The organism is Cystobacter fuscus DSM 2262 (assembly GCF_000335475.2).
Taxonomy (GTDB): Bacteria; Myxococcota; Myxococcia; order Myxococcales; family Myxococcaceae; genus Cystobacter; species Cystobacter fuscus.
Window position 1 is genome coordinate 1 of sequence record NZ_ANAH02000072.1, and the last position, 87,802, is coordinate 87,802.

Consider the following 87,802-nt stretch of genomic DNA (forward strand, 5'->3'; position numbering starts at 1 on the left):
GCCGCCGGGGCCGCCGGGGCCGCCGGGGCCGGGCGCCGGCGTCCGATCCACCCGGCAAGGGTGCGCGCGCCACCGACCGCCAGCACCGTGAGCAGCAGGTAGGCGGCCATGCCCATCCAGTACCAGCTGCCTTGCGAGAAGGCGGCCACGGCCTCCGAGGGCACGAGCGCCATGAGCGGCCGGGACACGATCAGGCTCGCGCCGAGCACGCCCAGCAGGATCGCGCCCGTGCGCCGCCAGAGGGGAGACCTGCCCGTGTCCCGGAAGAGACGTCGATACAGGTACAGGTGACCGCCCACGACGGTGATGGACAGCAGGGCGAAGAAGACGAGGAGCCGTGTCGGAATGGCCATGTGCCCTCGCATACTCACGGGCACTCCGGATCGTCGCAACCCTTCCGTCCATGAAGAAGCGTGAAGCGGGCGCCCGTTCAGCCAAGCAGGGAGCGCAGCGCCTCGGACAGCTCGGGTTGGCGGAAGGCATAGCCCGTCTCCCGGGCCCGCTCGGGCAGCACACGCTGGCCGCCGAGCGCCGTGACGGACATGTCCCCCAGCGCGAGCTTCAGCGCGAAGGCGGGCACCGGCACCAGGGCCGGCCGTCCCAGCGCCGCCCCCAGTGCCTGGGCGAAGCGCGCGTTCGTCACCGGCTCGGGCGCCGTCACGTTCATGGGCCCCCGCAGGTCCTCCCGCTCCAGCGCGTGGTGCAGGAGCCCCACGGCATCCTCCAGGTGCACCCAGCTCAGGTACTGCCGCCCCGAGCCCATGCGTCCCCCCAGGCCCAGCCGGAACAAGGGGAGCATCGTCCCGAGCGCGCCGCCCGAGGGGTGCAGCACCACGCCGATGCGCGCCACCACCGTGCGGATGCCCGCGTGCTCGGCCTCCAGCGCCTCGGCCTCCCAGCCCCGGCACACCCACGCGAGGAAGTCGTCTCCGGGTGCTCCCGTCTCCGTCAGGGGCTCCTCGCCACGGTCCGCCCCGTAGTAGCCAATGGCCGAGGCGGAGACGAAGTGGCGCACCGTGCCCGCCGTGCGCAGGGCCTCCACCAACAACCGCGTGCCCACCACCCGGCTGTCCTGGATGCGCTGGCGCGCGGCGGCCGTCCAGCGCTGCGCCACGGGCTCGCCCGCCAAGTGCACCACGGCCTCCGCTCCCGCCAGGGCCTCGGGCGACAGGGGCGTGGTGGCGTCGAAGAAGGAGCCCGTCACCCCCGGCGGCAGCCGCCCGAGCGCGCGCTTCACGTCTCGCGCCAGCACGTGCACCGCGTGGCCCGCGTCCAGCAGCCGCCGCACCAGGGGCGGGCCCAACAGCCCGCTCGCTCCACTGAGGGCGACCTTCATGGGGCCACCTTCATGGATGGGCGTCCCGCGGCGCGCCCGTCATGTTCACGCCGAGCAGCGTGCTCAGGTGTCCGAAGAACACGTCCATGTCCTCTTCATCCAAGCGGCCCGAGTGGCTGTAGACGATCCTGCCGTCCGCGCTCAGCAGCATCACCGAGGACGTCTTCTTCGGCAGCTTCCAGGGCGCGTCGCCCAACACGCCCTCCAGGTCCACGAGGATGGGCACGCCCCACTTCTTCTCCTCGCCGCGCACGTGTGACAGCGCGATGTCCCGCGCGGGAAAGAAGTTGAAGGACTCCAGGTTGGCCACCGCCACCACCCACGCCGCCTGCAACAGCCCCATCTCCCGTCCCCGGTTGAACAGCGCGTCCTTCAACGAGGCGTTGAGTGTCGTCGAGTGGCGATCCTCGTAGAACAGAATGACGGGTTTTCCCCGCCACTGGGACAGGGCCACTTCTCTTCCACGGGAATCCCACAAGGTTGCATTCATCGGCACGGCCTCCGGGGGTGCGGCGAGGGCGGAGCCGGTGGCCAGGACTGCGGCCATCAGTGCTCCCGCGAACCACGTCTTCAGGGGAAACGATGTTGGACGAGGCATGTACAAACCCTGAACATAGCCTTGACAAACCTTGGACGCAAAGGTTACCTCCACATACGAAGGTAGCCACGCGTCTGGAGGAGTGCCGTATGGGGCCCACGCCGTTCATCGCCGCTGCACCCAGGTTGGCTCCCTCCGTGGAGCGGACGTGGGTGGCGTTGGTGCGGGCCCAGGTGGAGGGCGCCCTGGCCGAGCTGTTGGTGCTTCCGGACGAGGCAAGGTTGGACGAAGGGTGGGCAAGGGCACTCGGCCAGACGAGGGCTCAGCTGTCCCGCTCTCCCCAGCAGATGCGCCCGGCGCTGCTGCTGGCGGGCTATTGCCTCGCACGAGGCTCCACGGTGGTGCCCGCGGGCCTGTGGCGCTTCGCCGCGGGCCTCGAGTTGCTGCATGCCTCGCGGGCCCTCCACTCCGACGTGCTGGCGTTCTCTCGGCCGCGCCCGGAGGGAGCACCGCTGCACGCGCGGCTCGCGCCGGGACCCGCGGGAGGGCACCTGGCGGTGGTCGTGGGAGATCACCTCTTCGCCCGCGGGCTGGAAGTGATGATGGAGGCGGACGTGCCGGGAGCCGTGCAGGCGAGCCAGTACTGCCTGCGGATGGATCGCTCCACGGTGCCGGGCCTCTTCCGCCGGGAGCAGGGCGGGGTGCTGGCGGAGCAGGGTGGCGCGCGTCAGGCGCTGCGGCTCGCCCGCCTGCGGATGGTGCGCGAGGGGCTCGCCACCGCCCTGGTGTGCGGCGCGATGCTGGCGGGCGCGGAGGACTCCCTGCGGCTGCGGCTGGCGCGCGTGGGGTGCGGCCTGGGGCTCGCCACCCTGCTTCGTCAGGAGTCCGCGAACCTGCTCGAGGTGCCCTGGGGCGGCCCTGGCGACTTCGTACTGGGGCGATGCACCTTCCCGTTGATGGCCGCCTGGTCGCGCTCGCGACCCGAGGCGCGCGCGGAACTCGAGGCCCTGTGGAACCTGCCCCGCGAGCAGAAGGACGCCGCCGTGCTGTCGCGGGTGCGCGTCCTGGTGGACGAGGCCGGGGGCCGCTCGGCCACCGAGCGCATCGCCGCGCGGGCGGCGCACGGCGCGGTGCGGGCGCTCGCCGCATTGCCCAATCCCCAAGGCCTGCGCGACCTGATGCGGGCGCTCGTGGGTCCGTCGTCCCTGCCGATGGTTTGAGAGGAGATGCACCGTGGAGCGTGGCAAGCGACAAGCGGTGGTGGTGGGCGCGGGCGTGGGTGGACTCGCGGCGGCGGCGCGGCTGGCCCACGCGGGCTTCAGCGTGCACCTGTTCGAGAAGACGGACGGCCCGGGCGGGCGCTGCAATCAGCTCAAGGTGGACGGCTTCACCTGGGACCTGGGCCCCACCATCGTGCTCATGCCCGAGGTGTTCGAGGAGACGTTCACCTCGCTCGGCCGGCGCATGGAGGACTACCTCACGCTGCACCGGTGCGATCCCAACTACCGCATCCACTACCGTGACGGCTCGGCCATCACCTTCACCTCCGAACTTTGTGCCATGGGGCGCGAGCTGGAGCGGGTGGAGCCCGGCAGCTTCCAGCGCTACCTGTCCTTCCTCGCGCTCGGCCGCACCCAGTACCGCACGGGGTTGGATCACCTCGTGGGCCGCAACTACGCGGGCCTGTCCGACTACTTCGTGCCCTCGGTGTTCAAGCGCATCCTCGAGGTGCGCGCGCACCGGCGCATGTACTCGGAGGTCGGCCGCTTCTTCAAGGACGAGCGGCTGCGCGCGGGGATGACCTTCCAGTCCATGTACCTGGGCGTGTCACCCTATGCCGCGCCGGGGGTGTTCGCGCTGCTGCCCTTCACGGAGCTGGGCGTGGGGGTGTGGTTTCCCCAGGGCGGGCTGTATGCCATTCCCCTGGCGCTGGAGAAGGTGGCGCGCGAGGAGGGCGTGCACCTGCACTACGGCACGCCCGTGCGGCGCATCCTCACCGAGGGCAAGCGCACCACGGGCGTGGAGCTGGAGGGCGGCGAGGTGGTGCGGGCCGACGTGGTGGTGTGTAACGCGGATCTGCCCTACGCGTACGAGAAGCTGCTCGACCAGAACGTCACGCGGCTCAAGCGCGCGGACAAGCTGCGCTACACCTCCAGCGGCTACATGCTCTACCTGGGCATGCGCCGACGCTACGACGAATTCCTCCACCACAATGTCTACTTCGGCAACGACTACAAGGGCTCGTTCGACTCCATCTTCGAGCGCTTCCGTGTCCCCGAGGATCCGAGCTTCTACGTGAATGCCCCCGCCCATACCGACCCGAGCCTCGCGCCGCCGGGCAAGGACGCGCTCTACGTCCTGGTGCCCGTGCCCCATCAGCACGAGGGACTGGATTGGAAGACGGAGGGCCCGCGCGTGCGCGCCAAGGTGTTCCAGCGCCTGGCGGAGCTGGGCCACACGGAGCTGGAGCGCGACATCGAGGTGGAGCGCGTGCTCACCCCGGACGACTGGGCGTCCACGTTCAACCTGGCACGGGGCAGCGCTTTCGGGCTCGCGCAAAACTTCTTCCAGATTGGTCCCTTCCGTCCGTCCAATCAGGATCCGCGTGTGAAGAACCTCTTCTTCGTGGGAGCCTCCACGCAGCCCGGAACGGGACTGCCCACGGTGCTCATCTCCGCGCGTCTGGCGGTGGAGCGCATCCTCACGTGGGCGGGAGTGGACAACGTGGTGCGCGCGCCTGGGGGGACCGGGCCCGGTTCAATGGAGGAAGCGGCATGAAGTCGCGGGACGAGAGCCTGGTAGCACGGGGTTACCGGATGGCGGAGCAGGTGACCCGGCACCATGCCAAGAGTTTCTTCTTCGCCTCGTTCATGTTGTTCGGCATGAGGCGCAAGGCGGCCTTCGCCCTCTACGCCTTCTGCCGGCGGCTGGACGACATGGTGGACGTGGCGGACGGGGCGGACAAGGGCGCGGTGCCCGCGGACCTGGCCGAGCGGCTGACCCGCGCGCGGCGCGCCGTGGCCGAGCTCTTCCTGGACACCCCCGAGCTGGCGGACCCCCGCCTGCCTCCGCCCGCCACGCGCGCCAGCGGTGGCGAGGGGCCGTGGCACCCCGCGGAGCTGGCCGCGCTCGTGGACTGCATCCAGCGCTTCCGCGTGCCCGAGTACCCCATGCAGGAGCTCATCTCCGGCATGGAGATGGACCTGACGATCCGCCGCTACGACACCTGGTCGCAGCTGGACTTGTACTGCTACCGGGTGGCCGGCGTGGTGGGGCTGATGATGGCGGCCATGCTCGGGTGCTCCGAGGAGTGGGCGCTCGGGCCCGCGGCGGACCTGGGCCGGGGCATGCAGCTCACCAACATCCTCCGGGACGTGGGCGAGGACCTGGAGCGCGACCGCGTCTACCTGCCCCTGGAGGAGCTGGCGGCCTTCGGGCTGTCGTTGGAGGACCTGCGCCGGGGCGTGGTGGATGAGCGCTGGCGCGACTTCATGCGCTGGCAGATCGCCCGGGCGCGCGCCTACTACGAGCGCGCCGCGGCGGGCATCCCCGCGCTGTCGGGCTTCGGCTCGCAGCGCATGGTGATGCTCATGGGCTCCATCTATGGAGACATCCTGCGCGTCATCGAGGAGCGCGATTTCGACGTCTTCTCGGGCCGCTCGGCGGTGACGAAGTCGCGCAAGTTCGCGCTGGCCACCCACGCGCTCGTGCGGCCCGCGACGGTGCCCCTCATGCACGTGCGCGCGCCGGGTGAGGCGGCGCTGCCCCTGCTGCCGTCCACGCGCGCCGTCACGACGGGATCCATGCCATGACGCGCGAGCGTCCGGGAGTCGGGAGATGAAGTCCATGCGTGTCGCGGTGGTGGGTGGTGGAATCGGAGGACTGACGGCCGCCGGACTGCTGGCCAGGGAGGGTCATGACGTCACCCTCTTCGAGGGCGGTCCCCACCTCGGCGGCAAGGCGCAGTCCGTGCAGGTGGGCGGACTGCGGCTGGACACCGGGCCCACGCTGCTCACGCTCCCGGACGTCGTGCGCGGGCTGTTCGAGTCGCTGGGCGCGGCGGATCTGCTGCCGCCCTTCCTCGAGCTGGAGGCGCAGTGCACCTACCACTTCGCGGACGGGTGCGGCTTCGTGGCCCACAAGGACCTCGAGCGCACCGCGGACAGCGCCGCGCGGCTGCGTCCCAGCGAGGGCAAGGGCGTGCACGGCTTCTACGCGGAGGCCGAGCACATCTGGCGCGCCGCGGGCGAGCCCTACCTGGAGGCCCCCTTCGAGGGCATGGCGGGCTTCATGTCCCGGGTGATGCGCCGGGGCATGGTGGCCGTGGCCCGGGGCATGAAGCTGTCCACCCTGGATGACCTGGCGCGGGCGCATTTCAAGACGGAGCACATGTGGCAATTCGTGGGCCGCTTCGCCACGTACGCGGGGGCATCGCCCTACGCGGCGAGCGCGGCCTACGCCCTGGTGCCTCACATCGAGCGCGCGTACGGCGTGCACCACGTGCGGGGCGGGATTGGGGCGCTGGTGGACGCGCTCGGGGCGGCGGTGGCGCGCCTGGGCGTGAAGGTGCACCTGAACACGCGCGTGCACTACCAGCGCGAGGGCCACGGCTACCGGGTGGGTCCTTCCGGCGGCGAGGAGCGCTTCGACTCGGTGGTGGTGAACGCGGACCCGCTGGACAAGCTGGGCCGCGGAAGCGAGCCGCTGTCGCTGTCGGGCCATGTGCTGCTCTTGGAGGTGGACGGCCGTCCCGCCCTGCCGCACCACACCGTGCTCTTCAGCCGGGACTACCGGCGCGAGTTCGACGAGCTGTTCGCGGGCCAGCTCGCGGCGGATCCCACCGTGTACTTCTGCAACCCCGCGGCGACGGATGACACGGTGGCGCCGCCGGACAAGACGGGCCTGTTCGTCATGGTGAATGCCCCGGCGCTGCCGCGCGAGCCCGCTGCCGCCGAGCGCGCCGCGGCGGAGTGGGAGCTGCACGGCGAGCGCGTGAAGGCGCAGATGTTCGACAAGCTGCTCACCCACTACCCGGAGCTGCGTGGGCGCATGCGCGTGGTGGCCCAGCGCTCGCCGGTGGACCTGGCGGCGTTGGGTGCGCCCGGCGGCTCCATCTACGGCTTCCTGCCCCACGGCCGCTTCGGTCCCTTCCGCCGTCCGCGCATCCGGGGAGGCACGCCCGGACTCTTCTTCGCGGGCGGAGGCACGCACCCCGGCGGAGGCGTTCCCCTGGTGATGCTCTCGGGCCAGTTCGCCGCCCGCATGGCGTCCGCGCACCTGAGGAGCGGCGGATGAGGCGCCTGGATTTCCTGACGCCGCGTGCCCTCCGGGGCGAGTCGTGGCTGGACGCGCTGCCGAAGCTGCCGGAGACCGCCGGGGCCTATCGCTGGTTCTACGCCGACGTGACGGCGGGCGAGTACAGCGCCGTCTTCATCTTCATGCTCGGCTCGCTCTTCTCCCCGCGCTACTCGGTGGGGGCGCCGCGGGGCGCGCTGCCCCTGCAACACAGCGCGGTGAACTTCGCGCTCTACCACCGCGGCCGCGGAGTGCGCTGGGTGCTCAGCGAGTATCCCCGGGCGTCGGTGTGCCAGTCGGGCCGGGAGCTGCTCATCGGCCGCTCGCGCCTGGAGTACACGCGGGAGGGCCAGGTGTGCCTGGAGGTGGATGAGCGGTGCGCGCCCTTTGGCGGAGCGCTGCGCGCGCGGCTGGTGCTCCAGCCCGAGTCCTTCTCGACCGAGGAGGTGCAACTGGTGCCGGGCGTGCCGCACTACTGGCGGGCGCTGGCGCCCCGGGCGAGGGCGTGGCTGTCGGTGGACTCCGAGGGCGTGCAGGTCGAGGGCCACGGCTACCACGACACCAACCATGGCGCGGAGCTGCTGGGCGCGCGGCTGCCGGGCTGGTACTGGGCGCGGCAACACGGGCCGGAGGAGACGGTGGTGGAGTACCACCTGCCGGGTGGAGTGGCTCCCCTGCGCGTGACGGCGAGTGCCCGGGGCACGTCGTGTGAGCGGTGGCCGGTGCGCGCGGAGCCGCTGAGCACGCGCATGACGGGATGGGGCCTGCGCGTGCCGGAGCGGCTGGTGTCGGGCCCCGGGGGGACGACCGAGCCCCGGTTGCTGGAGTCCTCTCCCTTCTATGCCCGGCTGGAGGCACGCCAGGGCGGGCTGGATGTGATGGGGGAGGTGGCGGACTTCCGGCGCTTCCACTCGCCCTTCATCCGCTGGATGGCGCACTTCCGCACGCGCGTGGAGCGCCAGGCATGAGCACGTGGGCGGCCCTGGCGATGGCCTGGGGAGGACTGGCCGGTGGCTTCAGCGCGGTGGCGTTGGCGCGCCTCATGCGGCGGCGTCCGGCGGCGGCCTCCACGCGGGTGCCGGTGTTGTTGCTGCGTCCGGTGGATGCGCCCACGCCCCGCGAGGTGGAGAACCTGGCCACGCCCATCGACTACCCGGGCCCGTTGGAGCACGTGGTGCTCGCCCCCGAGCGACCGCCCCTGCCCGAGCACGTGCGCTGGGTGCCGAGCGAGCCCTCGACGCCCAACCGCAAGGTGGGGCACCTGCTGCACGCGCTGAGGGTGCTGCCCCGGGAGGGCCGGGTGGTGCTGGTGGTGGACGCGGACGTGGTGGTGACGGGCGAGCTGGTGGCGGGTCTGGCGGCGCCGGTGGCGGCGGGCGTGGCGCTGAGCACGGCGGTGCCCACGCCGGTGGGCGCGCGGGGGCTCTCCGGACGGGCCGTGGCCGCGCTGCTGCGTCGCACGCACCACAGCTTCCGGGCGCTGCACGTGATGAGCGCCGGGGCGGCGGCGGTGTGTGGCAAGGCGCTCGGGCTGAGTGACCGGGCGGTGGAGGAACTGCCCGCGCTGGCGGACCACATCGGCGAGGACCTGGAGCTGTCCAAGCGGCTGCACGCGCGCGGTCTCGGCGTGGCGTTGTGCGAGGTGCCGGCGGTGGTGCCCCTGGCCGCGGGAGACTGGGACGCGGCCCTGGCCCGCTTCACGCGCTGGATGCAGGTGTTGCGCAGCCACCGGCCCGGGCTCTACCCGACGGTGCCCCTGCTGTTCACGCCCACGTGGCCGCTGCTGGTGCTCGGCATGGCGGTGGGCTCGCCGGGCCTCTTGGGGTGCGTGGCGGCGCTGGTGGCCGTGCGCACCTTGTTGTCCTGGCGGCTCGCGTGGCTCAGCGCTCCCGGAGCCCACGCGGGGGGCTCCGAGGGCGGAGCGCTCCGCTTCGCGCTGGATTGGTTGTTGGGCGAGGCCCTGTTGCTCGCCGCCTTCGTCCGCTCCCTCGCGCACCCCCCGCGGGTGACGTGGCGGGGGCGCGTCTATGCGTTGCACCCAGGAGGCCGGATGTCACCCGGATGGACGGAATTGAAGCAGGAGGGCGGGGTATGACCTACGCACGTTTCCTGGGCCTGTTCGTCGTGCTGCCCATCATCTTGCTGGCGGTGCGCTATCGGCGCGTGCTCACCGGGCGGGCCCTGCTGCCCCTGGTGCCCCTGCTGGCCATCGTCTACGTGGCCACGTGCCCCTGGGACAACCTGGCGGTGAAGTGGGGGCTGTGGCGCTTCAAGCCGGAGCTCATCTGGGGCATCGTCGTGGGCTACCTGCCCCTGGAGGAGTACCTCTTCTTCGGTCTGCAGACGCTGCTGGTGGGGGTGTGGGTGCTCGCGCGGCTGCGCCGGGTGTCCCTGGCGCCCGCTGCCCGCAAGTCCCCCGCGAGCCCTCCGGTGTCCGTGGGCCCGGGCCGGCTGGACTCCAAGCTGGGCTCCAAGGAGGTGGTGTCATGATGGAGTCGCGCTGGGCGTACCTCATCCACCTGATGGCGTGGGCGGGCCCCTTCATCGCGCTGCAACTCGGGGTGCTGGTGTTCTACTTCCGCGAGCGTTCCTGGGCGGTGCTGCGCGCGGCGCTCGTGCCGGCGGGCGTCATGGGCGTCTACCTGTCGGTGGCGGATCACCTGGCCATTCGCGAGGGCATCTGGAGCTTCGGGGAGGGCAAGCACCTGGGCATCTACATCGGCGCGGTGCCGCTCGAGGAGCTGCTCTTCTTCCTGCTCACCAGCGTCATGGTGGCCCTGGGCCTGACGCTCTTCGCCGCCCTGCTGGCCCGGCGCGAGGCGCGCGTGCCGTGATACACGCGGCCAAGGGCGGACTTCCGGGATGGATGGTCGACACCTACGTGGGCTGGAAGTTCCGCTCGTCCTTCCGGGGCCTGTGGGTGCGCGGAGCGCTGGAGGACGGCGTGACCGGGCGCCTCGTCTATGCGAACCACTCCAACTGGTGGGATGGCTTCGTGCTGCACCAACTTGGCCGGGCGGCGGGTTGGGACACATACTGTGTCATGGAGGAGAAGAACCTGGCGCGCTATCGCTTCCTGTCGCGCATCGGTGCCTTCAGCATCCGGCGGGGTGAGGCGGCCTCGTCCCTGGAGACGCTGCGCTACGCGAGTTCGCTGCTCGCCCGGTCCCGGGCAGCGGTGTGCATCTTCCCGGAGGGAGAGCTGCGGCCCCACGGCGTGCGCTCGCTGAAGCTGGAGCGCGGGGTGGAGCTGCTCGCGCGGGTGAGCGGGGCGCGCTGCGTTCCGCTCTGCATCCGCTACGCCTTCTTCGAGCACGAGCGGCCGGACGTGCTGGTGGAGGTGGGCGAGTCACACGCGGCGGCCCCCCTGGAGCGCTACCGCAAGGAGCTGGAGGCGGCGGCACGGCGGCTGGAGGCGGCGACGAGTCTGGAGGGCTTCACCCAGGTGGTGTCCGGCGCCCGGGGCGTGGCCGAACGTTGGGACGCGGTGCGTGGCCATGGCTGAGCGCACCTATCGCATTCACATCGCCGCCGAGTTCTCCGGCGTGAGGGTGGAGCTCATCCGCGCCTGGGAGCGGCGCTATGGGGTGCTCTCGCCCCAGCGCACGCCCTCGGGCTACCGGGTGTACACGGACCGGGACGTGGCACTGCTGCGGCGGCTCAAGCAGCTCACCGAGGAGGGCGTGTCCATCAGCGAGGCGGCGAAGATGCTGCCTCAGTTGCTGGCGGAAATCGACGCGGCCCAGCCTTCCCAGTCTCCGCCTCCGGAGCCGAGCGACGGCAGCGTGGCCTCCTGGCGCGAGGAGGTGCTGGCGGCGGTCAAGGCGTTGGATCAACGCCGGGTGTCGGAGACGCTGGACGAGGTGCTCGCGGCGCTCTCTCCGTTGAAGGCCTACGAGGACGTGCTGGTGCCCCTGCAGCAGGAAGTGGGAGAGCTGTGGCACCAGGGCGTCTTCACGGTGGGGCAGGAGCACCTGGTGACGCAGGAGATCCGCGCGCGGCTCATCAGCCTGCTCCACTCCGCGCCCAACAAGGGACCGCGGCACGCGCTCCTGGCGTGCTTCCCGGAGGAGCAACACGAGCTGGGCCTGCTGGGCATGGCGCTGCGGCTGCGCTACTCCGGGATGACGGTGACGCTGCTGGGCCAGCGCACGCCCACCGACGATGTGGTCCGCATGGCGCGGGCGCTCGAGGTGGACCTCGTGGGCCTGTCGTCGGTGGTGGACCCCGGTGCCCAGGAGTTCGAGGAGATCCTCACCCGGGTCATCCGTGGCCTCGCCTCGGGCATGGCCGTCTGGGTGGGAGGACGGGCGGTGCTCCAGTACCGGGCGCTGTGCGAGCGCCTGGGCGTGCGCGTCTTCGAGCACGCCGCCGACTGGCCACGGCTCCTGGGAGGGTAGGGGAGCGCGCCGGGCGAGGGTTGCTCCCGGCATGAGCGCGCTCCTCTATACTCCGCGCCGGCCATGCCACTCGTGAAAAGACCTGTCCTGAAGACCCCGAGCGCCGGGATGCTCCTGGGTGTCTGCTTCCTGTTCCTCTGCCTCGCGGTGCCACTGCCGGGGTGCGTGCACGACTCCGGGTCCGGGCCCGCCAGGTCGGCCGAGGCGGTGGCCTTCATCGGGGTGAATGTCGTCCCCATGGAGTCCGAGCGCGTGCTGCCGGAGCAGACGGTCATCGTGCGCGATGGGCTCATCTCGGCCATGGGTCCCTCCTCGGCCATCACCGTGCCGGCGGGCGCCCAGCGCATCGAGGCCAAGGGCCGCTATCTGATGCCCGGCCTGTCGGACTTCCACATCCACCTGCACTCGGACGAGCAGCTCCTGTCGTACCTGGCCCATGGCGTCACCACCGTCTTCGAGCTGAACGGCACCCCACGCCACCTGAAGCTGCGCGAGCAGATCGCCAAGGGCCAGGTGCTCGGCCCCCGGCTCTACACGAGCAGTCCGCTCATGGATGGAGGCCCCGAGGGGGGCATCGTGGTGTCGGTGAACTCGCCCGAGCAGGCGCGCCAGGCGGTGGTGCGCCAGAAGCGCGAGGGCTACGACGCCATCAAGGTCTACGACAACGTCCCGCCGGGGGTGTACGAGCAGCTGGTGGCCACGGCGCGCGAGCAGAAGCTGCCGGTGATGGGGCATGTGCCGCGCACGGTGGGCGTGGACGCGGTGCTGCGCGCGCGCCAGGCGTTCATCTCCCACGGCATCGAGTACTTCCTCGCTGGCTCCCGCGACGAATCACGCATCCCCGGCTTCGCGCTCGGCACGAAGGCGGCGGGGACGACGGTGGTGCCGGATCTGTCGCATGTCCACACGTCCTTGAAGATGATGGAGGACCTGGAGGGCGTCTTCTCGGACCCCGAGGCGCGCTACCTGTCCCCGAAGGTGATGAGCGACTGGCGCTACTCCAACCCGACGCGCCGGGTGGACGTGCGGCAGTTCTCCGAGCGGCAGCGGGCGGCGTACCCCTACGTGCAGCACCTCACCCTGTCGCTGCAGCGCGCCGGCGTGCGGCTGGTGCTGGGCACGAACGCGTCGGACGCGGGGCTCTTTCCCGGCAAGACGGTGCACCTGGAGCTGGCGGAGCTGGTGGGGGCGGGCCTGTCGCCCTACGAGGCCCTGGCGACGAGCACGCGCAACCCCGCGGCCTTCATCGAGGAGCACGTGGACCCGGCGGCGCGCTTCGGCACGGTGGCGGTGGGCCAGCACGCGGATCTGCTGCTCTTGCCGGGCAATCCCCTGGAGGATGTCGGGCAGGCGGGGCAGGCGCTCGGGGTGATGGTGCGGGGCCAGTGGCTGACGCGCGAGCAACTGCAGCGCATGCGGGACAAGGTGGCCGAGTCCTTCAACCGGTGAGCCCGGGCGGACACGGGGCCCCCTCCGAGAGGGGGCCGGCTTCAGCGTCCGCTCAGGCCGCGCTCAACTGGCGCTGCAGCGACTGGGTGTCCACGTTGCTCCAGTACTCGACGATCTTCCCGTTCTCGAGCCGGTAGCGCAGGTTGTCCACGACCTCCGCCGTGCGGCCGGTGGCCGGGATGCCCATGAAGGTGCCGATGTGCTTGGCCTTCATGACGAGCTGACACGAGAAGGTCTCTCCCTCCTGGGAGAAGCTGTCGACGCGGAAGCTGATGTCGGAGAAGGTGTCCAGGAAGGCGCGAGTCATCTGCTCGAAGCCCTGGATGCCGGGGGTCTGCCCCGGATAGACGGGGTGGGAGACGATGTTCGCGGCGATGAAGTCGCCCAGTCGCCCCACATTGCGCTGGATGTAGAGCGTGTTGAGGAAATCCTCGTAGAACTGACGGGCCTTCGCGGCGTCCATGGCGGGTCCTTCCGGGGTAATCGGGGAGCGGGATGATAGCGGGTGGCGTGATAAAGACAACGCCTCCCGCCATGTGCGTCTGCGATTGAGCAGGGCGCTGGGGCAGGGCAGGCACTCTGACGGTGTGGAGTGAATTCTTCAACCCTGGTGGATGAGCGCTGGACGCGTGGCGCCTGGTTCGGGACTCCAGCCTCGCCTGTTCGATCCGCGTAAAAGCAATAGCGCTTCGGGGTGGGGACGAGCAGCGCTCGCTATGTGCCCGAGCAGTTTTGATGTACCCGTTGTCGTTCCACCCTCACTCCAGGAGAACCCCCCTTGAAACATGTTTCCCTGTTGTTGTTGGCCGCCGTGTCGCTGTTCGCGCCGAGCGCGAGCGCGCAGACCGCGACGCTGGTCACCTTCCCGGGCCCGACAGGCGACGATACGCTGGAGTCCGGACAGCTCTCGGGCGTGCTCTACCTGCCCGCCAACTAGTTACTGGTCCAACCGGGTCGTGGGCGCCACCAACTCCAATGGCACCCCCAACCTGCAGAACCAGGTGGAGAAGTGGGGCTTGCAACTGGCGTCGCGAGGCATCGTCGCCCTGGCGGTCGACAGCTTCACCCGGCGCAGGCTGTCCATGGCCCCCGACGCGGACAGCGCCCTGTGGCAGGACCAGTGTTCGGGCAAGCAGTACGCGGGACGGGTCAATCCCTATACCACCCGCGTGTTGGATGCCCAGGCGGCACGGGCCTGGCTGGTGACGGACAGCCGCATCAACGCGACGCGGGTGGGCCTCCTGGGCTGGTCCCATGGCGCGCAGGCGGCCATGGTGGAGGCGGCGGAGAAGCCGACGAACACCCTCTTCCGCACGACGGTGCTGTTCTATCCAGGGTGTGGCTCGGACCTGGGCTTTGGCACCCCGGGCGCGAGCACCTGGCGGCCGCACCATGAGCTGCGCTTCAACATCGGCACCGAGGACGACTTCTTCTTCAACTGCCAATCCCGCGCGACCACGGCCCAGTCCACCTACGGCTCCACGCCGGGCAGTGGACACGAGTTGGTGTTCATCCCATACACAGACGCCGAGCACGGTTTCGATGGCGAATCGCAGACCTGGCCTACGTCCACGACGCCCTGCTCGACGCCGGATATGTGCGCCATGAGGGACGCGGACCTCGACTCCCTGGCCTTCTTGTTGTCACGTCTTTGATTGAAGCCGAGACACGCCTCCTGGTATTCGAGCTGCCCCGCCTGCTCTCCCTGCTCGAAGCGGCTGGGCCGGTTGACGAGCGGCCAGTCGCGAGCGCGGCGGCGGTGGGTGGGCTTGGTGGCCCCGCCGCGGAGGGTTGTCACAATCCAGACGGGGAGCCTCCATCCCAGGGCATCGGTCATTTGAACCGGCCCGGCAGGAGACACTTCATGCAGACCGCCACCACTTCCTCCAGTTCCATTCCCACCGCCGGAGTGCTGACTCCCAACCAGTATGTGTTGGGCGGCAAGGGGGTCCGGGTCGAGTTCTCGGCGACCAGCATCACCGGGGAGTCGCTCCTTCACTACCAGGATGCCACCCACGAGGTGAATGCCCGGGGAGAGGAAATCCGACAGCAGGAGACGGAGCTTGGCACCCTGGTGACCGTCACCCTCGAGCCCGACGCCGACGCGGGCGCGCTCCTGCTCAGCGTGATCATTCCGCGGGCGCAGCTCCAGGACACGAGGGGTGAGGTTCAGATCGTCACGAATGCCGTGCTCACCCGCAGCCGGTTTCCCCGGCTCCCCGCGGACGCCCAGCTCCAGACCTACCGGTTCCTCTCGCTGCGGGGCGTGGCCACCTTCGTCGTGTCCTGACGACGGGAGGGCGGAGCGGGGGAGCGTTCAACCCTCGAGCAGACGCCTCGAGGACTTCTGCTTGGAGTACCATGCCCCGCCATGGCGAGAGCTTCATACCTGGCGAGGGCGGGCAACTCATTGCTGCTGGGGGCGCAGCTCATCGTGGCGGGGTGCACGGCCGGCCGCGAGGTGAGCCGGCCGGAAAACCCCTCCCCAGCGCTGATGCGTGTCAAATGCCTCATCACGACGCGAGGGACCAGCGCCCGCTGCCATGTCCTCCAAACCGTTCCGGAAATCGAGGCCAGGGTCGTGACGGCGCTCTCCATGCGGCGCAGTGAGGCCTTCATGCATCGCGGAAGGCCTGCCTGGATCGACTACACCTTCAACATCCAGGTCCAGCCATCGGATTTCAACGCCCTCCCCAAGAATCTGTATGCCTCATGGGAGAAGAAGACGTCCGGGGAAACGGAGGAACAGAAGACGGACGCGGAGTTGCGCCAGCTGGCCTCCTTTCTGTGCCGGCATCAACTGCTCGATTTCCCCGCGACTTCGCGGCTTCCCGCTGGAGCGGATCCCTCCCTGCTCATCCGGCGGGAGGACCTTCTCTTTCTTTGGCGGCAACCCTTCCTGGCGCCGTTCACCGAACTGGACCGCCGGGATCTCCACGAGGACGTGGCCCACTTCGTCTCATGCGAAGTCACGGAGGTACGCGCTTCCGGGGACACGGCGGTGGTCTCCCTCCGCCGGTCTTCTCCCCCTTGGGAGGCGCTTCCGCTCGACCTGCTCGACTCCGAGGATGTCCTCGCGCCCCGTGTGCTGACCGACCGGCTCCAAGCGCTCCAACGTTGGGCCGAGATGCACCCCGCCCGCGGTGAGCCGTCCGTCCACTCCCTCGCGTTCGTGAAATCGTCCGAGGGGTGGTTCGCGGACTACCATCTTCCGGAGAAGGCGCATCCGGCCGCTCCGTAGCCGGGCCTGCCCCCTCAGTTCACCCCGCCCATCATCCGCCGCAAGGGTTGGACGAAGAGGGCGAGCAGGACGCCCGCGGCGATGGCGACGGCGGCCACCGCGCCGAAGAGCTGGGGCAGGGGCATGGCCTCGAACTGTCCCGCCACGCGCCCGGCGAGGAGGTTGCCGAGCGACATGGACATGAACCACACGCCCATCATCATGCCCACCGTGCGCGGCGGAGCGAGCTTCGTCACCGTGCTCAGTCCCACGGGGCTCAGGCTCAGCTCGCCGAAGGTGTGCAGCAGGTAGGTGAGCACCAGCCACATCGGGCTCACCCGGTGGCCTCCCGCGGCCGCGAGCGACGCGCCCACCATCACCAGGAAGCCCGCCCCCAGCATCAACAGTCCCAGGGAGAACTTGGCGGGACTGGAGGGCTCGCGGCCCCGCCGGTTGAGCCACACCCACAACCAGGCGAACACCGGCGCCAGGGTGATGATGAACACCCCGTTGACGGACTGCAGGAGGCTCGCGGGCAGGTTCCAGCCGAACATGTCTCTGTCCGTGAGCTCCCGGGCGAAGAGGTTGAGCGAGGAGCCCGCCTGCTCGAAGCCGGCCCAGAAGATGGTGGAGCTCAGGAAGAAGACGCCAATGACGCCCAGGCGGCGCTTGTCCGTGGCGCCCAGCCCGCCCGCGGCGAACATGTACCCGAAGAAGGCGAGCGCGAGCGCCACGATGACGAAGCCCGCCGCGTCGCCCAGGCCCACCGCGCTCCTCATGTCCACGACGCCCAGTCCCTGCAACGCGCCCAGGAGCACCACCAGCACGGCCCCCACCCCGAGCACCACGCCACGCGAGCCCGCGCGGGGCGCCTCGGCGGACACCTCCGTGCTCCTGCGCGTGGGCAGTCCCACGTCGCCCAGGTGCTTGCCGCCCACCACGTACTGGATGAGGCCGAGCACCATGCCGACGCCCGCGACGCCAAAGCCCGCGTGCCAGCTCACGCGCTCGCCCAAGAGGCCCACCACGATGGGCGCCACGGAGACGCCGATGTTGATGCCCATGTAGAAGATGGAGAAGCCCGCGTCGCGCCGTGCCCCGCCCTCGGGGTAGAGCCCGCCCACCATGGCGCTGATGTTGGGTTTGAGCAGCCCCGTGCCCGTCACGATGAGCACGAGCCCCAGGTAGAAGAACGCCACCCCGGTCATCGCCATGCTGAAGTGCCCGAGCGCGATGATGATGCCGCCCACCAGCACCGCCCGGCGCTGGCCGATGAACCGGTCCGCGAGCCAGCCTCCCGGCAGCGCGGTGAGGTACACCGCCGAGCCATACAGGCCATAGATGGCGCTCGCCTTCGCCGTGTCGAAGCCCAGTCCTCCCCGCGCCACCGTCTCCGTCATGAAGAGGATGAGCAACGCCTTCATGCCGTAGAAGCTGAAGCGCTCCCACATCTCCGTGAAGAACAGCGTGGCCAGTCCCCGCGGATGGCCGAAGAAGCCTCGGGTCGCGAGCGGTGGGGCCGCGGGTTCTCCGGAGCGCGAGGGGGCCGGGGTCATCGTCATGGCGAACTCCAGGGAGAACGGCTGGTGGGCGTCCAGCCGACCCCCCACTCTATCGCTTGGACTTTTTCAGGGCCATTGGATGCACTCGCGTTCGCGCGTGGAGGCCCACGAATCTTCGGAGGCGCGAGCGTTCACGCTAGAGTCGCCTCGCCCACGGACCGGAGAGTCTGGTGCGTGGTCCCCTTCGACGAGACGAGACACGGAGATGCCTGTCCCCCAGAACGTGGCCACGGACTATGGTTTCCGCTCGACAGCCCCCGGGTACATCATTCCCGCGGAGGCGCGTCTATGGTTCGAGGATCTCAAGGCCCGGGTGCTTCGCCTCGAGGGACGGCCCTTCGGGTTGCTGGTGGATTCACGCACCCAGAAGTCCAATCCCCCCGAGAGCCAGGAGATCATCCGCGATGCGATGGTGTGGTTGCGCGACCATGGCATGCAGCGCTCGGTGGTGGTGTTGGACAGCACCGTGGCGTTGATCCAGATCCTCCGCATCGCCAAGTCCACGGGCGTCTACTCCTATGAGCGCTACCTGGATGCGTTGAAGGACCCGCGGTGGGAGCGCAAGGCGGTGGATTGGCTCGCCCACGGCATCGACCCGGACCTGCCGCCGCCGCCCCCCGCGCAGGAGGGTTGAGGTGCGGCCCATGTCTTCGCCGGACATCGATCGCCTCGCGCCCACGCGCCGCCCGGACGAGCGGCCGGTGATGTACCAGAGCTGGCGCCACCTGCTCTTCCTGCACTGGTCGCTGCCCGTGGAACAGGTGGCCCCGCTGCTGCCCGGGGGACTCACGCTCGACACCTTCGAGGGCCGGGCCTGGGTGGGGCTGGTGCCCTTCACCATGCGCGGGGTACGGCCCCGGGGCCTGCCCGCGGTGGGCTTCCTGTCGGACTTCCACGAGACGAACGTGCGCACCTACGTGCACTTCCAGGGGCGCGACCCGGGCGTCTGGTTCTTCAGCCTCGAGGCCGCCAACGCCATCGCGGTCCGGCTGGCCCGGGCCTGGTTCAAGCTGCCCTACCACTTCGCGGGCATGGAGCTGACGGCGGCGCCCGGGGGCACCTCCTACGCCTACCGTTCCGAGCGCCGCTGGCCCCCGCCCACGCCCGCCTCCTGCGCGGTGCGGTGCCTGCCGCGGGGGAGCGCGTCCACGTCCACGCCGGGCACGCTCCAGCACTTCCTCGTCGAGCGCTACTTCCTCTACTCCCAGGCCCGCGGCGAGCTCTACCGCGGGCAGGTGCACCACGCGCCCTACGAGGTGAGGGGCGCGGACGTGGAGGGGCTGGAGGAGACGCTCCTGGCGGCCGCGGGCCTGTCCCGCCCGTCCGAGCCGCCCCTGGCCCACTTCTCCGAGGGCGTGGACGTGGACGTGTTCCGCTTGCGGCGCGTGGTGCGCTGACGCGCGCTCAGCCGCCGCAGTCGGCGGAGCAATAGGTGGGCAGGCCGCTCTTCTCCGTCTGCTCGCACACGCCGTTGCCGCAGGTGGCGATGTCCGACGGCTTCATCTTCGTGGTGACGGGCCGGTAGGTGACGCCGTTGTAGACGCAGGAGGTGTAGTAGGTCTGGCTGCTGTCGAGGGTGCAGTACTGCGAGCAGCTCCCCACGTACACCATGGGCGCGCACTGCGACGTGGTGGGGGACGTGCCCGGCAGGCCGCACACGCGGGGGCTGCTCTGCTGGGCCGCGAGCGTCAGGCCGTCATTGCCGCCGAACACGCCCGTGCTCCCATCGAAGAGGTTGCCGAAGAAGCACCCCTCGCGCAGCGTGTGGCTGGTGACCTCCGCCGAGGTGGTGGCGATCACACTGCCGGAGCCGTTGAGGCCTCGCAGGGAGACGGTGACGTGCAGGCCGTACTTGTTGGCGTGTGCGGCCATGCACGCGGACACCACCTGGAGCTCCGCCGTCGTGGCCGCCAGCCCGCTGCTCCAGTTGGGGGCCAGTCCCAACACGCCGTTCCACGTATAGGTCGTCCCGGTGCTGGGGGACGTGTACGTGCGCGTCGAGCCCGCCGGCACCGCGCACTCCACCAGGTACTTCATCACCTCGGCGCGCAGCGCCGCGTTCACCTGGAACCAGTTGTGGAAGCTCGTGGTGGAGAGGCCGTTGAGGTTCAGCCCGTTGAGGTTCAGCCCGTTGAGGTTCAGCCCGTTGAGGTTCAGCCCGTTGAGGCTCAGCCCGTTGCTCAGCAGGACTTCCTGTCGCGCTTCCTCGGGAGTCTCCGTTTCCGAGAACGTTTCCTCCCCAGGTCCACACCCGATGACGAATACCAGCAGGATGCCCGCCCACCACCGCCATCCCGCCGGGCCATTGCTTCCATCGTTGCTCCGAGACTCGAAGGTCTTCATCAGCATGGACTTCCTCCCCCCCAAAACGGATGTGGATATTCGGTGAAGCAACTCCTCCTTGGTGGGAACTCTCGGAAAAACCCCGACAACCTGTTCTCCACGTCTTTACTGTTACAAAAGATAAAGCCGTGTAGAAGGGAAACTTCATGTAGTCGGTTATTTCTAGTTTAGTTGAAAACAACTGGACTCCGGGGCAGACCGGAGTGACGGGGAGTTGTCATTTCGCGGGGTTACGTCTCGTACCGCGGTACGAGGCGTGGGCGGACACACGGGGGGCCCACGAGGGCCACACCCCGTTGTTCAACGCACGAGCCGGAGGCAGTGGAGGGGAAGGGGGGACGTCAGGCGCGCGCGGCCGCGGGGGTGATGCCCAACCCGTTCGTGTCGCGCACCACCCAGCCGGCGATGTCCGCCAGGGGACCGCCGGTGATGTCGATGCCCTCGGGGCCGCGCCGGGCATCCACCTGGCCCACGTGGACGCAGGCGCGCACGCTCACGCGGGTGCCTCGGGCGCGGGCCTGGGCCCGCTCGTGGAGCTGGTGCGCCGTCTCCAGCAACTCGCGCGCGCCCGTGCGCGGCGGCTCGTCGAGCGGACGCACCCCCAAGAGCGCCATGCCGGTCTGCACGGCGAGCACGAAGCCCGCGGCGCGCAGGTCCTGCTCGAGCCCGTCGAGCACCTCGGAGACGGTGGTGTAGGCGGCGTCGTCCTCGGCGCCCTCCTCGAGCACCACCTCGGCATGCAGGGCGAAGGCGCGCACGCTGCGGCTGATGGCGGTGAGCCGGGTGGTGGACGCGGGCAGTACCGCCTCGCGCAGCGCGGTGCGGAAGGAGTCCACGTCCGGGTAGCGGTGCTCGGCCTCCTTCTCCAGGCAGCGCAACACCACCGCGTCCACCGCGGGCGGCACGGGCGCCTCGGTGCTCGGCCGCGGCGGGGGAGCCTCCAGGTGCATGCGCTCCACCTCCAGCCGGTCATCGGACTGGAAGGGGTAGTGGCCGGTGAGCATCTGGTAGAGCAGCACGCCCAGCGCGTACACGTCCGTGGTGGGGCCGATGTTGCCGCTGCGGAACTGCTCGGGTGCCATGGCCTGCGAGGTGCCCAGGCGCTGGCCGGCGATCGTCAGCCCCTCCTGGCCCGGCTCGGGGTGGATGAACTTGGCGATGCCGAAGTCGAGCAGCTTCACCACCGGGGGCTCGCCCTCGGACACCACGGCCACGTTGCTCGCCTTGAGATCCCGGTGCACCACGCCCGCGCGGTGGGCCGCCTCCAACGCCTCGCACACCGGCTCCAGGAAGGCGAGTGCCCGCTCCGGCGACAAGCGTCCCCGCTCGTGCAGGAGCTGGCTGAGCGTGCGGCCCGGCAGCAGCTCCATGACATAGTAAGGACTGCCATCCGGCAGCATGCCGAAGTCGTACACGTCGACGATATGCGGGTGGCGGATCTGATTGACGACCCGCGCCTCGCGCACGAAGCGTTGCAACATCTCGCCCTGATCCGTCAGGTGCGGATGCAACACCTTCACCGCGGCGCGCCGGCCGAGGATGCGGTGTTCCGCCTCGTACACGGCCCCGTGCCCCCCCGAAGCCAGGACCGCCTTGAGAACGTATTCCCCCGCGAGCACCCCAGGAGAGACCTGTACTCGGGTCGGTACATCCCGGGACGGTGTATGCTCTTTGTGGGGAAGGATGTGGAAGGTGCTATCCAGGTCCGCCATCATTCAAGATTAGCACTTCGGATGGAGTGTTCTCACAGGGGGGGTCCCCCCCCTCTGTCGAGCGGAGGGCACTTGAGCTAACCTGCGGTGGCGGGCTGTCCTCTGGCTGATGGATGGGGTGTCCCGCGTCCGGGTGGGGGTGATGTGACCGGACCCGAGTCTGCTGGATACTGCCCCCTCCGGTGGATGAACCCTGACCCTGGTAAGGCGCATGCTCATGAAGATGGTGGACGACCTCACGATGTGTGGAGGGCCGGCGAAGCCACTCGCCGCCGCCGAGAGCGCATGCCTCATCCTCACCAGCACCACGACCCCGGCGGCCATCGGCAAGGTGTTCCGCATCGAGGCCGGCGAGCACGTGCTCGGACGGGGCGCGGACGCGGGCTTTCAAATCAATGACCATGGGGTGTCGCGCCGGCACGCGCGCATCACCCGCACGCCCGAGGGCGGCTTCCACCTGGCGGACCTCGGCTCCACCAACGGCACCTACCTCAATGGCGTGCGCATCGCGTCCGCCGAGCTGCACGAGGGGGACCGGGTGCAGATCGGCACCGTGACGGTGCTGCGCTTCTCCATGCGCGAACTGGTGGAGCAGGGCGAGGAGCAGCTGCGCCAGGCGCTGAGCGCGGCGCGCGTGGGCATCTGGGATTGGAACGCGGTGACGGGCGCGGTGACGTGGAGCGAGCAGGTGGACAGGCTCTTGAGTCTGCCGGTCGGCTCGCTGTCGGGCAGGCCCACGGACCTGGGCGAGGTGGTGCAGCCGGGGGACTTGAAGCGGGTGCGCGAGGCGCTCGCCACGGCGCTCGCCCAGCGCGCGCACCTGGACGTGGAGTACCGCATCGAGGTGACGGGCGCGCGCGGCCGGTGGTTGTCGTGCAAGGGCGACGTGCTGTGCGACGAGACGGGCGCGCCCGTGCGCATCACCGGCACGGTGATGGACATCACCGAGCGCAAGCTGGCCGAGCAGGAGCTGCGCCGTCAGGCGCTCATCTTCGAGAGCTTGTGCGAGGGCGTGGTCATCACGGACCGGGGCGGGCGCATCATCGACTGGAACGCGAGCGCGGAGAAGATGTTCGGCCGGGGCAAGGCCGAGGCGCTCGGGCAGACGCTCTCGGCGCTCCTGCATCCGGGACAGGAGGACAAGCGCACGGGCGAGGTGCTCGCGGCGCTGGAGGCGCAGGGGCGGTGGACGGGGGAGCTGGACTTCCAGCGGCCCGACGGCACGCAGTGCTCGTGCGAGTCCGTGGTGGCGCCGCTGCGCGACGCGGAGGGGCGGACCATCGCGCACATCCTCGTGCACCGCGACACCACCGAGCGCCGGCTGTTGCAGAGCCGCCTGCAGGTGGCCGACCGGCTCGCGTCGGTGGGCACGCTGGGCGCGGGCGTGGCGCATGAAATCAACAACCCACTGGCCTACATGCTCGTCAACCTGCACCTGGTGTCCGAGCGCCTCGAGCGCTTCAAGCAATCGGCGGTGGGCTCCGAGGTGGATCCGCTACAGCAGGTGGTGCGCGAGACGGTGGAGGGCGCCGAGCGCATCGCCTCCATCGTGCGGGACTTGAAGACGTTCGCCCGCGGCCAGCAGGAGGACAAGCTGGGGCCGGTGGACGCGAGCAAGGCGGTGGAGCTGGCGTGCAAGATGGCGGACAACGTCATCAAGCACCGCGCCCGGCTGGTGACGCAGTTCGAGCCGGTGCCGGCGGTGCAGGGCAGCGAGTCGCGCCTGTGCCAGGTGTTCCTCAACCTGCTGCTCAACGCGGCGCATGCCATCCCCGAGGGGGACGCGCAGGAGCATGAAATCCGCGTCGTCATCCGCTCCCATGGCGCGAGCGAGGTGGTGGTGGAGGTGCGCGACACGGGCGTGGGCATGACGCCCGAGGTGCGCGCGCGCGTGTTCGATCCCTTCTTCACCACCAAGCCCGTGGGCGAGGGGACGGGACTGGGGTTGTCCATCTGCCACGGCATCATCGACTCGATGGGGGGCCGCATCGGTGTGGACAGCACGCCCGGCAAGGGCAGCACCTTCCGCGTGTTCCTCGGCATCGCGGGCACGCCCATGGAGGCGCGCTCGGAGCCGGAGCCGCTGGTCGCGGTGGGCCGGGCGCGCATCCTCGTGGTGGACGACGAGCCGTACGTGACGCGGGCGTTGCAGCGCTCGCTGTCGCCCGAGCACGAGGTGGCCACCGTCAACGGGGCTCGCGCCGCGCTCAAGCTGCTCGAGCAGGGCAACCGCTACGATCTCATCCTCTGTGACGTGATGATGCCGGGGATGACGGGCATGGACCTGTACGCCGAGCTCAACCGCAGCGCGCCGGACCAGGCCCTGCGCGTGGTCTTCATGACGGGCGGGGCCTTCACCCCGCGCGCGTTGAGCTTCCTGCAGGAGGTGCCCAACCCGAAGCTCAGCAAGCCGTTGGACCTGCGCCAGCTCCGGGCCCTGGTGGGCCGCTCCGCCCAGTTGCAGGGCTCCGCGTCCAACGACGCGGCGAGTCCGCCGGTGCCCCTGCTGCGGGAAGGTGCGAGGTGAGCGAGCGGCAGGCGGACCTCGCGCGAGGGGAAGCCTCGCGTCCGTCCCTGGAGTCGCCACCGCCCTCGCTCCAGGCCATTGCGCCGGAGCCCTCCGCGCTGGCCGAGTGGACGCCGCGCGCGTGGCTGGTGGGCTCGGGCATTGGCGCGATGCTCGCCGTCACCAATGTCTACATGGGACTGAAGACGGGCATCTGGGAGTCCGGGTGCCTGATGTCGGCGCTGCTGGCCTTCGGGGGCCTGTCGGTGCTCTCCCGGAGCGGCGCTCCGCTCTCGCCCCTGGAGACGAACCTCGCCCAGACGACCGCTGTCTCCGTGGGGGCGACGCCCGCGAGCGCGGGGCTCATCGGCGCGGTGCCCGCGCTGGCGCTGTTGGGCACGCAGCCTCCCGGTTGGGCGGTGGCGGCGTGGGGCGTGGGGCTGGGCGCGCTGGGCGTGCTCTTCGCCTACCTGTCGCGACGGCGGCTGTTGGAGGAGGAGGCGCTGCCGTTTCCCACCGGGGTGGCCACCTCGCAGCTCATCTCCACGCTGCACTCCACGGGCTCGGCCTACGCGGCGCGGGCACGGGGCTTGTGGGTGAGTGGCGTGCTCTCCGCGGTGCTTACCTGGCTGAGGGACGCGCGCGGGGTGATTCCCGGGGCGTCGCTGCTGCCGGCGAGCGTGCGGCTGGGGGGGGTGGGCGCGGACAGCCTGATGCTGGGAGTGGGGTGGATGCCGATGCTGCTGGGCATTGGCGTGCTCGCGGGTCCCCATGCGGGCTTGAGCCTGCTGCTGGGCTCGGCGCTGGCCTGGGGCGGGGTGGCGCCCTGGCTCGTCCACACCGGGAAGGCGGCGGCCGACTATGGCGAGCTGTCCTCCTGGCTGTTGTGGCCGGGCGTGGGGTTGATGGTGGGGGCGTCGGCCACGTCGCTGCTGTCCCAGTTGCGCGCGCTGCCGGCGATGGTGGGGGACATACGGGCGCTCGGTGCGCACCGCGAGGGCTGGGAGTCCGCGGTGGGCCTTGGGGTGGGGCGGGCGGTGCTTCCCGTCATCCTCCTGTGCCTGCTGGCGGGCACCTGGGCCTTCGGGTTGGGCCCGCTCGAGTTGCTGCTGGCGCTGGGGATGACCTTCCCGCTGTGCGCGGTGTGCGCCCGGGCGACGGGGCAGTCGGACATCGCGCCCATCAGCCATGTGGGCCAGCTCACGCAGGTGGGCTTCGGCATGGTGGCGCCTGGGCGGGAGGGCCTCAACATCGCGGCCGGAGCGGTGGTGTCCGGGGCCGCGTCGCACACCAGCGCGAGCCTGTGGTCGCTCCAGGCGGGCCGGCTGCTGGGCGCCCGTGCCTCACGCCAGTTCCTCGCGCAGTTGTCGGGACTCCTGTGGGGCGTCGCGGTGGCCGTTCCCACCTACTTCGTGCTGGTGTCGGTGTACGGGCTCGAGTCGAGCGTGCTGCCCGTGCCCACCGCGAGGCAATTCAAGGCCGTGGCGCAGCTCACCTCCCAGGGCCTCGCGGGCCTGCCGCCCGCCTCCGCGCTGGCCATGGGCGGGGCCTTCGTCGTGGGGGGCCTGTTGTCGGTGGCGGGCTCGCGCGAGCGCTGGGCCCGGATGCTGCCCTCGGCGGCGGCCATGGCCATCGGGCTGTTCGTGCCGGCCTACTACGCGGTGACGATCTGCCTGGGCTCCCTGCTGGTCTCCGCCGTGGGCCGTCTGCGGCCCTCCGCGCTCCAGCCCGTGCAGGCCATGGGCACCGGCGCCATCCTCGGCGAGACGCTCCTGGGCGTGCTCATCGCGGTGTTGATCGCCTCCGGCCTCATGGCTCCGCCGGGGTGAGTCCTCGCGGTGCCTCGGCGGGCGCCGCGCACTGGTAGCGCCAGTGGTTGCGTTTGCGTGTGTAGATGCCCCCGGAGCCGGGAACGCACTCGAGCAACATCCGGGTGTTCATCGCTTGGGCGGCGGAGACGGTATACGGGGTGGTGGTCTGGAAGGTGGCCGCCTCGCGCAGCCCCGAGGGCGTGTCGGGGCGGAGGGCGGCCCAGCCCCGCGTCCACTCGAGGAAGCGCGGGGGGTGTTCGGCGAGGTACGCCTGGGCGTCGTCGTCCAGCATCCGGGGCGAGTTGAGCGCGAGGAGATCCACGACGAAGGCCCGTCCGAAGAAGCGCGAGGCCCCCGCGTCGAGCACCCACACCACGTCCTCGGGCGAGGCGCGTGCGAGGAAGAGGCCCTCGCGCACCTGCAGGTCGTCGATGTTGTGCGCGTCGTTCTCCAACCGTTCCAGCCGTGGCACGAGGCCCGTGGCCACCACCAGGGGGAGTGCCACCGCGACGAGCGCGGGCAGGCGCGGGCCGTGCCTGGCCAGCCGTGCCTCCATCCATGCGCCCAGGAGGATGGGCAGGGGCGCCAGGATGAAGGGCAGCGCGGGCAGGACATAGCGCTGGAGGTAGAAGATCTGGGAGATCGCCGAGCGCAACAGGGCCATGGAGACGGCGAAGAACACCAGGCCCACGGCGAGCAGTCCGGCCGCCCGCCGCTCGGGGGCCGTCGTGTTCCGGCGGTACACCGCGACGCGCAGCGCGAGCACGGCGAGCACGATGAGCACGGGCCAGGGCAGGGCCACCTCGGGCAGCAGCTCCCACAGTCCCAGCGCCGCGGCGCGCAGCATCGACAGGAACACGGGCTCGCCCGGGGTGGTGGTGACCTTGGCGTAGAACGTCCCGGGCAGCGGCCTGCCCGAGGCATGGAGGTTCCACGCCGCCCACGCGCCGCCCGCGAGCGCCACGCCCACGCCCGCCTCCACCCAGCGGCGCACGAGCGGCCGGAGGCCCGGCTGGGGGCGCACGACGAGCGGCAGCAGGAAGACGAAGAGCCCTCCCTCGGGACGGGCCAGCAGGCCGGCCGCGCCACACAACGCGTACAGGCCCGGCCGCTGGCCGAGCAGCACGAGCACGCAGCCCACCGCCACGAGCGTGGCCAGGGGCACCTCCATGCCGGAGAGGCTCGCCGCCACCAGGTGGGGACTCACCAGCACGAGCAGCGCCGCGCTCGCGGCCCACCGGCGGCCCGCGTCCCGGAACATGAGGTAGCAGCCCGCCGCCGTGAGCGCGTGCAGCAGGAAGCCGAGCAGCTTGGTGACGAGCACCGAGCGCTCCACGTCCGGCTCCCCGAGGTAGGCCACCGACAGGACGATCGCCCACAGGGGCGAGGTCTCTCCGGTGGCGGGCACGCCGGGGTTGTAGCTGAGGCCCTCGCCCCGGGCCACGCCGCGTGCGTACACGGCGTGGATCCACGCGTCATCGAGTGGAAAGCCCCGCTGCCGCCAGTAATCGGGCACGAGCGCGAAGGTGCTCATCAGCACCGCGAGCGCGCAGAGCACGCCCACGAGCCCGGTGACACGTCCGTTCGGGAGGGAGGGGGAGGCGGGGGAGGAAGGACCGTTCATGAACGACCGCGACTCTATGTCAGCTCCATGTCGGCGGTGGGGCGGCGAGCCTCTTGCCTCCCGCCGTCCACCCGCTCACGCCGCGGGAGTGAGCTGGGCCCGCTCCAGGCTGCGCCGCAGGCGATCGCGCATCACGTTGGGCATCGTCTCGGCGCGGCGCAGGGCCTCCTCCAGGATGAGCCGCGCCTGTGCCCGCTCGCCCCGCCGCAGCCAGTCCAGGCCCCGCAGCTCCAGCACCTCCAGCGGCTCCTGCTCCACCGAGAATTCATTGGAGCGCGCGAGCAGTGCGTCCCATTCCTCGGCGCTCGCGTCGCGCGTGGCCAGCTCCACCAGGGAGAAGATGACTTCCTCCGAGGGGGTGAACTCCGCGCCGCTCTGCTTCAGCGTCCGACGGATGTCCATGAGCAGCTCGCGCGCCTGGGCGTCCTGGCCGGTATACGCGAGCGAGCGCGCCTGCAGCAGCAGGGCCCAGGGCCGCGGGGCCATCTCCGGGTGGTGCCGCTCCAGCTCGATGGCGCGGGCGATGTGGGACGCCGCTTCCTGCGTGTTGCCCGCCTGGTAGAGCAGCTCGCCCATGTTGTGCTCGGCGAAGTACTCCCAGCCCACCATGCCCAGCTCGCGCCCCAGTTGCATGAAGCGCTCCTGGTCCAGCATCGCGCCCTGGAAGTCATTGCGCGCCACCCACAGGTTGCGGCGGTTGCAGATGGCGCTGCCCAGGTGCAGCCGGTCCCCGCGCTCGGTGCACGCGGCGATGACCTCCTCGAAGAGCTGCTCGGCCTCGTCGATGCGGCCGATGTTGGGCAGGATGACGCCGAGCAGCAGCTGCGCCACGATCCGTGACTCGTAGCCCGCGTCTCCGAGCTTCCGGGCGCGCTCGGCCGCCTCCTGCAGCGGCTCGCAGCATTCCTCCCAGCGGCCATTGCGGAACTGCGCGCGCCCCGCGCCCAGCAGCAGCCGCACCTGCAAGAGCGGCGAGCGGTGGTTGCCGGCGTCGGCCATCTGCTGGGCCGCGTACACCCGCTCCTCCGAGCGTGCGTAGTCGTTGATCCAGTCGTAGGCCATGGCCTCTTCCAGCATCAGGTCCACCTCGGCGGCGCAGTCGCCGATCTCCCGCGCCAGCTCACGCGCCCCGGCGAAGTCCGCCAGCGAGTCCTCGTAGCGCCCCACGCGGTAGCGCATGAGCCCCCGGCCCCGCAGCACGGTGAGCCGCCGGCGCCGGTCCACGCCGTCGAGCAACTCCAGGGCGCGCGTATAGGTGGACTCGGCCTCGATGTAGGCGTGCCGGCCGCGCGCGGACTCGGCCAGGTCGATGTAGAGCGCGGCCGCCTCGTCGCGCAGGCCCGCCGCGGCGGCGTGCAGGGCCAGACGCGGCAGGCGTTGCCGCTCGGCGGCGCCCGCCGCGCTGGAGTAGTAGCGGAAGGCGGCGCTGTGGATGCGCTCGCGGTCCGCCTCGGGCAGCGAGCGCTCCACGGTGACGCGCAACAGCTCGTTGCGGAAGCTCAACCCCTCCTGCCGGTGGGACACGAGCAGCCCCAGGTCCACCAGCCGGCGCGTGGCGTGGCGGGGATCCAACGGGAAGTCCGTCTCCTCCAGCTTGGACACCACGCCCTCGGCCTCGGCGGCGGTGAAGTCCGGACCGAGCAGGGCGCACAAGCGCGCATGCGCCGCGAGCTCCGCGGGCAGCGCTCCCAGCTCGCGATCCGCCAGCCAGTCCACCAGCCGCATCTCCGGCATGCGCTCCAGCTCGTCGGTGGCCAGGAACCAGCTGCCGCCACTGGCTCGTTGGCGCACGAGCCCCTGGCGCTTGAGGCCGCGCACCAGCTCCACGAGGAACAGGGGGATGCGTTGGGCCCGCTCGGTCAGACGCTCCAGCGCGGCCGCGGGGACGTTCTCCACCGGGCGCAGCAGCGTGCGGCACAGCTCCATGGCGCTCGGGGGAGTCAGGGGCCCCAGGGGCAGCACGTGCCGGCGCGCGGCGCGCGTGCCCCACGAGGGGCGGATGCGCTCGAAGCCCGGCCGCGCGAACACGCAGATCCACAGGGGCAGGCGCGACTCGGCGAGCGCGGCGTATTCCAGCGCGTCCAGCGCCGTCTCCTCGGCGTACTGCGCGTCGTCGAGGATGAGGCACAGCCGCTGGCGGCGGGCGCGCGCGGCCAGCAGCTCGCCCGTGGCGCGCATGGCCAGCGTGCGCAACGCACCGGGGGCCGCGGCCCAGTTCTGCAGTCCGGCGGCGCCCGGCGCGAGCCAACCCAGGGTGGAGGCCACGCCGGGCCACAGCTCCTGGGCCAGCGCGGGGCCGAGCAGCTCCGCGCAGGTGGCGCGCCCCTCCGTCTCCGAGCCCGTCAGCTCCTGCTCGTTGCGGAAGCCGTAGAGCGCGCCGCGCAGCAGCATGCGCAGGGTGCCCTCGGGGTCTCCCTGCACGGGCTCGCGGGCGCGCCACGTGGCGATGCGCGTGTGGGTCAGCGACATGTGGAGCTGCTGGGCGAGCGCGGCGCTCAGGTGCGTCTTGCCGTGGCCGCGGTCGCCCAGCACGGTGACGAGCGTGGGCGCTCCATCCACCAGGGCCCGGCCCGCGCTCTCGAGCAGCTCGGCCAGCTCGCTGCCCCGGCCCACCAGCACCCCGCTGCCGTGCTGGAGGATGGTGACGTCCTCGGGCCCCGGGCTGGTGGACGCGATGCGGAAGATGCCGTCGCGCTCCGTCACGGGCTCGCACCGCAGATCCGGCAGGGCCTCCACCGCCGCGCCGGTGAGCAGCAGCGCCGAGGTGTCCTGGTCCCTGGGGTAGCGGTCCTGGCGCGCGAAGATGGGGCTGAGGTAGCGCGCGGGGCCTCCGGCGCGGCGCTGCACCGTCACCGTGGCCACGTCCACGAGCGCGGCGGGGGCGAGGTTCTGCAGGGCGAGCCCCTCGGCGGCCTGGCGGGCGCGCTGCACGGGGTTTTCGCCCGCGTCCGGATCGAACGCGCCCGCGAAGCGCGTGCCGTCGTGGAAGACCATCTGTCCGCCGAAGCTGGTCAGTGCCCTCTGCACGGTGACGGGGTTGGCGCCCGAGCGGAAGAAGAGCACCGCCACCGAGCGCCGCACGCCCGCGGGCGGGGAGGCGGCGGGCCTGTCCACCACGGGCACGAGGAGCCGCACGGGACTGGGAGGCTTCTCGGCCTGCGTCAGGGCCTCCTGGAGTTCGCGCCGCAGGTTGGCCACGGCGTCGGGGCGGAACTTGCGCTCCTTGGCGAGGCAGCGCAGCACGAGCTGCTCGAGAGGCGCCGGTACGGGCGCCAGTTCCGACGGCCGCAGGGGCCGGCGCGACAGGTGCGCCTGGATGACGTCCACCGAGGTGCCGAAGAAGGGCGGCCTCCCGGTGAGCATCTCGTAGAAGAGCACGCCGAGCGAATAGAGATCCGAGCGGGCGTCGAGGCCCTGGGGACCCGCGCACTGCTCGGGGGACATGTACTCGGCGGTGCCGGCGAAGGACAGGCCCAGGGGCGGCGTGGCGTCGTCCGCGGAGGCGGTGACGATGAGGTCGCCCACGGGCCGCGCGAGGCCGAAGTCGAAGAAGCCCGCGGTGTGCGTCGTGTCGTCGAGGAAGATGTTCTCGGGCTTGAGATCCCCGTGCAGGAAGCCCCGCTCATGCACCACCCCGAGCGCGTCGAGCAGCGAGCGCGCGCGGGAGGTGAACTCGGGCAGGGACATGGGGCCCGCCAGCTGCGCCATGCGCTGGGCGAGGGTGGGCCAGGGGATGAACTGCATGACGAGGCAGGCGGCCCCATCGGGCAGCACCCCCGTATGGTACACGGCGGGCACGGTGGGCGGGCCGATGGCGCGCATCACCTGGGCCTCGCGCTCGAGCTGGGCACGCGCGAAGGGAATCTCGGGGTGGGCGACCTTGATGGCCACGCGCTCGCCATCGGACTCGCGCCGGGCGGAGTAGACCGAGCCGAACCCACCGCGAGCGATCTCCTCTTCCAGGAGATAGCCGGCGATGTGGCGCCATGGCTCCGCCCGTCCGTCCCCCCCGCGGGGCGAGTCGGTCGGGGTAGCTCCTCGGGGACAATGCGCGTGGGCCCCCTCCCAACGCTGTCCGCATGTCACGCACCGCGGCACGGCCGGCAGTCTACCACCCTCTGGGCGATCCTCCTCCAAATGACCCCGGACGGTGGACACCATCTCATTCCCCGGTACATCCCCTTTGTTCAGCGTGCGCCATCACTGCACTTGAATGGGCGGACTCCGGCCATCGGACCCATACGGAGAGTAGAAGGGGCACGCCCTCGCTCATCAGGAGGGGGCCTCGAGCGCGCACCCCCGAAGCCGTGGGGCCCGGGGGTGCGGTGATGCACGCGAGGAGGGTCCTCGCGCGATGGCTAGCGCTGGGAGGAGCGGCGCGCGAGCGCGTGCGCCGTCTTGCGGCGGCGGCTGGCCAGCACGAGCAGGCTCATCATGCCGGCGATGAGCAGGGGCGTGCCGCCGGTGGCCGAGGCACCACCGCAGCTCTGGGGCTGCAGGCCGTCCTCGTAGGCGTTCGGCGAGCCGGGCACCAGGCCGGAGGTCCCCGGGGAGCCGTCCGAGGAGGGGCCCTGGGTGACGGCACCATTGTTGGCCGACTCATCGGGCGGGCCGCTGGTCGGGTCGTCCATGTCGGGCGCGGCGTCGATCGGCTGCTCCGAGGAGGGCGCCTGGGGCTCCTGGGCGGCCACGGCGGGCAGCACGTCTTCCAGGGCCGTGCTCTGCACGAAACCGTCATGGTAGACGATGCCCTCCTGCTTGATGGACGCGTCCCGGTACAGGCCCATCTTGAGGTAGTTGCGCTGGCTGCCGAACTGCGTGGCCATGTACGTCTTGGGCAGCACCACCTTGCCATCGTGGTACAGCTCGATGAAGCCGGTCTTCTTGTCGGAGGACCACTTCACGTGGAGGATGAAGTCGTTCCAGTGATCGCGCTGCAGGGGGGCCGTCCAGACGACCTTGCCGCTGCTGCCACCGACTCGCAGGTTGAGCCGATCATTGACCACGTAGAGCTCGAGCGGGGGGGAGCCGCTGTGCCCTTCCTGGTGCCACTGGGTGAACAGCGCCCACTTGGGCGAGCTCGGGAAGCTGGCGGGGAAGAGCGAGCTCCACTTGTAGAAGTACTCGGAGCCCGAGGTCTCGCGGCTCAGATAGACCAACTCGTTGCGGTTGCCGCTCGCCTTGATGGGGTTGTCCCCCTGGCGCACGGTGGTCTTCAACGCGTAACGACCCTCTCGCACCGGCGAGGTCACCACCAACAGGCGGTTCGAGGACACACTCTGCTCAGCGTCCCACTGAGAGAGATTTCCGGTTTCGAGGTCGCCCTTCCATACGACGGAGGCCGAGGCCAGGGTGGGCACCAGCAGCGCGAGGGCGGCAATGTTCAGCAGTCGCTTCAATCTGTGTCCTTTCGTCGTTGGGACAAAAAGGACAAGTGACTTGCTTTTTAACTTCCCGATGACGTGTCCCCGTCATCCCCCCCTTGGGAAATCGAGGCTTGCTCGCCTGCCCAGGAAGCAATCCCCCGAGGGCCGTTGAGCAGGCCCTCGGGGTGAGCAGTCATTGAGCCGAGAGGTTTCAGGCGTTTAGCGCCGCGGCGTGGTGCCGCAGGTGGTCCGCCATGAAGGTCGAAACGAAGTAATAACCGTGGTCATACCCGTCCTGGGAGCGGAGTGTCAGGGGCTGCCCTGCCTGCTCGCAAGCGGCGCGCAACAACTCGGGCTTGAGCTGCTCCGCGAGGAATTTGTCGTTCGTGCCCTGGTCCACCAGCAGGGGAGGAACCCGGGCCCCGCCGCGCAGCAATTCCGTGGCATCCCAGGCGCGCCACGCCTCGGTGTCCGCTCCGAGGTAGGTGCCAAAGGCCTTCTGTCCCCACGGGCAGCGCATGGGCGCGCTGATGGGGGCGAAGGCGGACACGGAGCGGTAGCGGCCCGGCTGGCGCAGCGCGCAGACGAGCGCGCCATGGCCTCCCATGGAGTGGCCGAAAATGCCCTCGCGGTCCATCCGGGCGGGGAAGTGCTTGCCCACCAGCTCGGGCAGCTCCCGGGTGACATAGCTGTACATGCGGAAGCGCGAGGCCCAGGGGGCCTGGGTGGCATCCAGGTAGAAGCCGGCGGCGGTGCCCACCTCCCAGTCCGCGTCCTCCTTGGGAATGCCTGTCTGGCGCGGGCTGGTGTCGGGCACCACCAGCATCAACCCCAGCTCCGCGGCAAGCTGCTGCGCCCCGCCCTTGATGAGGAAGGTGTCCTCGGTGCACGTGAGGCCGGAGAGGTAATAGAGGACCGGCACCTTGCCCGCCTGGGCCTGGGGAGGAAGGTAGACGGCGAAGCGCATCTCGCCGCCGCACTCCTGGGACGTGTGCTTGTAGAAGCCGACGGTGCCGCCGAAGCAGCGGTTCTCGGCGTGGGGTTTCAGCGCGTCCATGGCTAGTACTTCACCACCGTGCGGATGGACTCGCCCTTGTGCATCAAGTCGAAGCCCTCGTTGATGCGCTCGAGCGGCAGGGTGTGGGTGACGAGGTCATCCACGTTGATCTTCTTCTCCATGTACCAGTCGACGATGCGGGGCACGTCGGTGCGGCCGCGGGCGCCGCCGAACGCGCTGCCCTTCCACACGCGTCCGGTGACGAGCTGGAAGGGCCGGGTGCTGATCTCCTGCCCGGCGGCGGCCACGCCGATGATGATGCTCTCGCCCCAGCCGCGGTGGCAGCACTCGAGCGCCTGACGCATGGTGTTCACGTTGCCGATGCACTCGAAGCTGTAGTCGGCGCCGCCGCCGGTGAGGTTGACGAGGTGGGGCACGAGCTCCGCCGCGGGCATGTCCGCCGGGTTGACGAAGTGCGTGAGGCCGAACTTCTCCGCCATGGCGCGCCGGCCGGGGTTCAGGTCCACGCCGACGATCTGATCCGCGCCCACCATGCGGCACGCCTGCACCACGTTGAGCCCGATGCCGCCCAGGCCGAAGACGACCACGCGCGCGCCCGCCTCCACCTTGGCCGTGTAGACGACGGCGCCCACGCCCGTGGTCACCCCGCAGCCGATGTAGCAGACCTTGTCGAAGGGTGCGTCCTCGCGGATCTTCGCCACGGCGATCTCCGGCAGCACCGTGTACTGCGCGAACGTGGACGTGCCCATGTAGTGGTGGATGGGCTCCTTGCCGAGCCGGAAGCGGCTGGTGCCATCCGGCATGAGCCCCTTGCCCTGGGTGGCGCGGATGGCCGTGCACAGGTTCGTCTTGCGCGACAGGCACGACTTACACTGGCGACACTCGGGCGTGTAGAGCGGGATGACGTGGTCCCCCTTCTTCACCGAGGTGACGCCCGGGCCCACGTCCACCACGATGCCCGCGCCCTCGTGGCCGAGGATGCTGGGAAACAGGCCCTCGGGATCCTTGCCGGACAGCGTGTACGCGTCGGTGTGGCAGATGCCCGTCGCCTTGAGCTCGATGAGCACCTCGCCCGCCTTGGGTCCTTCGAGATGCACCGTCTCGATGCGCAGGGGCTTGCCGGGTTCGAACGCGATGGCGGCCTTGATGTCCATGGGTGATGCCTCGTGGGTGGGGGGAGGGGTGTAGCGCGACGTGGCGGAGCGTAACGGAGGGGCCCGCGGCCTCCGCCAGAGATCTTCTTCATCGGCCGAAGAATTGCGCTTGCCGCGCGGCGCGGTAACACAGGCGGTACGCATGAGAGGTGAAGTCAACAGCGGACGGCGAAGCACGGGGCCCGGCGGGACGCGGCTCCTCGTGGCCTCGTTGTGTCTCTCCCTGTTGGCTTCCGGTTGCGCGAGGGTGGACTCCTCGCTCGACGCGCTCTCCTTCTATTTGGAGGAGAACATCCCGCACACGCACGGTCCGGCCCCCAGGCCCCCCGCTCCCGCGCGGAAGACCGTGTCATCCCAGCGCTCCGCCCGTGTCCGGGGAGTGCTCCTGGTGGGCCTCGCGGTCCGCCCGGAGGTTGCACCGCCCCCCGCGGTGAAGCCGGGACTCCCGCTGTCCGCTCCCCGCCCGGAAGCAGCCTCTCCGGCGCTGGCAAGAAGGACCGAGCACCCGTGGGTACACCAGGTGCTCCCCTCCTCTGGAGGGAATGACGCGCATGTGCTCCGTGAGGCGGTTGCCGGAGTCATGCGAGTGGAGCGAACAGTTCGCCGCGGGCAGGTGAGCATGCCCGGAGTCGTTCGCGGCAGGGAGATCGTGTCACCCAGGCCCATCGTCGCGGCGTTGTCGCTGACGAGCGGCCTCTCTCGAAGCGCGGGTGGCGTGCCGCCCGACCCTGTCCTCGCGCGGGGGGTGCTCGGCGCCTCGCGGGGACTCGATGCGTTGCGCCGTCCTCCCCAGGTGCCTCCGTCTCCAGGAGCCGCGCTCGCGTCGCGAGTCGAGCTGCTTGCTAGCGGGAGACGTCCGCTCGAAGTGGGGTGCGGTGACCCGGGCCACGGCGTGCCGTGCGCTCGTGGGCCTCGTGTGCCTTCCCCCGAGGGAGGGGGAGGGCGAGCCCGACAGCTCGTTTCCGGGGGTGCTCCCGGAAGGCGAGGGTCCGCCCATGCGGGCGGGTTCGGGCTCCTCCCACCAGGAGGGGCCCTGGCGATACGGGTGAAGGGAGCAACAGGGGCCGGTTCTCCGCGCCTCGAGCACTCGTACGCCTTCGCCCGGCGTGGACGCCTGACGCGTCTATCTCCAGGAGCAGGGACGTTGGCGGGCGGGCCTCGAGCCCACCACCAGGACCACCACGTCCACCGTCCGCGTGGGGACCACGCCGTGAACCGTGCTCGCCGAGCTCTCGTCGGCCTCGCCAGCCTGGGAACGGGTGCGCCCTCCGGGAGTGGAGGGCCGGGGCTCGCTCGTGCTCGACACCTCGAGGACCGAGGCGGAGATCGAAGCGGGCGAACCTTACCGCGCCAGGGTGGACGCGGTGTGGAACCTGACCTGTGGGGACATCTTCGTGCGCGGGACGCGGTACCGCCCCGCGCGTTACTTCACTCGTCCGCCGGCACGTCGTAGCGCGGCGTCAGGTCGACCACGTGCACGGTGAGCAGGTGGTAGATGATGACGTTGCTCACCCAGAAGAAGATGGCCGGGCCGCTCACGTACACGAGCGTCGCGCCGGGCCAGACGTGCAGGTGCTTGCCGGTGAGCGCCACCGCCATGAATCCGCCGATCCACTCGCCCACCCAGCACACCACCGAGCCGACGCAGACGCGCGACCACGCCTTCATCTGCCGGGGGTGGAACCAGTAGTAGTGCATCGTCCACATCAGGAACACCGAGCCCACCCACAGCACCATGCTCCCGAAGGAGAACCAGCCGTAGGGGGAGTCCGGGTACAGCCAGCCGTAGGTCCCGTTCACCGCCTTCCAGGCCTGGTTCTGGGCCAGCTCGAGCAGCCACAGCAGCGGCGCCACATAGAGGATCTGCGTGGCGAGCACCCGGGCGTAGACGCCAAACGACCGGTGGGGGGTGGTTGGAGTCAGCGCAATCGCGTTCGCGTTCATGGAGGTCTCCCGTCAACGGAGCGGTGTCGTGGGAGTCCACTGATTGCCTTGAGTAGGGGTATGACTGCTTTCCTACGACCGCCAACCGCTTCCACCAGGGCGCCAACCCATGAATATTCTGTCGGGACAGGCGTGGCGGCCGGGCTCTCGCCGCCCTTCGATTGGAGCGTTCCATGGCCTCGTTACCCCCTCGCAACATGACCGACTACGAAGCCACCTGGCGTGGCTTCCGGTGGAACCGCCCGGAATTCTTCAATTTCGCCGGGGATGTCACCGACCGCTGGGCCCGTGAGCGCCCCGAGGCCCTGGCGCTGCAATGGAGCGACGAGGGCGGGGCGGAGCGGAGCTTCACCTGGAGCGAGGTGCGGCGGCGCTCGCTGCACGCGGCGCGCTTCCTGACGGACCTGGGCCTGCGCAAGGGCGAGCGCGTCTTCGTGATGATGCCTCGGGTGCCGGAGTGGTGGTTCCTGGTGCTCGGGTGCATCCGCGCGGGCATCGTCTTCATGCCGGGCACCCCCATGCTCACCCCCAAGGACGTGCGCTACCGGCTGGAGGCCGCGGGAGCCCACGGCGTCATCGCGGACGCGAGCTGCCTGGACCGGTTCGAGGGGCTCGCGGGCACGGGCGCCGTGAGGCACTGGGTGTCCGTGGGGTCGGCACCCTCGCCCTGGGTGGCGTACGCGTCCGAGGCGGCGCCGGAGGACGCGTCCGGTGACGCCTTCGAGCGCACGCGGGCGGATGATCCGATGCTGCTCTACTTCACGTCGGGCACCACGGGCATGCCCAAGCGGGTGCAGCACACGCAGGCCAGCTATGGCCTGGGGCACGAGGTGACGGGCCGCTACTGGTTGGACCTGACGCCGGAGGACCGGCACCTGACGCTGTCGGACACGGGGTGGGCCAAGTGCGCCTGGGGCAAGCTCTTCGGCCCGTGGAGCCAGGGCGCGTGCAACGTGGTGTACGACTTCCGGGGCCGCTTCGAGCCGGAGCGCTTCCTGCGGATGCTCGAGCGGCAGAAGGTGACGACGTTCTGCGCGCCGCCCACGGCGTGGCGGGCGCTCGTGCAGAAGGACCTGTCCGCGTATGACCTGTCCGCGCTGCGGCACGTGGCGAGCGCGGGCGAGCCGCTCAACCCCGAGGTCATCGACACCTGGAAGCAGGCCACGGGGCTGATCATCCGCGAGGGCTACGGCCAGACGGAGTCGGTGGTGGTGGTGGGCATGTTCTCCTGCCTGGAGCCACGCGCGGGCTCCATGGGCAAGCCCACGCCGGGCTTCGTCGTGTCGGTCATCGACGACGCGGGCCGGGAGGTGCCCTCGGGGCAGGAGGGCGACATCGCGGTGCGGGTGAAGCCGGAGCGGCCCGTGGGGCTCTTCGACGGCTACCTCGAGGACGACGCGGCGAACCAGACGGCGTTCCGCGGCGACTGGTACGTGACGGGCGACCGGGCGGTGAAGGACGCGGACGGCTACTTCTGGTTCGTGGGCCGGCGCGACGACGTCATCAAGACGTCCGGCTACCGCGTGGGCCCCTTCGAGGTGGAGTCGGCGCTGCTGGAGCACGCGGCCGTGGTGGAGTCGGCCGTGGTGGGCGTGCCGGACGAGCGCCTGGGACAGCGCCTCAAGGCCTACGTGGTGCTCGCGCGGGGCTTCACGGGCTCGGAGGCGCTCGCGAGCGAGCTGCAGGAGCACGTCAAGCGCACCACGGCGCCCTACAAGTACCCGCGCGAGATTGAGTTCGTCACCGAGCTGCCCAAGACGGTGAGCGGGAAGATCCGCCGCAACGAGCTGCGCGCCCTGGCCCTCAACCGGCCCCCCGCGAAGGACTGAGGGGGCCCACGCGCCGGCCCGCGCTCAGGTGGAGTGCGGGTCGTGCTCCTCGCGGTCGAGGGACTCGGGGAGCAGCGCGTTGGCGAGCAGGCCCACGAGCGCGGCCAGGGCCATGCCGTGCAGCTCCAGGTGCACCTCGCCGAGCGTCACCGGAATCTTGGCGCCCCCGAGGCCCAGCACGAGGATGAGGCTCACCACGATGAGGTTGCGGCTGTGGGCGAAGTCGATGCGCGCCTCGGACAGGGTGCGGATGCCCACCGAGGCGATCATCCCGAAGAGCAGGATGCTCACGCCGCCCAGCACGCCCGGGGGGAAGCTCTGGGACACGGCGGCCAGCTTGGGCGACAGGCCGAAGAGCATGGCGAAGACGGCGGCGATCCGGAGCACGGCGGGGTCGTAGACGCGCGTGACGGCGAGCACGCCCGTGTTCTCCGCGTAGGTGGTGGCGGCGGGTCCCCCGAGCGCGGCGGACGCCATGTTGGCGATGCCATCGGCGAACAGGGTGCGGGGCAGTCCGGGCGACTCGAGGAAGTTCTTGCCCACCACGCGGCCGTTCACGATGACGTCGCCGATGTGCTCGATGAAGGTGACGAGCGCCACCGGGGCGAGCACGAAGATGGCCGACCAGGAGAAGCGCGGAGCGTGGAAGGGGGGCAGGCCCACCCAGGCGGCGTCGCGGATGGCGGCGAGCTTCGCGGGCTCCACGCCGCCAATCGCCAGCGCGGTCCCATAGCCGACGAGGACGGCGATGAGGATGGGGATCATCTTGAAGAGGCCCCGGGCGAAGACGCTGGTGATGATGGCGGCCAGCAGGGTGACGACCGCCAGCCCCCAGTGGCTCTGGGCCTGATTGATGGCGACCCCGGCGAGGCTCAGTCCGATGACGATGATGACGGGGCCGGTGACGATGGGGGGGAACACCTTCTGGACGCGGCTCACGCCCACGGCCTTCACCGCGGCGGAGAAGACGATGTACAGGGCGCCCGCGGCGACGAGGCCGCCTCCAACGGCGGCGGGGCCCTCGGCCTTCATCACCGTGAGGATGGGGGCGATGAAGGCGAAGCTGCTGCCCAGGAAGATGGGCACGCCCAGGCCCGTGAGGACATGGAAGAGCAGGGTGCCGAGCCCGGCGCCGAACAGGGCGACGCTCGGATTGAGGCCCGTGAGCAGGGGCACCAGCACGGTGGCGCCGAACATGGCGATGGTGTGCTGGAGGCCCAGGACGACCTTCTTCTGGAGCGGCAGAGGGGGCATGGACCTTTGGCTTAGCTCACCGGGCCCGTTTCGCCACCTCCTGGACTCCGGCTCAGCTCGGCATCACGTCGCGCTCCGCCCAGGCCCGGCGCCGCTCGCCCTCGGGATCCTCCACCAGCTCGTCCTTCAGATTCAGCAGGAGGGTTTTTCGCGTCTCCAGGTCGTACGCGGGCCAGCCCTCCTCGGGGCGGCCCTCGCGCACGAAGCGCAACCAATGCCGCTTCATGCGCTGGGCGAGCGCCTCCAGCTCCGGCGTCGGCTTGCCCAGCAGCAGCCGGGTCAACTTGGGCGGAAAGGGGAAGAGCAGGAACAGGTCCAGCGCGTGCATCGCCCCCAGCTTGAGGAAGGGGGCGGGGTAGTCCAGGCGGTAGCGCCAGGTGGGCGCGTGCTGGGCGTGCTGCTCGGAGAAGTGGATGCTGGGCATGGTGAAGATGGAGTGGCTGCCCAGGTCCGTCAGGCCTCGGTCCGTGTCGGGGTAGAGCGCGAGGAGCTTGTCGGCCCGCTCCGCTCCCAACTGGCGCGTCAGCATGTTGGCGAGGCGCGGTCGCCTCAAGGGCATGATGGGCAGGCGGAGCACGGTGAAGAAGCGGTGCTCGTCCAGGTTGGTGCCGATCAACAGGGGGATGTCCGGGGTGCGGAGGGCACGGGCCTCCTTCAGGGACGAGGGCAGCACATGGCCATCGAAGTAGGGACGGGTCGTGAGTCCCTCCGGGCGCGTCTTCTTGGTGCGCTCCATGGCCCGCGAGAGCAGGGGCGCGGGGAGGCTCCAGAGCTGGTCGCGGTTGTCGCGGCCCACGCCCAACTGGCTGGCGAACTCCTGGGCGATGTCCAGGCTGTTGTCCCAATCGGCGTGCAGGCTCATCCCCGCGCTCTGGGCGATGGCGCCGTGGAAGAGGCCTCGTGCCGCCTTCATCACCATCAGCGTCACGACGGAGGCGGAGCCGGCCGACTCGCCTCCGATGGTGACGTGCCCGGGATCTCCGCCGAACGCCTCGATGTTCTCCTTCACCCACCGCAGCGCCGCGACCTGATCGAGCATCCCGGCGTTGTGCGCGAAGCGCTCGTCCTCGAAGAGTCCTCCCAGGTTCAGGAAGCCAAACGCGTTCAGGCGGTAGTTGATGCTGACGAAGACGATGTCCCCCTGCTTCGCCAGCTCGTGTCCGAGGTACTGCGAGCCGCCCCCCAGGTCATAGGCGCCGCCGTGGATCCACACCCAGACCGGGCGCTTGCGTCCGTCCGCCGCGGGCGACCAGACATTCAAGTACAGACAGTCCTCGCTGAACTGGCTGCTGGAGCTGATCACGGCGTTGAGGGGGCCGGGGATCAGGGGCGGCTGGAGGGCGGAGGCGCCAAACCGGGTCGCGTCCCGAATGCCCGTCCAGGGCTGGACGGGCTGGGGCTCGCGGAAGCGCAGGGGCCCCACGGGCGGGGCCGCGTAGGGGATGTTCAGCCAGGCATGGACGCCGCCCATGCGCTTGCCGCGGAGCTTGCCGTTGCTCGTGTCGACGATCAGCGTGTCGGTGGGGTTCGTCATTCCGGTAGAAGACCCCAAGCAGGGCCCGTTGTTAACCCCGATGATGGGCAACACCCGAAGGAAGAACGAGATGCGAAAGGCCATGTTCGTTGCAGTGAGTGTCGTATCCCTGACCGCCCCGATGCTGGGCTGTGTCGACAACGTCCCCGCGGAGGAGTCCTGGACGCTGACCACCATCGCCGATGCCCGCAGCGGGATCGCCTCGCCGGTGGACCTCGCACCGCCGGGTGACTCGCCGGGCGACATGTTTGTGTTTGATCAGCCCCTGTTGAACGCGGCGAAGGAGAACATTGGCTCCAACAGCGGCTTCTGCATCCGGACGTTGCCCGGCCAGTTCAGCGAGTGCCAGTGGACGCTCACGATGGCCGACGGCACCATCACCGTCGCGGGCCGGGAGGCCGAGACCGGCCCCTCCTCGATTCCCATCGTTGGTGGAACGGGCGCCTATGTGGGGGCGAGCGGGGTGCTGCTCACGACTCCCAACGGAGACAGGACGTTCACCCAGGTGCTCACCTTCCTGAAGCCGAAGCAGTAGGGGAGCGGGGGGCAGCGTGCCCCATGTGAGGCGCCCTGCCTCGCTCCATCCTGGCAAGGCGCGCCTGGCCTAAGGAGCGAGGAAGGTGTTCATCTCCCGTACGACATCGGCGGGGTGGGTGAGCCAGAGGTAGTGCCGCGCGTTCTCGAGCTTCACCAGCTTCCAGTTCGGCTGCTTGCGCAGCGCGGCGTCCGCGGCCTCCGTGTCCCGCCGCAGCCCGGGCAGGAAGTCCCGTGCCTTCTCCCGGAAGTCCGCGGGCGTGCGCTCGAGGCTCATCATGGCCTCCATCCACTCGGCGAACCCCTGTCCGTCGAAGAGCGAGAGCACGGGCGCGCGCGGCGCGGAGAAGTCCACCCTGGCCACTCCCCGGATCATCTGTGCCACCGCATCGGGGCGCTGGCGCGGGCGCACGTAGCCGCCGGTGGTGGGGTCGAACTCGTGGGCTTGATCGAGCTCGTGCGCGGGGTAGGGACCGCCCAGGTCGCGCGTGAGGATGGCCACGACGGCTTCGCGTGACGCCCCCGCCGGGAATTCGACGGTGGGCATGGGCGGATTGCTCAGCTCCCTCAGGAACACCGCGATCCCCGCCCGGTCATCCGTCGCGTCCAGGTAGACGAGCTTGTCGACGCGCTCCGGGAGGTGGGTGCCCACCCAGGTCATCTCGTCCCCCGCCATGGAGTGGCCCGCCAGCACGGCCTTCTGGATGCCCAGGCCGTCGAGCGCGTGAACGACATCCAGGCCCAGCGTGGGGGTGTCATAGCCCGTGTCGGGCCAGCTCGAGGCGCCGAACCCACGGCGCGTGAGGGCGTAGACGTGGTGACGGGCGATGAACTCGGGCGCGAGCTGGTCGAAGACGTGGCCCGTGTTGCCCAGGCCCGACAGGAACACGAGCGCCGGGCCCTGGCCCCCGAAGTCGAGCACCTCGAGCTCGACGCCTTGCGCGACCTTCACGCGCTTCACCTGGTGCGGCGAACCACCGCCATCCGAGGGCCCCGTTCGCGGCACGGACGGGGTGGCACAACCAGTGGAGAGGAGCAAACAGGACAGCAGCAGGGGCTTTCGCATGGGCCCGCGATGCTCGCACGGGCCGGGCTCGCGTCACGCAGTCAACACCAGGGCATTCCCCCCAGGAGCTTTTGTTCCACCCCCGTACGCTAGGCCCCGCCTGTTGCCATCAGGCACGCGAGCGAATGCTGTTCATCCCGTGGCCCTGGCCAATATTGGGGTTACAACTTTGGCGCATCCAGCAGTGCTCCTCGTCAGGTCTCTTGCTGACAAGGGGCCGGGCATGAGGTGAATTTGAAGCAGCTGTCTCTCGGTGAGTTGCTCCGCGCGGCGGATCAGGTGGCGCGTGAGGTGGCTGCCCCCGAAGTCACCCGGGTCGACGGCGAGGGGTGCTGGCCGGAGACGGCTCTGCGCGCCCTCCAGGCGGCGGGGCTGGGTGGCCTGGTCGTCCCCGCGGCCTTCGGGGGTCAAGGACAGGGGCTCGTCGCGCTCGCGCGAACCTGCGAGGTGCTCGGCCGCGTCTGCGCCTCGACGGCCATCTGCTTCGGGATGCACTGCGTGGGGTCCGCGGTCCTCGCCGCCAAGGCGACCCCCTTCCAGCAACGGACGTTCCTGGAGCCCATCGCCGCGGGCGAGCACCTCACCACCCTGGCGCTCAGCGAGTCGGGGATCGGGGCTCACTTCTACCTGCCCCAGACGCGGCTCTCCGCCGTGCCCGGTGGCTACCGGCTCGAGGGGGCGAAGTCCTTCGTCACCAATGGCGGGCATGCGGATTCCTACGTCGTCTCGACCCTGGCCTCGGTCGCCCGGCTGGGGGACTTCTCCTGCGTCATCCTTCCCGCCCAGGCGGAGCACCTGGCGTGGGAGGGAGCCTGGGAAGGGATCGGCATGCGAGGCAACTCGGCCCGGACGCTGCGGCTCCAGGATGTCTTCGTCCCGGCCACCCATCTGCTCGGCCAGGAGGGGGATGAGATCTGGTACGTCTTCAACGTCGTGGCGCCCTACTTCCTCATCGCCATGGCGGGGACGTACCTGGGAATCGCGAGCAGCGCGCTGGAGGAGGCCACCGCGCACCTCAAGCACCGGCACTACGCCCACGGGGGCGCGTCTCCTTCCGGCTAGGCCGTGCTCCAGCACCGGCTGGGAACGCTCTGGGCCGTCGTCGAGCGCACGCGGCTGCTCATCCACAGCGCCGCCGAGAGGGGAGACCAGGGCGAGGCCACCGCCCTCGCGGCGCTCTGCTCCGCCAAGGCCGAGGTCGCCGACTGCGTCGTCCACGTCGTGAACGAGGCCATGACGCTCGTGGGGGGGCGGGGCTACTCCGAGAGCGGCTCACCCCTCTTCCGCCACCTGCGTGACGCGCGCGCGGCCCACGTCATGTCGCCCACCACCGACATCCTCCGCACCTGGGTGGGGCGCGCCCTTCTCGACCTGCCGTTGCTGGGGGACTGAGCGTGGGCACGGCGAGGGCTCTGCTGGTCGCGATGGACACCGACAGCGCGGGAGTGCTCCGCGAGCGGTGTGGTGCGCATGACGTCACCCTGGAGCAGGTGCCCTCGGCGGACGAGGTCCTGGCGCGCTTGGAGAGCCACCCGGGGGCCTTCGACGCGCTGGTGATCGGCCCGCTCGAGCGGCGGCCTCTTTCCCTGGCCCAGCGCGTGGCGAGGCTGGATCGCGACGTGAGCGTGCTGGTGCTGGCTGCCCCCGAGCAGCTCGAGGCCCTGCGGGCTACCTTCAGGTACACCCCCTTCATCGGTCAACGCACGAGCCTCCATGGCGCGGAGGGCGTGGCGAAGCTCGCGGAGGCGCTTCAGCGGGCCGTTCAGCAGACGCGGCTGTGGCGCGAGCATCAGCGCACGCTCCAGGCCGTCTCCTCGCGGCTCCAGGCCGAGGAGCCGGTCCGGCCGCGGCCCTCCGCCGTCCTCGATCGCCTGCTGGAGCTCGCCCCCGTGGGCATCCTGGCGCTCGATGCCAACGGCTACGCGCGGGTGCGCAACCCGGCGGCGCGGCGAATCCTGGGGCAGGCCGAGGAGCGGCTCTCGAGGGTGCCGTTGGTGTTGCTGCTGCCGCCGGGCTTCGAGGCGCTCCTGGAGAAGGTGCGGGCGACCGGCGCCTCGGCCCAGGCGCTGCTCGAATCGCGGGGCCCGCGCGGGCCGCGGATCCTCGAGGCCTCCCTGGCGCCCCTGCCCGAGGACGCGACGGGGCCGGGCGGGTTCCTGCTGGTGCTGCAGGACACCACCGAGCAGGTGACGCTGCAGCGCGAGCGCGAGGAGCTGCTTCAACAGCTCGAGGCCGCGGTCAGGATGCGTGACGAGTTCCTCTCGGTGACGTCGCACGAGCTGAGAACGCCCCTGACCTCCATGCTGGGCTGGGTGCAGATGCTGCGCAACGGCACGCTCTCCCCCGAGAAGCAGTCCCGGGCACTGGAGGTCATCGAGCGCAACGCGAAGTCGCAGGCGCAGCTCATCGAGGATCTGCTGGACGTCAGCCGCATCATCTCCGGCAAGCTGCGCCTGGAGGTTGCCTCCCTCCAGCTCGAGAGCGTCGTCCGGGCCGCCGTGGAGTCCGTCACGCCCGCGGCCCAGGCCAAGGACATCCGCCTCCAGGTCGTGCTGGACGACACCCTGGGTCCGGTGATGGGGGACGCGCATCGCTTGCAGCAGGTCTCCTGGAACCTGCTCACCAACGCGGTGAAGTTCACGCCCAAGGGTGGACGCGTCTACGTCACCTTGCGCCGGGTGAGCTCCTCGGCGGAACTCACGGTGCGCGACACGGGGCAGGGCATCGTTCCGGAGTTCCTGCCCCATGTCTTCGAGCGCTTCCGTCAGGCGGACTCCAGCGCGACCCGGCTCCATGGGGGGTTGGGGCTGGGCCTGTCGATCGTGCGCCACCTGGTCGAACTGCACGGGGGGAGCGTCTCCGTTTCGAGCGAGGGGACGGGCAAGGGAGCGACGTTCGTCGTGAGCTTGCCCATCTCTCCGCTGCGCGTGACGAACCAGGGCGCGGACCCGGCCAGGGCCGAGGCGCTCCCCTTCGATTGCCCGGAGGGGATCGCGGGCCTGCGGGTGCTGCTCGTCGAGGACGAGCCGGACGTGCGCGAGATGCTCGTGACCCTGCTGGAGCGCTGCGGGCTGCACGTGACGGCCGCCAGTTCCGCCGCCGAGGCCTGGGAACTGCTGCTGCGGGACAAACCGGATGTGCTCATCTCGGACGTCGGCATGCCGGGGGAGGATGGCCACACCTTCCTGCGGCGCGTCCGGGCGCTTCCGGCGGAGCGCGGTGGGCGGGTACCCGCCCTGGCCATCACCGCCCACGCGCGTCCGGAGGACCGGCGCAAGGCGCTGCTCGCCGGCTTCCAGATGCATCTGGCCAAGCCCGTGCCGGCCGATGAGCTGCTGCTCATGCTCGCGACCCTGGCGGGCCGGCTCTGACGCGAGTGCCCGGAGATTGCCTCGCCCGGGCCCCGGCGTACGTTTCATTCGCTTATTCCAGGTTCTTCTCCGCGAAGACGCGCATGGCATCCCGGATGAACCGCGTCGCCCCCTGGGTGTGCTTGTCGTAGACGGCCGTGAAGCGCGGATCCGCGACGTACATCTCCCCCAGGTTGATGTAGGCCTCGCGGTTGGGCACCCAGAAGAACGACACCCACGCGTGGTGCTGGCGCACCAACTCCTGCACCTCGTCACTGGCGGCATCCTCGCCGCGCACGCTCGCCTCGGCGAGTGCCTGGGCGATCCGCTCCTGTTCGGCCATCAGGTCGCGCTGCCTGTCCTTGCCCAGGGCGGTCCACTTGAGCTGGCTCTTGTCATAGGCGTCCCGTCCCCACCGCTGGACCACCTCCTCTTCGTACTGGCTGTTGTCGAAGCCATCGAGAATCTCCTCGGCCATGAGCTGCTCTCCTCCGTTCAACTTGCGAATCGTCGTTTCCACCGACGTGATTTGCCGCGCCAGACGCTGTTGCTCCCGCCTCAGCCACGTGAGGTGGGTCTGCAAGGCCCGGGTGGTGTCCTTCTGCCCTTGCAGTACCTCGGCGATGGCGGGCAGACCCAGGCCGAGCTCCCGCAGCAGCAGGATGCGTTGCAGGCGGACGAGCGCCGCCTGATCATAATAACGATAGCCATTGCTCCCGATACGGCTCGGCTCGAGCAGCCCCACGTCATCGTAATGACGCAGGGTGCGGCTCGTCGTTCCCGCCAGGCGAGCGATGTCCTGGATGGACCATTCCATCGGGCTCCCTCCTCGTTGGAGTCATTGAAACGAAGCTACAGCTTGACGTTGCGTCAAGGTCAACCGGGCTCGTGCGGCGCCGCGTCACTTTCGGAGGCCAGGGTCCGCTCCGAGGGCCGCGCGGTACGCGCAAACCCCGGCGCCGCGTGGCAGGCTGCGAGCCCTCCTTTCGACCCGAGGGACCTCGTGCACCACCCCCGCATCAAGCTGGCGCTCGCCACGCTGTCGCTGCTCGCTCCGTTGAAGCCGTTCGCCGCGGGCAAGGGCACCGCCGTACCCGCCCCACCCGTCGCGGCGAGCAAACCCGTGGTGGACACCTACCACGGGGTGAAGGTGGAGGACCCCTATCAGTGGCTCGAGAAGGGGGACGACCCCGAGGTGCGCCGGTGGCTCCAGGGAGAGAGGGCGTACACGCGGGCGGTGCTCGACAAGCTGCCCTCTCGCGAGGCCATCCGCGCCCGCGTCACCACGCTCCTCACCCACCAGTCCGCGTCGCATTACGCCCTGCGGCAGCGCGGCGGCACGCTCTTCGCGCTGAAGTCCCAGCCCCCCAAGCAGCAGTCCTTCTTGGTGGTCCTGCCGTCCGTGGAAGACCCCTCCACGGCCCGTGTGCTGGTGGACCCGATGGTGCTGGACCCGAGCGGCCACACCACCATCGACTTCTTCGTCCCCTCGCTCGACGGCAAGAAGGTGGCCGTGTCGCTGTCGAAGGACGGCACGGAGAGCGGGGACGTCACCGTCTACGACGTGGCCACGGGCAAGCCCCTGCCGGGCGAGTCGGTGCCACGGGTGAACGGTGGTACGGCCGGCGGCTCGCTCACCTGGAACGCGGACGGCACGGGCTTCTTCTACACGCGCTACCCGCGTGGCGAGGAGCGCCCCCCCGAGGACCGGGACTTCTTCCAGCAGGTGTACTTCCACCAGCTCGGCACGCCCACGGCACAGGACACCTACGAGCTGGGCAAGGGGGCGCCGCGCATCGCCAACTACGCGCTCTCCACCTCCGAGGATGGGGCGCACGTGATGGCCATCCTGGGCAACGGGGACGGTGGCGAGTACGCCGTCTACCTCCGGTCCCAGCAGGGCGCCTGGACGCAGCTCTCCCGGTTCGAGGACAAGCTCGTCTCCGTGGCCTTCGGGCAGGACGGGGCGCTCTACGCGCTGTCGCGCCGGGACGCGCCGCGCGGCAAGGTGCTGCGGATTCCGCTCGCCGCGCCGAGCCTGGACAAGGCCACCGTCTTCATCCCCCAGGCAGAGGCCTCCATCGACGGGTTGCTCGCCACCGCCACGCGCCTCTACGTGACGGAGCAGCTCGGCGGCCCCATGCGGATGCGCATGGTGGGCCTGGATGGAAAGGACCTCGGACGGGTGCCCACGCCGCCGGTGTCCTCGGTGGGCTGGCCCACGCGCCTGGGGGGAGACGACGTCCTCTTCGGCTCCATCAGCTACCTCGCGCCGACGAGCGTGTTCCGCTACTCGGCTGGCGACGGGACGCTGGCGAAGACGGCGCTGGGACGCACCTCTCCGGTGGACACGAGCCACGTGCGGGTGGAGCGTGTCATGTGCACCTCGAAGGACGGCACCCAGGTGCCGCTCAACCTCCTGTACGCGGATGGCACGAAGCGGGACGGCAACAACCCCACGTTGCTCACCGGGTACGGTGGCTTCAACATCTCCCTGTCCCCGAGCTTCCATGTGCTCCACTTCGCCTTCATCGAGCAGGGTGGGGTGGTGGCCGTGGCCAACCTGCGCGGTGGCTCGGAGTTCGGCGAGGAGTGGCACACGCAGGGCTCGCTGACGAAGAAGCAGAACGTCTTCGATGACTTCCACGCCTGCGCGAAGCTGTTGGTGGAGAAGAAGTGGACGAAGCCCGAGCGCCTGGCCATCGAGGGCGGCAGCAACGGTGGCCTGTTGATGGGCGCCGCGCTCACCCAGCATCCGGAGCTGTTCCGCGCGGTGCTCGCGCACGTGGGCATCTACGACATGCTGCGGGTGGAGCTCACGCCCAACGGGCAGTTCAACACCACCGAGTACGGCACGGTGAAGGACCCCGGGCAATTCCAGGCGCTGTATGCCTATTCGCCCTACCACCACGTGAAGGACGGGACGAAGTACCCGTCGGTGCTCTTCACCTCGGGCGAGAATGATCCGCGCGTGGACCCCTTCCACTCGCGCAAGATGGTGGCGCGGCTGCGGGCGGCCACGGGCTCGAAGCGTCCGGTGTTGCTGCGCACCAACGACATGGGCCACGGCATGGGCACGCCGCTGTCGGAGACCATCGCCGAGGAGGTGGATGTCCACGCCTTCCTCTTCAACGAGCTGGGCATGAAGTACCGGCCGGTGAGCCGTTAGGTGTCCGTCCCCGCGCCGGGGCCACACCGGCGCGGGGTTCGGGTCTACTGCGTGTCCTTGACCGTCTGGACGGTGGGGCTCCTGAACGCGGGGTCCCCGAGGAAGCCGGAGTACATCAGCCGGTTGGGCGAGCACCGCCCCGCGTTGGCCACCTTGCCGGGCGTGGAGTTGTCGACGAGCACGGAGGCCACGGCGGCGGGAGTGGCGGTGGGGTTGCGCTCCAGGAAGAGCGCGGTGAGGCCGGCGACGTGCGGCGCGGCCATGGAGGTGCCGTTGAGGACACGGGTGGCGTTGTCATCGGAGATCCAGGCCGAGGAGATTTGGTGGCCAGGCGCGAAGACATCCACGCAGCTCCCCCAGTTGGAGAAGGAGGCGCGCTTGTCGCTGCCCTCGGTGGCGCCCACGGTGAGGGCCTCGGGGGCCCGCGCGGGAGACACCGCGCAGGCATCCTGGTTGTCGTTCCCCGCGGCGACCACGAAGGTGACACCCGCGGCGATCGCCTGACGGATAGAGTCATCGAGCGCCTGGCTCTTGCCGCCCCCCAGGCTCATGTTGGCCACCGCGGGGAGCTGCCGGTTCTGGGCCACCCACTCCACGCCGGAGATCACCCCGGCGGTCGAGCCACTTCCCCCGCAGTCGAGCACGCGCACCGCGTGGAGACGGACTTCCTTGGCGACGCCGTAGACACGGCCGCCCACGGTGGCGGCCACGTGCGTGCCATGCCCATGGCAGTCGATGCCCTGCCGGCCATCCGAGAAGACATCATGGTCGGCCTGCGCGCGCCCGTCGAACTCGCTGTGGGAGACGCGGATGCCGGTGTCGATGATGTAGGCATGCACGCCCTTGCCGTTGGCGCTGTAGAGGTAGGAGTTGTCCAGCGGCAGATCTCGCTGATCGACACGGTCGATGCCCCAGGTGGCATCGGGTTGGCGCTCCCCGATGGCGCGCATCACCCCGTTCTCCTCCACGTACGCCACCTCGGGATCGCTGGCCATCGCGCGGGCCTGCTCCGCGGTCATCCGGCTGGCGAACCCGCGCAGGGCATGCGCGTATGTGCGGAAGGCGCGGCCGCCGTGGCGTGCCGAGAGGTTGTCCGCCGCCACGGAAGGCGCGAGCGGCGTCTCCCCCGGACGCGGTGTCCTGAGGACGACGATGTACTCGCCCGGAATCGCATGGGCCACGGTGACGAACTTCCCGGTGCGCGCCTCGGACCCGAGCGCGGCCTGAGGGCAGGGCTCGTCGGAAGGGGGCTGGGGAAGGGGAACGTTCCTGGCCGCGCAACCCGCCAGCAAGGACACGGAGACGACGGACACGGCCATCCAAGACACTGTACGGAGACGCATTGCTTCCCCCCTGTTGCCGGGAAAATACCCGGTTGCTTGTTTCAGTTTAAAGAGACGTCTGACCCACCCACTTCCGGTCCAGGGTCGCGCACGTCCGTCCAAAACCAGACATGCGGACGATACTATATCCGACTCCAGCGCAGCTGGCTGACCGCTCCACCCCCCGCTTCGTAGTATTCGAGCCTCACCTCGTACTCGCGCCTGAGCATGAAGAGGAAGGTGGAGTAGCTCGTGGGCGCCTGATCCCTCCACGCGTCGATGACGGGCGAGCCGCCGCCCACCCAGAGCCGCACACCGTCGTCGGCGCGGGTGGTGAACCTGTAGAAGCCCAGGGAGAAGGAGAAGCGTCCCGTCCACCGCACCGAGAACTCGTCCGGTCCCAGGCCGGTTTCGGGGGGCGCGCCCTCACCCCAGTCGTACTGGATGGGGGCGGGCTCGCAGCGGACCCGGGAGGGGGAGCCGGACAGGGAGCGGTTGTTGAAATACTCCGCGCGGAATTCACCCACCGGACAGACGATGAGCCCCGTGTTGGCGAAGGTCGCGATGTACGTGCTGTCCGTCGTGCCGACCGTCACCGGGTGCTGGATGCCGCCACCATCCGACCAGGACTCGAACGTGAAGTCCCCCTGGGGTGAAGGCGCGTAGAGCGTGTGGGTACTGCCGACGATGGCCGTGCGCGTGATGGGGGTCGTCGCCGTGGTGCCGTCGTACACCAGTTGCAACCCGGGCGGTGAGGTGTCCAGGGTGAGCTGGACCGTCTGGGGATGGAGCTGCGTGACCGCCGTGCTCGACAGGCCATTGGAATCCGTGGCGGTGAGCCGTAACTCGATGAAGAACTCGTCACCGTGATCCGGAATGGTGAAGCTTCCGGATGCTCCGGTGCGCGAGAGCAGCGGATGGGGGTGGCATTGTCCGCCCGGACAGTGTTGCAGGATGAGCGTCCAGGCCAGACCGGTGTCGGGAAGGGGTCCGTCCTCGGGGTCCGTCGCCGAGCCGGAGAAGGTGATGACATCCCCCACCTTGAAGCGGCTCGAGGGCAGGGGCTCGTGGAGGGTCACCGTGGGCGCGGTATTGCCGACGGAGATGCTCACCACCGCCGAGCTGCTGGCGCCCCTTCCATCCTCGACGGTCAGCCGCGCGGAATAGGTGCCCTTCGCGGCATAGGTGTGCAGCGGATGGGGTTCGTTCGTCGTTGGCGTGCCATCTCCGAAATCCCAGGTGGGGCGCAGCGGATCTCCATCCGCGTCACTGGAACCGGCACTGGAGAACTGCACGCTCAGGGGCTCGCTCCCATTCGTCGGCGTCGCCGAGGCCACCGCGATGGGAGGGGAGTTGCCTTCCGTATAGCGGATGCGGCGCAGTTCGCCTTGCGCGATGGCGAGGTAGTAGAGGTGGGTATCCGGGCCGGACTCGATGTCGACGGCTCCATCCATGTCGGTCGCGAAATCGCTCACGCCGAGGAGGTTGTCCTCGGCGTCCACGTGCAGGAAGCGCAGCCAGCCCTGCGCGTAGTCTCCGAAGAAGAACGCGCCATGATAGGCGCTGGGGTAGGCCGTGCCGGTATAGAACGTCCCGCCCGTGGCCGCCGCCGTCCCTCCATTGTGCGGCCAGGCGTAGAGCGGCATCTTCACGGCGGACGGGCCGAGCGCATAGAGGGACTGACACTCCGGCTCGGGCTCATAGCCCCCCTGACGCTCGTTCCCTTCGTAGCAGGGCCAGCCGAGGTTCGCTCCCGCGGTGGCGACGTTGATTTCCTCGTGGGTGCTCCAGCCCACGTCACCCAGGTAGGGGAGGGCATTGCCCGGGCGCAGGTTGAACCGGTAGGGATTGCGCAGACCGAGGCTCCAGACCTTCGACGCGTTGGCGGCGGCATCGCCATTCCAGTAGGGGTTCGTCGGCAGTCCGGCCCCGCCGGGGGTGATGCGAAGCACCTTGCCCGCGAGCGACTCGAGCGCCTGGGCCCTCAGTGCGTCCCGGTCGACGAGGGTGAACTGGGCCCCATCTCCGAGTGTCACGAAGAGACTGCCATCGGGGGCGAACTTGACGTTGCCCACGGAGTGGGACGGAGAGTCGGAGGGGATGCAGTCGGTGCCCGGAGGGAAGTCATTGCAGGAGCGGCCCACGGTGGTGCCCAGAAGCACCGCCTCGCTGCCCGGTGAAGCCGTATCTCCCTCCGCCGTATAGCGCGCCAGGCGTCCCGTCTTGGGCCCCGTGTAGTCGTTCGGCTCGTTCTCGTAGGTGTAGAGCAGGTAGACGCGGCCGTTCTGGGCGAAGTTCGGGTCGATGGTCAGGCCCAGCAATCCGCGGTCGTGGTAGTCGTTGACCCGATCCCGGATGTCGATGAAGGGCGCGCCGAGCAGGGCCCCATTCTTGTAGACCCTCACCACGCCTGGCTTCTCGGCGATCAGGATGCGCCCATCCGGGAGGTTGGCGAAGGCGGTGGGGAAGTTCAGACCCGAGGCGATCACCTCCTGGGTGAAGCCGCTCGGCAGGGCCAGGGCGCGCGGGGCCGTGGCTCGTTCCTTGGACTCGAACGGCAGCAAGGCCAGAGGGGCGAGTAAACACACGAAGCCCAGGACATTCCTGGGCCAGGACCAGAGCTGTTGCACGAGGACTCCCCCCCAGGAGCGCAAGAGTGCCAGGGCACCAAAGTGGAGGGCAGATGTAGAGCAACATGCATTGGCTGACACCCGTCCAGCGGTTCCTGCCAGCTGTGGACTACCCCACAAAAGGAGCCGTGCCCGGGCATGACCCACCCATGGAGCGTCGGCCAATGCACTCCAGTTCACCCGCGCGCCGAGTCCCCTGTCACCTGCTCGGCCAGCATCGCGAGCTTGTCGTCGAGCTTCCTCGCGGCGACGAGCAACTCCTCGTTGCCCAGGCGGGCCATCAGCGAGGAGGGGACGTCATAGCCGAGGTGGCACTTGCCGTCGCGGTGCTCATGGATGAGCACACGCACCGGGACGTGCAGGCCCATCGCCACGTCGTGGCGCAGCATGGTTCGCGCGATCAGCGGATTGCCTATCACATACATCCGTGCCCGGGCCTTCTGCCCCACCCGGGCCAGCCAGGCACCATGATCCGCCACGAAGAACTTCATGAAGCCACTCGGGCCCTCGGCGGCACGAATGCGAGCCTCGAAGCCCGCCTCATCTCCCGAGGCCGTCAGTGCCTCCTGGAGCGAGGGATCCTCGAGGGTGCCCACCACGGCCTCGAAGTCCTCGACCACCGCCTCGAACGGACGGTCACTCACGTACTCGCGATGAACGAGGGTGCTCTCGTCTTGAATCATCCGTGTCTTCCGTCGAAAAGAATTTATTACGCTGATAATATCATGGGGATGATGCGTCAAGAGGGGAACCCGTGGTGGAGGTGGGCGCCTCACCCGCGTGTGGCGGCCGTCGTGGCGCGGGGCATCCAGACGGTGAAGGTGGTGCCCTGGTCGACCACCGACTGGACGGAGACCTCGCCGCCATGGGCCTTGAGGATGCGCCGCACCGTCGCCAGTCCGATGCCGTGACCGGAGGCCGTGGCGCCCGGAGCCCGGTAGAAGGGCTCGAAGATGCGCGGGAGCGCCGCGGCGGAAATGCCGGGGCCGGTGTCGCGCACCGTCAGCACGCAGCCGGCTCCCTCCGCGCGGGCCGTCACCTCCACCCGCCGCTCGGGACGCCCCTCCATGAACTTGAAGGCATTGGTCAGCAGGTTGGCGAGCACCACGTAGAGCAGGCCGCGCGGGAGTGTCACGTGCACGTCCTCCACGTCCTGGAGCTCCAGCACCGCGCCCACCCGGGTGCGTGCTCCGCTCAGGTCCTCCGCCACGTCGTCGGCGACGGCCCGGACGGACACCGCGCCGTGTGAGGCCTTCGCCGCGCTTCCCGCCTGGGAGAACGTCAGCATGCCGTCCAGCAGGTTGTAGGCCCGGCGGGTGATGCGCTCGAGGCGCTCGCCGGCCCACCGGGCCCGCTCGTCCGACGAGTCACGTATCCGCTCGCTCAGCATCGACAGGGGAGCGAGGAGGTTGCGCAGGTCGTGGGCGATGCGTCCCGCGAAGGCGTCGAGATCCGAGCGTGCGCGCTCCGTCTTCAGGGCTCCTTCCACGCGCGCGAGCAGCTCGCGGGCGGAGAAGGGTTTCACCAGGTAGTCGCTCGCGCCCGCCGCGAGTCCTTCCACGATGGCCTCCTGCCCGGCGCGCGCCGACAGGAGGATGACGGGCGTATGGGAGGTGGGTGCATGGTCCTTCAACGCGCGCAACAGCTCGAAGCCATCCAGGCCCGGCATCATCACGTCCGACAACACCAGCTCGGGCGGCCGCGCGCGGGCTCGCTCCAGGGCCGCCTGTCCGTCCGCCACCGCCTCCACCGTGTAGCCCGCTTCCTCCAACAGGCGTCGCAGGTGGGCGCGCATGTCCGCGTTGTCCTCGGCGAGCAGCACGTGGGCGAGCCCCGCTCGGGGGCCACTCGAGGGCGCCGGGGGGGACTCCAGCCACCCCTCGGCCTCCTGGACGAAGGCGCGTGCGAGGGGGCCCGGCGGGGTGGAGACCTCGCCCGGCTCCAGGCGCGCGGGCAGGGTGACGAAGAAGGTGCTGCCCTGGCCCGGGGTGCTCTCCGCGCGAACCTCGCCACCGTGCATCCGCGCCAGCTCGCGCACCAGCGCGAGCCCGATGCCACTGCCCTCCACGCTGCGGCCCCGCGTGCCCTTCACCCGGTGGAAGCGCTCGAAGAGGCGCGGCAGCTCGGCCTCGGGAATGCCCGTGCCGGTGTCCGCCACCGCCAGCTCCACCCGGCCCTCGCTCCAGCGCAGCGAGACGCGGACCTCGCCCGCGAAGGTGAACTTGAAGGCATTGGAGACGAGGTTGAGCACGATCTTCTCCCACGCCTCCCGGTCCACCCGCATGAGCCCGGGCAGGGGCGGACAGTCGATCACCAGTCGCACCCCCGCCTTCTGGAAGGCGGCCTCGAAGGTGCTGGCGCACCCGGCCGTCAGCGCGGACAGGTCCGTGGGCTCCAGGGCGGCGTGCATCCGCCGCGCGTCCATCCGGCTGAAGTCCAGCACCATGCCCACGAGCTTCAAGAGCCGCCGCGCGCCCCGCCAGGCCAGGTCCACGCGCTCGCGCTGGGTGCCGGTCAGGCTCTGCGCGGTGTCCGCGAGCGCGTCTTCCAGCGGGCCCATCAGCAGGGTGAGCGGCGTGCGCAACTCGTGGCTGACGTTGCTGAAGAAGGCCGTCTTGCTCCGGTCCAGCTCCGCCGCGGCGTCCGCCTGCCGCCGCTCCTCCTCGGCCCGGCGCGCGCGGGCCAGTGCCGTGGTCACCTGTCCGGCCACAAGGGAGAGGAAGGAGCGGTAGTCGGCATCCAGCGGGCGGCGCGGGCTGATTCCCACCACGAGCACTCCGGCGGACGCCTCGCTCGCCTCTCCGAGCGGGAGCACCAGCGCGTACCGGGGTGTTTCCGGCCAGGGGCCACCCGGTAGGGCTCCCGCGCGCGCTTCCACGTCCTCGAGCGTGAGCGGCTCACCCGAGCGGGCCACGAGCGCCAGGGGCCAGACAGGCTCCGTCCCGGAGCCCGCGTCCTCCGGCACCACCTCGGGCGCGGCGGGACTCGTCTCCTCCAGTCCCACGAGCGCCGCCCGGCGCAGGATGCCCCCGTCGCGTAGGTAGAAGAGCGCGAAGGGCACGTCGTGGCGGTAGTCCTCCAACACGCGCGCCGCCCGCTGGCAGGCCTCCCAGGTGCTCGGGGGATTCTCGCAGGCCTCGCCCAACGCCTTGAGCGCGCGCAGCCGGCGCCCGCCCAGCACCTGGGCCGTGGTCTCCGTCACCGCGAGGAAGATGCCGTTGATGCCTCCCGACTCGTCGCGGATGGGGCTGTGAGAGAGCGTGAAGTACGCCTCCTCGACGAAGCCGTGACGGTTGGGCAGGAAGAGCTGATCCGTGTACCAGGTGGCCTCGCCCGCGAGCACCCGCTCGAACATCGGCTCGAGCACGTCCCAGATTTCCGACCACCAGGGGTAGGCGGCCTGTCCCAGGGCGCCGGGGTGCTTGGAGCCGAGGCTCGGCGCGTAGGCGTCGTTGTAGAACTGGGTGAGCTCCTTCCCCCAGTGGATCATCATGGGAAAGCGCGAGTTGAGGAGGATGGAGACCGCGGTGCGCAGCGACTGGGGCCAGCCCTCCACGGGTCCCACGGCCGTGTGGGACCAATCGAGTGCCCGCATGCGCGCGCCCATCTCACCGCCGCCCGCGAGGACCTCCTGGGGATTCGTCCGGCTCGTCATTCCCACGTCTCCTTCCGTGTCCGCCGGGAGGTGTATGACATGGCGGACCGTGGAGGTGCTGCTCGGTTGGAGTGCCCGGCTGGTGCCCAGGGGAGGCACCCGGGCCCGGGCCGGAGCCCATGTCTCAGTCTCAACGGAAGGCCCGGAAGTGTTCGTTCTCCTCCAGTGGGGACTCCCGCGAATGGAGTGGGCGTGGCACCGGGGCCCGCGGTGGGGGCGCGCGATGGGCCCGGGTAAGGGGCCGCGCTCGCTCAGCTGGTTCTTTGACTTGGCCCAGCGGGCGACGCCGTGCTTTGTGATTGTGTTTCAACACGATGGATGTGAATTCATCCTCCTCCGTGGTGGGGCGGTAGGCGTGACGATCATGTCTGTGCATGCGGAAATGCATCCTGGAGCCGACTTTGTTCCTTGGCTACCACGGCATCGGGGGACCCACGTCGGCGCACAACGTACGCCCATCCTGGAAGTCGCCAGCCGCTCGCGGACGCGGACCCGTGGCAACCGCGATGTGCTTTATAGGAGCTGCAATCATAACAATATTGAAAACGGGGTACTCGCCGCATATAAGGAAAATGGATTAAAGCTGATTTTTCTTGATTGTACGAGAATTGCGGAAATGGACCAACGCCTGCTGCTGTCCTGCCCGGCCCCCGTCGGCCCCGAGCCGAGCCCTCGCACAGGGGGCGAGCCTCTCTCCGTGCCTTCCCGTGGGTCAGGGTCCGTCCTGCCATGATGCCTGCCATTTGTTTCGACCATGAAACACTGGCATCCGGCGATTGTCGTGGCTGGGCTCAACATCAACCACCGGTCCAATCCACCCGCGGCGCCCGCTCCTCATGGCGGTGCGCACCGGGTCGGTTCATGGTGAACCGCCTTGAAGCTCCTGCTCGTCGAAGATGAAGAGAAGATGGTGGGCCTGCTGAAGCAGGGCCTGGAAGAAGAGGGACACGAGATCCGCGTCTGCACCAGCGGCCGAACCACCCCGAGCCAGGATGAGCTCGAGCACTTCGACGTCATCCTCCTGGACTGGTCCCTGCCGGGCCTGGACGGCGTCTCCGTCCTGCGCCAGTGGCGCGAGGCGGGCCTGCAGACGCCGGTGTTGATGTTGACGGCCCGGGGCACGACCGGGGAGAAGGTCATCGGGCTGCGGGCCGGGGCGGACGACTACCTGGTGAAGCCCTTCGACTTCGACGAGCTGCTGGCGCGGGTGGAGGCCCTGCGCCGCCGGGGTGAGCAGCAGGGCGGACCGGTGCGGATGGGCTCGGTGTTGTTGGATCCCCGCCGCCGGGTGTTGCGCCGGGGGCTCCAGGAGGAGTCGCTCACCGCGCGTGAGTTCTCCCTGATCTCCTCGCTGGCGCGCCAGCAGGGCACGCCCCAGGTGCGCGCGAGGCTGATGGCGCAGGCCTGGGGTCCGGACTTCGAGGGCAGCCCCAACGTGCTGGAGGTGTACGTGGGCTATCTGCGCACGAAGCTGGAGCGGCTGGGCGCCAAGGACGTTTCCATCCGCGCGGTGCGGGGCGTGGGTTACACCCTGCTCGTCGAGCAGGGGCCTCGCGAGCCATGACGCTCACGCGACGTCTCTGGTTGTTCGGCGTCCTGGTGCCGTGCCTGGCGTCGCTGGGAGCGCTCGTCGTCGCCGGGCAGCTCTTCCGGTATGACCTGGAGACCGCGCTGGACCATGCCCTGCTGACCCAGGCCGCAGTGGAGAGCCTCAGCGTCAACCTCTTCGAGGGCTCCGAGAAGCGGGTGAGCCTGAACATGTCCATGTACCCGCTCCTCGAGCACGTGCGGCCCTTCGCCCCACGGGGTGAACTCTTCGACCAGGATGGGCGGCTGCTGATGCAGCATCCACCCATGCCGGAGGAGGAGGCCGCCATGGTCTCGCTGAAGCCGGGCGACCCCGAGCTTCCGCCTCAGCTCTCGACCCGCGCCCTGCCGGATGGAACGCGCGAGCGCGAAGCGGTGGTGAGCGTCCGCTCGCCCCAGGGCGAGCTGTATGCACTGCGCCTGACCGCGTCGCTGGAGCAGGTGGATGACTCGGTGAGCGGCTACTACCGCAGGGCCTTCTCCGTGGCGGCGCTGCTGGCGTTGACGTTGCTGGTGCTCCAGACGTTCCTCGCCCGGCGCATGGCGTACCGGTTGAGCACCATCACCCGCCACCTGACGCGCTTGCGCGAGGGAGACTTCTCCCAGGCGCCTCCCTTGGATGGTGGCGCGGATGAGATTGGCCAGCTGCGGGAGGTGCTCGCCGAGGTCACGGACAAGTTGCGCGGTGCCCGGGACGCGCAGGACCGGCTCATCGCGGACGCCGCCCACGAGCTGCGCACGCCGCTCTCCCTCATGCGGACCCGGATGGACCTCGCCCTGCGGCGCGAGCGGGGCGCCGAGGAGCTGCGCACCTCCTTGAGCGAGGTGCGGGGTGAGGTGGAGCGGCTGGCCATCCTGGCGGGCGAGCTGCTGGAACTGGCCGCGGTGGGACGGGGGGAGTGGGATCGCAAGAAGGCGGATTTGTCCGAGGTGGTGAGTCAGTCGGTGGAGGCGGCGCGCGCCGAGGCGGAGGTGCACGGGCTCATCATCCGCCTGGAGACCCCCGCGCGGGAGGAGTGCTGGTTCGATCCGGGCGGGGTGCGGCGGGCGGTGGACAACCTGCTGGCCAACGCCCTCAAGTTCTCCCCGAGTGGAGGGGAGATCCACGTGCGCTTGTGGCGGGAGCGGGAGTGGGTGCGCATCAGCGTGGCGGACGAGGGCCCGGGCATTCCGTTCGCGGAGAGGGAGTCGGTGTTCGCCCCCTTCCGGAGGTTGTCCGGTGCCAAGCCCGGAGCGGGGATTGGTCTGGCCATCGTCCGCGAGGTGGCGCGGCGGCACGGAGGCCACGCCTGGGTGGAGCCGCGCCCGGAGCGGGGGACGGAGCTGGTGTTGGAGCTGCCCACGCGGCCCCAGCCCGCTTGAGCTACGGGGAGAGTGGAATCCAGGCGGAGGCTGCCTCCAGCCGGCCACTCACCGCGTCCAGACGGACGAGCTGGGCGCCCTGCACGCCCACGCGGCGGTTCACCCCGAACGTCACCGGGGGGGTCACCCCGGTCTCGAAGTCCCGCAGCTCCTCCAGCCGGAGCATCAGGTCCGCGCGCGTCACGTCCGCGCCCGAGCGACGCAAGGCCTCCACCAGCACACGCGACGCCGCGTACGCGCCGAGCTGGAAGGCCACGTGGCGTGGACGCAGTTGGTGGCGCTCGAGGAAGGCGGCGAAGGCGCGCAGGTGCTCCTCGCGCGCGTTCACTCCCGGTGGGTAGACGAAGAAGACGGGGAGCGGGCCGCCCGTCACCGCCGAGGGCTCGGCCAGTCGGGCCGGGGCGTACACGCGCGTCTCCAGCTTCCAGGACTCCAACGTCTCCAGCAGCGCCTTCAGCCCCGCGGGAGGGCCGGCATAGAGGATGGCGGGAGGCGGCGTCTGGCGCAGGCGCTGGAGCGCTCCGGGCTCGGCGGTTCCATCCCTCGAGGGCACCTCCACGGGGGCGGGCAGCTCGCGCCGCCGGGCCTCCTCGCGCGCCGCGCGGGCCCAGGCGAGGCCCGCGGCGTCTTCCGTCCGCACCACCGCCAGGGCGTGGTGGCGCAGCAGGTGCTCCTCCTCTCGCGCCAGGTGTTGCACCACCAGGCGGGCCTGGGTGGGTTCCTCGGGGTAGAGGAAGAAGATGGGGCTGTCGCTGCCCGCGGCCTGCTCGCCGATCGCGATGGGGAGCACCAGGGGAATCCCTTCGCGCCGCAGCAAGGCATCCGAGGGGGGCGAGCCCTCGCGCGGATTGCCCACCAGGGCGAGCACTCCCCGCTCCAGCAACCGCGTGGTGGCGTCCGGTCCTCCCGGGGCGGGTGCCGGCCCATGCGGCGCCGAGTCGTCCTCCACCACCAGCTCCAGGCGCCGCCGGAAGATGCCTCCCTCCGCGTTCACCTCCTCGAAGGCGGCCCGCAGCACCTGGGCCACGTCCTGTCCGGCCTCGCCCAACCGCCCCTCGAGGGGCAGCGCCGCGCCCACCGTGAGGGTGGTGGGGGTGATGCCGGGGTCGGGGGTCTCGCCCAGCTTCTCCAGGTAGGCGAGCAGCTCCTCGCGCTCGGCCCACCCGAGCACGTAGCGCGGCATCGTCGTCCCCAGGGGACGGCCGCTGGCGGAGAGGCCCTCGGTGATGGCGCGCAGCAGGGTGTCGCGTCCATACGCGGGGCGCGAGCGATCCTCCACGTCCACGGAGGCGCGCGGACGCGGATGCCGCAGGGCCTCGGGGCGGATGTCCGGCACGTCCACGCCGCCTTCCTGGCTGCCGCGCCCGGACGGCGTGTGACAGCGCGCGCACGCGGCCACGGAACCGCTCAGCTCTATCCGCTCGGGCCCGAGCAGGCCCACGAGCGGGGTGTCCCGGGCGCTCATGCCGCGCTGGAAGAGACTCCGTCCCCTCCTGGCCTCCTCCGCATCCCAGGGCGCGGGGGGCGCCTCCTTGCGGCAGGCGGCTCCCAGCAGCACCGACAACCCCACCACGAACACCCCGTGGAGTGTCCTGCCTCGCGGGCCCCTACCGGGGATCATCCAGGTGCTCCACGGTGTAGACGAGGTGATCGACGTCCGACATGGCGGCGGCCTTCACCCACATGCCCGTGGCGGCGTCACCGATGAGCAGGGTGGAGCTGTGGGTGCCAGGCTCGTCCGTGTAGCCACCGAGCTTCTTGAGCACGAGGGAGACGTTCTCGGGGGCGCCGGTGAGGAAGTACCAGCCGGGCCCCACGTCGAACTTCTTCGCGAAGCGCGCCAGCGTCTCCGGGGTGTCGTTGGCGGGGTCCACGGAGAGGGTGATCATGGTGATGTCCTTGCCCACGCGGCCGCCGAGCTTCTTCTGGACCTCGGCGAGGTGCCTCGTCATGGGGGAGCAGATGCCCTGGCACGAGGTGAAGGCGAAGTTGATGAGCACCTTCCGGCCGCGGATGAGATCCTCGTAGAAGCGGTGCGTCTTGCCATGCTGGTCCACCAGCTCGGTGTTGGTGAAGTAGCGGGCGGAGGCGGGATCGAGCTCGGGGGGAGGAGCGGAGGCGGCGCGGACCTCGCGAATGCCCTCGAGGATGGCGGAGGCCGAGCCGAGGCCCTCCACGCGCAGCCACTTGTCCGCCGTGGCATTGCCCACGAGCACGAAGGGCCGGTGGGCCTCCTTGTCCGAGGTGTAGCCGCCCAGCGCCACCAGGGCCTCCTTCACCCGGGCCGGCTCGCCGGTGAGGAAGGACCAGCGGGGCCCGGGGGCGAAGGGCGCGGCGAATTGGGCGAGGCGCTCGGGCGTGTCATTGGCCACGTCCAGGGTGATGGAGATGAAGCGCACGGGGCTGTCGGGCCCCAACTCCTTGCTCACTCGCGACAGGGTGGCCGTCATCGGCGAGCAGATGGTCTTGCAGCGGGTGAAGATGAAGTTGATGGCCACGGTCTGGCCACGGACGAGGTCGGACCACAGCCGCACCTGCTGGCCGTGCTGATCCACCAGGGGGACGTCGGGCACCTGGAGGTGGAGGAAGCGCGCGTCTGGAGTGGGGACCCGTGCCGTGTCCTGTGCGAGCGCCGGAGTGGTGAGCAGCAGCAGGGCCAGGGCCAGGGCCTGGAGGAGGGTGTTCTTCATTGGGGGGCCTCGGGGGAGGGGCGGGCGGCCAGCGCGGGCTGGACGCTCAAGGTGAAGTGGGGAAGGACGCCGAACGGAGCACCCCGGCCTTCCACGCCCACGAGGAGCTGGTACTGGCCGGGCTCGGAGGGGGAGACCTCGACCTCGAACAGTCCCTCCTCCACGCGCCGGGGGAGGGGCCGCTGCAACCAGCGTCCCGAGGGCGGGCGGAACATCAACACCCGCACCTCCTCGGCCCGTACCGGGCGGGGGTCCTTCGCGTCCGGGAGGGGGCTCAGCCGGAAGCGCAGCGGGGTGGACACGCCCGGGGAGAGGGGCGTGGAGGGATTGAATTCGGGAGTGAGCGCGAGGGGCTGCTTCCCCGAGGCGGAGACGTCCTCGGGCACTTCCCGGACGTCCCACTCCAGGCAGGTCACGGTCCGTGGGTTGTCCAGGAGGAAGTACACGTCATACGGGCCGTTGTCCCGCACCACGGCCTCGGCGGTGAAGACGCCGGGCTCCACCTCGTGCAGCGAGCGATCCAACACCAGGACGGCCTTGGGCTCGCGGCCATAGTTCAGCAGGCTGCCACGCGGCGCCATCATGCCCTCGCTGTAGAGGAAGAGGGCGCGGTCCGCGGTGCCCGCGATGATGGCGCTGTTGCCCTCGGGCATCGCGGCGAAGGGCGGGGCGCGGCCAAGCCCCCTGGACTCCGAGGGCTTCTTCTGACCCATGGCCACCTGGGCGATGGAGGGCTTGCCCTCCCTGGCCAGCGAGGCCAGCTCGATGAGCGACACGCGCGCGTCCTCGGTGTTGCGCACGTAGGCGTAGGCGCTGGTGAAGAGCAGCTGATCCGGCTGGGAGAAGCCGGTGAGGGTGTGGGCGAGCTGGTTGGACGCCGCGTCGAGGACATCCACGCGGTCGCCCCGCGGGTAGAGGACGAAGGCCCAGCGGCCGGAGTTGTCGAAGCGCAGCAGGTCGGGTGAGGGGGCCAGGGGAATGCGGCGCGCCACCTCGCGGCGGGTGGTGTCCACCACCAGCGCCTCGTGAGTGCGCACCTGCACGGCGTAGAGGGCCCTGGCCACCGCGCTGTAGGCGATGCTGCCCACGCCAGGGCCCACCTTCACGCGCCCAGTCTCCTCGAGCGAGGACACATCCACCGCCACCAGTTCCTCGCCATCGGAGCTGGAGACCCACGCGGTCCGGCCTCCGTCACTGAAGGCGAAGGCATGCTCGCCATCGCCCACCTCGAGCGTGCGGAGCACCTGGTAGGAGGCCGTGTCGATGACGGACACGGTGCCGTCGCCCTCATTGGCCACCCAGACGGTGCGCCCGTCCGGGCTGACGGCCAGCCGGCCCGGGCTCTTGCCCACGTGCACGTTGCGCACCACCACGAAGCGGCGCAGGTCCACCACGGACACCGTCCCGTGCACGGGAATGGAGAGGAAGAGCGCCTTCCTGTCCGGTGGCAGCGCCCAGTCCGCGGGCTCGCCTCCCAGCGACACCAGGTTCTGCAGCTTGGTGCGGTCCAGGGAGATCTGCGGATCGATCACCGACAGCGTCTGGTCATGGTTGAGGGTGAGGAAGAGATAGGAGTTGAGGTTGGCGTCGGCCCGGGCCGCGAGGAAGCCCCCGAGGTAGGTCTGGATGCGCTCCTTGCACGTGGCCTCGTCGGGCGCGGCCTGTCCGCTCGCGCGTCGGTTGAGCCACCCGAGGGGGCGGACTCCGCGCAGGGGCTCGCCGGTGCGGGGGTTGGTGAGCGCGAAGCGCGCGGTGCCCTCCAGGGGCGTGCCGCGCTCGGCGCCGGGGATTCGGGCATGCAGCCGCAAATCGAAGCTCACGGCCACGTCCGGACGCGTCGCCGTCACGGGAGGCCGCGCGGGCAGGTCCACGGGCTCGGGATGGGGCACCGGGGGCGGCCCGCCGCGAGGTGACAGTCGCCATCCCAGGGTGGCCACGAGCGCCGCGAGCACGACGCCCACGGAGAGGAGGATGAGCTTTCGCATGGGGAGGGGATTGCTTCAGCAGGAGGGGAGGGCGGCGCGGAAAGCCGGTGGGCCTCGCGCCGCCCTTGAGGGACGAGAGAGGACTACTGCACGCGGAGCACGCCCCAGAGGCCGCCACCGCTCCACTCGAAGCTGGTCACGTCGCGGTAGAGGTAATCCCCCGGGGCCTGGGAGATGCCGCCCGCGCCATACAGGGGGTTGATGTTCCAGGACTCCATGACGGACATGCCGCTCTGGTTGGAGACGATGTTCGAGGTGGCGTTGGGGCCCATGCGCAGGGACGAGGCTCCCCGGGCCCACGCATTGGCCTGCCACTCGGCGCCGTGGAGCGCGAAGGCGTGCTGGCGCGCGTGTCCCGAGGGATGCGCCACGCGGATGCGCAGCGGCTCGCCCGCGTTCGCGGTGAACAGGGGCGTGGCCGGATCTCCGTGGACCGAGGAGCTGAGGACGTCGCCCAATTCCTGATCATTGACGTCATTGGGATCCGTCTGGGGCGGCAGGCCCAACCGGGCCCACAGCGGCTCGGTGTGGTAGTTGAAGGCCTTCTGACCAGAGTCCTCGGCGTCGTCGGTGTCCCCGATGTTGCACAAGGCCGTGCCACTGTTGCGCGGCTTCGTGTCCCAGAACCGCTCCTGGCTCGAGTGCAGGCCCAGGTCATCCTGGAAGACGAGCACGAGTTCACGGAACGTCTCCGTCCGGACGGCCTCGTCCTCGTCCTCGTCATCGTCGTCGTGGCCGCCACCCACCGGGTATTTCACGCGGGCCTGGGCATCGGTGCCCACGTCCGTGGTCCAGATGGCGTTGGGCGGCTCGACGATGAGCGCGCCGATGCCGCCGTGCATGCCGTGGTTCACCACATCCGCCATGTTGCGCAGGTTGACGATGCCGAACTCCACGGGTGTGTAGACGCCGCGCCGCGTGGCCGACCCGTGGTTGTCGCCGCGGTAGTCGCCCATGTACCAGCGGTAGGTCCGCTGGCCGCCGGGGGGCACCGTCTGGAGGGCATTGAGGCCCACGTTGGCGCCGTCGTCCGTGTTCACGTCGTAGTTGACGAGCTGCGGATGCAGCGAGACGTGATTGGAGGGCGTCACCTGGTTGACGTTGAAGCCCGGGGTGATGGGCGGCTGGTACGCCCACTGCGGCGTCTTGCTGAGCTGGGAGGGCAGACGGTTGGTGAGCACCACCTGGATGCACTCGCCGGCCCGGGCGCGCAGGATGAGCGGCTCGGGCTGACGGGTTCCATCCTGGAGGCTCGTCAGGTACTCGTCGCGGGCGAACAGGATGGCGTCGGGGTCATAGAGGCCGTACTTGCTGTTGTAGACGAGCGCGCCTCCCGGCAACCAGTGGGCCGCGTCGATCGCGGACACCCGGTAGAGGCGTACCGCGCTGCCACGGGGGCACGCGTCCACGGCGGCGGCCTTCTGGCCGAACCTCCCTTGTGCTTCCGCCGCCTGCACGAGCTTGGAGTCGAGCTGACGCATCTTCTCGGGATACGTCATGGCGTACTCCAGCTTGCGCTCCTTGACCTGCCGGCCCGACTCGTCCACCTCGTAGGAGCGCTGGAGCGTCTCCTCGGTCTCCGGATTCATCCTGCCGAGCACCGACTCCGTGGGCAGCTCCAGCAGTGGCGCGGGCGCCCAGGTACTTCCCTGCGTCCTGAAGGACAGGGCGGAGGAATCCATCGTGGTGAGCTCCGCGGCCTGGAGCGCCAGGTGTCCCAGGGTCTTCTCGCCCGTCTGCTTCTTCTTGTACGTGCGCATGATGCCCCACGCGCCGTTCCACAGGTCGTCGGTGGCGGCGCTCTGGTACATGTAGTCGGCGGTGTCGTAGGTGCCGCCGAGCGCGGGCAGGCCATTGGTCAGGTTGAACTCGAAGTGCTCGGAGATGCCCACGGCCTGCGCGTTGCGGTAGCCACTGTGCGGGTCCGCGCCCTCGCGCAGCCACTTGGTGCCGTGGACGGTGAAGGAGTGCTGCTCCTCCTGGGAGCCCTGGATGAGGCGGATCTTCACCTTGTCGCCCTCGTAGCCGCGCAGCAGCGGGGTGTACGGGTCGCCATGCAGGTCCGAGCGGAAGACGTTGGCCATGTCTCCCCGTTCGTCCGTGCGCTGCGTGCGCTGGGCGCAGCTCGCGGTGCGCTGGCCGATGCGCAGGGGAATGGGCTCGTTGCGGTAGTTGATGGTCATGGTGCCCGGGTCCGTGACGCTGATGGCCTCGGGCATGGGGGTCGTCTGGAAGGCCACCGTCGACGGGAGCTCCCCCTCGATGTGGTTGGGCGGGTTCACCGGCTGGCCACACTCGTCATAGGCCGGGACGAAGTCGGCCAGGGCGAGCGCGAACTCGCGGAAGCTGTTGGCGGGATCCGCCGTCAGCACATCCGCCTTCCAGCTCGTGGGGCCACCATCGCTCGAGCGCGTGCCGTAGAAGACGCCCGTCTCCGGGTTCCTCCACCTCGAGCCCTTGGGCTCCACGATGAGGGCGCCGTAGAAGCCGTGGTGCTGGTGGCTGGAGGGACCGAAGTGGTCGTGCGTGAAGACCGTCTCGATGGGGCGCTCCCGGCCCTTGGCGTCGGTGAGCGGGTCCGCCCACCAGCGCTGGGTGCTGGTCTGCGCGCCCATCACCCCCAGGCGCGGGTGCATCCGGGCCGACAGTTGGACGCGCGGTCCGGTGGTCTCCACCGCGCCATCCGCCGCGAAGGCGCCGCCCGCGGTGTTGATCTTCTCGATGCGGTGCAGCACTTCCTGGAAGGAGAACGTCCCGTCCTCGTAATTCCACCCGTTGCCCGCGCCGTCCGCGGACATCACGTCGAACTTCACCAGGTGGATGTGCTGCCCGACGGTGTCCGTGGGCGTGTAGATCTGGAAGTCATCCGCCTCGAGCTCCTTGGGCATGAGGTTGGTGGGGTAGAAGTTGATGCATTCCCCGGACTCGGCCCGGAAGAAGAAGGGCTCCGGAGGCCGCAGCCCCTTCTGGGTGTCCGCCACGTCGCCATCGAGCACGATGATGCGGGCCTGCCGGTCGTGCCAGCCCTCGCGGTTGATGTTCTGCATGTCGATCTGCACGTAGCTGGCGCGGTAGTCGCGGCGCGGCGCGGAGGCGGGGCAGGGGTCCGCGAAGGGCGCGCCCGCCACGGGCTTGCGGCCGTTGACGTAGAAGAAGCCCCGGGTGCCCGTCGCCGTGTAGCCCGGATAGGCCGCGACGATGTCGCTCGTGTAGTAGGGCCTCGGCACGTAGCTGGCGCCGGGGAACCCACCGCCGTGGAAGGACATGGCCTTCTTCTCCAGGGTGGTGCCGTCCTGGGGCAGCAGCTTCACGTCCAACGCCTGGTGGTCCACGTAGAAGCGCTTGCCGGGCTCTCCATAGGTGGAGGTCCCGACGGCGGCGGTGACGATGTGGCGCGGCAGTCCGCCGTCCTGCTCCAGATCCAACGGGGGCTGGGGCGGGCGGTGGCCGGCCTTGCCCGCGACGTAGAAGGGGTAGCCCGGGAAGGCGGGCCGGTTCACCTGCTTGCCGCTCGCGTCGGTGACGACCGAGTCCGCGTAGGTGGGCATGGGCGGCATGGCCCGTGACGGAATGGGGATGACGGCGGGGTTGGGCGTGCCACCGGAGATCTCCCCGTCCGGCAGGCGGCGGTCCGGCGTACCGGCCTCGAAGACGTCATGCACGCGCCAGAGCGCCCACATGCCCTGGGCGAAGTGCGGGTAGAGGTGGCAGTGGTGGATGGAGTCGCCCGGGGTGAGGTTGCGGTTGCCGGAGCCGCCGTAGTTGATGTCGTAGGTGAAGGTCGCGCCCGGTCCGATCGTCTGCGAGTCCAGGTAGTTGGAGTTGTCCTCGCCCGGGCTGTACTTCCACTGGTGGGCATGCAGGTGGAAGACGTGCGTCTCGGCCGGGCCCGCGTGGATGTTGCGGATGCGGACCGGGTCGCCCAGGTAGCTGTGGTGCACGTTGGAGGGATCGTCCGCGTAGAGCGCGCGCACGGCGTTGCCCTGCCAGTCCTTCTCCACGTTGAGGGCGGGGTCTCCATTGGCCCAGGACTCGAGGAAGAACTCCTCGAAGGCGCAGTCCGCGCACTCCTTGGTGGGGCCCACCTTCGCCCGGTTGGCCATCAGCTCCGCGCCCAGGCCAGCCACGCCGTAGTTGATGCCGAAGCCGTCGCGCACGCCGTGCAGGGTGGGGTTCCACTCCAACTCGTCGAAGGCTTGAACCGCCTTGATCTCGTCGTGGTAGATGGCGGTGATTTCCCGGAAGTGCCCCTGGTCCTTCGAGGTGAAGGTGCCCACGCTGGTGTGGGCGTAGTCGGTGATGATGGCCTCCAGGTCGCCGTGCCAGAGCTCGTTCGTCTTCGTGTCGAGGATGTTCAAGAGGGGCCGGTCATGGGCGTCCCTCGCCTCGTAGTTGAGGAGCGGCGTGCCATCCGGGTTGGACAGGGGTTTGCCCTGGGCGTCCTTGCGTGTCGCCGCCTGGAGCACCTCGGCGGACACCTTGGAGCGGTACCACTTCGAGCCCGCGGGCTCCACGTTGACGGCACCGAAGAGGCCCTGGGCGGTACCGCCGCCGTCGCCCTCACCGCCAAAGGTGGCGCCCATGCTGTGCATGAAGAAGACGCCCTCGTGGTCCGCGTAGAGGGTGTACGTGGTGCTGTCACCCGGCGCCACGAGGGTGCTGGGGTTCTTGCCCACGTTCGCGCCGTCGTCCTGGATGCTCAGGTACTGCAGGCCCTGCACGTGCACCGAGGCCCGGCGGGTGAAGGGCGAGTCTTCCTTGTTGGCGGTGTCGATGTCCCCCGGCTCCTCGCCCTCACCCGGCTCCTCGCCTTCACCCGGCTCCTCGCCTTCACCCGGCTCCTCGCCTTCACCCGGCTCCTCCACCTCTCCGGGCTCTTCAGCCTCACCCGGCTCCTCCACCTCCGGCGCGGCGCCGAACCATTTCCCGCCCACCGCGTGCCCTGTCACCAGCGAGGCCAGCGGATCCCACGACTCCATGGGCAACCACGTGGGCAGCATCTTGCGCACCACCCCGAAGCCCGCGGTGGGCTGCGCCACCTGGCTGGGAGTGGGTTGGGATTGAGCGGGGTTGGGAATCTCCGCGCGCGTGGGCGCGAGCCAGTTGGTGAACTGGATGCGCAGACAGTCCCCGACGTTGGCGCGCAGGGTCAGCGGCCGCGGGCGCTTGTCCAACCGCAGCCGCGCGTTGCCGGGCCCGATGGGCCTGGTCGCATCGATGGCCTCCACGTCCCGCTGCAGGGCGTACATCATCCCCGAGGGGTTGTACGCGCCGAACCGGTTGTAGGTGTAGACCTGATCCAACGCCACCACGTTCGCGGTGAGGGTGCGCGCGCACGACACCCGCGTGCCCACCGCGGGCGCTGGCCCCACCAGGGGCATGTCCCGCGAGGCCATGGGCTGGACTCCGGAGGAGACCATCTCCTCCTGCCCGGTGTCGGTGGTGTCGCCCTGGCAGGCCAACCCCACCGCGAATAGCGCGGCCAGAAGCGCCCGGTGTGACACCGGATGCCGGTTGGGCCGCCATGCCCTATCGAGTCTTTGTCGTGCCGACATTTGTTCCGTCCTGAGTGAGCCGTGTACCCGCCATTCCTGAGAGCTTTCTCAAGCCAGGAGTCTTCTTGGGAATGTGTCTCTTCGGAGAAAACACTTGCAGGCCATAGCAGGTGCTTTCCTGGCGACGGTGAGTGACGGTTCGTCATTAATGAGATCAAGCGAACGAAGTAAAGCCTGTCCGTAACCACGCGAACTCACTGGCAGTGGAATCAGGCGCGCGGCCCTGGCTGAGAGTTCTCTGAGGAAATGGCCCTCCTGGAGTCACGCGAGCCTTTGGCTCCAGCGTTGCCAGTGGGGACTGAAGAAACGCGCGCGCCGGCTGAGAATCCTTTCAGATTCCCGCCGGCGTCTCGCTTAAAAAACTCTCAGAATTCCCCTCGGACGAGCACAGCCCGAGGGGAATTTTGAAGCGAACCGCTAGTCTTCGCCGTCGCCATCGCTCTCGTAGACGGGATCCGGCACGTCATACCTGCCGTGGACCTGGTTCTGCGCCTGGCAATTCTTGGTGCACGGAGTGGCGGCGGGGGAGTTCTCCACCGCGTCCTCACCCAGCACGCCGCCCATGCGGCCACCGGACGTGACGCGCCAGACCGTCTCATGCTCATCCTGGACGAGCTTCGCGGCGACCTGGGGGCTGTCCTTGCCGCGGATCAGATCCAGGTTGCCGAAGTTGATCTTCCCGGTGTATGGATTGGTGAAATAAAACACGTTCGGACCCAGCGTGTGGACGAAGTCGATCGTCCCCGTCTCGGTGGCCCACTCCGGCTCCATCTGGAAGATGCCGCCCTGGGCGCAATCACTGGCCTGGATCTTCATCTTGAGGCTCTGGCCCTCGCGGATCAGCCGCACGCCACCGTCCTTGTTCTCCACCCGCATGGAGCTGCCATCGAGCGTCGTCGTGCCGAGGATGGGCTCCTTGCGCGTGAAGAGCACCGTGGTCACCCCACCCGTGATGTCCAGGGGGTTGGTCGTCGCCTTGAGCGTGTAGTTGTAGACGGCGAACGTCGAGACATCGATGTCGAAGTCGACGTAGGTACCGCGTACCTTCAGAATGCCATGCGAGGGCAGGCTCTGGCTGGGAACATCGACCCTGTTTCCCCCTCCTTTGCTCTTGGGGATGAGCAGCGGCGAGCCATTGGGCAGTGTCAGGGAGAAGCCGCCTCCCGAGCAACCGTTTGAGTTGGCGGCGTGCGCCGTGGGAACTCCGAACAGTGCACAGACTCCAAGCGAGAGCAGCGCGCCCAGGGCACGCAGTCGAATCGAGAGATGCATGGGTGGTTTTTTTCCGGGGGATTGTTGTTGATGGTGCTGAAAACAAATACCGCGATGGCTGGAATCCAGCCGTGGTCAGACTAACGCTTGTTCCCGATGCATACAAATACAAATCGAAGACAAGTCCATGGAAGGCACGGCGAGGTGCGCGGGCCCGGCGGAGTTCATTTCCGTCAGGGAATGGACCTGGGGTGCGTGGACGAGCACCGGTGTGGGGGCTTCGTCGGCATGTTTTGGCCAGCTTGGGCCCTATGAACGCTGCTTAACGTTCAGGGTTCGGAAAGTAGGGGGGGTGATGCTGTTCGCGCGAGCGTGTGTGTATGGCCGCGGCCCGGGTTTCTTTCCTGGAGAAGGAAGTCCCGGCGAGGGTAGCGGGAAGGGTCTTGTCACGCCCTGCCCGGAAGGGGGAGAAGATGCCCTCCCGAGTCCTCTATAGGAGAAGTGAATGAGCAAGAGACCGATCCGGATCATCCAGTGGGGTTGCGGCTTGATGGGTCAGACCCTCATCCGTACCCTGCGCGAGAAGGGCGCCGAACTGGTGGGGGCCATCGATCACAACGCGGCCCGCCGGGACCGGGATGCGGGAGAGGTGGCCGGGCTCGGCCAGTCGCTCGGCGTGCGCATCCACCCTCCCGATCAGGCCGATGCCGTCTTCCGTGAGGCCCGGGCCGACGTGTGCATCCTGTGCACGCGCAGCATCATGAGCGAGCTGGCCGGCGCCCTGCGCGTGGCCGCCCGTCACGGCGTCAACGCCATCACCATCGGAGAGGAGGCGTTCTATCCGTGGACGACTTCCCAGGCGCTCACCGAGGAGTTGGACCAGCTGGCCAGGGCCAACGACTGCACCCTCACCGGCTCGGGCTTCCAGGACGTGTTCTGGGGCAACCTCATCACCGTGCTGGCCGGCGCCACCCACCGCATCGATCGCATCGTGGGGCTGACCCAGTACAACGCGGATGACTACGGGAGCGCGCTGGCGCAGAAGCATGGCGTCGGACTCGATCCGGAGACCTTCGCGGCCAGGATTGGCGCCAGCAACTCACCCTCCTACGTCTGGAACTCCAACGAGTGGCTGTGCGCCCAGCTCGGCTGGCGTGTGCGAGACATCCGCCAGCAACTGCTGCCCACCACCCATACCGGGACGCTGCGCTCGGCGAGCCTCGGCCGTGAGGTTCCCGCCGGGCATGCCACGGGCATGAAGGCGGTGGTGGTGACGGAGACGCACGAGGGCCCGGTCATCGAGACGCACTGCGTGGGCAAGCTCTACGCGCCCGGCGAGGTAGACCTCAACGAGTGGACGCTGCGGGGCGAGCCCGACACCACGGTGACCATCCGCCAGCCGGCGACGCCCGCGCTCACGTGCGCCACCGTGCTCAACCGTCTGCCCCAACTGCTGGCCGCGCCCCCGGGCTTCGTCACCACCGACCGCTTCACGCCCGCCACCTATGTCTCCCGCCTGGAGACGGAGGCGTAAGGGGTCCCTTTCGTCCCCCGAGGAACACATGCGCTACTTCGAGGACTTCCAGGTCGGGCAGGTACACGAACTCGGTACGTACGAGGTGACGCGCGAGGAGCTCCTCGCGTTCGCCCGGCAGTATGACCCGCAGCCCTTCCATCTGGACGAGGAGGCGGGCCGGCGCTCCATCTACGGGAGCATCATCGCGAGCGGCTGGCAGACCGCGGCCATCTGCCACCGGTTGCTGGTGCGCGCCGTGTTGGAGGACTCCGCCAGCATGGGCTCGCCGGGCCTGGACGAGCTGCGCTGGTTGCGGCCGGTGCGGCCCGGGGACACGCTCTCCGCGCGCATCGAGGTGCTCGAGGTCTCGCCCTCGCGCAGCAAGCAGGATCGCGGCAGCGTCAAGACGCGCATGGAGGTGCGCAACCAGCAGGGCGAGGTGGTGATGACGGAGCTCGCCAGCGTGCTCTTCCGCCGCCGGCCCGCGACGACTCAAGGGAGCGGGGGCTCGTCCCGGAATGGGGAGAATGGAAATGATTGATTACACGAGGCTGGGCAAGACGGGGGCGTAGGTGAGCCGGGTGTGTCTCGGGGCCATGACGATGGGAACCCTCATGGGCAGGGACGAATCATTCCGCACGCTGGACTTCTTCGCCGAGCAGAACGGAAATTTCATCGATACGGCGAACTGCTATTCCTGGTGGGTCGGGAAGGGGGAGAACGTCGGGGACGAGAGCGAGGCCATGCTCGGGGAGTGGATGCATGCGCGGAAGAACCGGGAGCGGGTATTGTTTCCTGCGGCCCGCCGCCGGAGCCAATCTGGGCGTCGCGGTTCATGCGGACGGCGAGTTCTTCGATTACCTCGCGGAGAACCCCTCGATGACCCTGCTCGCGTACTCACCCTTGTTGAAGGGTATCTACGCGAGCAGGGAAAAGCGGCTCGCGTACTACAACTGGCCCCTCTTCGATACGCCCGATTCCGCCGCGCGCCTCGAACGGCTCGAGGTGGTGGGGAAGCGCTTGGGCATCGACGGCAACACCCTGGTGCTTGCTTGGATGCTGCACCGCGAGCCGGCGATCATTCCGGTCGTGGGCGGCAGCCGGTTCAACCATTTCCGGGAGAATTTCGCCGCGCTTGACGTTCGGCTCGATCGGGAGACGATGGATTACCTGGAGGGCAGAAGCACATCGGCATGAAGCCAGGAGGCGTTCTACGACGGCATCAAAGACAAGCCGCGGACCACCTTTGGCAACGTCAAGGCGGACGTGATCGCGGACAAGGAGCGACTGTTCGTCCGCGGCGACTTCTGCCGTGTCATTCGAGAATCGGCCTGGCGAGGGTAGGACCGCCCACGTCGAAACCCGACGATGGGACCGGGTGGGATTCATCCCGGTCCCATCGTGACACTCACTACTTAGGGGTCAGCTTGCGCAGCGCGCCGTCGCTGCCGCCCTTGACGTACCAGATGCTGCCATCGATCGGCGACACCTTCAGCGCGCGCACCGCACCGGTGTACACGCCGTTCGCGGCGCGGCCGTAGCGCTCGACGCCCGTGACGTTGTTGGTCGCCGGGTCGATCACCGCGCGGTACAGCGCGATGGACGAGGTGGCGCCGAGCAGGGCGGAGCCCTTCCACTGCGGGAACAGGTTGCCGTTGTAGAACGCCAGCCCGGAGGGCGACATGGAGTTGGTGGTGGAGAACCAGCCCCAGTACGCCGCCGGCGGCGTGAACTGCGGCGCGGTGTCGTGGCGCGGATACGGCTGGCCCGGCATGTAGGCATCGCCGTTGTAGTGGTTGCCGTTGCTCACCAGCGGCCAGCCGTAGTTGCCGCCCTTGGCGATGAAGTTGAACTCGTCGCCGGAGGCGGGACCCATCTCATTGAGCCACAGGTTGCCGCTGCCGTCGAACGCCAGGCCGTAGGGATTGCGGAAGCCCTTGGCCCACACCTGCCCGCGCACGCCGCCCAAGGACGCCTCGGGGTTGTCGCTGGGGGTGCTGCCGTCGAGGTTCAGGCGGATGATCTTGCCCAGCGCGCTGTCCGTCTGCTGCGCGACGTGCCCGCGGTCGCCATTGGCGGCCGGGATGTCGCCGTCGCCGACGGCGAGGAAGACGTGCTGGCCATTCGGCGCGAACGCGATGCGCGCGCCCGGCTGGCCGCGGATCGAATAGCTCGACGGCTCCTGCCAGATGACCTGGAGGTTGGCGAGGGTCGCGGTACCGGCGCTCTCGTCGAGGCGCGCGGACGCCAGCGTGAGGTGGTTGTTGTTGTCCGCGCCCTTGGCCACGTAGCTGAACCACAGCTTGCGATCCTGGGCGAAGGTCGGCGAGGTCGCCACGTCGTGGAGGCCGCTCTGACCGCCACCACCGTTGGCGCCCACCGAGACCGGCAGGCCGCTGATGGACGTCTTCGCGCCCGCGGCCGTCACGATGTACATGCGGTCACTCTTCTCGGTGACCACCACACGGCCGTCGGGCAGGAAGTCGAGGCCCCACGGGTTGTTGAACGTTGCCACGTCGGTGATGTTGAACGGCGCCGCGGGTTCCGTCTGGTTGCCGGTGATGCGCGCGTTGTACGACACGGTGGGCGCCGTGCCCGGCGTGGCCGGCGGCGGGTCGGTCGGGTCGGTCGGGTCGCCGCTGGGTCCGTAGACCTCGAACTCGAACAGCGAGTAGCCGTACTGGGTGTTCTTCTGCGTGCCGTGCATGCTGACGTAGCGCGCCGAGACGGCATTGAACGAGATGTCTTCCGTGCCGCCCTGGCCGCTGGCGTTCGTGTACACGGTGGTCCAGTTGGTACCGTCGTTGGACACCTGGATGGTGTAGACGGTGGCGTGCGCGTTCTCCCAGCGCAGCACCACGCGGCCGATCGACTGCTCACTGCCGAGGTCGACGGTGATCCACGAGGGGTTGACGAACTCCGAGCCCCAGCGGGTGTCCAGGCGGCCATCATTGGCGTTGGCGGCCTTGAGCGCATCGGGGTTCTCGGTGCTGCTGGCGCTGACCGGCCGGTTCAGCGCGAGGTTGACCGTGCTCTGCGCGAAGGCGCACGGGGCGGCGGTGAGGCCGGCCAGCAGCAGGAACGAGTGTGGCACGCGACGCATGATGGAACTCCATGTTTGGGTTGAGTCGCAGGAAACCACGGTTGTGACCAAGCGGTTTCCTTTCCCAAAACGGACGAGAGCGCCGAATTGGGATGTCGGCCGTAATACCATGATTGAGGGACGAGAGCGTCAATGAATTCGCGAATTCACGAGGAGCATGCCTTTACATGTTCCGAGAGAATTGGCCTCTCGATTCTCAAGAATGAATCACACCCTCACAGGGGCTGGTGGACTCGCGCTTCCAGGGTTTGCCACTCATCTGGAAGGTGTGTGCGTGCATAGCGTCCGAAACGGAACTGATTCGCCCGCCGACGTTGGTGTTCCACAGCGCCGTGTGGATGGCGCGGTGGTCAGTGTAGGTACAGGTGTCGCGGTTCGACGAGAGCGAACGCGACGATGGCCCCACGCTGTTCGAACCGCGACGGATGGATCGCGGTTCGTGCACGAGCGTCAGCGAACGCGCTTCTCAGAGGACAGGCTGCAACGTGAGCTGCAGGCGGCCGTCGGAGGTGCCGATGGCGCCACAGTAGCCGCCCGCCGCGAGGTTGACGATCTGGCTACCGCTGGGGGTGGCCGAGCCCGCCGGCAGGTACCCGTTGAGCTGGAACTGGTTGGGCACGATGTCGAAGGGCGTGCCCGTCAGGTCGATGTTGCCCCGGCCGGTCTGCGAATAGGGAGCCGCGCAGTCGGCCGCACCTCCCAGCCCCTGGCTGTAGACGTAGGTGGTTCCGTAGCGCGCCCAGCCCTCGCTGGTGGAGAAGGTGGTGTCGCCGAGCTCGAGCGCGAGCGTCGCGGGGTCGAAGCGCGCCTTGGTGTACCAGCTCTTCAGCCCACCGGCGGAGGTGTTCGGGCTCTGGCCGTAGTGGGCGTAGTTGGTGGTGCTCCCGGTCTTCGGCAGCGTGAGGTACTCACGAGGCGAGCCCGCCATGTCGTGGCAATACACCTGCACATCCCGGGTTCCATGCACGAGGGAGAGGACGTAGGTGCCATCCGAGGCCGCGGGGTTCTGCTCGCGAACCTTGGCACAGGTGGAAGGCCGCAACGTGAGCTGCAGGCGGCCGTCGGAGGTGCCGATGGCGCCACAGTAGCCGCCCGCCGCGAGGTTGACGATCTGGCTACCGCTGGGGGTGGCCGAGCCCGCCGGCAGGTACCCGTTGAGCTGGAACTGGTTGGGCACGATGTCGAAGGGCGTGCCCGTCAGGTCGATGTTGCCCCGGCCGGTCTGCGAATAGGGAGCCGCGCAGTCGGCCGCACCTCCCAGCCCCTGGCTGTAGACGTAGGTGGTTCCGTAGCGCACCCAGCCCTCGCTGGTGGAGAAGGTGGTGTCGCCGAGATTGAGCGCGAGCGTCGCGGGGTCGAAGCGCGCCTTGGTGTACCAGCTCTTCATTCCACCGGCGGAGGTGTTCGGGCTCTGGCCGTAGTGGGCGTAGTTGGTGGTGCTCCCGGTCTTCGGCAGCGTGAGGTACTCACGAGGCGAGCCCGCCATGTCGTGGCAGTACACATCGACCGGCTGATTGCCAACCGAGATGGTGTATGTGCCATCCCCAGCGAAGGGGTTCTGCGCGCGAACCTCGGCGCAGGTGGAGGCCGCGTGGCCAATGCCCGGCAGCAGCAGCGCGGCCGAGGCGGTCAGCGCCATGCAGAGAGGCTTTCCCTGGGAGAAGGGGAGCGGATGGGTCGTCATGTTCATGTTTGAGGGATCCTTGGGAACAGGCCAGCATCATGTCGGCCTGCCCCAGCGCCAGAGCATTCCGCGTGCCAGCGGCTCGCCCACCTCACCCGGCCCTGCCTGTCTCTTCGAATGGCCGCTGACCACGGCAAGAAGTTGCCGGAGCGGGCTTGCCCCGCCGGCAAGAACTTGCCGCCCGTTCTCGAACCCCAGGTGGTTCCGCTCTCCCGCCTTCGTCAGGCAACTGGCACGGAGGCTGCTCTGGAACGGATGCAGGTCAGTATGATGCTGGCTTGTTTTCCCAAGAACTCCCAGACATGCCATCCCACGCTCGCTCCTCTCCCAACTGGAAGCCTCTCTGGTGGACGTTGGCTGCCGCGGCCCCGCTGCTGCTGCCGGGCCTCGGCCACGCGGCCACCTCTTGTGCCGAGGTTCGCGCGCAGTACCCCGACGCTGGGGATGGCACCTACTCCCTCACCCTCGGCGGCCAGCGGGTGGCGCTCTACTGCCACGACATGGCGGGCACTCCGCGCGAGTACCTCACGCTGCCGAAGACCGGGAGCACCACCAACTACGCCCACTACGCCGAGAGCCTGAACACCTCTGCCAATGGGCTGAAGAGCTGGTACACCAAGGCGCGCTTCGATCCCGCGACGCTCGCGCTCGATCTCGGCGACACCACCTTCTCCACCAGCGAAGGCTGGGTGCTCTACGGAAACACCTACATCTACAGCCAGGGGCTGGGAAATGCGGCCGACTGCGTGGCGCCCAACTCCCAGACCGGCCGGGCCAACATCGACCTGACGGGCACGCCCTTCGACATCGTGCCCAACCAGTTCCAGCTCAACGGGTACCTGCCGGCGGGCTCGGCCACCCCCAGCGGTAGCCAGATCGTCAATCTCACGGCAGGCGGCTACTGTGGCGCCATCGGCACCGCCGACGGCCGCCTGCGTCTCGACTTGCGGTCTGTTTCGGAGCCCACTCCGGAGTTGGTCCACCGCTATAGCTTCACCACCAGTGGGGTCGACTCGGTGAGCGGTGCGAATGCCACCCTCGAGGGGGGCGCCACGATTGCCGATGGCGAGGTGGTCTTGAACGGAGCGGGCGCCTACGTGAACCTGCCCATCGGAGGGACCATCGCGATCCTCCAGGATGCGACCTTCGAAGCCTGGGTGAGGTGGAACTCCACCGAGGCGCAGGTCATGGCGCGCATCTTCGACTTCAATGACAACGTGCGGTCCTCCATGTTCCTGACCTCGTCCAATGGCTCCACGCCTCTCTTCGCCCTCACCACCCCACAGGGCGGAGAGGAACTGGTGCCCGCGAACCACAATCCATTTCCGGTGGGAGTGCTCACCCATGTGGCGGTGACCCTGGACCACACAACGGGGCTCATCCGCTTGTACGTCAATGGCCTGGAGGTGGCGCGGAGTCACACGGACCTCACCCCGGCTCGTCTGGGCACCACCGCGAACAACTGGTTGGGCCGCTCGCTGTCCACGGTGCACCCCTTCTTCAAGGGCTCCATCTCGGAGTTCCGCGTCTACCGGACGGCGCTGTCACCGAGCCGCATCGCCGCCAACTTCAGTGCGGGAGACGCCCCAAGAGAGCTGCGAACGAGCTTCAGCACACGGCCCGCCAACCCCACCAACGTGGACACCGCCTCCTTCATCTTCAGCGCCAACTGGACGGACCTCCATTCCCTGTGCAGCCTGAATGGGGCTGCCTTCCAGCCCTGCACCTCGCCATTTGAAATCCAGTCCCTCTCCGAGGACCTCCATACCTTTCGTGTCCAGGCTCGCGATGTGATGGGCAACGTAGAGGCCTCGCCTGTCACGTACTCCTGGAGGGTGGACAAGACGCCTCCCGAGACGAGCTTCGCCTCGGCTCCCGAGCCAGAGACCCGCCTGCGAAGCCCCACCTTCTCGTTCGTCTCCAGCGAGCCACGCTCCACCTTCGAGTGCAGCCTCGACGCGGCGCCCTTCAGCGAATGCCCCGCTGGCGTCGTCTTTCCTCCACTGGACGACGGCAAGCACCAGCTCGCCGTCCGGGCACGCGATGAGGCCAGCAATGTGGACCCCGAGGCCGCCCACCATGCCTGGACGGTGGATACCGTGGCCCCCATGGAGCCCTCTCTCCAGGAGCCAGCTCCCGGCCAGAAGTTCCTCACCGACAGGCCTCTCTTCTCCGGCACGGCCGAGCCTGGCACGACCGTGACACTCCTTGTCGACGGCATCGACGCCGGCTCGGTTCACGCCGATGCCCGAGGCGTCTGGAGGAGACAACCCGAGGTTCCTCTCCCCTGGGGAACGCACCGCGTCTCGGTCAGTGCCACCGACAGGGCCGGCAACGTCAGCCCCCTTCCCCCCGAGGTGCCCTTCCTCACCTCACGGCGCGGCGCCTACCGCCTGGGCTGCTCCGCCGCCCCTTCCTCATGGCAGGGCTCCTGGCCCTGGGTCCTGCTGGTGCTCGGGCTCCTCCGCCCGCGCTCTCGTTCATGACATGGAGTCCCGTTACATCTGGATAATCGTGGTATGACGTGGGGGAGGGACTCCCTTCACGAATGAGTGCGCGCGCATCCCGATCCTGCGGTACCTGTGGCCACTGCGTGCCCGAGGGCGCGCTGGCGTGCCCTGTCGATGGAACGCTCGTGCCCGACGCGCTGGTGGGCCAGCACCTCGGCGAGTACGTGGTGCGCCAGCATATCGGCAGCGGCGGCATGGGCATTGTCTACGCGGGCGAGCACCTCACGATTGGCCGCAAGGTCGCCATCAAGCTCATCCGCGAGGAGCGCTCCCAGGGGCCCCAGGCCCGCGGGCTGCTGGCCGAGGCCCGCGCGGCCAGCGCCATCCGTCACCATGGCATCATCGACATCTTCGGCTTCGGCCAGCAGCCGGGCGTCGGCCAGTATCTCGTCATGGAGTATCTCGAGGGCAGCCCCCTCGACGTGCTCCTCCAGGCCCGCGCGCCCCTGCCGCTCCCGGAGGCTCTCGCGCTGCTGTGCGAGGTGCTCGACGCGCTCTCCGCCGCGCACTCCGTGGGCGTCATCCACCGCGATCTCAAGCCGAGCAACATCTTCGTTGCCCGGCAGTCCAACGGGACCGAGTCCATCAAGGTGCTCGATTTCGGGCTCGCCAAGCGCAGCACCGCCCCCCAGGGCACCACCGCGCAGACGCACTCGGATGTCGTCGTCGGCACGCCGCAGTACATGGCTCCAGAGCAGGCCCTCTGTGAGGCGGTGAGCCCCCAGACGGATTTGTATGCGGTGGGTGTCATCGCCTTCGAGCTGCTCACCGGGCAGCGGCCCTTCACCGGCCGCTCTCCCATGGAGATCGTCGCCCACCACCTGAGGACACCGCCGCCCGCGCCCTCGTTGTTCGTGGAGCTGCCCCCCGAAGTCGATGCGCTCGTCCTCCAACTGCTCGCCAAGGAGCCCCGGCAGCGTCCAGGCTCGGCCAGCGAGGTGGCCAGCCAGCTCAGGGCCCTGCTCCCGTCACGAGAGGGCTCCAGCCTGTCCTCGGGGGCGAGGAACTCCCAGGCGCTCACCCTCCTCGAGCCACCCTCGGCCGCGCTACCCGCTTCGCCTCCCACGGTGACCCTCCAACCTCCGCCGGTCACGCCGGGCCCCCTGGTGGAGCCACGCCCCGCACCTCCCCAGCGCGGCGCGCTCCGAAGGTGGAGCGCGGTGGCGGGCGGCGTCCTGGCACTGGCATTCGGGGTGGGCGTGGTCATGACTCGCGGGCCCGGGAGGTCGGCCTCCCTCGGTCGCGCACCGCCCCCCGCGGCGCGGCCCGTGACAAGCCCCGCTCTTGCCGAGCCGGTGGTCCGGGTGCCGCGCTCCGAGCCCGAGCCCGAGCCGATCCAGGCTCCCACGCCCGTGCTCACGGCGACAGCCAGGCGTGGAGAGAGCGCGCCCGCCCCCACCAAGAAGAAGGTGCATGCGGCTCCCCCTCGCGCGGCCACTTCCGTGGCCTCCCAGCCGCCCTCCGCACCACCCGAGCCCGCTCAGCAGCCAGCGGCCACCGGTACGCTCCATCTCGTGATGAGAGGCACCTGGGCGGATGTCTGGGTGGATGGGCAGAAGCTCGGGCGTGTGCCGCCCAACCACAGCTACACCCTGACCTCGGGCGAGCATGAGCTCGAGCTGCGCAACCCGGCCTTCTCGCACTATCGGCGGACCCTCGTCATCCCCTCCGGCGGTAGGCTGCAGCACGTCGCGGACCTGGGGGCCGAGGCCCAGTCTCTCTCTCCATGAAGCTCCCCCTTGGGCTGGTGACTCTCCTGCTCGTGTCCGGGGCCGCCTGGGCGCAGACACCAGGGATCGAACGCTACGAGTATGGGGACTTCGAGGCCGCGGCCCGGCTCTTCGAGCAGGAGCTGGCCGAGCCCCAACGGCCCCCCGCGAGCCGGGCGCTGATCCGCATCTACCTGGCCGCCTCCCTGTATGCCCTGGGACAGATGGAGGAGGCTCGGAGGCCGCTGGAGGAACTGGCGCGCGAGCACCCCGAGGTGAGGGTGGATCCCGTGCGTTTCCCGCCAGAGCTGGTCGCGTACGCGGAAGTCATCCGCCAGCAGGTCGAGTCCGAGCAGCAGCTCGCCACGCGAGAGCAAGAGCTCGAGAAGGCGCGAGAGGCGGAGCGGCGGCGTGCCGCCCGCGCGGCCCCCATCTCCCTGAGGCCGGAGGCGCTCGGCCTCTTCGAAGCCGTGGATCAGCAGTGGACCTTGGGAGTGGGGCTCGCCTTCCAGCGCGAGTCCCTGGAAGGCAGCGCCCGGGTGCTGCTGGGCGCTTCCCCGGCCTTCCATCTGCAAGGCGGAGTACTGCCGGGCCAGGGAACATTGAGGCCCTTCCTGGGCTTGCGAGCCAGCCTGATACCAGGGCTCGACACCTATGGAGCGGGGCCCGTGGTCGGTGCGCGCATCGCGCTGCCAGCCGGCCTCGTGGGCGTGGTAGACGTCGGAGCCGACTACTTCTTCACCCGCCAGGACGAGCTCTATCGCTTCGCCGTCACGGTCCAGGCGGGGCTCGGTTTCGCTCTACACCTGCCGTGACAGAAGCCCGGTCGCGAATGGAAGGGAGTTCATGCCAAGGGATCCATCAGCTCAGGGCGACGCCCTGGAAACCGTGAGCATGGAGGGGCCCTTGGTTCGTGCGTACCAGCCGCCAGTCCGGCTGCGCGTCGCATTGATCTCGAGCCATGGTGGAAACAAGGTGACGCGTCTGCTCTTACCGGACACACCGCTCATCGTGGGGCGCGCTCCGGCCGCGGGGCTCCGCATCGATGACCAGACCCTGTCGCGAGAGCACGCCCGGTTTCTCCTCTCCGGCTCGCGGGTGCTGGTGGAGGACCTCGGCTCGAAGAACGGCACCTTCTTCGCTGGCGGCCGCGTCTCCCGCGTCGAGCTCACGATGGGCGATGAGGTCGTCCTGGGCGCCGTTAGCCTTCAGGTGCAGGCCCTCGGAGCCAAGGGGGACTCCCTCGGCCTCGTTCGGGAAGAGCTGATCCGGCACCGCCTGGAGGAGGAGCTCACGCGCGCACGGCAGTTCCACCGCCCCTTCGCCCTGCTCCTGGTGCGCGCTCTCACCCCAGGGGGCGCCACCCCACCCGAGCGGGAAGAGGGCGCTTGGATCGCGGCCGTGCGCGGTCACCTCCGCTCGGTCGATGTCATGTCGCTCTACGGCTCCAGCGCGCTCGAGGTGTTGCTGCCGGAGACGGGCGCGGAGGAGGTCCATCGCATCGCCCGGGCCATCACGGCCTCACGCGCGGGCGGGGTCGGCCAGCTGCTCGTGGGCCTTGCCCTCTACCCGGCTTCCGGCGGCACCGCGGACGCGCTGTTCGAGGCCGCTCGTGAGGCCGCCCACCGCGCCTCGCCCGAGCAACCCGTGGAGAGCGGTCCAGCCGCGTTGCTCGTGAGGGGGGAGAGCCCGGAGGGGGCCATCATCGCGGGCCAGATGATGCGCCCGGTGCTCGAGACGGTGGCCAACGTCGCCACCTCGCGCATCCCCGTCATCCTCCACGGCGAGACCGGTACGGGCAAGGAGGTGCTCGCACAGCTGATCCACGAGAGTGGTCCGCGCAAGGGCCGGCGCATCGTCCGCGTCAACTGCGGGGCCATCCCGAGGGACCTGGTCGAAAGCACCCTCTTCGGGCACGAGCGGGGGTCCTTCACCGGTGCCCTGCAACAGCAGAAGGGCGTGTTCGAGGAGGCCGATGGCGGCACGGTCTTCCTGGACGAGGTCGGCGAGCTGCCCCCCGCGGCGCAAGCCTCGCTGTTGCGCGTGCTCGAGGTGGGGGCCTTCAACCGTGTGGGCTCGAACCGAGAGCTCGAAGTGGACGTGCGCATCGTGGCGGCGACGCACCGCGACCTCGAGGCCATGGCGGAGGCGGGCACGTTCCGGTCCGATCTCTATTACCGGCTCAGCGGCGTGGTCATCGAGATTCCTCCGCTGCGTGAGCGAGGGGACGAGATCGAGCCGCTGGTGCGGAGGTTCCTGCACGCGGCCAACAAAGCCAATGGCCGTCGAGTCGAGGGCATTTCTCCGGAGACGCTCGCGCTCCTCGAAGCCTACTCGTGGCCCGGCAACGTCCGTGAGCTACGCAATGTGATTGAACGCGCGGTGGTCGTCACCCAGGGCGTGCTCATCGGGCCGGAAGCCCTGCCCGCGCGAGTGCGTACGGGGGGGCACCGTCCCGAAGCGGCTCCGGGCAAGGGCTCGGCACCGGCACCGGCACCGGCGGCGCTGGAGCCGGAGCAGGCGCGGGAGAAGGTGAATCAGTTCGAGGCCAGAATGCTCGAGGAGGCTCTCGCCGCGACCGGCTGGAATCGAACGGAAGCCGCGAAGAAGCTGGGCATGGCGGTACGGACGTTGTCGTATCGGATGAAGGTGCTGGGCGTGAAGAAGCCCGAGTAGGGCGGAGGGGGCTTGCCCCGGTGACGTGGGGCCGGGGGGCGGTTCGTCGACGAGCGAGTGGCCGACGGGCCCCCTGGCCCCGGCGCGCCGCTTACTGGACCTCGAGCTCACCAGTGGCTGCTGTGGCACCGCCGGATCTCCAGAGGTCGCCGCCACGCCCCAGCGGGCTGAGTGTGCTGTCCGGGCTAGCTCAAGGGGTTGGACGAGACGTGGTCGAAGGCTTTGCGGACCAGGTGGAAGGGAAGGACGAGCTCCCCGTATTGCGCACCCCAGGGGTCGAGGATGGTGACTTCCCTCGTCTTCATGTTCACTTCCTTTCCGGGCTCGAACCGGTGCCAGTGGCCTCGCGCCTCGCCTTGCCACCGCCCGTCTTGAAGAGCGCCTGCCCCCGACCAGGGACATGCTCGGTGGACTTCCTCGCGCCTTGCAGCGAGGAGTAGTCATGTGCCGGCGCGGAGTCGAAACTGGCCGGGACCTCCTGCCGCGGCTCTGGCTCGCCGTGGGGAGCCGCGGGACTGCATGGTGATTGGGGAGGATTGACCCGTGGCGTATTGCTCGAAGCAACGGTGGTGGGTATCGCGGCTCCGGGGCTCGACATGGACACAGAGGGCATGGTGATGGCTCCGCGCGAGAAGGTAGGAGTGGACGCTCTCGCCATGGCGGCAAGGCAAAGACGATGCTCGCCCTGTCGGCCAAGTATCCGCCATGAGCGGCTCGCTCAACCACCGTCATGTTCGCATATGCGCCATGCATTCCTGCATGCATCCGGCCCGGCCCAATGGCAATCGTCTGGCGAAAGTTTTCGATAGGCCCTCGTTCCAAAGCTTGTTTTCGGGAGGTCGTGTCCTCTCCAACCCCTCCTTCCGCTCCTGGATGGCGCCCACCGCCTGTTCCTGTCGCCCGACGGCCAGCTGGGCCTCGTCCCCTTCGCCGCCCTTCACGATGGCCAGCACTTGCGTTTCTTCTCCACGGTGCGCGCGGACCTGGCGGAGCGTCCCTGGACGCCGCTGCCCGGCACCCGCCGGGAGGCCGAGACCATCCAACGTCTGTTTCCCCAGGCCCAACTCTTCCTGGGCGCCGAGGCCACCAAGCAACGGCTGCTGCAACTGGAGACCCCCGGGGTGCTGCATCTGGCCACCCATGGCTTCTTCCTCAAGGGCTCCTCCGAGGTCGTCCCGGAGGAGCCCTCCGGGCCCGCGGGCTCACGCGCCGTGGGCCACTTCATCGGCTCGAGCCCACCCGCGTGGGGACGCCCTCGGTTAAAGTGTTCCAAGGCTCGGTTCTCTGTAACCCAGGGGGGTGGATGTGCGGCGGGTTCTCGGATGGATGATGGTCGTTGTCCTGTGCTGTGCGGCGGGAGCCGTGGCGGAAGCGGCGCCCCCGGAGCCGCGGCTGGCGCGGGCGCAGACGGCCCTCAACGAGGCCATCGCGTTCTACGAAGCGGGCAGGTATGCCGACGCCATCGGGCGGGGAGAGCAGGCACTGGCGCTGCGGGAGGCGGTGCTCGGCGGCAAACATCCCGAAGTCGCCACGTGCCTGGACGTGCTCGGCTACTTCCGCCTGCTTCAAGGGGACTTCGCCCGGGCCGAGTCACTGCTTCAGCGCGGGCTCGAGCTTCGCAAAGCGGGCCTCGGCGAGAACCATCCCGACGTGGCCAGCTCGCTCGATCACCTCGGGACGCTCTACAAGCTCCGGGGGCTGTACGACCGGGTCGCGCCCCTCTACGAGCGCGCGCTCGCCGTCCGGGAAGCGGCCCTCGGCAAGAACCATCCCGACGTCGCCGTTTCGCTCAACAACCTGGCCCTCTTCTACTCCGAGCGGGGACAATTCGCCCGGGCCGAGCCTCTCCACGAGCGCGCGCTCGCCCTCTGGGAAGCGGCGCTCGGCAAGAACCATCCCAAGGTCGCCGCCTCGCTCAACAACCTCGCCCTGCTCTACACGACCCAGGGATTGTACGCGCGGGCCGAGCCCCTCTACGAGCGCGCGCTCGCCATCCTGGAAGCGACCCTCGGCAAGAACCATCCCGACGTCGCCCAGACGCTCAACAACCTGGCCCTGCTCTACGCAACCCAGGGATTCTACGAGCGGGCCAGGCCGCTCACCGAGCGCACGGTCACCATCTACGAAGCGGTGCTCGGCAAGCACCACCCCCGCTTCGCCACCGCGCTCAGCAACCTCGCCCTCCTCTATGCGTCCCTGGGGCAGTACTCCCAAGCCGAGCTCCTCTATGAGCGTACTCTCGCCCTCCTGGAAGAGGCCCTCGGCAAGAACCATCCCGACGTCGCCGCCTTGCTCCACAGCCTCGCCACCTGCTACGTGGCCCAGGGGGCATACGCCCGGGCCGAGCCTCTCCACGAGCGCGCGCTCGCCCTCCGGGAAGCGGCCCTCGGCAAGGACCATCCCGACGTCGCCGCCTCGCTCCACGGCCTCGCTGGCGTCTACACGGACCAGGGGTTGTACGCGCGGGCCGAGCCCCTCTACGAGCGCGCGCTCGCCCTCCGGGAAGCGGCCCTCGGCAAGAACCATCCCGACGTCGCCGCCTCGCTCAACAACCTCGCCAACCGACGTCGCCGCCTCGCTCAACAACCTCGC

At 69.6% G+C, this 87,802-nt stretch carries 62 protein-coding genes and 3 pseudogenes; 37 read left to right on the plus strand and 28 right to left on the minus strand.

Annotated features, from left to right (window positions below):
* The 3 genes and pseudogenes from D187_RS47065 to D187_RS47075 all read right to left on the minus strand — a co-directional run.
* A pseudogene (locus D187_RS47065) lies at positions 1–353 on the minus strand (metallophosphoesterase); the annotation flags it as partial.
* Positions 354–430: 77 nt separating this feature from the next.
* Positions 431–1,336 (minus strand): TIGR01777 family oxidoreductase, encoded by a 906-nt coding sequence (locus D187_RS47070; RefSeq protein WP_002631660.1) that lies wholly within the window; start codon positions 1,334–1,336, stop codon positions 431–433.
* Between the two features lie 10 nt (positions 1,337–1,346).
* On the minus strand, positions 1,347–1,883 hold the full coding sequence (locus D187_RS47075; RefSeq protein WP_245592011.1) for a TlpA family protein disulfide reductase: 537 nt from the start codon (positions 1,881–1,883) through the stop codon (positions 1,347–1,349).
* 140 nt (positions 1,884–2,023) lie between these two features.
* Here D187_RS47075 and D187_RS47080 point away from each other — a divergent pair, with 140 nt between their 5' ends.
* The 11 genes from D187_RS47080 (at position 2,024) to D187_RS47130 (ending at position 13,018) form a co-directional block, all read left to right on the plus strand.
* Complete coding sequence (locus D187_RS47080) at positions 2,024–3,094, plus strand: polyprenyl synthetase family protein (protein ID WP_002631664.1); 1,071 nt, start codon at positions 2,024–2,026, stop codon at positions 3,092–3,094.
* 13 nt (positions 3,095–3,107) lie between these two features.
* On the plus strand, positions 3,108–4,652 hold the full coding sequence (locus D187_RS47085; RefSeq protein ID WP_002631666.1) for a phytoene desaturase family protein: 1,545 nt from the start codon (positions 3,108–3,110) through the stop codon (positions 4,650–4,652).
* Complete coding sequence (locus D187_RS47090) at positions 4,649–5,686, plus strand: phytoene/squalene synthase family protein (protein WP_002631675.1); 1,038 nt, start codon at positions 4,649–4,651, stop codon at positions 5,684–5,686. Before D187_RS47085 ends, D187_RS47090 begins: the two co-directional genes overlap by 4 nt.
* 25 nt (positions 5,687–5,711) lie before the next feature.
* Complete coding sequence (locus tag D187_RS47095; RefSeq protein ID WP_002631677.1) at positions 5,712–7,169, plus strand: phytoene desaturase family protein; 1,458 nt, start codon at positions 5,712–5,714, stop codon at positions 7,167–7,169.
* Positions 7,166–8,137, plus strand: coding sequence for a carotenoid 1,2-hydratase (locus D187_RS47100; protein WP_002631679.1), 972 nt, complete (start codon positions 7,166–7,168; stop codon positions 8,135–8,137). Before D187_RS47095 ends, D187_RS47100 begins: the two co-directional genes overlap by 4 nt.
* The gene (locus D187_RS47105; RefSeq protein WP_002631680.1) at positions 8,134–9,264 is read left to right on the plus strand and encodes a glycosyltransferase family 2 protein; all 1,131 of its coding nucleotides are present in this window, start codon (positions 8,134–8,136) and stop codon (positions 9,262–9,264) included. Before D187_RS47100 ends, D187_RS47105 begins: the two co-directional genes overlap by 4 nt.
* Positions 9,261–9,659, plus strand: coding sequence for a lycopene cyclase domain-containing protein (locus D187_RS47110; protein ID WP_002631681.1), 399 nt, complete (start codon positions 9,261–9,263; stop codon positions 9,657–9,659). The genes D187_RS47105 and D187_RS47110 overlap by 4 nt, the downstream gene beginning before the upstream one ends.
* The gene (locus D187_RS47115) at positions 9,656–10,003 is read left to right on the plus strand and encodes a lycopene cyclase domain-containing protein (RefSeq protein WP_002631682.1); all 348 of its coding nucleotides are present in this window, start codon (positions 9,656–9,658) and stop codon (positions 10,001–10,003) included. The genes D187_RS47110 and D187_RS47115 overlap by 4 nt, the downstream gene beginning before the upstream one ends.
* Positions 10,000–10,674 carry a lysophospholipid acyltransferase family protein gene (locus tag D187_RS47120; RefSeq protein WP_043435475.1) on the plus strand — a complete coding sequence of 225 codons (675 nt, stop codon included), beginning with the start codon at positions 10,000–10,002 and terminating at the stop codon, positions 10,672–10,674. The genes D187_RS47115 and D187_RS47120 overlap by 4 nt, the downstream gene beginning before the upstream one ends.
* Complete coding sequence (locus tag D187_RS47125) at positions 10,667–11,569, plus strand: MerR family transcriptional regulator (RefSeq protein ID WP_002631684.1); 903 nt, start codon at positions 10,667–10,669, stop codon at positions 11,567–11,569. Before D187_RS47120 ends, D187_RS47125 begins: the two co-directional genes overlap by 8 nt.
* 108 nt (positions 11,570–11,677) lie before the next feature.
* A complete protein-coding gene (locus D187_RS47130) occupies positions 11,678–13,018 on the plus strand; it encodes an amidohydrolase family protein (RefSeq protein WP_002631688.1) in 1,341 nt (446 codons plus the stop codon).
* Between the two features lie 52 nt (positions 13,019–13,070).
* Here the strand turns inward: D187_RS47130 and D187_RS47135 are convergent, their stop codons facing one another.
* On the minus strand, positions 13,071–13,481 hold the full coding sequence (locus tag D187_RS47135; RefSeq protein ID WP_002631690.1) for an ester cyclase: 411 nt from the start codon (positions 13,479–13,481) through the stop codon (positions 13,071–13,073).
* Between the two features lie 315 nt (positions 13,482–13,796).
* Here D187_RS47135 and D187_RS56630 point away from each other — a divergent pair, with 315 nt between their 5' ends.
* The 4 genes from D187_RS56630 (at position 13,797) to D187_RS47150 (ending at position 16,259) form a co-directional block, all read left to right on the plus strand.
* Positions 13,797–13,955, plus strand: coding sequence for a hypothetical protein (locus D187_RS56630; protein WP_002631691.1), 159 nt, complete (start codon positions 13,797–13,799; stop codon positions 13,953–13,955).
* A 19-nt stretch (positions 13,956–13,974) separates the two neighbouring features.
* A complete protein-coding gene (locus tag D187_RS47140; RefSeq protein ID WP_002631693.1) occupies positions 13,975–14,673 on the plus strand; it encodes a dienelactone hydrolase family protein in 699 nt (232 codons plus the stop codon).
* A gap of 209 nt (positions 14,674–14,882) precedes the next feature.
* Positions 14,883–15,308 carry a hypothetical protein gene (locus D187_RS47145; protein WP_002631694.1) on the plus strand — a complete coding sequence of 142 codons (426 nt, stop codon included), beginning with the start codon at positions 14,883–14,885 and terminating at the stop codon, positions 15,306–15,308.
* An 81-nt stretch (positions 15,309–15,389) separates the two neighbouring features.
* Positions 15,390–16,259: a hypothetical protein gene (locus D187_RS47150; RefSeq protein WP_043435480.1), complete on the plus strand. Its 870-nt coding sequence runs from the start codon at positions 15,390–15,392 to the stop codon at positions 16,257–16,259.
* Between the two features lie 14 nt (positions 16,260–16,273).
* Here the strand turns inward: D187_RS47150 and D187_RS47155 are convergent, their stop codons facing one another.
* Positions 16,274–17,800, minus strand: a complete 1,527-nt coding sequence (locus tag D187_RS47155) for a peptide MFS transporter (protein WP_002631696.1) — start codon at positions 17,798–17,800, stop codon at positions 16,274–16,276.
* Between the two features lie 205 nt (positions 17,801–18,005).
* Here D187_RS47155 and D187_RS47160 point away from each other — a divergent pair, with 205 nt between their 5' ends.
* Entirely contained in the window at positions 18,006–18,434 is a 429-nt protein-coding gene (locus D187_RS47160) for a hypothetical protein (protein ID WP_002631697.1), read from the plus strand.
* Positions 18,435–18,444: 10 nt separating this feature from the next.
* Entirely contained in the window at positions 18,445–19,197 is a 753-nt protein-coding gene (locus D187_RS47165) for a YqjF family protein (RefSeq protein WP_043435514.1), read from the plus strand.
* Between the two features lie 7 nt (positions 19,198–19,204).
* Here the strand turns inward: D187_RS47165 and D187_RS47170 are convergent, their stop codons facing one another.
* Positions 19,205–20,149, minus strand: coding sequence for a hypothetical protein (locus tag D187_RS47170; RefSeq protein WP_002631699.1), 945 nt, complete (start codon positions 20,147–20,149; stop codon positions 19,205–19,207).
* 335 nt (positions 20,150–20,484) lie between these two features.
* Positions 20,485–21,858, minus strand: a complete 1,374-nt coding sequence (locus D187_RS47175; protein ID WP_155894062.1) for a serine/threonine-protein kinase — start codon at positions 21,856–21,858, stop codon at positions 20,485–20,487.
* Positions 21,859–22,066: 208 nt separating this feature from the next.
* Between D187_RS47175 and D187_RS47180 the strand changes: the two genes are divergently transcribed.
* Positions 22,067–24,382 carry a serine histidine kinase EspA gene (locus tag D187_RS47180; RefSeq protein WP_002631703.1) on the plus strand — a complete coding sequence of 772 codons (2,316 nt, stop codon included), beginning with the start codon at positions 22,067–22,069 and terminating at the stop codon, positions 24,380–24,382.
* Positions 24,379–26,190: an OPT/YSL family transporter gene (locus D187_RS47185; RefSeq protein WP_002631705.1), complete on the plus strand. Its 1,812-nt coding sequence runs from the start codon at positions 24,379–24,381 to the stop codon at positions 26,188–26,190. The genes D187_RS47180 and D187_RS47185 overlap by 4 nt, the downstream gene beginning before the upstream one ends.
* Here D187_RS47185 and D187_RS47190 read toward each other — a convergent pair.
* The 6 genes from D187_RS47190 to D187_RS47215 all read right to left on the minus strand — a co-directional run bounded on the left by D187_RS47190 (position 26,171) and on the right by D187_RS47215 (position 37,278).
* The gene (locus D187_RS47190; protein ID WP_002631707.1) at positions 26,171–27,796 is read right to left on the minus strand and encodes a DUF8728 domain-containing protein; all 1,626 of its coding nucleotides are present in this window, start codon (positions 27,794–27,796) and stop codon (positions 26,171–26,173) included. The two genes, D187_RS47185 and D187_RS47190, sit on opposite strands and share 20 nt — an antisense overlap.
* Positions 27,797–27,871: 75 nt before the next feature.
* The gene (locus D187_RS47195; RefSeq protein WP_043435485.1) at positions 27,872–31,894 is read right to left on the minus strand and encodes a serine/threonine-protein kinase; all 4,023 of its coding nucleotides are present in this window, start codon (positions 31,892–31,894) and stop codon (positions 27,872–27,874) included.
* A gap of 260 nt (positions 31,895–32,154) precedes the next feature.
* Entirely contained in the window at positions 32,155–33,195 is a 1,041-nt protein-coding gene (locus tag D187_RS47200; RefSeq protein ID WP_002631714.1) for a polysaccharide lyase family 20 protein, read from the minus strand.
* Positions 33,196–33,373: 178 nt separating this feature from the next.
* On the minus strand, positions 33,374–34,219 hold the full coding sequence (gene fghA / locus D187_RS47205; protein ID WP_002631716.1) for an S-formylglutathione hydrolase: 846 nt from the start codon (positions 34,217–34,219) through the stop codon (positions 33,374–33,376).
* 2 nt (positions 34,220–34,221) lie between these two features.
* Entirely contained in the window at positions 34,222–35,334 is a 1,113-nt protein-coding gene (locus D187_RS47210; protein WP_002631718.1) for an S-(hydroxymethyl)glutathione dehydrogenase/class III alcohol dehydrogenase, read from the minus strand.
* Between the two features lie 1,428 nt (positions 35,335–36,762).
* Positions 36,763–37,278: a hypothetical protein gene (locus tag D187_RS47215; protein ID WP_002631721.1), complete on the minus strand. Its 516-nt coding sequence runs from the start codon at positions 37,276–37,278 to the stop codon at positions 36,763–36,765.
* A gap of 173 nt (positions 37,279–37,451) precedes the next feature.
* Between D187_RS47215 and D187_RS47220 the strand changes: the two genes are divergently transcribed.
* Positions 37,452–39,107: an acetate--CoA ligase gene (locus tag D187_RS47220; RefSeq protein WP_002631722.1), complete on the plus strand. Its 1,656-nt coding sequence runs from the start codon at positions 37,452–37,454 to the stop codon at positions 39,105–39,107.
* A gap of 24 nt (positions 39,108–39,131) precedes the next feature.
* Here D187_RS47220 and D187_RS47225 read toward each other — a convergent pair whose 3' ends face one another.
* Positions 39,132–40,361, minus strand: coding sequence for a uracil-xanthine permease family protein (locus D187_RS47225; RefSeq protein WP_002631723.1), 1,230 nt, complete (start codon positions 40,359–40,361; stop codon positions 39,132–39,134).
* Positions 40,362–40,413: 52 nt separating this feature from the next.
* A complete protein-coding gene (locus tag D187_RS47230; protein WP_002631724.1) occupies positions 40,414–41,895 on the minus strand; it encodes a carboxylesterase/lipase family protein in 1,482 nt (493 codons plus the stop codon).
* 70 nt (positions 41,896–41,965) lie between these two features.
* On the opposite strand from D187_RS47230, the gene D187_RS47235 reads away from it, so the two are divergent.
* Positions 41,966–42,430, plus strand: a complete 465-nt coding sequence (locus tag D187_RS47235) for a dirigent protein (RefSeq protein ID WP_211241662.1) — start codon at positions 41,966–41,968, stop codon at positions 42,428–42,430.
* A gap of 69 nt (positions 42,431–42,499) precedes the next feature.
* Here the strand turns inward: D187_RS47235 and D187_RS47240 are convergent, their stop codons facing one another.
* Entirely contained in the window at positions 42,500–43,495 is a 996-nt protein-coding gene (locus tag D187_RS47240) for an alpha/beta fold hydrolase (protein ID WP_043435487.1), read from the minus strand.
* A gap of 234 nt (positions 43,496–43,729) precedes the next feature.
* Between D187_RS47240 and D187_RS47245 the strand changes: the two genes are divergently transcribed.
* The 3 genes from D187_RS47245 to D187_RS51440 are packed head-to-tail and all read left to right on the plus strand — an operon-like array spanning position 43,730 to position 46,866.
* Positions 43,730–44,557: an acyl-CoA dehydrogenase family protein gene (locus tag D187_RS47245; protein ID WP_002631727.1), complete on the plus strand. Its 828-nt coding sequence runs from the start codon at positions 43,730–43,732 to the stop codon at positions 44,555–44,557.
* Positions 44,558–44,560: 3 nt separating this feature from the next.
* Positions 44,561–44,887 carry an acyl-CoA dehydrogenase family protein gene (locus D187_RS57315; protein ID WP_002631728.1) on the plus strand — a complete coding sequence of 109 codons (327 nt, stop codon included), beginning with the start codon at positions 44,561–44,563 and terminating at the stop codon, positions 44,885–44,887.
* A 2-nt stretch (positions 44,888–44,889) separates the two neighbouring features.
* Positions 44,890–46,866 (plus strand): hybrid sensor histidine kinase/response regulator, encoded by a 1,977-nt coding sequence (locus tag D187_RS51440; protein ID WP_002631729.1) that lies wholly within the window; start codon positions 44,890–44,892, stop codon positions 46,864–46,866.
* A 52-nt stretch (positions 46,867–46,918) separates the two neighbouring features.
* Here D187_RS51440 and D187_RS47255 read toward each other — a convergent pair whose 3' ends face one another.
* A complete protein-coding gene (locus D187_RS47255) occupies positions 46,919–47,662 on the minus strand; it encodes a MerR family transcriptional regulator (RefSeq protein WP_002631730.1) in 744 nt (247 codons plus the stop codon).
* 186 nt (positions 47,663–47,848) lie between these two features.
* On the opposite strand from D187_RS47255, the gene D187_RS47260 reads away from it, so the two are divergent.
* The gene (locus D187_RS47260) at positions 47,849–50,014 is read left to right on the plus strand and encodes a prolyl oligopeptidase family serine peptidase (protein WP_002631731.1); all 2,166 of its coding nucleotides are present in this window, start codon (positions 47,849–47,851) and stop codon (positions 50,012–50,014) included.
* A gap of 44 nt (positions 50,015–50,058) precedes the next feature.
* Here the strand turns inward: D187_RS47260 and D187_RS47265 are convergent, their stop codons facing one another.
* The 4 genes from D187_RS47265 to D187_RS47280 form a co-directional block, all read right to left on the minus strand.
* Entirely contained in the window at positions 50,059–51,357 is a 1,299-nt protein-coding gene (locus tag D187_RS47265) for a S8 family peptidase (RefSeq protein ID WP_043435492.1), read from the minus strand.
* 122 nt (positions 51,358–51,479) lie between these two features.
* The gene (locus tag D187_RS47270; protein WP_002631733.1) at positions 51,480–53,966 is read right to left on the minus strand and encodes a PQQ-dependent sugar dehydrogenase; all 2,487 of its coding nucleotides are present in this window, start codon (positions 53,964–53,966) and stop codon (positions 51,480–51,482) included.
* 176 nt (positions 53,967–54,142) lie between these two features.
* Positions 54,143–54,649, minus strand: a complete 507-nt coding sequence (locus D187_RS47275; protein ID WP_002631734.1) for a DUF302 domain-containing protein — start codon at positions 54,647–54,649, stop codon at positions 54,143–54,145.
* Positions 54,650–54,738: 89 nt separating this feature from the next.
* Positions 54,739–57,621 carry an ATP-binding protein gene (locus D187_RS47280; RefSeq protein WP_002631735.1) on the minus strand — a complete coding sequence of 961 codons (2,883 nt, stop codon included), beginning with the start codon at positions 57,619–57,621 and terminating at the stop codon, positions 54,739–54,741.
* An 874-nt stretch (positions 57,622–58,495) separates the two neighbouring features.
* On the opposite strand from D187_RS47280, the gene D187_RS47285 reads away from it, so the two are divergent.
* Positions 58,496–59,185 (plus strand): response regulator transcription factor, encoded by a 690-nt coding sequence (locus tag D187_RS47285; RefSeq protein ID WP_002631736.1) that lies wholly within the window; start codon positions 58,496–58,498, stop codon positions 59,183–59,185.
* On the plus strand, positions 59,182–60,570 hold the full coding sequence (locus tag D187_RS47290) for a HAMP domain-containing sensor histidine kinase (protein WP_002631737.1): 1,389 nt from the start codon (positions 59,182–59,184) through the stop codon (positions 60,568–60,570). Before D187_RS47285 ends, D187_RS47290 begins: the two co-directional genes overlap by 4 nt.
* Position 60,571: 1 nt before the next feature.
* Here D187_RS47290 and D187_RS47295 read toward each other — a convergent pair whose 3' ends face one another.
* The 5 genes from D187_RS47295 to D187_RS47315 all read right to left on the minus strand — a co-directional run bounded on the left by D187_RS47295 (position 60,572) and on the right by D187_RS47315 (position 72,072).
* A complete protein-coding gene (locus tag D187_RS47295; protein WP_245592012.1) occupies positions 60,572–62,191 on the minus strand; it encodes an ABC transporter substrate-binding protein in 1,620 nt (539 codons plus the stop codon).
* Positions 62,178–63,260, minus strand: coding sequence for an SCO family protein (locus tag D187_RS47300; protein WP_002631739.1), 1,083 nt, complete (start codon positions 63,258–63,260; stop codon positions 62,178–62,180). Before D187_RS47300 ends, D187_RS47295 begins: the two co-directional genes overlap by 14 nt.
* On the minus strand, positions 63,257–65,245 hold the full coding sequence (locus D187_RS47305) for a YncE family protein (protein WP_002631740.1): 1,989 nt from the start codon (positions 65,243–65,245) through the stop codon (positions 63,257–63,259). Before D187_RS47305 ends, D187_RS47300 begins: the two co-directional genes overlap by 4 nt.
* Before the next feature lie 83 nt (positions 65,246–65,328).
* Positions 65,329–70,800, minus strand: a complete 5,472-nt coding sequence (locus D187_RS47310; RefSeq protein WP_002631741.1) for a multicopper oxidase — start codon at positions 70,798–70,800, stop codon at positions 65,329–65,331.
* A 417-nt stretch (positions 70,801–71,217) separates the two neighbouring features.
* Positions 71,218–72,072, minus strand: a complete 855-nt coding sequence (locus tag D187_RS47315; protein WP_002631742.1) for a hypothetical protein — start codon at positions 72,070–72,072, stop codon at positions 71,218–71,220.
* 445 nt (positions 72,073–72,517) lie between these two features.
* On the opposite strand from D187_RS47315, the gene D187_RS47320 reads away from it, so the two are divergent.
* The 4 genes and pseudogenes from D187_RS47320 (at position 72,518) to D187_RS47330 (ending at position 74,725) form a co-directional block, all read left to right on the plus strand.
* Complete coding sequence (locus D187_RS47320; protein WP_002631743.1) at positions 72,518–73,546, plus strand: NAD(P)H-dependent amine dehydrogenase family protein; 1,029 nt, start codon at positions 72,518–72,520, stop codon at positions 73,544–73,546.
* Between the two features lie 28 nt (positions 73,547–73,574).
* Positions 73,575–74,069: a MaoC family dehydratase gene (locus tag D187_RS47325; protein ID WP_002631744.1), complete on the plus strand. Its 495-nt coding sequence runs from the start codon at positions 73,575–73,577 to the stop codon at positions 74,067–74,069.
* A 73-nt stretch (positions 74,070–74,142) separates the two neighbouring features.
* Positions 74,143–74,259: pseudogene (locus tag D187_RS59485) on the plus strand (hypothetical protein); the annotation flags it as partial.
* A gap of 31 nt (positions 74,260–74,290) precedes the next feature.
* Positions 74,291–74,725, plus strand: a complete 435-nt coding sequence (locus tag D187_RS47330) for an aldo/keto reductase (RefSeq protein ID WP_002631746.1) — start codon at positions 74,291–74,293, stop codon at positions 74,723–74,725.
* 214 nt (positions 74,726–74,939) lie between these two features.
* Here the strand turns inward: D187_RS47330 and D187_RS54510 are convergent, their stop codons facing one another.
* Both D187_RS54510 and D187_RS47340 read right to left on the minus strand, forming a co-directional pair.
* Positions 74,940–76,631 carry a PQQ-dependent sugar dehydrogenase gene (locus D187_RS54510; RefSeq protein WP_002631747.1) on the minus strand — a complete coding sequence of 564 codons (1,692 nt, stop codon included), beginning with the start codon at positions 76,629–76,631 and terminating at the stop codon, positions 74,940–74,942.
* 466 nt (positions 76,632–77,097) lie between these two features.
* Positions 77,098–78,321: a GON domain-containing protein gene (locus tag D187_RS47340; RefSeq protein WP_020918755.1), complete on the minus strand. Its 1,224-nt coding sequence runs from the start codon at positions 78,319–78,321 to the stop codon at positions 77,098–77,100.
* A gap of 296 nt (positions 78,322–78,617) precedes the next feature.
* Here D187_RS47340 and D187_RS51445 point away from each other — a divergent pair, with 296 nt between their 5' ends.
* The 6 genes and pseudogenes from D187_RS51445 to D187_RS47375 form a co-directional block, all read left to right on the plus strand.
* Positions 78,618–80,801 carry a LamG-like jellyroll fold domain-containing protein gene (locus tag D187_RS51445; RefSeq protein WP_020918756.1) on the plus strand — a complete coding sequence of 728 codons (2,184 nt, stop codon included), beginning with the start codon at positions 78,618–78,620 and terminating at the stop codon, positions 80,799–80,801.
* 62 nt (positions 80,802–80,863) lie between these two features.
* The gene (locus D187_RS47355; RefSeq protein ID WP_081714137.1) at positions 80,864–82,555 is read left to right on the plus strand and encodes a serine/threonine-protein kinase; all 1,692 of its coding nucleotides are present in this window, start codon (positions 80,864–80,866) and stop codon (positions 82,553–82,555) included.
* Positions 82,552–83,349 carry a tetratricopeptide repeat protein gene (locus D187_RS47360; protein WP_043435494.1) on the plus strand — a complete coding sequence of 266 codons (798 nt, stop codon included), beginning with the start codon at positions 82,552–82,554 and terminating at the stop codon, positions 83,347–83,349. The genes D187_RS47355 and D187_RS47360 overlap by 4 nt, the downstream gene beginning before the upstream one ends.
* Positions 83,350–83,440: 91 nt before the next feature.
* A complete protein-coding gene (locus tag D187_RS47365; protein ID WP_245592013.1) occupies positions 83,441–85,210 on the plus strand; it encodes a sigma 54-interacting transcriptional regulator in 1,770 nt (589 codons plus the stop codon).
* Between the two features lie 851 nt (positions 85,211–86,061).
* Positions 86,062–86,433, plus strand: a pseudogene (locus D187_RS54515) (CHAT domain-containing protein); the annotation flags it as partial.
* Between the two features lie 103 nt (positions 86,434–86,536).
* Positions 86,537–87,802: tetratricopeptide repeat protein (locus D187_RS47375; RefSeq protein WP_245592014.1), on the plus strand; the 1,266-nt coding region annotated here is incomplete at its 3' end.

What these genes read in the sequence shown, in the direction of transcription:
- D187_RS47070 (WP_002631660.1), bottom strand. Translation starts at nt 1,336, where the DNA reads ATGAAGGTCGCCCTCAGTGGAGCGAGCGGGCTGTTGGGCCCGCCCCTG.
- D187_RS47220 (WP_002631722.1), top strand. Translation starts at nt 37,452, where the DNA reads ATGGCCTCGTTACCCCCTCGCAACATGACCGACTACGAAGCCACCTGG.
- D187_RS47255 (WP_002631730.1), bottom strand. Translation starts at nt 47,662, where the DNA reads ATGGAATGGTCCATCCAGGACATCGCTCGCCTGGCGGGAACGACGAGC.
- D187_RS47075 (WP_245592011.1), bottom strand. Translation starts at nt 1,883, where the DNA reads ATGGCCGCAGTCCTGGCCACCGGCTCCGCCCTCGCCGCACCCCCGGAG.
- D187_RS47230 (WP_002631724.1), bottom strand. Translation starts at nt 41,895, where the DNA reads ATGACGAACCCCACCGACACGCTGATCGTCGACACGAGCAACGGCAAG.
- D187_RS47115 (WP_002631682.1), top strand. Translation starts at nt 9,656, where the DNA reads ATGATGGAGTCGCGCTGGGCGTACCTCATCCACCTGATGGCGTGGGCG.
- D187_RS47130 (WP_002631688.1), top strand. Translation starts at nt 11,678, where the DNA reads ATGCTCCTGGGTGTCTGCTTCCTGTTCCTCTGCCTCGCGGTGCCACTG.
- D187_RS47080 (WP_002631664.1), top strand. Translation starts at nt 2,024, where the DNA reads ATGGGGCCCACGCCGTTCATCGCCGCTGCACCCAGGTTGGCTCCCTCC.
- D187_RS47180 (WP_002631703.1), top strand. Translation starts at nt 22,067, where the DNA reads ATGCTCATGAAGATGGTGGACGACCTCACGATGTGTGGAGGGCCGGCG.
- D187_RS47110 (WP_002631681.1), top strand. Translation starts at nt 9,261, where the DNA reads ATGACCTACGCACGTTTCCTGGGCCTGTTCGTCGTGCTGCCCATCATC.
- D187_RS47265 (WP_043435492.1), bottom strand. Translation starts at nt 51,357, where the DNA reads ATGCGTCTCCGTACAGTGTCTTGGATGGCCGTGTCCGTCGTCTCCGTG.
- D187_RS47310 (WP_002631741.1), bottom strand. Translation starts at nt 70,800, where the DNA reads ATGTCGGCACGACAAAGACTCGATAGGGCATGGCGGCCCAACCGGCAT.
- D187_RS47355 (WP_081714137.1), top strand. Translation starts at nt 80,864, where the DNA reads ATGAGTGCGCGCGCATCCCGATCCTGCGGTACCTGTGGCCACTGCGTG.
- D187_RS47090 (WP_002631675.1), top strand. Translation starts at nt 4,649, where the DNA reads ATGAAGTCGCGGGACGAGAGCCTGGTAGCACGGGGTTACCGGATGGCG.
- D187_RS47125 (WP_002631684.1), top strand. Translation starts at nt 10,667, where the DNA reads ATGGCTGAGCGCACCTATCGCATTCACATCGCCGCCGAGTTCTCCGGC.
- D187_RS47330 (WP_002631746.1), top strand. Translation starts at nt 74,291, where the DNA reads ATGCGCGGAAGAACCGGGAGCGGGTATTGTTTCCTGCGGCCCGCCGCC.
- D187_RS47275 (WP_002631734.1), bottom strand. Translation starts at nt 54,649, where the DNA reads ATGATTCAAGACGAGAGCACCCTCGTTCATCGCGAGTACGTGAGTGAC.
- D187_RS47360 (WP_043435494.1), top strand. Translation starts at nt 82,552, where the DNA reads ATGAAGCTCCCCCTTGGGCTGGTGACTCTCCTGCTCGTGTCCGGGGCC.
- D187_RS47235 (WP_211241662.1), top strand. Translation starts at nt 41,966, where the DNA reads ATGCGAAAGGCCATGTTCGTTGCAGTGAGTGTCGTATCCCTGACCGCC.
- D187_RS47095 (WP_002631677.1), top strand. Translation starts at nt 5,712, where the DNA reads ATGAAGTCCATGCGTGTCGCGGTGGTGGGTGGTGGAATCGGAGGACTG.
- D187_RS47135 (WP_002631690.1), bottom strand. Translation starts at nt 13,481, where the DNA reads ATGGACGCCGCGAAGGCCCGTCAGTTCTACGAGGATTTCCTCAACACG.
- D187_RS47280 (WP_002631735.1), bottom strand. Translation starts at nt 57,621, where the DNA reads ATGACGAGCCGGACGAATCCCCAGGAGGTCCTCGCGGGCGGCGGTGAG.
- D187_RS47305 (WP_002631740.1), bottom strand. Translation starts at nt 65,245, where the DNA reads ATGCGAAAGCTCATCCTCCTCTCCGTGGGCGTCGTGCTCGCGGCGCTC.
- D187_RS54510 (WP_002631747.1), bottom strand. Translation starts at nt 76,631, where the DNA reads ATGCGTCGCGTGCCACACTCGTTCCTGCTGCTGGCCGGCCTCACCGCC.
- D187_RS47105 (WP_002631680.1), top strand. Translation starts at nt 8,134, where the DNA reads ATGAGCACGTGGGCGGCCCTGGCGATGGCCTGGGGAGGACTGGCCGGT.
- D187_RS47325 (WP_002631744.1), top strand. Translation starts at nt 73,575, where the DNA reads ATGCGCTACTTCGAGGACTTCCAGGTCGGGCAGGTACACGAACTCGGT.
- D187_RS47100 (WP_002631679.1), top strand. Translation starts at nt 7,166, where the DNA reads ATGAGGCGCCTGGATTTCCTGACGCCGCGTGCCCTCCGGGGCGAGTCG.
- fghA (WP_002631716.1), bottom strand. Translation starts at nt 34,219, where the DNA reads ATGGACGCGCTGAAACCCCACGCCGAGAACCGCTGCTTCGGCGGCACC.
- D187_RS47160 (WP_002631697.1), top strand. Translation starts at nt 18,006, where the DNA reads ATGCCTGTCCCCCAGAACGTGGCCACGGACTATGGTTTCCGCTCGACA.
- D187_RS47150 (WP_043435480.1), top strand. Translation starts at nt 15,390, where the DNA reads ATGGCGAGAGCTTCATACCTGGCGAGGGCGGGCAACTCATTGCTGCTG.
- D187_RS47190 (WP_002631707.1), bottom strand. Translation starts at nt 27,796, where the DNA reads ATGAACGGTCCTTCCTCCCCCGCCTCCCCCTCCCTCCCGAACGGACGT.
- D187_RS47165 (WP_043435514.1), top strand. Translation starts at nt 18,445, where the DNA reads ATGTCTTCGCCGGACATCGATCGCCTCGCGCCCACGCGCCGCCCGGAC.
- D187_RS47170 (WP_002631699.1), bottom strand. Translation starts at nt 20,149, where the DNA reads ATGCTGATGAAGACCTTCGAGTCTCGGAGCAACGATGGAAGCAATGGC.
- D187_RS47145 (WP_002631694.1), top strand. Translation starts at nt 14,883, where the DNA reads ATGCAGACCGCCACCACTTCCTCCAGTTCCATTCCCACCGCCGGAGTG.
- D187_RS47240 (WP_043435487.1), bottom strand. Translation starts at nt 43,495, where the DNA reads ATGCGAAAGCCCCTGCTGCTGTCCTGTTTGCTCCTCTCCACTGGTTGT.
- D187_RS47215 (WP_002631721.1), bottom strand. Translation starts at nt 37,278, where the DNA reads ATGAACGCGAACGCGATTGCGCTGACTCCAACCACCCCCCACCGGTCG.
- D187_RS47155 (WP_002631696.1), bottom strand. Translation starts at nt 17,800, where the DNA reads ATGACGATGACCCCGGCCCCCTCGCGCTCCGGAGAACCCGCGGCCCCA.
- D187_RS47290 (WP_002631737.1), top strand. Translation starts at nt 59,182, where the DNA reads ATGACGCTCACGCGACGTCTCTGGTTGTTCGGCGTCCTGGTGCCGTGC.
- D187_RS47340 (WP_020918755.1), bottom strand. Translation starts at nt 78,321, where the DNA reads ATGAACATGACGACCCATCCGCTCCCCTTCTCCCAGGGAAAGCCTCTC.
- D187_RS51445 (WP_020918756.1), top strand. Translation starts at nt 78,618, where the DNA reads ATGCCATCCCACGCTCGCTCCTCTCCCAACTGGAAGCCTCTCTGGTGG.
- D187_RS47300 (WP_002631739.1), bottom strand. Translation starts at nt 63,260, where the DNA reads ATGAAGAACACCCTCCTCCAGGCCCTGGCCCTGGCCCTGCTGCTGCTC.
- D187_RS47175 (WP_155894062.1), bottom strand. Translation starts at nt 21,858, where the DNA reads ATGATGGCGGACCTGGATAGCACCTTCCACATCCTTCCCCACAAAGAG.
- D187_RS47210 (WP_002631718.1), bottom strand. Translation starts at nt 35,334, where the DNA reads ATGGACATCAAGGCCGCCATCGCGTTCGAACCCGGCAAGCCCCTGCGC.
- D187_RS47225 (WP_002631723.1), bottom strand. Translation starts at nt 40,361, where the DNA reads ATGCCCCCTCTGCCGCTCCAGAAGAAGGTCGTCCTGGGCCTCCAGCAC.
- D187_RS47320 (WP_002631743.1), top strand. Translation starts at nt 72,518, where the DNA reads ATGAGCAAGAGACCGATCCGGATCATCCAGTGGGGTTGCGGCTTGATG.
- D187_RS47295 (WP_245592012.1), bottom strand. Translation starts at nt 62,191, where the DNA reads ATGATCCCCGGTAGGGGCCCGCGAGGCAGGACACTCCACGGGGTGTTC.
- D187_RS47315 (WP_002631742.1), bottom strand. Translation starts at nt 72,072, where the DNA reads ATGCATCTCTCGATTCGACTGCGTGCCCTGGGCGCGCTGCTCTCGCTT.